This window comes from Tumebacillus lacus (assembly GCF_026410385.1).
Taxonomy (GTDB): domain Bacteria; phylum Bacillota; class Bacilli; order Tumebacillales; family Tumebacillaceae; genus Tumebacillus; species Tumebacillus lacus.
This window is the reverse complement of sequence record NZ_JAPMLT010000012.1, coordinates 1-113743: the sequence shown is the minus strand read 5'-3', so window position 1 is coordinate 113743 and position 113743 is coordinate 1. Positions and strand designations below refer to the sequence as shown.

The following is a 113743-nucleotide window of genomic DNA, read 5'->3' as shown; positions in this document are numbered from 1 at the left end:
GAAGGTGCACAAAGGTCAGAAATGGCTGAAGCGTGTCGTGGCGGAGATGGGTGGCAAAGACTCCATCGTCGTCGACAACGACGTCAACGTCAAAGAAGCGGCGGCGTACATCGTCCAGTCCGCCTTTGGCTACTCCGGTCAAAAATGCTCCGCTTGCTCCCGTGCGATCATCCATCAGGATGTGTATGACGCGGTGGTCGGCGAGATCGTTGAACTGACCAAAGCACTCAAAGTCGGCCCGGCGCACGAAGAAGGTCTCGGCCTCGGTCCGGTCGTCGATGAGTCGGCTTACAAAAACGTCCTGAACTACATCGAGATCGGCAAAGGCGAAGGCAAAGTCCTCGTCGGCGGCGGCAAAGCGGAAGGCAACGGCTTCTACATCCAGCCGACCGTCATCGCAGACGTTGACCGCAACGCCCGCATCTCGCAAGAAGAGATCTTCGGCCCGGTGCTGGCCGTCATCAAAGCGAAAGACTTTGACGACGCGCTGGACATCGCCAACGACACCGAGTTCGGTCTGACCGGCGGCGTGATCTCCAACAACCGTTTCCACCTGGAGCGCGCACGTCGCGAGTTCCACGTCGGCAACCTGTACTTCAACCGCAAGATCACCGGCGCGCTCGTCGGCGTCCAACCGTTCGGCGGCTTCAACATGTCCGGCACCGACTCCAAAGCGGGCGGCTACGACTACCTGCTCCAATTCACCCAAGCAAAAACCGTCGTCGAACGCTTCTAATTCGCGACACGAAAAACCACCCGTCTTTGGCGGGTGGTTTTTATCACATCTGGGAGCGGAATTGATCTTCGACCATCATTCTCAAGGGGTGATCTTTATGCTTCGTCTGTCTGTCATCGGTCTCGTCACGGGTGTGTTGCTCGGTCTGCTCCTGGTCCTCCTCGCAACAGCTACAGGCGACCCGCTCGACGTCGTGTTGCTCGACCTGTCCTATATCCCGGTCTTGAGCACCTTCAATACCCCGATCATCCAATGGCTCCTGCATTTCCTCGTCGCCATCATCGCTGCGATGGCGTATCGCTACATCTATTTGCGCGTCCTTCCGGCCAACTTCATCACCGGCGCTCTCTACGGTCTGCTCACGTCCCTGATCTATTTTGTCCTCCAACCGCTGGCCGCTCCCGAGCTCTCCGGGCAACTCCGACCGCTCGTGTGGTGGTTCGCCGCGCACGCCCTGTACGGCGTCGCCCTCCACGCGCTCACAAAGTTTTCCTTTTCGAGACACAATTCATTCATTTGATCTTGCCCACTCCTTGCGGTATGATGACTTTGACAAAAAATACATAGTAGAAAATGGTGACTCCACATGACCTTTAACGACACTTTCTTGCGATCGATTCGCAAAGAATCGGTCGACCATATCCCAGTCTGGTACATGCGCCAAGCCGGCCGTTACCAACCGAGCTACCGTAAAATCAAAGAAAAATTCTCGCTCGAACAGATCACCGAGCAACCGGAACTCTGCGCCGAAGTAACCATCGCGCCGATTGAGCAACTCGGCGTCGACGCTGCGATCCTCTACTCCGACATCATGACCCCGATCAAACCGATGGGTATCGATGTCGAGATCAAAGCGGGCATCGGCCCGGTCATCTCCAACCCGGTCCGCACTCTGGCTGACGTTAACGCCATGCGCGTCCCGAACGCCAAAGAAGACCTGCCGTTCGTCATCGAGACCATCGAGATCCTCGTCCGCGAACTGAAAGTCCCGCTGATCACCTTCGCAGGCGCGCCGTTCACCCTCGCTTCCTATATCATTGAGGGCGGCCCGTCCCGCAATTATTACAAGACCAAGCAGATGATGTACAGCGCCCCGGACGTCTGGAACGCGCTGATGGACAAACTGTCCGACATGATCCTCTCCTATATGAAGGCACACATCGAAGCGGGTGCCCAAGCGATCCAGATCTTCGACTCCTGGGTCGGTTCGCTCTCCCAAAGCGACTACCGCACCTACGTGTTGCCGACCATGAAAAAGATCTTCACCGGCCTGCAAGAACTCAACGTGCCGAAGATCTACTTTGGCGTCGGCACCGGCGAACTGATGCGCATCTGGAGCGAACTCCCGGTCGACGTGATCGGCGTCGACTGGCGCGTCCCGCTCGACCAAGCACGCGAGCGCGTGGGGAGCAAATTCTCTCTGCAAGGCAACCTCGACCCGGCTTATCTGCTGGCACCGGAAGACGTGCGCTTTGCCGAAGCAGCCCGCATCCTCGACATGGGCATGGCTCAGCCGGGCTTTGTCTTCAACCTCGGACACGGCATCTTCCCGGAGGCGGACGTCGACGTGCTCAAACGCCTGACCGACTTTGTTCATGAATACTCCGCCCGGAGGTTGAGCCGCTAATGTCGAAACGACCGGTCGGCATCCTCGTCATGGCGTACGGCACCCCGCGCAGCATCGACGAGGTCTTGCCTTACTACACGCACATCAGACGCGGTCGCGCTCCGGAGCCGCAGCAGTTGCAGGACCTGATCGACCGCTACGAGGCGATCGGCGGCCTCTCGCCGCTGAACAAGATCACCGCCGACCAAGTCGACGGCCTGCACCGCGCTCTCACCGAGCTCGACCCGGACACCGAATACAAGATGTACACCGGCATGAAACACTGGCACCCGTTCATCGAAGAGACGGTCGAGAAAATGGTCGCCGACGGCATCGAGACGGCCATCGGCGTCGTCCTCGCGCCGCACTACTCGACGATGAGCATCGGCACCTACATCAAATACGCGCAGGAGTCCATCGAAAAACACGGCGGCCCGCAGATGACGTTCGTTGAGAGCTGGCATCTGCAACCGCTTTTCATCGACTCCACCGCCAAACGCGTGCAGGCTGCGCTGGAGCAGTTTGCCCCCGAAGAGCGTGACGCGGTAAAGATCTTCTACACCGCGCACTCCCTCCCGGAGCGCATCCTCCAAGTCGGCGACCCGTACCCGAAACAGATCGAAGAGACCGGTGCTGCCGTCTCCGAGCAGATCGGCCACCGCAACTGGTCGACCGCCTGGCAATCGGCAGGGCGCACCCCGGAGCCGTGGCTCGGCCCTGACATCCTCGACGTGATCCGCTTCCAAGCGAACGCGGGCATCAAAGGCCTGATCATCGCGCCGATCGGCTTTGTCTCCGATCATCTGGAAGTCCTCTACGACATCGACATCGAAGCGCAAAAACTGGCGGAGGAACTCGGCGTCAAACTGGTTCGCCCCGCCTCGCCGAACGACGAATCGCAATTTTTGCAAGGAGTCGCCACGGCCGTTTTGCAACAAGCGAAAAAGGGATGAGAACGCATGGCAGACAAAGCGAACGGCAAACAGGTCGTCATCATCGGCGGGGGCATCACCGGCCTTAGCACCGCCTACTATCTGGAGCAGGCGGCCCGCGCACAAGGCCACAGCCTCACGATCACTCTGCTGGAGGCGGACAACCGCCTCGGGGGCAAGATCAAGACCGATGAGATCGACGACTTTGTCATCGAGGCGGGACCGGACTCCTTCCTCGTGCGCAAACCGCAGGCGGTCGAGCTCTGTCGGGAGCTCGGCATCGACGGCGAACTGGTCGGCACCAACCCGCACAACAAAAAGACCTACATCCTCCACGAAGGCAAGCTCCACCGCATCCCGCAAGGCTTGAACATCGGCATCCCGACCCAGTTCATGCCGTTTGCCACCACCGGCCTCCTGTCGATGGGCGGCAAACTGCGGGCGGGGCTGGACCTCGTCCTGCCGAAACACCAGCAAAAAGGCGATCAGTCGCTGGGTGCCTTCCTGGAGCGCCGCCTCGGCAAAGAAGTCGTCGACCACATGGCCGAACCGCTGCTGGCCGGCATCTACGCCGGGGACCTGCGCAAACTGAGTCTGCGCGCCACCTTCCCGCAGTTTGAGCAACTGGAGCAAAACTACGGCTCCCTCGTGCGCGGCATGCTGGCCCAAGCCCGCGAAGCCAAAGCGAAAGCGGCCGTGCCGCAACAGCCGGAGCTCGGGCAGAAGCCGTTGCCCAACTCCGTCTTTGTCACCTTCCCGAACGGCCTCGAACGCCTGATTCGCGGCATCGCGGACGCATTGACCCAGACCGACGTGCGCCTCTCCACCGCCGTCGAGGAGATCACCCCGCGTGAGGAGGGCGGTTACACCGTGCGGCTGGCAGCAGGGGAGACCCTCACCGCAGACGCCGTCGTGCTGACCGCGCCGACCTTCGAATCGGCCAAGCTCCTGCCGCAGGAGCTCGTCTCCGGCTCGCACCTGACCCAAGTCCCGTACGCTTCGGTCGCCACCTGCGTTCTCGCCTTTGACAAAGGCGTCATCGACTACCCGCTGGACGGCACCGGATTTGTCATCCCGCACAAAGAAGGCACCACGATCACCGCGTGCACCTGGACGTCGAGCAAATGGTCGCACACGGCGAAAAACGGCAAAGTCCTGATGCGCTTCTACGTCGGCCGCGCCGGGGAAGAGGCGATCGTCGACGAGTCGGACGAAACGATCGTCGCCCGCGTCCGCGCCGATGTGAAAAAGATCATGGGCATCACCGCCGAGCCGATGTTCACCCGCGTCGCCCGTTGGCGTCGTTCGATGCCGCAGTACACCGTCGGCCACCTCGACCGCGTGAAAACGTTCGTCGACCAGGCGGCCCGCGACCTGCCGGGCGTGTTCTTCGCCGGAGCGGGATTTACCGGCCTTGGCATCCCTGACACCATCGGGCAGGGCAAACAGACGGCCGGGCAGATCGTGTCCTTTTTGACGAAATAACGAACACCGAGAGAGCCGTTCTTTGCGAACGGCTCTCTTTTTTGCATACCGGACCGCGTCTCGACGTACTCTAAACCTGTTGAAAAAATCCGTTTCCGCCATCGGGTGCCTGTGGGGGACGAAGTGTGTCGCCTCCTCACAAAATATTCACAAAATTTTTCGATAATTCACTTGAATTCCCGTCTCCCTTTGGTATAATTCTAAATAACAGATCGCGACTAGGAAGGAATGAAATGAAATGAGTAAAAAGAATGATTGCTGCTGCCTGTGCCAAGCTGAGACGGAGTTTGAGGCTGACACTCCGTCCTACGAGCGCTCCCATTACATCGACACGGCAGGCCAACTCTGCCCGGAGTGCTACTCGGTCATCGCCGTCAACAAAGAGTGGCACAACCTGCTGTAGCAAACGAACACAGAGAAAACCTCCCGCCGGCGGACGGGAGGTTTTTCTTATTTTCTTACTTATACAGCTCCGGACGGCGATCCTCGAAGATCGGGATGCGGCTGCGGATCTCCGGCACTACGCTGAGGTCGATGGTGACATGGTGGATGCCTTCTGTCTCGTCCGCTTCGAGCAGGATCTCGCCCCACGGGTCGATCACCATCGAGTGGCCGAAGAACTCCGTCTCGCCGCCAAAGCCGACGCGGTTGCAGGAGATGACGAACGTCTGGTTTTCAATCGCGCGGGCGATCTGCAGGTGCCGCCAGTGGTTCAGGCGCGGATGCGGCCACTCGGCCGGGACAAACAGCGCCTGCGCGCCGTTGAGCACCATCGTGCGGGAGAGCTCCGGGAAGCGCAGATCGTAGCAGATCATCGACCCGATCTGCACGCCGTCGACCGTAAACTCGCCGAGTCGGTCGCCGCCTTGGAGGTATTTTTCCTCGTCCATCAGGCGGAACAGATGCACTTTGGAGTACGTGCCCGTCACTTGGCCTTTCCGGTCGAAGAGATAGGTGGTGTTGTAGACTTGACCGTCGCGCAGATCGGAGACCGACCCGGCGTGGATGTTGACGTTGTAAGTCCGAGCGAGCTCGCTCATCATCGCCCGGGTCTGCTCGCCGTTGCGGTCGGCGACCTCTTTGATGTTTTGCAGCGAGTAGCCGGTGTTCCACATCTCCGGCAGCACGATCAGATCGGTGCCGGCAGCTGCGGCTTTCTCCACCCATTCGCGAGCCTTGGCTTGGTTGACCTCCGGCTGCCCGAGGGCGATGTCCATTTGGAGCAGGGCAATGCGCAGTTGCGTCATCTGGGATTCCTCCGTTCGATCCGTTGAGATTCTGTCTTTAGATTACCATGATATGCAAGGAAAGAGAAGAAGCCGAGCGGGCAAGTGCGCCGCTCGGCTGCTCATGAAAAGAGGGGAAACTCACAAGATATGTAGGGGAGTGGAAGGATAAGGAAGATTCGATTAAGATGTGTGTATGACGTTACTTCAGCATGACCTCCACAACCTGAGAAACAAATACGAGATCCCGCAAATTCGCTTTGGCTATGAACCTGCAACTGATGTGGATACTTGTTTGTTTTCAAATAGATGTGATGAACGCCGGACTATAATTGAGTCGGCATAGCCGAAAAAGAAGCATTGCCTGAGGGGTTACGAAGATAGAGGAGGATACAATTTCCAGTATGTAGGGGACCATCGAGACGTTGTGATTCAAGAAAACCGTTTAAAGTACATGGGTTCGTCTGAATATCGATAATTTGCGAGATGAACCTTTCTGTCGTTTCTAGATAATTCAATAAGCCACATAAGCTTCCTGTTCAAAACTTTGTGCCATACTACCTATATCTCTTTCAAAAGGAGCCCCCACCCCCCATGAAAAAAATCGACGTCGTCGGCGCCGTCCTTCGCAATGAAAAAAACGAAGTGCTCTGCGCACTTCGCTCACAAACCATGTCCATGCCCGGCCTCTGGGAGTTCCCCGGCGGCAAGATCGAGCCCGGCGAGACGCCGCAACAGAGTCTGTGCCGGGAGATCCGCGAAGAGCTCGGCTGCGACATCGAGGTCGGGGAGCTGGTCGCCGACGCTACCCACGAATACCCCGCCATCACCGTCCGCCTCATCACCTACCACGCCACAGTGGTAAACGGAACACCGCAAGCCACCGAGCATGAAAAACTCACATGGCTGCCCATCCAAGACCTGCCCACCCTCGACTGGGCACCGGCCGACCTGCCGACGATCGAAGTGTTGCTTGCGTCCGTGTGATCGCGCTCTACAACACAATCCCACGCTCCGCCAATACCTGCCCCGTATACCGCGTCACCTCGCGCAACACCTGCACCGCCCGCGTCATGTCACCCTCCGCCTCATAGAGCCCCGCCATCGCCTGCATCGTCTCTACCCACTCCTTCACAGCCTCCCGCTGCCGGAACCCGTCTGCGGCCAACGCAAACCGCCGCAACGCTTCCGGCCGGTCTCCGGCCGCCAGCGCGATCCGCCCCCGCACCTCTTGCACCCACGCCTGATACACATGCAACTCCGGCAACAACGCCCGTGCCCGTCGACAAGCCTCCTCCGCCGCACCCGCATCTCCCGCGACGACCTGCAACCTCGCCAACTCCACCCACGCCACGCCTTCCTCCACACCGTCTCCCAACCGGCGAAACTCCTCCACACACGCCACGAGATCCGCCATCGCCTCATCCACCAGCCCGGCCTGACCCCGCGCCACCGCATGCATCCGCCGCAACGTCGCCGTCATCCGCAGATTCTCCAACGCCGCATACCCGCCGATGGCGAGCTCCGCATAGGAGGAACTCTTCTCAAAATCGTCCACCTTCCGATACCCGTCTGCCAACGCCAGATACGCCCCGGAGATCTCCTGCACACTCTCCGTCCCTTGGAGGCGTTCGACAGCTTGCAAATAAGCCCCGAGCGCTTCCTCCACGCGCCCGAGCTGCGTATACGCCGACCCGATCTGCACATACAACTGCCCGGTGAGCAACGGATCTTCCCGCTCCAGTGCCGCCGACTCCTCCAACGCACCCTGCCACTGATACAACGCCAGCGTGTAGTTCTTCCGCTGAAACTCAATCTCCCCGAGCGACCGCAACACCTGCACATTTACCAGCGCGTCATTGCGCATGATGGCGAGTTCCCGGACATGTTTTAGCATCTGCTCCGCCTCGGTCAACTGCCCCGTGTGGAGATAGCACTGCCCGAGATCCAGATACAGATCCACACTCGACACCGCAGCACGAGGTGTCTGGATCAAGTCTTCGAGGAGCGGGATCGCCGCTCTGTATTCCTTTGCCAAGACCATCGCCCGCGCCATCTTGTAAGCGCTGACGACCTCCAGATTGAGTTCGACATCGACGAGCAGCCGCTCCAACGGTACGTCGAGCCGCTCGGAGATCGAGTAAAGCATTTTGTACGAGGGACGCGCCCGGTCCGACTCGACCTGCGAGATCATCGACGGAGTGCAAAGCCCTGCGGCGAGATCGATTTGGGTGAGCCCCTTACGCAGACGCAGTTCGCGAATGCGGCGGCCGAGGGAGAAGGGCTGTGTGCTGGAATCATGGATCTTCACTATAAAACCTCCTTGACTTTATCATGTTTGTAATCATAGTAACTGTTCTAAAGGAAGGGATATACGATTTACAAGTCATGCATCAGAAGGTAATTTTTCTTTCGAATAAAATAAAAAAGCCTCCCGTCAAAAACGGAAGGCAGTACCAAAATTCAATTCTTATCATTCAGCACAATCGAGGGATCGGGCGGAATGAAACTTGCTTCTGTGGTGGAAATCGGACCAAACACGCCAACAAGAAAAGCAAAGGCGACCAAAAAGCAGAACATTCTCTTCTTCATTAAATACCCTCCCAAACGGACAACGGTGATTTATCGTATCTCTTCATGATTTTATAATATCTCAAAAGCCCTTCTGCGTCATTCGCCGTTCTGCAAAAGTCCAGTAAGAAATGACAAGCAAGGAGATAGAGCTTTTCATCTAGTCCGCCTATTGAAAAAATGGATTCCGCACTCGTTGCATCGTTGTGAGTCAAAGCTTTCAAGACCAGCAGTTTCGCCCGTGCTTCCGGTAGGTTGAATTGTTCCACCGATTCGAGCGAAGTTACGACTTTTTCCTTTGCAAGGTCGAATTGATCCAGATGCCACAGGATGCGGACAAAATCTTTAACCGATTCGAAATAAAGATCGGGAAAATCAATGAGCAGATCCATTGCTTTCTCAGAATGCGACCTTGCCACCTCATAGTTCCCAAGCAGGTACTCGATATAAGAAACGTTGTGATGGGCAATCCCCACCGCTCTCGTCACATTCATCATCTGATTGAATCGAAGTTGCTGGTACAGCTTGTCCCGGCACAGTTCCTTGTCGCCCAACTTTAAGGCTACCATCGCGTGTGAATAACTCAAAGCACCCGCATAGTCCGGATTTGAATTCTCGAAAGAAGGCTCCATTTCTGCCAGGATCTGAGTCAACTTGGCAAAATCGTTTCTTTGGGTATAGGAGATGATCAGGTTTTTTGTAATTCGAAAAAGACGTTCGTATTCTCCGTAGGCCGAATGAATCTTTTCCGCGTAGGGCAGAGCGGCCACCCAAGCGCGGTGTGCTTGCTCGTAGTCCTTCAGATGATGATAAGCTGTCCCGATATCGTTTAACAGATCGAACTTCTCAGTCCATCCAAGGGCACTCTGAAAGAGGTGTTGGGCTAATTCCAGCGCACGTTGAATGTTCACTTTTCGCTCCAGAAGCGAGCGTACTTCCAGAAATTCTTTTTCGTTGTCTCTCTGTAGAATTCGATCACTGGTAAGGTTCAATTTGGATGCCATAAGGGCGAGTTCGGAAGGTTTGATATAACGGTCGCCTTTGATGCAGCTGTAAAAAGTGTCTTTGCCCATTCCGATTCTCTGACTGAATGCATTGGGGGAGATTCCCTTTTCGTGCAGGATCTCTGAGATGCGTCTTCCAAGTGGAATTGAAATACCGGGAGTCAATATACTGTCCTCCTTATTATACGGGGAGCTATCACATTAACATTTACGTTAAAATATTTCGTGTAGTAATTATACATCAATATTTGCATTCGTCACCACTTGCACTTTCAAAGATTTCCACTGTCAGAGTCTTAAAAACACGAAAATAATGAGGGGCGTGCCGTTGCAACACGCCCCGCATGGACAAATTTGATTCAATTTAGAGCGAGCCTTTCTCTTTCTTAGCCAGATACACATGCTCGCCGATCATTTCAATAACCCTTTCAAAATCCTTCTTGATATCATGCTCCCAGTAACGAAGCACCGTCCACCCGGCGTCCTGATAGTATTGTGTGACATTCAGGTCTCTCTCTTTATTACGGGCTATTTTCTTAAGCCAAAACTCCTGATTTGCTGCGGGCACTTGCGCATGTAGTTCGCACCCATGCCAAAAGCAAGAGTCTATGAAAACAGCGATTTTCCACTTCTTCATGGACAGATCAGGTTTGCCAAACAGGTCACGTACGTTGTGCTGGAACCGATAACCTCGCTTCCATAGTTCCTTCGCTACGCGATTCTCCAACTTTGTGCGGGTTGAACGGATTGCGCTCATGTTGCGGCTGCGGGCTTCTTTCGTAAGTGTGTCGGCCATCTGACTTCCTCCTCCGGATGTTGCTTGCCGTGAGTTTCCCAGATTCCTCTTTTCCCTATACTCTTAGGTTCGAAAACCAAAGGTACACAAAGTGTGTAAGAAGGAACGGGAGATAGCTTGTCGAAATGCATTCGAGTGCTGTAGAAAAGAAAACGAAAAAATACTATTCTAGTAGAGTATGTCCTGATCATCTATCCAGCGTGCGAGCGACTGTATGGAGATGAATAGAGAGGTGTTTCGGCTGTGATTTTCAGAATGGGAGAGTTCTTCAACGGTCCCGGCGGTTTGGCCTATGGTGCAAAAATGGCTGCGATCACGGACCGTTCGGGAGAAGAATATAAAGTGGAACACGTTTGGGCGAACGACATCGACGAGAGCGCCTGCGCTACCTATAAACACAACATCTTGAAGAATCATCAGGAAGCGATCGTTTACAATCAGCCTGTTCAAGAACTAAATATTCATGAACTGGCCGATATTGATGCGTTTTCCTTTGGATTTCCTTGCAACGATTACAGCATCGTCGGTGAGCAGCGGGGCATGACCGGCGATTACGGTCCACTGTACACATACGGTGTAAAGGTCATCAACTATCACAACCCCAAGTTCTTCATCGCAGAAAATGTGGGTGGCCTGCAGAGCGCGAATGAAGGGAAGGCCTTCATCAACATCCTTCGCGATCTGGCATCTGCAGGGAGAGGCTACAACCTGACTCCTCATCTCTACAAATTTGAAGAATACGGCGTGCCGCAAGCACGTCATCGGATCATCATTGTGGGGATTCGAAAAGATCTGGGACTGGATTTTAAAATCCCGGTACCGACTCACAGCGGCAACTTTGTAACTGCGCGTGAGGCCATCGAGAACCCGCCCATCCCTGATGATGCGTTCAATCACGAGTTTACAAAGCATTCGGATAAAGTCATTCAGATGCTGAACCACATCCCGCCAGGTGAAAACGCATGGTATGAAGGCGTGCCGGAGCATCTTCGCCTGAAGGTCAAGGGTGCAAAATTGAGCCAGATCTACAAGCGTCTGCATCCCAATAAGCCTTCCTACACCGTGACAGGCAGTGGCGGCGGAGGCACGCATGTCTATCATTGGGCGGAACCGCGCGCCTTGACCAATCGTGAGCGTGCGAGACTTCAGACCTTCCCGGATACCTTTGAGTTTTTAGGCAAGAAGGAAAAGGTCCGTCAACAGATCGGAATGGCTGTGCCTCCGCAGGGCTCCAAAGTGATCTTCGAGGCGATCTTCAAGACTTTCGCCGGGATGGAGTATGACGCCTTGGAACAGTCCGACTGGTGGAAGGGACTCGGAATCGATTTCGAAACAGAGACTCAACTCAGTTTGAAAGTATAAAAAACAGGAGGGCAGATGCCCTCCTGTTTTTTTGCATAATGAGGACGATCACGGCGTGATCATGATTAATTGTTGACTGCTTTCAGCAGTTTACCGAAGTTGTCGTAACCGGTGTTGTTGAATGCCTTCAAGAACAATGCGACTCGTTCTTGTTTAGACAGATTTTCTTCCAGACAGTAATCGAGGAATGCCAGCAGAACCGGAGCACTTATGATCATGCCTTGGATCTCGCGGTCAGGAATTTTATCCTTGATCTTCTCTGTGATTTTCTTCAGGGTTTTTTCACCGCTGAAAGTGGTAGCGGAGACATATCCAAAGAATTGAACATCCCGGCCGTCAATTCCATCGTAGTGCGGCAGGTACTCGGTCACCATGTGTGAGGCGAGGCTTGCCGACAGGTTGAATTTCTTATGATTTTTTGCATCGATAATGCCGCATTCCTTGTCGCCATACTTCAAAAGAATCTCGATCTTCGTTGTGGTGGGGGTATGGGGCTTAGGCCTCATCATGACATCGAACCCTATCGCTTTGAAGATCTCGCCGGTCTTATCTTCAAACGCGAGAGGGTCCTTTTCGTTTAAATAAGCCTCCACGAAGTCGGTGTTCAAAGCACCATAGGACCGTTCCTTCAACTCAAACGCTTGTGCCTCAGCATCTCGTGGAGGCAATACTTTTTGCAGGATTTCCTTGATCTCATCCGTGCTGAGTGTATCGACTGCCGGATAGGATTCCAAGGTTTTTTTGATTTTGTTCTCTAACTTATTTTTACTGGTTGCCGGTTTTTCCGTTCCATAGCCGCTGGCTTTGAAACTGTCCACATCGAGGCCGTTGTTCTCAGCCATTCGCTGCGGAGAGATTTTGTACCGATTGTTGAACGGGTAGCGTTCATCGAAAAACGCCAGTTCCGCAGAGACTTTTTTGCTGTCCGCGGGGATGGCCCGAAGCGAATCGCCTCGGATATACTCGACCAAACCGGTATAATCGGAAATCAGCATAAAGGTGTGTGCCACATCGGAGTGTGCCATTTCAAAATCTCTCGCACCTTTGTCAGAACGCTCCCGGTGATCGTACACTTCTGCCGTGTGCTGACGAATCTCCTGTTTACCGATATCGGTGGCATGGCGAAACTCCAAAATCTTCTCTGTTATAAAGGTCAACTCGTTGTCCTTTTTCGCCGTAAGGACAAAATAAGTAATTTCTTCCTTGGTCACATAGTAGTTCAGATCCGGTTGATTGGTCAGTTTGATCAGAAATCTGGCGGGTCTGATGCTGAAGTCTTCTTCAAACTTCGGTCGAAACCCCGATTCAAGAAAATAGGCGTTCGGGATTTGCAAAGTGAGAATTTGTTTTTTGATGTTATCAAAAACTTTCTCACCCTCGATGAGTTTACGTCCTGCCTTTGTAGGCACGAGGTACCCATCCTCATTTGTGTAGCAATAAGCAAATGTCCTCAGCATGGCTGCCCAAGTGCGGCCGCCTGAACCGGAATCACTGATGTTATTGCGCTTCAGGCCGGACTGACTCAACACTGACTCAAACTGTTTGTGAGCTTCGCGGTTATTTGCCCATTTTACAGAAAAGTCGTCTGTTGCTTTCTGCAACGCGGCCATCGCTTCATCGTGAAACTTTGGATCGCGCTCCGGACGGGTAATGAACCAAACTTTTCGTTCTTTTGCCAAGTTAATCAATCCTCTCGCACAACTCTGCAATCAGCTCATACGTCTCGGACTCCTCCGGCCCAAGAGCATGTTTTTTCTTCAGGCCTTCCACATGTACCCGAAGACCGATGAAAAACTCCCTTTCGCTAATCAGAAGATGCGAAGGTTGGTCCTCGTAGGAAAGGTCTGAGAGAACAGCGATCATTCTTCGAATCTCTTCATCGATCAACTCCTCAAAAACGATTTTTTCATGGAGGTTGTCATCTGCCGTAAGCTCCGAAATCACGACCCAGTATCGAAGAAAAGATGACAGGCGCAGGTCCTCGACTTGGTTGATCGTTTTGTTAAAAGCACTGGCAACTCTTCCGGCGGCTTTGCTCAGTTCTGTGTGCGTAAGGTTGCGTTGCTTCAGAGCTCTGGTCATATTGCCCATGAACTTCCAAACAAGAATCTTTTGCAGGAGTTTTTGCACAGTTTCTTTCCGGGGGAGATGCTCCCTCATTTCACTCATACAGATCACCAAATTTTTTCATATTTATCCTGAACTCATCCATATTATATCCTGCTAACAGAAATAGGAAATGACCTTATGAGGTTATTTTAAGGATCATATTCGAAAAAAATTAGGATGCGCACAAGCACTCGGCGGCTCCAATTCCTCGTGCTAACAGTATTTCTTTCGTGCAGCGATTGACTTCCTCGATCATATCTGCAAGGCGCGGTATGGTTCACCGTCTTCTTCAACTGCTATCTCCAGTGAAATCTGTATGCAACCGTAGCAAATCGTTATAGAAAATTTGTGATTCAGTGAGAGTATAACTCTACTAAGTATAAATGGGAAACATTTTGATAAGCAGACAGGAGGGGGGGGAATTAAGGGATTTACAAAATATAGTAACTCTTGCCCCGTAAACCTATTCATCTTTGGTGAACCGACAGTAAAACATCTCGAATGTTTACTTCATTTGACAGGTATGGTGGTTATGTATCAATATATCAATAGTGCTAATTATATGCGAACTTTCTTCTAAGCAGAAGAAATAGACTTTTAGAAGTGTTTCGATATCTGAAAGGGGTTCAAAACAGATGGAACTTCAGTCCTTGTCGCCGAAATATTCCCTCTTATTTGCAAACTACGGCTCTCCATTCACTGATGAATACAGGGATCGAGTACTCCAGTTGTTAGAGAATGGGGTCAAAGTAATTCTCTTCCTGGATGGTTCTCCGACATTGGAAGGATTGGAGCGTTTTGAGCAGAGCAATTTGCTGTCCGTATTTATTTCCGCTGAACTCAACCACTCGACTGTGCCGACACCCTGTATAGTGGTAGATGGTCAGTTTGGTGATGTCGAATCGTGCCTTGACCAAATAGCAGAATTAAATCCGTCTTTTAACGTAGAGCAATATCGGATTGAACATGCTCCGCCTGAGCAACATCTGTCTGTAGAAGCAGGCGCGGGGACAGGGAAAACGACCGTTATGGTGCAACGAATTCTCTTTTTGCTGCACATGACTGACGTAACACTCAAGGACATCGTTATGATTACTTTTACCAGAGACGCGGCTAAGAACATGTTTCGCAAATTGCGAAAAGAGTTTCTCAGCCGTTTTCAATTGACAGGCAATCAACGATACATTCGACTCATTGAAGAGTTGAATACGATGCAAATCTCGACCATTCACTCTTTTGCCAAAAAACTTGTTCAGCAACTCGGTTCCGTTCATGGATTTGGTACCAAAGTTCAGATCCGCTCGTTCGGTTTGGAGAGAAAAAGATTGATTGAGGGGTTTTTGGATGAGTTTCTGGCAGAATGGATGGAAAAATATCCTGTGACGGAAAAACTTCAAGGCCTTCGATTATATGAACTCGTAAAAAAAGTCGTTGATTTCTGGGAGGAGATGGAGCGAAAAGGTTTTTCCCGCGAGGAAATCGGTCAATTACAATGGGGAACTGCTGCGGGGGAGAGTGCGGGTTTTCAAGAGATGTTTCAAACCTTGTTTGCTGAGTGCGAACGACGTTTTCAGAACCTGAAAGAAGAGGAAAACGCGATTTCTTTGAACGATTTGACCAGACAAATCGATATGATCGCTCGATCAACCATCGACTTCCGTAATGTCGCGCAACCGATTCAATATTTGTTTGTTGACGAGTTTCAAGACACCGATGACACACAAATCCGCCTGATCACTTCCCTGCAGAGGGCTTTTGACAGTTCGTTGTTTGTCGTCGGTGACATTAAGCAAAGCATCTATCGGTTTCGCGGGGCGAACTACACGGCTTTCACATGGCTGAAAGAAATGCTGGAGGAGCAGAACGGTCAAAAGATGACAGGCTATCCGCTGGTCAAAAACTATCGAACGGCAGGAGAGCTGCTCGGCAAGATCGACAAGATCTTTGCAGGATGGGGAGAAAAGGAGTATCTCGTATACGAGACTCCGTTAATTGGCATGAAACACGATGCTCATTCGCTGAACATCGAACGGGTGTCGTACGACAAAGATGATGCCAGACACCCCGTTCACACGATTCGATTGGTCCGCCAGGCCCTTGAAGATGTGCGCAAAGAAAAAGAGCGTCTCCAAGAAAGTGAGGAAACACCAAAGGTGGCGGTTCTTGTACGTACGAACCGAGAAGCGCAACGAGTGAAGGAGTGGTTCGAAGACGCTGGGATCTTCTTTGATTTGGAGATTGGGGGCACTTTCTTCACCAGCGATGCGGTGAATGATTTCGCGAGTTTGGTAGAAGCATTGCTTTACCCGACCAACCCGCAAAGTATGCTTAATCTGTACGCGACCTCCTATTCTCAGGTGCAGATTGATTGGATAGCGCTGGTTCCCTGCAATGGTGAACGTGAGCGTTTGCTGGAGATATTGCACCAACATCAACCGTTTCCGGAGTGGAAGGATTGTGTCAAAGAAAGGATTCGATTGGAACCGATTCTTTCTGTCCTCAGAGGCATCATTGAAAAAACTAACCCATACTCCCGATATCGGATGCGTCAGGAGCAGATCATTTCTACCGTGAATTCGAATGAAACTGAATACAAAGCTGAGGCACTGAAGCGGGCAAAGCAATATCGTCGCAACCTGAATCAGCTGTTTGAAATGATTCATGATGTCTTTAGCAATGACTTCCTCACGCTATACTCCCTCAACAAATGGCTGAAGTTGAACCAAGCGATCAACCGTGATGTGGATGAACCGAAACTCCCTGATGAAGAGAGAGACGGCCGTGTTCAGATTATGACGGTTCACCGGTCGAAAGGGTTGGAGTTTCACACGGTTATCGTTCCTTTCACGGAACGCAGTTTCCGGTGGGAGGAAAATGATAGTTTCAGTGAATTGCTATTCAAACGGGAAAGCGATGGGATCAATGCTGGTTGGTTGATCAGGCACGGTGAGGTAACATGGGAAAACTCGAAGTACTCAGAGCTGGCGGAGAATGAAAGAGAAGAGGTCATTCGAGAGGAAGCACGCCTGCTGTATGTAGCAATGACACGCTGCGAGAAGCAACTTTGGATGCTAAACAATCGTAAATATGCGTGGGGAGACAAAGTGAATAGCTGGTCTGCTCTCTTAGGAGAAGGAGTGTGAATTTGGTGACTGCAAGAATGATCGCCTACAGTGACCCCACAAAGATTAATGATCTCGCCGGATTTGCACCATATCTCGGAGATGTTCATATGTGTGCAACGGACAGCCTGCGTCACGGGGTTGAAACTTTTTATCAGAAGGAGAGATCTGTTCTTACTGGCCGCATTGTGGGTGCAGGTCTTGTCATGGAACGGTTGCTCGATGGTTGGGCGTCCCCCGACACCAAACTGCGACAGTACGCCCATTTATCCGAACTTATCGATCTTTTGCCTAAAGATGATCCGGTTCGGGGGAAGCGTCAGGTCGCGTTTCGCCGGAACCAGCAAGATGTGCTGAAAACGATGCGAACGTTGACCGAGATCGGGTTGACTCCTGATTCGGTCAAACCCCATGCGCAAACGGAAGAGGAGAAGATTTTTATACAGCTGTGGAAACAGATGGAAGAAAATAACCCGGACTTTCGATCAATTCGCAAACGGATGAATGTTGAATTAGAAAATCCGAAAAGTCTTCACGAGGTGTTACCGGACGCAATTCGAAGCATACCGTTTGGGGTGATCAACGACGACCGACCCGTTGTACCAGACCGTATTGAGCGGGTCGTCCTGCATGGTTTTTACTTCATCACCCCGTTACAGCACAAATTTTTCTCCTTACTCGAAAACGCAGGCATCGAACTGGTGTTTGTCAACCTGTATGATCCGCGCTATCAAGGCACTTTTGAATCAGTAAGAGCTTTTATCAAGGGATGGGTGCCAGATGATCAAAACTGGCATGTGCCGGAATCCTTCGGCCCTGAAAATACATTTGGCGACCTACTCGCCCGAATTTTTGAGGCACACCTTAGAGTGGACACTTCCGTGTCTCCTGATCAAAATACTTTGCAGGTGCTGGAGTACCAAGACTTTTATGCACTTCTTCGAGAGTACAGCGCTCATCCGAATTCCAAAGATGGGGAAGTCGAATACTTCTCTCCTGCCCATGAGCAAATCAATGAACGGTTGAAGGAGTATTTTCCGCAAAATTTCAAAGATCGTCATCTGCTCTCGTATCCGATCGGTCAGTTTCTGTTTCACTTGCATTGCATGTGGAAGGAAGCCAAAGGAAAACTGATTCTAGACGAGCGGAGCCTTTTTGAATGTTTTGCATCCGGCTGGCTAACAGTGGGGGATAAAAATGCGAGACAGTACACACTGGCACTTCGAGATTTGTTGCCGTATTTTGAAGGCTGCGGGTCTCTGAGTCAATGGAGAAACCGGATTGATCATCTAATGAAGGCCCGTCGGAACGTGGCCGGTGCATTCACTCGCGGGATCGATGCGCCGCCAGAGACGAAGCGCTTTCATGAAATGATGGAAAATCCATTGTTGCGCTTCTCGTTCTTTAAATTAGGGGAGGAGGACATGCTCGTCGTCTTTGAAATGATCGAGGAACTGTTGCGTATCGCTGAAGAGCTCTTTGGAGACGGAAAAGTGCGAGTCACGTTGGCTGACCATTTCGCGAAGATCGATGAGTTATTGCAAAAGAAGGTGCCAGAAAGTGAGCTTCTTCCATTGGAGCGCGATTTAATTCGCTTCTTAAAAGAACAGTTGATGACCGAGCGAAATGCTCAGGAACAATTCCGTCTGCAGGATCTCTCAGAAGCGCTGGCTCTGTACCTGGGCGGTGATTTTAACGATGACAAACAAGAGGAGCGGGATGACGATCCTGATAACCCGAACGGACGGAAGATCGGAAAGTTCGAAGAATTGGACGCGGCCGCGTTGTTGCAACAAAAGCGAATCCACGTTGTGGGACTCGATGAGGAGAGTCTGCCCTACCGTGCATCCAGTGTGCCGTGGCCGCTCAGCCGCGATTGTTTGGAAGCATTGGCAGAACAGAGGGAAGAGCTCAAAACGATCTTGCTGCGAGAACAGATGGCTCCCCAGATTACTCGGTACCTGTTCTATTCTTTGCTTGCTTTCCATCCGCAGGTTACGCTGTCGTGGATGCGTGAATGGCAAGGTAAAGAGCTTGAAGAGTCGATGTATCTCGCGTTGCTCGGTATCAAACCGAAATTGGTTGAGGATGTATTCGAAGAAATTCACTTAGACGAGCAGAAGCGCATTTCCGGAGATGTTGACGAAGCTGTGCAACTGATGTTTAAGTATCCGTCGGATGCACGACAGGAATATCAACTGTGCCCGCGCCGGTTCTACTACAGTTTCCTGACACAAGATTTTGCAACGTTCCGGGAGCCGTTCCATCATGAGTTTCTCTTCTCTAATCTCGTAACGGTGACTGCCGCGCTGACAGACCGTGAGGAAGAAGAGGCTTTCCAAGAGACATCGCAGTTGTTCCCGCACTGGTTAAATCTGAAGAAGCAAGAGTTGAGAGAACATGCGTTGATATATGTTCGTTCTGTTCGAATGCAGTTTGATCGGTATGACGGCTCCGAGTATCTCAGGGCTCGAGAACGATTCCAGTTTTTGAATACGAGTTACTTGCGAGGGAAGCCTCGTTTGACGACTGAGGCTTTCAATCAGGAAGTCCGACATGAAGATATGCAAATGGAATCTATCCCTGGCGAGTACTGCCGTTACTGCCCGCATCTGCCGCAATGCCCGGACGGGCATTACTCAGCGGATGATCGATGACGGGGGCACTAAGATGATATTTGACATTGGTTTTTGGAACCAGATCGCAGCGGCATGGACACAAGGGGACGATGAAGAACTCCAAGCGCACATCGAAGACACGGCCGAACAAGTTGTGCACTCTGTTCTGGCAGTTTTGAATGAACATGAGACGGTCCGCCGAATCCCGTCAGCGTTGGAAGCGATATTTGGTGAAAATGAAAATGATGATGACTTCTTTTAAGAGGGTGGAAAGATGAAACAGACAGCTGCTTTGGAACATGATCTCACACCGAAACAGCAGGAGGCAGTGGATTACAAAGGCGAGCACATGTTAATAAAGGGAATTGCAGGAAGCGGTAAGACAACGGTTCTGTTGCGTCGTGCCTTGAAAATTGTGACTGAGGAAAAAGGCACTACGGTCGCGTTGTTTACCTATAACGCTACGTTGGCGGCCTACGCAAAGTATCTGGCCGATCTGATCAATCCCAATCGTGTGAAAGTCTATACCTTCCATAGTTGGGCCGGACAAGTACTTCGCGCGTTAAACATAAGAACCAACACCGTATGGAACAGCATGCAAGATGAGTTATTCGAAAAGGCCCTTTCAAAGGCCGGTACCGGAAGTGAGCATCGCTTCTTCAAACAGGAACGCTTCAAGACGTTTCTAAAAGAAGAGATCAGTTGGATAAAGGGTAAGAATTTGCAACAGCGAGACGCTTATCTCAAAGTGGAGCGTATCGGACGCACTGGGAATGTGCGTGTGACGAAAGCCGATCGCGAAAAGATCTTTGATCTTTTGGAGACGTATCAAAAGTTTCTCAAACAAGAAAATAAACTTGACTACGACGATTACGCGCCGAGGATTTTGGACATACAGGCTGAACTCCCGGATTCAGTTAAGATCGACCACATCTTGGTGGATGAAGCGCAAGACTTGCAACAAGCGCAACTTCAAGTGTTGCGCATCGCAGCACGAAAGTCTATGATCGTGGCGGCCGACAAGGGTCAGAAAATCTACAATACTTCGTTCGCTTGGCGAGACATTGGCATTAACATCCAAGGCGGACGGACAAAAGTGTTACAAAATACTTTCCGCTCCACGCGGCAAATTATTGAACTTGCACACAGTCTGCAAAAGAATGACCCGATCGTGAAGGCAAAAGATGAAGACTATATCGAGCCGCTTTATCCCGATGTTCACGGTTCTAAACCTCAAGTGATAGATTGTGGCAAAGTTCAGGATGAGGAACGGATGTTGGTGCAAATGGTGAAGGCCCTGCGAGACCGTTCGCCTGATCGGACGATTGGCGTAGTCACCCGCTGGTGGAAACACGTCAAAAGAATGCAGAACTTGTTCGCCGACGCAGACATACTCTCCGAGATGATCCAGAAACAGGAGGGCAACGTTCATACACCTGGAGTGAAACTGACCACGTTGCACTCCGTAAAAGGCTTGGAATTTGACATCGTTCTCGTTGTAAAAGTAAGAGAAGGAAACATCCCTGCGGTGCGCGGCGATGAGGATGAAGACGATGAGTATATCGCAGTAGAACGTCGGTTGCTCTATGTAGCGATGACCAGAGCAAAGCACGAGTTGTACATGCTGTATTCCGGCGCTCCATCGCGTTTCATTGAGGAGATGGACGAAACCCTGTTCAGCAAAGTGAAACTCTAACGGAGGCGACGCAAGTTGGAAGAGCGGAGGATTGATCTTGAGTTCTGGAGCAAAATATCAGAATACTGGACAGATTCGAAATCGGCGAAAGCGCGACGAAAGAAGAGCACGTATGTTGTAACGGATGATCAAGTGCAGAGGTGGCTTGATAATATCACTTTAAGCCCTGATCAGTTGGCTGTCGTGCAACAGGATGAAGATACATTGCTAATAAACGGTTCGGCCGGAAGCGGGAAGAGTATCGCACTCGTATATCGTATGATGAAGGCGATGCATGAAGAAAAACTGGGGAGCCGCGTCTTGTACGTGTCATATAACGTGACGCTGATTCAAGATGCACAGAAACGGCTGAGTTCGTCACCGAAGTTTTGGGAGCTGAAGAATGCTGGTCATGACCCGCACATTCACACCTTCCATAATATGGCAAAGGAACTGTTATGGCAGATTGGTATAAAAGTGCCAAAGTTTCGTGCATCCACGAAGGACGTCCATCACAAAATGGAAGTAATGAGGACCCATACCGGCGTTTTTATCGACAATTTTATGGAGAGTGAAACACACAAGAGTCTGCCGAAAGAACAGCAGTTATATAAAACCCACAGGAAATCATTCTTCATGGATGAGATCCTGTGGATGAAAGCCAACGGATTTATCTATGAAGAAAAGTATCTGGAGGTAGAACGAACAGGGCGTGGTAATAACCCCCGTATTACTAAAGAACAGCGAAAAACGATCTTCCGACTGTATGAGGAGTACAACAGAGTTCGGGAGGAGAAATACCACGGAGAATTAGATGCTGAGGACTATGCGTTGTTGCTTCTCAGGTACTTCGACCGCATTCCAGAGTCACTGAAATACGATCACATTTTCATCGACGAAGTACAAGACTTGCAACCAATGCAGATCATGGTGCTCGCGAAACTGTGTAAAAAAACACTCACTTTGTCCGGGGACCCTAAACAACGGATTTACAAACGAAATCCATTGTCCTACAAGGAGTTGGGTGTGGAAGTCGAAGGTAAGAGGAACAGACGTTTGAAAATCAATTATCGATCAACCAAACAAATCATGGCACTTGCTGGTTCACTTCAGTTTTTGGATACGGAGAACGATCGTGAGTCGGAAAAGAACTTTGTCCGTGAAGGATTGAAACCGCAGATTCGATATTACTCAAATGTTCAGAAGTTGAACAAATGGCTGGTCAACGAAGTTCACAAGATCAGAGAGGCCGATCCCGGTAGTACTATTGCTGTGATTCACCGATATGATGATGATTATTTCAAGATAAAGAATTCTCCTATCAGAGCTGCATTGGCAAGGGAATTTGATCTCATAACCACGGATCAATATGGGCACCGTTTCAACTTGAACAGCCGGGAGAAGCCATTGTTCTTTACCGATGCATACAGTGTCAAAGGACTTGAGTTTGATTATGTTTTCATTCTTCATTTTGACAGGTTGCACTATCCGAGCCAACAGAGGATTGAGGCGCTTGATCAACTAAACAAAGATCGTATGTCCGAAACGTATCAGAAAGATGAAGATGAAATCATAAACGACGAGAAAAAGGTGCTTTACGTCGCGCTTACTAGGGCGAAAAAGCAAGTTTGGTTGCTGTATGCCGGACAAAGTGAGCTTAGTATTTCTCAGTTTGTTCGCGACTTTGATACGAGGGACTATGAGGCTTCGGGGTTTAAGAAGAGTATGTACGGGAAAAAGGCCGGGTCGAAATGACCCCGCCTTTTTTTATAATTAGGGTACATTATTCGCTCTGTTTGTTCAGTTATATATCTAGTATTCTTTATACAAACAATGATAAAATATATTTTATCCTCATTGTTTATAAGAAGGTGATCGATTGTATATTGGACAAATTTTTCGTTATTCACGCCCGTATTCCCCTGACCCTGAAATAAAGGATGGTCTTGTAAACTTCTTTCACGAAACTTATACGCCTAATTGCAAGTTACCATTGTTAGAGTCAGGTATTAATCCTATTGGAAGTATTCGAACCTCTGAAGGGGAACGGCGTGCGGCGATCCTAATCTCAAGCAGTCCTAACAAAATTGGAACTCATGAGACACCCTGGCAGGATTTTTTCGATGTTGATAATGGACATATCCGTTATTTTGGAGATAACAAACGACCAGAAGTAAGACCAGAAGAATCACAAGGTAATCGAATCCTTTTGGAACAATTTGAGATACATAATTCGCCAGACCCTAAAATTCGGAAGAATTCAGTGCCGATCCTTTTCTTTGAGCGGGTTAAAGTAGATGGTAGGGTAAAAGGGAACGTACAATTCAAAGGTTTTGGGGTCATGGAGCGTGCTGAGAAGGTCGTTCAATATGATTCACGGTTAGGTCGTACTTTTTCTAATTACGTATTTGATTTCACTGTGCTAAGTATTGTGGAAGAGAACGAAAAATTCAATTGGGATTGGATATCAAAGAGACGTGATTCATCACTTACATTGGAAGAGTCATTGGTATACGCACCAGAATCATGGAAGATATGGATCAGAAGTGGCTCCGGAGTCAGGGAACGCCTTAGAAGACGTGTTTCCAAATTAATGACTTTGAAACCAGATGAACAACGGCCACTGGTAGGGACTAGAGAAAGAATTGTATTGGATCAGATATACGCTTATTACCAGAAACGATCTCGTTTTGAAGCATTGGCAGCAAAAGTTGCAGGTGCCATATTAGGAAAGTCAACCGGACAATACGTAGAGGGTTGGGTTACTCCATCTTCTGGGGATGGAGGAGCGGATTTCGTTGGTCGGCTTGATGTTGGAAGTGACTTCAATCGTGTAAAATTAATTGTCCTCGGACAAGCAAAATGTGAAAAGTTCGATTCTCCGACGAATGGAAAAGATATTGCCAGAACTGTTGCACGCCTCAAAAGGGGCTGGATCGGTGTTTACGTAACGACTAGTTTTTTCTCCCAACCTGTGCAACGTGAAGTTATTGAAGATGGTTACCCACTCTTGCTTGTAAATGGTTTGCGGTTAGCACAAGAGGTTATGAAGATGGCCCATGAGCGAGGGTTTCTGGATATTAAGGAATTCTTGAAAAGCTTGGATTTTGAGTATGATTCTATGGTTCAAGCGCGTCGGCCTGAAGAAGTGTTATATTTATAACCTAATTTCGTCTTGTGGAGAGGAGTAAATACATGTCTTTTAGAGATATATTTAAGAGTGACTCAATTACTAAATATGTCGGTTTTTGTTTGATACTCATTGGGATGTGCCGAGCTTTTGGTGTTACTACACTTGATCCCGTATCACAGTTTGGTTTCTCGCTCTCTGCATGTTTCTTCACCTTAGCTGATTTTTGGTACTATAACTATGATAGGAGTCAAAAACTAAAGGTGAAGAAATTGACAAAGTTAGGTTTTGATTCAGGCAAACTATATTTTTGGGCGATGTCTACTTTTCAATTTTTCGCTGTTTGTTCAATAATAGTAATTCCGTATCTATACACAATTATAACGAATAAGAGTTTTCTATCGTTAGCAAATGATGTTACTTTGTTGTTGGGCTTAGGTATCGTCGTGTCATTAATTGGTATTCGAAGAGATCACGCGGTTGATGAAAAAATTAGAGAAGTTAGTAGTCTTATGGATCAAGGAAGTTCAGATCCGAATAAGGTATTTGGGCAAATTAAAGACATTCTAGACCCGGAGAAATTGGTCGAGGAAATGAAGAAAAAAAGGTTTAGTGGAGTTGATAATAATACTTTGTCAGAAATAATAAAGAATTTATCAGAAACTATTAACGAGGAAGTAAGTAACATTGAGAGAATCTCGAGGATACACCTGGAAGGAAAAGTAGAGCAATGTATTGGTCGTTTTATATGGCAATCGGAGATTGGGGTGCCAATTAGAGTTATAAATCTTCATAAACATGTTTTGAAAACACAGCGAGGCCTGACAATGAAGCAACTAATGAACGAGTTGAATAAGTTCGAATTTGCTAAGGTAATTGAGATAAAAAAGAAGCATGATGGGATATATTTTACGAAGATTGCCGAAATGAAGCCTTTATCGACTGTGATGTACAATTAGGAAAAAGGTGCTCTACCCATTGGGTAGAGCACCTTTTTCCATCTTTTTAAGCCTCTACTACCTTAACTTCCTTCATCTTGTCCCCTTGGCCGATCGAGTCGATGAACTCTTCGCCGGAGAGGATCTGACCGAAGACGGTGTGGTTGCCGTCGAGGTGAGCGGTGGTTTTGCGGTCGTGGACGATGAAGAACTGGGAACCGCCGGTGTTGCGGCCAGCGTGTGCCATCGAGAGGGCGCCGCGCTTGTGTTGGTTCGGGTTGTCTACGACTTCGCACTTGATGGTGTAGCCCGGGCCGCCGGTGCCGGTGCCGTGCGGGCAGCCGCCTTGAGCGACGAAGCCCGGGATGACGCGGTGGAAGGCCAGGCCGTTGTAGAAGCCGTCGTTTGCGAGCTTCTCGAAGTTCTCAACGGTGCCCGGTGCGTGGGTGTCGAACAGTTCGAATTCCATGGTGCCGCCTTTTTCGAGTTCAATGATTGCTTTTTTCATATGTAGTCATCACCTTTCTTAGGTACAAACTGGGACAAACTCTTCTCCATTATACACGAAAACTCCCTCCTCCCAAAATGCGGCAAGCCAATTTCAGCAGGGACTCCTCTCTGACAAGGCGAAATCCTTTACTCTCGACATCATCCGACAAAAAGGCACCATGATTTGTCACCGGAAAATTTTCTTCCCCAGACGACACAAAAGACTGGTAATCTACGAATTTTGTTGTGGCATGGGCAAGAGAATTTGAGAGTCACAAAGCAGGAGGAGAAGATGAAGAAGATGAATTTGAGTCTGCCTGCAGCGGTGATTGGGTTGCTGTTGGCGACGAACAATGCAGAGGCCGCTACGTTTACGGATATCGACAATACGTTTGCCAAGCAGGACATCCTGGCACTGGCGAACAAAGGGATCATTACAGGGTACGGGGACGGCACGTTTCGTCCGAACAAGCCGGTGACGCGCGCGGAGTATGCGAAGTTGCTGGTACAGGCGAAGGGCATCCCGTTGCCGGGTACGTTTGAAGGTGTATTTCGCGACACCCCGCGGGGAGAATGGTACACGCCTTATGTGGAACTATCCTATCGGCTGGGGGTCACGAGCGGAGTGAGCGCAGGCTCTTTTGCTCCACAAAAACAACTGACCCGTGAAGAGATGGTCAAGATGACGGTCAGTGCGCTCGGCCGCGAGTCGGAGACGGCACGGCGGATGAGCTACAGCGCGTACAGCACGGCGATCAAACCGTATGTGGACCGGGGGCAGATCTCGTCGTGGGCGGTGAAGTCGATGGCGTACGCGGCCCAGCAGGGCATCGTGCGCGGCACGACCGGGGGGGAGCTCAACCCGAAGGATACGGCGACCCGCGCGGACGTGGCCGCCCTGCTGAACCGCTCGGTGGTCAACCGACCGCAGGGCACGCAGCGCGTTGCGGTCAGCAGCCGCAGCGGCAGTACGCTGCCGTACATGAACCACAAGCCCGTCGAAGCCACCGCGTACACGCACAGCGGGGCGCTGACCTACATCGGGATGACGGTGCGCGAAGGCATGGTCGCCGTCGACCCGACGCAGATCTCGCTCGGGTCGCACCTCTACATCCCCGGCTACGGCTACGGCATCGCGGGCGACACGGGAGGGGCGATCAAGTCTGCAAGGGTGGATCTGTTTAAGAACAGCTACGATGCGGCGATCCAGTTTGGACGGAAGCAGATGAATGTGTATGTGATCGACTGATCGACCCATAGGAAAAGGACAAGGCACACCGTTACAACGACGGTGTGCCTTCTTCTTGCTGGCTTCCCAGATGCACCTTAAAGAACGAAACTACTTTCTCCACATACGCCACCGGTTCCAACTCATACGTCCCCACATGCCCGGCAGCAGGTACGCTCCAGATCTCTTCCTTCGACCTTGCCAGCGCTTCCACCACTTTGTCGCTGTGGTGCTTGGCAATCGCTTGGTCGTTGCCGCCGTGGATGAAGAGGATCGGGCGGTCTTTGAGGCGGTCGACGGCTTGGATGGGGGAGACTTCTCCGGTGTCGTGGCCGATCAGGAGCGGGATGGCGCGCAGGATGACCGGGGTGAATGGGAACTCGGGCAGGTGCGACCAGTGCGGGAGGTTTTCCTGCAGGTAGCTCTTGAGATCGGAGAACGGGCTGTCGACCGCCAGTGCCTTCACTTGCGGCGCGTCTGCGGCGGCCAGGAGCGACGTGGCGGCGCCCATCGAGAAGCCGAGGAGTCCGATGCCTTGTGAGCCGTAGCCTTGCCCTTCCGCATAGCGGACGGCGGCGAGGAGGTCGTCTTTTTCCAAGAGGCCTACGGTGGTCAGGGTGCCGTCGGAGAGGCCGGAGTTGCGGAAGTCGAACATCAGGACGGCGTATCCGTTCTCGACGAGCGCTTTGGCGGTCGGGAGCGACGGTTTGTCGGAGAGGCGGTTGCCCCGGTAGCCGTGGGCGAGCACGATCAGGCGGTCGTTGGTAGCCGCGCTGCCTGTGGCGGGGAGGAACCAGCCGCGCAGGAGGGTGCCGTCCGCCGATGCAAATTCGATGTCTTGATAGGTGAGGCCGACGCTGTCCGGTGTGGCGGCCAGCGGTTTTTTGTCCGGGTGGGTCAGGCTCCACGCGACGTAGCCGGAGACGGACGGGATGATGAGAGCGATGAGTGCGAGCAGGATCAGGGCGATCCGCAGGTACGGCCGGCGTTTGCGGCGGCGGAAGGAGAGCGGTTTGACGTGGAAGGACAGGTTGCTCATGTGGTTCATCCTTTTTGTCTGAATTTGACGTATATTGTATATGTATTTCGGTTTTTTTCAGGGGAAAACCTCTTTAGCAAAAAGAAAATGGCTTTTCTGTAAGCGGTGTTTCGTGTATTCTGTCGGGGATCGTGGTAAACTGTTCGTTGTGTACCATGATTTCTATTGCAAAGTGAGGTTTTTCCAATGGCTGATACGGTAAAAGTTACCATTCACTTAGAAGAGACAAACGAGACGGTCACCATCGAGGTCGCCAAAGGTGCCAACCTGCTCGAAGAATGCAAAAAGCGTCACATCGAGATGGAGTGGGGCTGTGCGAGCGCAGAGTGCGGCCAGTGCTCGGTCAAGGTCCTGCAGGGCGAGGAGTTCCTCAACGAGCCGTCTGAAGACGAGATCGACTATCTGCTGTTCCGCCTAGACGACGGTCATCGCCTCGGTTGCCAAGTCGAGTGCAACGGTGATCTGGAAGTGCAGCACCCGGCTCGCGACTAGTCACGGGATATGTACATAGCAGATGAAGGGATGCCGCTCTGGTAGGAGCGGTTTTTCTTCTATTTTTCAGGGAGGTATGGGAGATGAGATTTGAACGGTTGCCGTGGAAGGGCGCGATCTGGAGTTTGCTGCTCGTCGCGGCGTTGCTGGGGTATATCTTTACGATTGACAAGGAACAGTTTGCGATGCGGGATGTGCAGATCAAGATGGTGGTGGCGATCGTGTTTTATGTGATCGCGATGGTGCTGGTGTTCCGCAACTATCTGCTGATCCGCGGGATCGTGGTCGGGGACAAGGGGCTGACAGTGGAGCGGGTCTGGCTGGATGATGTGCAGATGCCGTACGCGGGTCTGTCGGTCTCGTACCGGGCGAAGGCGCGCGGCGGGGCGGAAGGGCTGATGATCGAGCGCAAAAATGTGGACGAGCCGTATTTTCTGTCGTTGCAGGGGTTCCCGGACCCGGATGTGCTGGTGGAGGCCTTGGAGAAAAAGGTGCCGGTGGATCGCGATGGCGCGGGTCGTCTGTGAGGTGGAGATCGACGCGCCGGTGGAGCGGGTCTGGGCGGTGATGCAGGACCCGACGCGACGCGGCGAGTGGGATTTTCGCGTGACGCGCGGTCGCTTCACAAAGGACGGCGTGCCGATGAAAGGGGCGACGTTTACGGTGGCGGGGAGGATGCTGCTGCCGTATCGCTTCGACATGGAGTATCTGACGGTCAACCCGTATCGGCAGACGGTGGTGCGGCTCGTGCAGGCGCACGGCGTGCCGGTGGCGTCGGGCAGCGGATCGTGGACGTACATCCGGGACGGGCAGGAGCGGACGGTGGTCCGGTCGGCGTTTCGGTTTGAGCTGAAGCGGCCGCTGCATGTGCTGTTCGACAGCTGGCTGATGACGCCGGTGATGTACGCGGTGACCCGCCGCTCGCTCGGAAAGCTGAAACGGCTCGTGGAGGCGGAAGTGAAGCGGCAAGCAGGGGTTGAGTGAAAACAAGCGCATGAAAAAGACCAGGCTGTGTGCGAGGGCCTGGTCTTCTTCTGTGTATTGGGGATGTTTCAATGGTGGTTTTGCATTTGCATGCGTACTTCGTTTAGTTCCCTTTGTTTCTCGCGATCTCTTCGGCCATTTCGTTGAGTTCGGCCCAGCGTTCGACGGCCGCTTCCAGTTCGGCTTGCAGACGTTGTTCTTCTGCGGTGAGCCCTTGGAGGTGGGTGTAGTCGGTGCCGCCTTTGGCGAGCTCCGTTTGGACGGCGGCGATCTGGTCTTCGAGGCCGGCGATGCGGGCATCGATGGTCTCATACTCTTTTTGTTCTTTGTAGGTAAATTTGAGCTTTTTCGCGGGGGCGTCGTCCGCCGGTTTGGGCTCGTCTTTTACCGGTTTGACCACTTTTTCCGGGACGTGCTCTTCCCGCTCCGCTTGATACTCGGAGTACATGCCGAGGTAGGGGCGGATGACAGCGTTGCCTTCGAAGCAAATCAGCCTGTCGACGACGCGGTCGAGGAAGTAGCGGTCATGGGAGATGGTGACGACGGTGCCGTCGAAGTGGTCGAGATAGTCTTCGAGGATTGTCAGCGTCTGGATGTCGAGGTCGTTGGTCGGCTCGTCGAGGAGCAGGACGTTCGGCTCGCTCATCAGGGTGCGCAGCAGATAGAGACGGCGCTTTTCACCGCCGGAGAGCTTGGAGATCGGCGTCCACTGCTGGTGCGGCGGAAAGAGGAATCGCTCCAGCATCTGACCGGCCGAGATCGTCTCGCCGTCGAGGGTCTTGATGTAGTGAGCGGCGTCGCGGATGTACTCGATGACGCGCTGCTCGTCGTTCATCTCGATGCTCTCCTGCGTGTAGTAGGCGACCTTGACGGTGGTGCCGGTGCCGACGGTGCCGCTGTCGGGCGTGATCTTGCCGGCGATGATGTCCATCAGGGTCGATTTGCCGGAGCCGTTTTTGCCGATGATGCCGATCCGGTCACGCGGGCCGATCAGGTAGGAGAAGTCGCGGATCAAGGTGCGGTCGCCGTACGATTTGGAGATGTGCTCCAGCTCAAACACTTTGTTGCCAAGGCGTTGGGAGCCGATGGCGATGTCCATTTTGGCGGCCGCTTTCTCCACTTTTTGATCGCGCAGGTTTTCGGCAAACTCGACGCGGGCTTTCTGCTTGGTCGTGCGGGCTTTGGCTCCGCGGTGGAGCCACGCCAACTCGCGGCGCAGCAGGTTTTGTCGCTTGTCTTCGCTGGCGAGGGCTTGCTCTTCACGGGCCGCTTTGTGTTCGAGGAACGTGGCGTAGTTGCCCGCGTAGTTGTAGAGCTTGCCTTTGTCGAGCTCGATGATCCGGTTGACGACGCGGTCGAGAAAATAGCGGTCGTGGGTGATCAGGAGCAACGCCGATTTGCTTTTCGCCAGATAGCTCTCCAGCCATTCGACCGTTTCGTTGTCGATGTGGTTGGTCGGCTCGTCGAGGATCAGCAGGTCGGACGGGCGGATCAGGGCGCGGGCCATCGCGACCCGTTTGCGCTGGCCGCCGGAGAGGTGGCCGACGATGGCGGAGTAGTCGGTGATGCCAAGGCGGTTGAGGATCATTTTTGCGTTGGCTTCCAGCTCCCAGGCGTTGCCTGCGTCCATCTCTTGGGAGAGTTTGACGAGGCGGGCTTGCAGGGCTTCGTCTGTCGGACGGGCTTCGAGGTCGCTCATCAGTTGCTCGTACTCGCCGAGGAGTCGCAGCAGCGGCGAGCCGCCTTGGAAGACCGACTGGAGGACGGTGAGCGAGTCGTCGAACACCGGGTTTTGCGGGAGGTACTCGATGGAGATGCCGTTTGCGGTGACGATCTGGCCGGAGTCGGCGTGGTCGACGCCGGCGATCGTTTTGAGCAGGGTTGATTTGCCGGTGCCGTTGACGCCGATCAGACCGATGCGGTCGCCTTGGTCGATGCCGAAGGTGAGGTCTTGGAAGAGGACTTTCTCCCCATACGTTTTGGTGAGGGAAATGACAGATACCAGATTCATGTATATCAACCTTTTCTATATCGCGTTTTCATACAGTGTAACATTAGAACGGGAGGAATTCACCCCGGCAAGCGCGAATCATGGTACATCTGTAAAGGAGTTGAGAAGCATGGAAGGGCGAGTCGACGGTCGGATGGCGCGGTCGCTCCCGTCGGGATCGGAGTGGCGGCAAGGGGTCTTGGATGCGGCGCCGATTGCGATGAGCGTTTTGTTGTTTGGCGCGATCTACGGGATGTTGTCGCTGCAGGCCGGTCTCACGGCGTGGGAGAGCCTCGCGATGTCGCTGATCGTCTATGCGGGAGCGGCCCAGTTTGCGGCGTTGTCGATGCTGTCGGGGGATGCGGGGTTTTGGGCGATCGTGTTGGCGACGTTTTTTATCAATTCACGGCACTTTTTGATCGGATTGTCGATGTCTCCCTATTACAAGTCTTTTTCCGGTCGCTTTACGAGCGGGATGGCGTTTTTCTTGATCGATGAGTCGTATGCGATCATGCTCAACCGGTTTCGGGAGCATGCACCAAATAAAGGGTATATCGCAGCCGTCGGGCTGATGCTGTACGGATGTTGGAATGTCGGGACGGTGCTCGGCACGGCGGCGGGCAAGTGGATTCCCGATCCGCAGGCGCTGGGGCTGGGCATGAGCTTTACCTTGATGTTCCTCGCGCTGGCGTACTACCAGCTCTATTCGTGGCTGCGCATCCTGACGTTTGTCGTCTGCGGGGCGTTGGCGGTGTGGCTGGCCGGGGTGTTGCCGAACGGGCTGCATCTGCTGGCAGCCGGGGTGGCGGCGTTTGCGGTCGGCTATCTGCTGCCGGAGCGGTCGAACGAGCAGTCGAAGGCGCAGGCGGGCGATGCGTCCGACCTGTCCGGAGAGAAGGAGGCGAGCGGGGATGAGCGTTGAGATCCTGTTGCTGTTTGCGGCGATGATGGCGGTGACGTATCTGACGCGTCGGGCACTGCTGCGGATGAAGGCGGATGCGCTGTCCCCGCGGGTGCGCAGCGGGTTGCAGTACATTCCGGTCGGCATCTTTGCGGCGCTGATCTTTACGTCGCTGTTTCAAAAGGACGGCGAGCTTGTGTTCGACTGGCTGGCACTGTCGGCCTGTGCGCTGTGCCTGCTTTTGATGCGGGTGACGAAAAATTTCTTCCTGAGTTTTGGCGTGAGTTTGGGACTGGTCGTTGTGATGCATGTGGTATAAATGTGACTGCCGGGTAAAAGCTCGGCAGTTTTTTACTTTCTATGATTCGTTAAGAAGTATTTTACTTTCCTTGCACTCTTCTAAACTGAGTCAAATATATTAAATTTATGATTGACATATTCATGGAAGCTTTGGTATTGTTTGTACAAGAAAAGCTTGGAAAAACTGCAATCGTCTTTGAGGAGGTTGTTCACAATGGCGAAAATTGAAGCGCATGGTTCTAGTGTTCAGAATATTGTGGAAGGTTGCGGTGTTTTCCAGAACCGGGTCAAAGCACTGCTCGCCGAGAAGGGGATTTCCGATATCGATCCGGGCAAATGGTACGATCTGGAGGTCGTCCTTGCGGTGACGGAGGAGTTGGCCAAGAGCGTTGGCCCGAACGTGCTCGTGGAGATCGGCAAGTATGCGCCGAAAAACGCGCAGTTCCCGCCGGAGATCAATTCGTTCGAAAAGGCGTTGCTGTCCTTGGACATCGCGTATAAAATGAACCATCGCAACGGCAACATCGGTGAATACAAGGTCCAGCAGGAAGACCTGAAAACGTTCAAAGTCATTTGTGACACTCCTTATCCGTCCAAATTTAACCTCGGGTTGCTGCGCGGCTTGGCACGCAAGTTCAACTCGTTGGTCCGCATCGAGGAAGAGGGTTCGGCTCGCGGCGGTGCGTTTACAGTACGTGTATAAACCTAATTAATAATTTAATCGAAAAAAGGCGTCTCCTGTTGAGGAGACGCCTTATTTGTATGGTACAATTCAATATAGAACATGAATACTCTTAAGAAAAAAGGGGATTGACGAGATGGAGCGAGAGTTTGACACACGAAGTATTCATTGGATGGAGCCGAAGCGAGAGGTGCACGGGTCGCTGACGCCGCCGTTGTATCTGTCGTCGACGTTTGTGTTTCCGACGGCGGAGGCGGGTGAGGCGAGGTTTGCGGGCCTTGAGGACGGGATGATCTACTCGCGGCTGGGCAATCCGACGGTGGCGGTGTTGGAGCAGGCGGTCGCCGATCTGGAGCAGGGCGAGGCAGGTCTGGCGTTTGGCTCGGGGATGGGCGCGATCTCGGCGGTGCTGATCGCGATGGTAGAGTCGGGCGACCATATTCTTTGCTCGGAGGGGCTGTACGGGTGTACGTACGGGCTGCTGGCGATGTTGAAGCAGAAATTTAAAGTCGATTTCTCGCTGATCGATATGTCCGACCCAGCGAAAGTGGCGGCCGCGATGCGTCCGGAGACAAAGGTGGTGTATGTGGAGACGCCGATCAATCCGACTTTGAAGTTGGTTGATTTGAAAGCGGTTTCAGAGATCGCGCACGCGCACGGGGCGCAACTGGTGGTCGACAATACGTTTCTTTCGCCGGCGTTGCAGCAGCCGCTATTGCTCGGTGCGGATGTGGTCGTGCACAGCGCCACGAAGTATCTCGGCGGACACGGCGATCTGATCGCCGGGGTCGCCGTGGGACGCAAGGCGTTCCTCGATGAGGTTCGGATGTCGACGCTGAAAGACATTGGCGCGGTGATGGCTCCGATGGAGGCATGGCTGATCCTGCGCGGGCTCAAGACTTTACCGGTGCGGATGGAGCGGCATTGTGCGAATGCGATGAAGGTGGCCGAGTATTTGGCGGGTCATGAAAAGGTGACTCGTGTGGATTATCCAGGGCTGGCTGATTTTCCGCAGAAGGAGTTGGCCGAGCGGCAGATGCGCGGGCCAGGTGGCGTGATCTCGTTTGAAGTGGCGACGCTGGAAGCGGGACGGAAGGTGCTGAACAGCGTGCGGCTCGCCCAGTTGGCGGTGTCGCTCGGAGAGGCGACGACGCTGATCCAGCACCCGGCCTCGATGACGCATTCGGTCGTGCCGCCGGAAGTTCGCCGCGAGGAGATGGGGATCTCCGATGGGCTGATCCGGATATCGGTGGGCCTCGAGGCTGCCCAGGATATCATCGCCGATCTGGAGCAGGCGTTGGCCGAGATATAAAGGAAGGGACACACCACTCCGTCGACGGGGTGGTGTTTTTGTTATAATGGAGGATACAGGAAGAGAGACGGGGTGGAGTGAGAGGAATGAGCGGGATGAGAATGCACACGACGTATGATTGGGGGCAGAACGGGAAGCCGAAGCCGGAGATGAAACGAGAGTCGCTGCTACGGATCTTGGGCTATTTTCGTCCTTATCTGAAATGGGCTGCGCTGGTCATCGTCTGTATCCTGACGGCAGCAGGGCTCGGGCTGCTCCAACCGCTGCTGATCAAGTGGGTGGTCGACACGGCGATCCCGGAAGGTCGCACGGGGCTGTTGAATTTGCTCGTGCTGGGCATGCTGGCGGCGGCGATCTTGCAAGGGCTGGTCGGGGTGGGGCAGACGTATCTGAATTCGCACATCGGGCAGAGCGTGATGTACGACATTCGCACGGAGCTGTACCGGCATCTGCACAGGATGTCGATCCGCTTTTTCACCTCGACGAAAACGGGCGATATCATGTCGCGGGTCAACAACGATGTGAACGGTCTGCAGTCGGTGGTGACCGATACGTTCGCGTCGTCGATCAACAATCTGTTGATCGCGTCGACGACGCTGGTGACGATGTTTGTGCTGGACTGGCGGCTGGCGTTGTTGTCGCTGGTGATGTTGCCGCTGTTTATCTTGCCTACGAGGCGGGTGGGCCGGCTGAACTATCAGGTGAAAAAGGAATCGCAGGCGAAAGTCGGCGAGCTGTCCTCGATGATGCAGGAGACGCTGTCCGTCTCCGGGGCGTTGCTGGTCAAGGCGTTTGTGCGTCAGGAGGAGGAGCAGGACAAATTTCAAAAGATGTCCCGCGAGTTGATGCGGCTGCAGATCCGGCAGAGCATGATCGGGCGGTGGTTCTTTATGTTTATCACGATCGTCTCGACGGCGGGACCGGCGATCCTCTACTGGTACGGCGGTCATCTGGTGATCGACGAAGGGGTCACGCTCGGGACGGTGATCGCGTTTACGGCGTTTCTCGGTCGCTTGTACGGGCCGGTGGCGTCGCTCGCCAATCTGCAGGTAAATCTTTACGGGTCGGTGGCGTTGTTTGAGCGGCTGTTTGAGTATCTGGACATGCCGGTGGAGATCGAGGAACGGCCGGATGCGAAGGCACTCGGCGAGGTGAAGGGGCGGATCGAGTTTGAGGGGGTGTCGTTCCGCTACGGGGAGGATCGGGCGGTGCTGCGCGATCTGAACTTTGTGATCCAGCCCGGACAGCTCGTCGCGCTGGTCGGACCGAGCGGGGCGGGCAAGACGACGATCTCCAACCTGATCCCCCGCCTGTACGATCCCACGGAGGGGCGCGTGCTGCTCGACGGACATGACCTGCGCGATCTTCGGCTCCGGTCACTCGGGGAGCAGGTCGGCATGGTGACGCAGGAGACGTTCCTGTTTCACGCGTCGATCCGCGACAACCTGCGCTACGGCAAACCGGACGCGACCGACGAGGAGATCGTGGCGGCGGCAAAGGCGGCATATCTTCACGATTTCATCTCGTCGCTGCCCGAGGGCTATGACACGGTGGTCGGTGAACGGGGGCACAAACTGTCGGGCGGGGAGAAGCAGAGGTTAGCTATTGCCCGGGTAATAGTTAAGTCACCAAAAATACTGATCCTCGATGAGGCGACGTCCGCTCTTGACTCACACTCGGAGGCGTATATTCAAAAGGCGCTGGAGGAATTGATGAAATCGCGCACGTCGCTGGTGATCGCGCATCGGCTGTCGACCATTTTGGCGGCCGATCAGATCCTCGTCATCGAAGACGGTCGCCTCGTGGAAAGCGGCAAACATGCGGAGTTGCTGGAGCAAGGCGGGGTGTATGCCGGGTTGTACCGGCAGCAGTTTGCGGGAGAAGCAAGAGAATAAAGGAAAAAGGTGTACCGTCCAGGGGGGAGGGTACACCTTTTTATTTTGGCAATTCAAATCGCGCCGTCGCCATTTGATCGCCGTCCTCGGTGCGGAGCAGGAGGCGGTGGATGAGGCGGCGATGACCTCGTTCGAGGGTGATCCAGCCGAGGGTGTTGTCGCCGATGAGCGGTGAGGTGGTCGGGCCGTCGAGGGGGAGAAGGGTCTTGGTCTCCGTCCATCTGGTCGGCAAGGTCCATGCGGCGTCGGGGAGATCGGTCTGGAAGCGGATGCTCGACCGCTCGGTGCCGTCGTTGAACAGGGAGAAGGCGGTGCTGGTCCCGGCGAGGAAGCGGGGCTTGAAGCCGGTGTTTTTCAAGGCTCCCCCGGTCAGTTGGAGCAGGTGCAGCGGCGGCAGAGCGTCCGGGCCGTGAAACGTATAGTCGAGGTTGAACGCATAGTGCACGTCGCCCGACAAGACGGCCGTCCAGCGAGGGGCGAGCTGCCGGGAGAGGGCGAGCAGCAGGTCGAGGTAGCCGTTCAGGTTGGATCGCCACGCTTCGTCGTCGAGGCGGTGCGGGCCGATCAGCGGGGCGATCAGCGACTGGAGCCGCTCGACCGGCTCGTAGCCGCAGATCGGAGTCGGCGAGATCAGGAGCAGCGGATCGCCGCGTCGGTAACCGGCGCGTGCCGCCAGATCAGCGAGGTGCGCGTCCGGGTCGCCGAGCAGTCGGGACGGGCCTTCCGGGCTGTCGTACCGGCGCGTGCTGCGGGTGTCGAGCACGAAGGCGACAGGTCGGGTCGGAGCGTGATAGCTAAAGGAAGCGCGGCTCCAAAAAGTCTGTTCGAAGCGGGCTTGCAGGTCGTGGTCGGCGCTCCTTTTGGCGGTGAAATAGGTCGGGAGGAGGTCGGCGTACGGTGCCTGAAAGCGGTCGGGGTCGTTGCCGTAGCCTTGGAACGCCCAGTAGGCGGCGAGGGCGTTGGCGATCACCCGGCGGCCGAGCGGGGAGCGGGAGACGCGGTCGTGCCACAGGGCGGTGATGTTCCAGTCGTCGGTGATCTCGTGGTCGTCGAACGTCATGTAGGTCGGGATGTTGGCCAGTGCCCGCCGTATCGCGGGGAGAGCGGCGCGTGTGCGTTGGAGATGGGCGAGTTCTTTGTCGTATTTTTTCTGGAGGGCGATGCGGTGACCGCCGTCCGGAAGGAGCGGGATCACCTTTTCGCTGGCAGGCCATTCGTCCGGCCACAGCTCGCCGTTCCACGCGAGCAGGTAGAGGGCGGCGTATTCACCAAAGGTGAGCAGGTGATTGCTCGGGTGAGAGGAGGTAAATCCGGCGAGCCCCGTCGCCGCGTCCCGCCCGTAGATCGGCAGGAAGGACGGCGGGGTGTCGAGGCCGGGCAGCGGTTCGTGCCACCCGGTCAGTTGGCGGGCGAGGGCGGTCAGGCGCGGCATCAGCGGGCCTGCGACGTCGTCGGCGTAGATCTGGTCGCCGCTGAGAAACAGGACGCTCGGCCGCCGCTTGAGATCGCGCGGATGGCGGGCGATCAAGGTGTCGGCTGCGGCGAGGCAGTCTTCGCCTTCACCGTGCAGTTTGCGGCAGGAACCGTGCAGGATCTGGAGCGGCGGCCGGTCGCCGGGGAGGAAGAGGGAAGGCAGCGCGAGACCGTCGTAGGTGAGATCCGGATGATCGCGCACGATGCTTTTGCCGTTGTGGAGGACTTCGTAGGTAAGCAGAACATCGCGTGGAAAGGTGTCGCCGTCCTCCGGGGTGATCGGCACGAGGGCGATGTGCAGGCGGTCGCCGAGCGGGAGCGTGGCGGTGCGGCCGGAGCCGATTTTTTTACCGGTGTCGGCGTGAAACAGGTCGGCGCGGACGGTGCCTGCCTGGCGGACGGCCACCCAGATGCAGATGCGGCGGTAATCGGCGCGGCGAATGATCGGTCCCGCGAGCAACAGCGGCAGTTTCATGGGGGCGCCTCCTTTTGGATGGTTTGATTTTTTGATTCTTTTTGCCAAACAGTCGCTGTCAGATGCAGAATATCTTGATTTTCATAATATTGTCAACGCGTTCTGCAACGTGGCAGATGGGAGAGTCGGGAAGACTCTGAGCGAAAGTGGAAATGTTTGCATCATCGTGCTAGTCTAGAGGCATGATGAACCTACAACGACTGCTGCAAAGGGTGACTGGACAGATGAACGAAGAAGTGAAAGATCGCGTCCCGCCGGGGCAGTATCTGACGGAGAAATGGCCGGTGCTGCACGCCGGCACGGTGCCGCGCATCGACCTGAACACCTGGAATTTCCGCATTTTCGGTCTAGTCGACGAGGAGAAGGTGTTGAACTGGGACGAGTTTAACGCGCTCCCGGCGTACCGTTCGAAGTCGGATATTCACTGTGTCACGACGTGGTCGCGCCTCGACAACACGTGGGACGGCGTGTCGTTCCGCGACGTGATGGCGCTGGTCAACGTGTCGCCGGAAGCCAAATTTGTCGTGATCCATGCGGAGGAAGGCTGGACGACCAATCTGCCTCTGACCGACCTCCTGATGGACGACGTGCTGTTTGCCCACACGCACGACGGCGAACCGCTGACTCCAAACCACGGCTGGCCGCTGCGCCTCGTCGTGCCGCAACTCTATTTCTGGAAGAGCGCGAAATGGGTGCGCGGCATCGAGTTCGTGGCGGAGGACAAGCCCGGATTTTGGGAAGAGCGCGGCTATCATCTCTACGCCGACCCGTGGCTGGAGCAACGATACCGCGACGACCCGGAATGGCACTCCGGCGAGAAAAACACGGACGAGTACTACGAACGCGTGGCCAAACGCATCCGCCTGCATGAGAAGAAAAAGCAGGAAGAGCAAGGGAAGTAATTTGAATCGTAAAAAAAGAACCCCGTCGCTTCGGCGACGGGGTTCTTGCCTTCTATTTTAAAAAATCGAAAACGCCAGCGGGAGCAAGGTCACAATCATGGCCAGCGAGAGGATGATGGAGATGACTTTGATGGTGGTCGGTTTCATTGGTACTGTCCAACTCCTTTATGCAGAATCGATCTCTAGTATATCACGAATTCCAAGAATGTGAGGGTTGTTCTCTGTCGAATAATATGATAGATTTAGGGCGTTATCTTACACAACTGAACAGCTCGTATAATTCGTGGGGATATGGCCCACAAGTCTCTACCAGACGACCGTAAATTGTCTGACTACGAGTGGAAGCGCGTCTAGGGTTCCGTCTCTTTTGCCATTGTCAAAAAGAGAGCTGGTCCGAGCGGCGCGAGCGCATGGCGTTGTGCTGTGCGTGACACCAGAGGGAGAAAAGCCCAGATGGACAGGTTTCACTTTGTTGCGAGTTTTCGCTGCGAGGATAAATCTGTCGATCTGGGCTTTTTTTGTTTTACCCCGGTCGAATCAGACAAAGGAGATGAGCGAGATGAAACTGTTGCAAGACCGCATTCGCCAAGACGGTCAGGTGTTGACCGAGACGGTGTTGAAAGTCGATACGTTTTTGAATCATCAGGTCGATCCGATGTTGACGATGGAGATCGGCAAAGCGTTTGCTCAAAAAGCGGAGTCGGCCGGCGTGACGAAGGTGCTGACGATTGAGGCGAGCGGGATTCATTTTGCGATGGCGACCGCCTTCACGCTCGGAGTGCCGTTTCTTTACGCGAAAAAGAAAAAAGCGGTGACGCTCACCGAGGACCTCTACACGACGGAGGTGTTCTCCTTCACGCGGCAGGAGTCGTTCCAAGTGAGTGTGTCCAAACGCTACCTGAACGCGGAGGACCGCGTGCTGATCGTCGACGATTTCCTCGCCACGGGCGACGCGCTGCTCGGGCTGGTTGAGATCGTGCGTCAGGCAGGCGCGACGCTGGTCGGCGTCGGGGCTGTCGTCGAGAAGAGCTTCCAAGACGGACGCGCCAAGTTGGAAGCGGCCGGTGTCGAGATTCATTCGCTGGCTCGCATCCGGTCGATGTCTCCGGAGACGGGCGTGACATTTATTGAAGAGACTCTCACGGAAAATGAGGAGGCGTTGGTGTAATGACCCCGCAAAAGACGTTTGCTCTCGGTTTGCAACATGTGCTGGCGATGTACGCGGGCGCGGTCGTCGTGCCGCTGATCATCGGGGCGGCCCTGCATCTGACCCCGGCTCAGATGGCTTACCTGATCGCCGCCGATCTGTTCTTCTGCGGCATCGCGACGCTGCTGCAGGTGCTCGGCACCCGCTATGTCGGCATCAAGATGCCGGTCGTGCTCGGCTGCACGTTCACGGCGGTCGGCCCGATCATCGCCATCGCCTCGTCGACCAATCTGGCGACCGTCTACGGCTCGATCATCGTCGCCGGTCTGTTCGTCCTGCTGGCCGCCCCCCTGTTTGGCAAGCTGCTGCGCTTCTTCCCGACGGTGGTCACCGGCTCGGTCGTGACGATCATCGGCCTGTCCTTGATCCCGGTCGCGATGAACAACGCGGCAGGCGGTCAAGGCTCTCCCGACTTCGGTCAGCCGCGCAATCTGCTGCTCGCGCTGGGCACGCTGCTGTTGATCCTGCTCATCAACCGTTTCTTCACCGGATTTATCCGCTCCGTCTCCGTCTTGCTCGGTCTGGTCGCCGGCACGGTCGCCGCTTACTTCATGGGCATGGTCAATTTTGCCGCTGTCCATGACGCGTCCTGGGTCAGCATCGCGCAGCCGTTCTACTTTGGCACTCCGCAGTTTTCCCTCACGGCGATCCTGACGATGATCATCGTCTGCGTGATCTCGATGGTCGAGTCGACCGGCGTCTATTTTGCCCTCGGCAAAGTGGTCGGTCAGGACGTGCAGGAGGAGGACATCGTCAAAGGTCTGCGCGCGGAAGGGATCGCGACGATGCTCGGCGGGGTGTTCAACGCCTTCCCGTACACCGCCTATTCGCAAAATGTCGGTCTCGTCTCGATGACCCGCGTGAAAACGCGCAACGTGGTCGTCGTCGGCGGTGTGATCCTCGTCGTGCTGGGACTTTTGCCTAAGCTCGCGGCGGTGACCACCGTGATTCCCAATCCGGTGCTAGGCGGCGCGATGGTCGCGATGTTCGGCATGGTCGTCGCGTACGGCATCCACATCCTCTCCGAAGCGGACTTCAAGAAAAATGAAAATCTGCTCGTCGCCGCCTGCTCCATCGCGGTCGGCCTCGGCTCGGCGGTCGTGCCGCAGATGTTCGACCAACTGCCGACGGTGGCGAAGATGTTCCTGCAAAGCGGCATCGTCACCGGCACTGTCACCGCCGTCACGCTCAACCTGTTTCTCAACCACCGCCCGGCTGCGAAAGCGGAGCGGTCGGCGGCGACGTCTGCCAAGACGGCAACGGTCAAATAAAAAAAAGTGGTACGCCCTCGCCGGCGTGCCACTTCTTCGTTTGTTCTCTCTGTTTTTTGTTCTCTGTTCCGCTTACAGGACGCGCAAGATGCTTTGGATCGGGATCAGGAAACGTCCCCATACGTTCGTGATCTGCACACTGTCTGAGTCCGGCCGATAGCCGACGACGCGGCCTTCGACTTGATGCTCACCGTCTGTCTCTTCCACGACAATCGTCAAGGATTGGCGTTGCAGCATCGCCTCATGCACCCGGTGTTGAATGTGCTCCTGTACTTGCGGTTTCAACATCATCCGTTATATCGCTCCCCCTGCATCTGATTCGTCAACGAAAACAGTATATTGTCGAAATCGCCGCTTCATGCAATGATATGAGTATGAGTAAAGTACTGGTATTTGGGGAGCGGGGATGAGACATCATGTTCTTGACTGATATCTTCTATGAGAAAAAAGTCCGGTGTCCAATGTGTGAAACAGACTATAAAACGAAAAAAGTCCTGTCGAAAGCGATCAAGATCTCGACGGTCGACAGCGATTTCTATACGACATATGAGGGTCCGAATCCCAATCACTACCTGATCAACGTCTGTCCGGGATGCGGGTACTCCTTCCTCGACAAGACGGAGCCCAAGCTCACCAAACGCCGCAAACACCTCTATCAGGAGGAGGTGGCGTCCCGCTGGGGAGGGCACGACCTGACCGGCGGCCGTTCGGTGCAAGAGGCTTTGGTCGCAGCCAAACTGGCGATCTTTTGCGCACAATATGTCGAGGAGCCGTCGCGCACAGTCGGGGGACTGTGCCTGCAGGCGGCATGGCTGTACCGGGAGACAGGTCACCGAGCGGAGGAAGAGCGCTTTTTGCGCGAGGCCATCGAGTTTTATGTCCACGCGTATGAGACGGACAGCTCGATTGAAGACAGCGGCCGTCTGCCGTTCCTGATCGGCGAGATGTACCGTCGGCTCGGAGAGCGCAATGAGGCGGTGCGCTACTACAACCGCGTGGTCGCCGACAAAAACGCCTCACCCAAATTTGTCCGCAAAGCCCGCGAGCAGTGGGCGTTGTCAGCAGAGGAGCATCGCCGTTCGGGTTGAGCGGCGTGCTTTCTTTTTGTATGATGATCGTATACATAGGAGGTGCTGGATATCGTGCAACAGGCAGCAGCGGCAGAAGTTCTGTGCGGTACGTGCGCTTGGGGCGACCATGAGGATTTTTATCCGAAAAAGGTCAAGCCAAGCGAGCGGCTGATGTATTACGCCAACTATTTTCCGCTCGTCGAGGTGGATTCCAGCTTTTACGCGATCCCCAATCCGCAGTACGTGGAGCGGTGGGCTGCAGAGACGCCCAAAGACTTTTCCTTCAATATGAAAGTGTTCAAGGGCATGACCGGACATGAGCGCAGTCTGTCGCCCGAAGAGCGAATGGAGTTCTTTCCCGCGTTTCGCCAGGCCATCCGGCCGATGGTCGAGAGCGGCAAACTGTCGGCGTTGCTGTTTCAGATGCCGCCGTGGTTCACGCTGACGTGGGACAATGTGCAGTATCTGCGCCGCGCCCGCGAGTTTTTCTCCGATCTGACGGTGGCGGTGGAGTTTCGCCATCGCTCGTGGTTTGAGGATGACAACGTGATCGAGCGCACCGTTGCTCTGTTGCAGCGGGAAGAGATCGTCAACGTGATCGTCGACGAGCCGCAGCTCGGCGAGGCCAGCATCCCGCGCATCGTGGAAGTGACCGACCCGCGACTTGCGATCCTGCGCCTGCACGGGCGCAATGAAGACACGTGGTACATCAAGGACGCGAAGCACGCCGGCGAGCGGTTTCGCTACAAATACAGCCGCGAGGAACTGGCCGCTCTGCTGCCGGAGATTCAGGAGGTCCGGCAGAAGGCGGCCCGCGTGCAAGTGTTGATGAACAACAACTTTTCCAACTATGCGATACAAAACGCCTTTGACATGATGGAACTGCTCGGTCAGCCGGTCGTGCGTGCGCCGCTGCCGACCGATCAGATGGAGCTTTTCTAACGAGAAAGGGAGATGCAGAGATGAGACCGATGAGCGTGCAGGTGCGCGGGCTGTTTACCCGCGAGGAGATGGAGCGCTACAACGACCTGTGGGAGGTCGGCAGGTATCTCGAAAGTCAGGGCCGCTTTGACCTGGCCCAGAAGATCCAAAAGGAGATCGAGATCGTCGCAGCACCGGCGGTGGAAAAACTGATGAAGTACGAAAACCGCCCCAATCAATCGGCGGTGGCCGCGCCGGTGATCATCGACAACCGTCCGAAAAAGGACTGAACTCCCGTCTTGAGAAAAGATTGAGAAAGTTTCTCAACGACTCTTGACAAATGGAAAAAATGGTTTGGCTAAGGTTGACAGACGGGAATCGTCATGACTATAATAAAGTTGACCTAAGAGATCAGGATTAGAAAAAACGATCCTGATCCTTTTTCGGCACATAATCCTGACTCACACAGTCAAGATTAGAAATGCCAATTTCAATCGGAGATCTGTCCCGGAAGGAGGTGCGTACACATGAAACTGTCTTCACGCGGTCATTACGGGTTGATGGCGATCACCTATCTCGCTCAAAAGGCGTCCGATGGGCCGATCCCGATCAAGGTAATCGCAGCGGCTGAAGAGATCCCGGAACAATATTTGGAGCAGATCATCGTCGACTTGCGCAGGGCCGGACTGGTGACCAGTGTACGCGGCGCCCGCGGAGGCTATAAGCTCGGACATCCGCCCGAACAGATCAACGTCGGCCAGGTGGTCAAAGCCTTGGAAGGCGAGATCGCTCCGGTCGAATGCCTGCATTCGCAGGAGGATACCCCGGAGGCTTGCTGTTCAAAGACAGACAACTGCAAGACGAAAGTTGTCTGGGAGAAACTACGAGATACGATGGTTGCCGTGCTCGACGACATCACGTTGCACGATATTATCACGGGCAGCAGCAAATTAACCTTACATGCAGAAAGTTGAACTGTTGAAGGAGATGACCCCCTACATGCGTAGAGTATACCTCGATCACGGCGCGACCACGCCGGTTCGTAAAGAAGTTATTGAAGCGATGATGCAAGTCCATTCCGAAGTGTTTGGCAACCCGTCCTCGATCCACTCGTTCGGCCGCCCGGCTCGCAAGTTGATCGAAGAAGCTCGCGAAAAGGTCGCTCAAGCGATCGGCGCTGATCCCAAAGAGATCATCTTCACCGGCTCCGGCACCGAAGCGGACAACATCGCGATCATCGGCGGCGCACGCGCCAACCAGAAAAAAGGTAAGCACCTGATCACCACCGTGGTCGAGCATCACGCGGTGCTGGACGCCTTCAAGTCGCTGGAGAAAGAGGGCTTTGAAGTCACCTATCTGTCGGTTGACGGCGAAGGCGCGGTCTCGGTCGAAGAGTTCCAAAACGCCCTGCGCGACGACACGATCCTCGTCTCGGTCATGCACGCAAACAACGAAGTCGGCACGATCCAACCGGTCGAAGAGATCGGCAAGATCTGCCGCGAGCGCAAGATCCTGTTCCATACCGACGCGGTGCAAACGGTCGGTAAAGTGCCGGTCAACGTCAAGGAGATCAACTGCGACTTCCTCGCGCTGTCCGGTCACAAGATCTACGGTCCGAAGGGCATCGGCGCGCTGTACATGCGTCGCGGCGTCCGCGTCCAGCCGCTGTATCACGGCGGCGGCCAAGAGCGCAAACTGCGCCCGGGCACCGAAAACGTGGCAAACATCGTCGGCCTTGGCGTGGCGATCGAGCACGCAGTGGCTGAGATGCCGGCTGAGTCGGCTCGCCTCGAAAAGCTTCGCGACCGCCTGATCGAAGGCGTGCTCGGCTCCATCGAAGAGACCCGTCTGAACGGCCCGCGCACCAAGCGTCTGCCGCACAACGCGAACATCTCCATCGAGTACATCGAAGGCGAAGCGCTGATCCTGTCGATGGACATGAAGGGCATGGCGGTCTCTTCCGGCTCCGCGTGCACCTCGGGCTCGCTCGATCCGTCTCACGTGCTGATGGCGATGGGCCTGACCCACACCACCGCACACGGCTCCCTGCGCATGACGCTGGGCCACTCCACCACCGACGAAGACGTCGACTATGTCATCACCGAGCTGAAGCCGATCGTTGACAAACTGCGCGCGATGTCGCCGGTGTGGGAACGTTTCCAAAAAGGTCTGCCGATCCACTAAGACCGTCCGTTTCACAGTTTCATATCCTATTTTTACAAACAACAAGGGGGATACCTTCCATGTATACTGATAAAGTTCTCGACCACTTCACCAACCCGCGCAACGTAGGCGAAATCGAAGACGCTTCCGGCGTCGGCGAAGTCGGCAACATGAAATGCGGCGACATCATGAAGATGTACCTGAAGATCAACGATGAAACCAACGTGATCGAAGACGTCACCTTCAAGACCTTCGGCTGCGGCGCTGCGATCGCGACCTCCTCGATGTCCACCGAGATGATCAAGGGCAAGTCGATCGACGAAGCGCTCAACCTGACCAACCGTGCTATCGCAGACGCGCTGGACGGCCTGCCGCCGGTGAAGATGCACTGCTCCGTTCTGGCAGAGGAAGCTCTCAAAGCGGCTCTGCTCGACTACCAAAAGAAATCCGGCAAAAACCTCGGCCTGAACGAAGATGACTTCGAGGACTGGGACGAAGAGTAAGATGTCGGACGATCAAAACAAGAAGGATGAGGCGTGGGTCAACCCGCTGATTCCCGACGGTAAAAAACCGTACGTCGTCGACCTGCAACTGACGAAGCAGGAGCATTTGACCGACAACGACTGGTACACGGTGAAGCTGACGGTCGACCAGATCCAGCAGATCCATACCGCTTTGCAGCATTCGGTGATCGAAAACCAACGCGAGATGTCGAAGCTCAAGCGACAGGCGCAGCGTTGGGCGGAAGAAGGCACCGAACTGGAAAAGCTCGGCGTCGGCAAAAACAAGCATCTCTACAAAGGGCTGAAAAAGGAAAACGAGAAGCTGGAGCAGCTGAAAAACGCGCTGACCGACTTCCTGTTTACCCAAAAGCGCCTGATGTAGTTCACGTCATACGCATAGCAAAAGATCCCCTCGCGAACGCTAGTGTCCAAAGACACCGACGGACGGAGGGGATTTTTTTGCGTGGGAACGAGCAGCAGGGAGAACGATTGTGGGTCTGGTCGGATCAGAAAGATCACCAGGCCTCGAGGGAGCAGGCGGTGAGACGCCCGCAGGACGGCGAGATGGTGTGGGTGCATCTGATGGCTCCGTCCAAATCGGAGATTCAGCAGGTGTTGGGAGATGTGTACGGAGCCCATGATCTGGCCGTCAAGATAGCCGGAGACGGCGGCGGGGACCGGCCAAGGTATATGAGATTTCGCGATCATGTGTATCTGACCTTTTTTGTGCTCGACGAATCGCACCACCCGGAGGAGCGGGAGGTCGGGGTGCTGATCGGCGAGGGCTATCTGGTCACGCTGACCGAGCAGACGGATGAGCCGGTGTTTGCCGCGTTTCGTCAGCGGTTGCAGGATGCGTCGCCTCGCTTGCTAGGGTCGGGTCATCTGCTCTATCTTTTGCTCGACACGTTGGTCGAGTCCTATCTGTCGCTGGTCGACCGGGTCGTGCTGGAAGTGCAAGACCTGGAGCAGCGCGTCTTTTTGCACCCGTTTGAAAATGAGATCTCCAAAGACCTGTTTCGCTGGAAACGGCACCTGCACCGCTGGCGGCGGGTGGCCGAAGAGGAGCAAAACATCGTGCAACTGCTCGCCGCTCCCGATCTGCACTGGATCGCCGATGAAGAGACGTCTTTTTATCTGAAAGATCTCGATCAGTCTTTCGGCCGTGCGGTCGGCGGATATGACTCGTTGCGGGAGGGGATGGCGGCGATTTTCGACCTGCAGATGTCGCTCAAGTCGGATCACATGAACAAGATCATGAAGACGCTGACTTTGTTTTCCGCCCTCTTCCTGCCGTTGACATTCCTCTCCGGCGTCTACGGGACCAACTTTGAGTATGTGCCGGAACTCAAATGGAAGTACAGTTATTTTGTGATGTGGGGCGTGATGGTGACCGTCGCTCTGTCCTTGTTTACCTATTTCAAAAAGAAAAGATGGTTTTGACGCCCGCTCATTTGCGGGGTTCGTCAAACCATCCTTTGCGGCGAAACCACAGGTACATCAGGCTCCCGGCTGTCAGCATCACGCCGAGCACGACGTAGTAGCCGTAGCGCGTCGTCAGCTCGGGCATATTCTCAAAGTTCATGCCGTAGATCCCGGCGATCAACGTCAGCGGCATGAAGATCGTCGTGATCATCGTCAATGTCATCATCACCTGATTCATCCGGTTCGAGTTGATCGACAGGTAGGAGTCCCGCAGGTCGGCTGTCATCTCGCGGTTGGACTCGATCATCTCGGTCAGCTTGAGCAGATGGTCGTGGATGTCGGTGAAATAGGCGTGGTGCAGCTTGTGATCTTGGATATGCGACGAATTTAAGATCCGGTAGAGCAGGTCGCGCATCGGCACGACGGTGCGGCGGATCTTCAGCAGGTCGGAGCGGATGTCAAACACCTGATCCATCAGCGCCGACACCGACTGGCGATTGGTGTTGTCCTCGATGGCGTCGAGATGGTCTTCGATCTGGTAGATCATCGGGAAATAGTTGTCGACCAGCTTGTCCATGATCTGGTAGACGACAAACAGCGGGCCGCGCTCTTTGGCCTTTTTGTCCTGCATGATCCGGCTCCAGACTTCCTCGACTTCGCGCAATGGCATCAGATGGAAGGAGACGACATAGTTCGGGCCGAGAAACAGATCGATCTCTTCGGCGTGCAAGGTCAGCGGATTGAGCGCGTGCAGCACAAAGAACTGGTAGCCGTCGTAGTAGTCCATCTTCGGTCGCTGCAGAAAATGATAGCAGTCCTCGATGGCCAGCGGATGGAAATGAAAAGGGTCGGCGAGCAGACGCGCCTCGTTTTCGTCCGGTTGGTTGAAATCGACCCAGTACCAGAGCACGTCCGGGCCGGAGAGGCTCGAGAGCGGCAGGTCTTTGACAAAGCCTTTCGCTTTGATCAAGGCGAGTGTTCGGATCATCGTCGATCACCTCCAGCTTTTATTGTAACAAAAAGACGGTGTCTTGGAAAAAGACACCGTCTCGTTGCTGCCTGCCATGCGTTAGATCGTGAGGGCGGCCACTTGCGCTTTGATCTCGTCGTCTGAGACGCGAGCGGCGAAGGAGCGGAACGATTCGCCTTCCGTGCGGTGGGCGAGGTAGTGGCGTACGATGGCTTCAATCGCGTACTTGACTTTGTCGCCTGCCACTTTCAGGACCACTTTGCGGTTGAACTGGGCGTGTTCACCGAGCCCGCCGCCGATGGAGATGTCGAACGCATCCTGCATTTTGCCTTCGATGCGGACCAGCGCGCCTGCGAGGCCGATGTCGGCGATCGCCTGTTGGCCGCACTGGTTGGGGCAGCCGTTGACGTGCAGGCGGACCGGGTTGTCAAAGCCGGGGAACGTCTCGTCGAGGTGGTACGCGATCTCTTTCATGCGTTCCTTGGTCTCGACCAGCGCCAGGTTGCAGAACTCGTTGCCCGTGCAGGAGACGGCGTGGCCGACAAAGGCGGTCGGCTGCGGCGGGAACTGCAGGAGCAGAGGCTCGGCCAGCAGCGCGTCGACGTTTGTGTCCGGCACGTTCGGGATGATGATGTTTTGGGTGTTGGTGGTGCGCAGGTCGCCGTTGCCGTATTTTTTGGCGATGCGGGCGAACTCCAGCAGGATGTCGCCGGAGATGCGGCCGACCGGCAACGAGAGGCCGACGAAGTTCAGGCCCGCTTGCTTTTGCTTGTGCACGCCGTAGAGGTAGGCGCCGTTCCACGGTTCAAACTGGCGTTCGCCGCCACGGGTGTAGGTGCGGCCGATGTGCGCTTCCAGCACGTCGAGGAATTTCTCAGCGCCCCAGTCGGCGACGAGGAACTTGACGCGGGCATGGTTGCGCTTTTCCCGGTAGCCGTGGTCGCGGTAGACGGCGACGACGCCTTCGATCACTTCCAGCGCTTCTTCTTGGCGGACGAAGATGCCGAGGTTTTGCGCGAGGTGCGGCTTGGCGGAGAGACCGCCGCCGACGAGGATGTGATAGCCGACTTCCTCGCCGAGTTTGGCCGGGACGAGCGCGAGGTCGTTGATCTCCGGGTGACCGAGGTCGCGGGGGTCGGCTGCGATGGAGATCTTGAATTTGCGCGGCAGGTTGGAGTAGGTTTTGTTCGACAGGAACTTTTTCTCCACTTCCCACACGAGATCGCGCACGTCAAACAGCTCTTTCGCGTCGAGACCGGCGACCGGCGACGAGATCACGTTGCGCACGACGTCGCCGCACGCTTGGATCGGCGACATGCCGACCGCTGCGAGGCGGTCGAAGATCTCCGGCATGTCTTCGATCTTGAGCCAGTGATACTGGATCGCCTGACGGGTGGTGACGTCCGCGAGGCCGCGGCCAAATCGGTTTGCCAGTTCGGCGACGACGACCGCTTGCTCATAGGTGAGCATGCCGCCCGGAATCTTCACGCGCATCATGAAATACGGGTCGGTCTTCGGCTTTTGCTGGTAGATGCCGTACCATTTAAAACGTACAAAGTCACCGGGATCGATCGCGTCGAATCCTTCTTTTGCATAGCGGTGAATATCTGCGAGGACGTCCAGTCCGTCTTTTTCGATTTTCAGCAGTTCTTCTTTGCTCAACGTAGCCAAATGGGCTCAGCTCCCCTCAATTCCAAGTAACCATATATGGATTATAAGGGTAATCGGAGTATTGTGCAAATGGAAATCAATCTTCTAAAGACAGCATGACAAGTCTTGTGTTCTTGGTCGATTTGCCGGAAAATAAAGAGTAGATCTATAATTATGCGGTTGCAGAAAGGGCAGGGGCAGGAAGCCGTATGTGGAATGAGAAAAATTTCCCGAATTGGTTGATGGTCGCGATCTTAGTCGGTCTAGGAGAACTTTCTTATTGGTTGAACACGCGGTTTGGTTTTGGGGTGGCGACCAAGGTGGCGCTCGGGGTGACAGCGCTCGCCGGGATCTGGTTTTTGATTTTGTTTATTGGTCGTTGGAGACGAAATTTTCGATAATTTGACCAGTCAGTGCAAGAACAGGCAGGAACTCCTGTCTACATGTAGAAGAAATAGATTGACCGTATGTGACGGTATCAGGAGGCGTATGCGATGAGCGCTCGCAAATATGTGAACTGGACAAAAGAAAACGGCATTGCCGTGGTGACGATCGACAATCCGCCGGTCAACGTGCTGAGCGAAGCAGTGGGCTTGGAGATCCGTGAATGCGTGCATGAGATCGAGTATGACGAAGAAGTGGTCGTGCTGATCCTCACCGGCGCAGGACGCGCGTTTATGGCGGGCGCGGACATCAAGGAGTTCCCGTCGAAGATGGCACCCGGCGAAGCGAAAAAGATGGCGCTGGAGCATTTCCACACCTACAACAAACTCGACTATCTGCCGAAGCCGACGATTGCCGCATTGAACGGCATCACGCTCGGTGGAGGACTTGAGCTGGCGATGACCTGTGACATCCGCATCGCCGGGGAGAGCGTCAAACTGGGCCTGCCGGAAATCAAGCTCGGACTGTTCCCGGGTGCGGGCGGCACGCAGCGTCTGCCCCGTCTGATCGGCGAAGGACGCGCCAAAGAGCTGATGTTCATGGGCGATCCGATCGACGCGCAGGAAGCGCACCGCATCGGGCTGGTCAACAAGGTCGTCCCGGACGATCAGGTGATGAACGCGGCGATGGAGATGGCCAACGTGTTGCGCACGCGCACGCTGACAGCGCTTTCTCGGATCAAGAAGGCGGTCGACAAAGGTTTGGAGATGGATCTGGTCAACGGCGTTCTCTACGAGGCGGAGTTGATCGACGAAGTGTTCCAGACCGAAGACATCGTGGAAGGCTGCAACGCCTTTTTCGAAAAGCGCGAGGCGAAGTTTAAGCATCGTTAAGAAAAGAGAGGCACCGCCTCTTTTTTTACCAAGTTTCGACCAACCGTTTGGTTGTGTGCTTTGCGTTCCTACCCTACTCTCGAGGTGATCCCTGTGAATTTGAGTGAAAATTTGCGCCGCGCGGCTGCCAACCATCCGGATGTGGCGGCGATTCTGTTCCTCGACAAGACGATCCAATACCGTGATCTCGACGCGCAAGTCGACCGCTTTGCGGCCGGCCTGGCTCAGCTCGGTTTGAAAAAAGGCTCCCGCGTGGCGATGCTGCTCGGCAACTCCCCGGAATTTATCATCGCCTACTACGCGATTGCGCGCCTCGGTGCGGTGTCTGTGCCGATCAACCCGCTGTACACGCCGGGTGAGATCCAGTACATCCTCGCCGATGCGGGTGTGGAAGCGGTCGTCTCCGTCGCGCCGCTGGCTCCGGCGTATCAGATGATGAAACCGACGCTGCCCGCTCTGCAACATGTCATTCTCGTCGGCGGCGAGGCACCGGGCTTCCTGAGCTTTGGCGAAGTGTTTGCCGACAGCACCGGCCTGATCGAGCCGGGGATCGCAGACGACGATGTCGCGGTGATCCTCTACACGTCCGGCACGACCGGCAAGCCGAAGGGCGCGATGCTTTCCCACCGCAACGTCTGCTCCAACGCGCAGTATACGGGCGACTTCCTGCAATTCCTGCAGACCGACACGGTGGTCGCGGTGCTGCCGATGTTCCACGTGTTCTGCATGACCGTCTGCCTGAACGCGCCGATCTATCGCGGTGCGACCCTGCTCGTGCTGCCGCGCTTCTCGCCGACCGAGACGTCGAAGGCGATCCTGACGGCGAAAGCGACCGTGTTTGCAGGCGTGCCGACGATGTACAACTACCTGCTCCAGCATCCCGAGTGCGAGCCGTCCGACCTGCAATCGCTGCGTCTGGCGATCTCCGGCGGCGCGGCGATGCCGGTCGCGGTGCTGAAGGCGTTTGAGCAAAAGTTTAACGTGATGGTCTCCGAAGGCTACGGTCTGTCGGAAGCGTCTCCGGTCGTCACCTTCAACCCGCTCGACCGCGAGCGCAAACCGGGCACGATCGGCGTCTCGATCCCGAGCGTCGAAGTGCGCGTCGTCGGCGAAGACGGCCGCGAGTGCGGACCGGGTGAAGTCGGGGAGCTGATCTGCCGCGGCCCGAACGTGATGCTCGGCTATCTGAACAAACCGGAAGAGACCGCTCTCGCCCTGCGCGACGGCTGGCTGTACACCGGGGATCTCGTGACCATCGACGAAGAGGGCTATGTCACCGTCGTCGACCGCAAAAAGGACATGATCATCGTCGGCGGCTTCAACGTCTACCCGCGCGAAGTCGAAGAGGTGCTGTTCAAGCACCCGGCTGTGGCGGAAGCGGCTGTCGTCGGCATCCCGGACATGAACCGCGGAGAAGCGGTGAAGGCGTTTGTCGCGCTGAAGCAAGAGAACGGCGTGTCGGCGGAAGATCTGATCGCATTTTGCAAAGAAAATCTCGCGCCGTACAAAGTGCCGGCGGAGATCGATGTGCTGGCGGAACTGCCGAAAAATTCGACCGGCAAGATCCTGCGCCGCGAGCTGAAAAAAGGCAACGAGCCGAAGATCTCGCAATAATTTACACGTATCGGAAAAAGACCCCGGAAGCGACGCCGGGGTCTTTTTCATGCAAAAAACCCCCTTCCTGTGTGCCGGAGAGGGGGTTTGGCGTGTGTCACATGAACATCTTGTACACCGAGTACCCGTAGTCGCGAGTATGCTCGATGGGGTGTTCTTGCAGGCCGTCCTTGGCCTGCACCTCGCGGACGATCTTGGCGAGGAATTCGGTGGTGTCGGGGTGTTCGGCGATCTCGTCCGGTGTCAGCCAGTCGATGGTGTCGATCTCGCGCTCGCAGCGCGTCTCTGTGCCGCCCGCATAGCGCAGCCGGAACACGAGCAGGGTGTCGTGCTTGCCTTTGCGCAGGACGCCGCTGCGCACGGCGAGGATCGCCTCTGCGGTGGCCTCGATCCCGGTCTCTTCCCGCACTTCGCGGGAGGCGGCCATGTCGAGCGTCTCGTCCGCGTTGACGAAGCCGCCCGGCAGCGTCCACAGCCCTTTGGTGGCTCCGTATGATTTTTTGACGACCAGGACTTTGCCGTCCCGGACGACCATGCCCGCGACGGCGAGCCAGATGTCTCCGCGTTCTGCCATTGTTTCTACCTCGCTTCCAAGATATCAGCCAGCTCTTCCAAGCCTTGGAACAGCCGTTGGGACGGTCGGCAATAGAGCCCTTCCTCCAGCACGAGCACCCGGCCGTTTTGCACGGCGGGCACCGTCTGCCAGCCTTCGCGCTCGGTGATCATCGACGGTTTGACCTTGTCGGCATGCACGCCGCACCAGACGGCAAACACGTAGTCAGGCGCCCGCTCGATCACTTCGCTGTGCTCGGCGGTGTAACTGTCGCCCGGCTTGTCGGCAAACAGGTTGTGGGCGCCGACGAGGTCACTGATCATCGTCAGCCAGTTGAGCTGTCCGGGGGAGATCAGCGGACGCGGCCACCATTCCCAGTACAATTTCGGCCGCTCGGTGCGGCCGGCGACCCGCTCTTGCACGCGGCGGACCTTGCCTTGAAGCTCCAGGATCAGCGCTTCGGCCCGCTCCTCGACGGCGCAGGCGCGGCCGAGGATGCGGATGTCCTCGTAGATGTCGTCGATCGACTTCGGGTTGAGCACGAGATGCGGGATGCCGCGCTCGGCCAGCCGGTCGACGTTTTTCTCCATGCCGGGCACGGAGAGCGACGCGATCACAAGGTCCGGCCGGAGCGCGATCAGTTTGTCCATGTCGATGTTGAGGTCAGGTCCGAGCTTGGGCAGAGCGGCCGTCTCTTCCGGCGGCCAATCTGAATAATCGTCGATCCCGACCACCCGGTCCATCAGCCCGAGCGCATGAAGCAACTCGGTGTTGCTCGGGCAGATTGAAATGATGCGCTGCGTTGACACTGTGGTTGCCCCTCCCAACTCTTTGGTGGTACAATACACGGGTATGATTGAAAAATGAGGTGACGCTATGAGCGCAGCACTGTACATCTTTGTGTTTCTTCTGTTCCTGATCGCTTCCTTCGGCGTAGGTTTTATCATCAACATGCTGATCAAAGGCAAACCGTGGTCGTCCACTGTGATCGCCGTCGGCCTGTCGATCTATTTCCTTATCTCGATGGAAGTACTGGTCTTTAAACTCCTGCTCGTGACTCCGATCATCATCGGCGGCGTGGTCGCCACCTATACGATTCGCACGCTGCAAGCGCGCGGCTTCAAGATGTTCGGCTAAGAGCCCGGCGCAATGAAAGAAACCTGTAAAAAATCCTGAGTTGAGTCAACTCAGGATTTTTCGTCATTACTTGGTGTTGTTGTGGCGCTCGATCGCTTCTTTTACGAGGCGAGCAGCGGTTTCCACGCCTTCCCAGCCGTCGATGGAGACCTTTTTGTTTTCGAGGTCTTTGTAGACTTGGAAGAAGTGGGAGATCTCTTTGAGCAGATGCGGTGCGACGTCTTCCAGCGTATGTACGTCGTTGAAACGCGGGTCGGAAGTCGGAACAGCCAGCAGCTTTTCGTCTTTGCCTTTGTCGTCGGACATCATCAGGACGCCGATGACGCGGGACTCGATCACAACGCCCGGGAAGGTCGGGAACGAGGTGAGGACAAGCACGTCGACCGGGTCGCCGTCTTCCGCGAGGGTGTCTTCGATGTATGCATATTCGGTCGGGTAGTGCATCGGGGAGAAGAGAACGCGGTCGAGGACGAAGCGGTTCAGCTTCTTGTCAAATTCGTACTTGTTCTGCGAGCCGGCCGGGATCTCGACCAGTGCGTTTACGATCAATTCATTTGCCATGATGGTAACCTCCTGCTACTTCGATCTGAAATCATACCAATTATAGCAAGTGAGGCAGAACATGACAACGTGGCGTGAAACTCATCGTCGAAAACGCTCTTTTTCGGTCATTTTCGGGAGGAGAACGCGCATAAGCATTTCTTATGGCAGGTGGAAGAAACCAACAACCTGTGTTATACTCATCTACAACTATATTATTTCTGGGAGGTGGATTCCTGACGTACGAGAGTTTGTATTGTCAGGAGCCGAAACTTGGAAGACCCTTTTGGTAGTTCCGCGGTATCTGTGTTTGACCTGGTGGTGATTTTGCTTCTCGTCTTGTTGAACGGCTTTTTCGTTGCGGCTGAGTTCGCGATGGTCAAGGTGCGTTCGACGCGCATCGAGCAGCTGGTCATGGAAGGAAACAAACGGGCAAAGTTTGCTCAAGATGTGACCGATAAGCTCGATGCCTATCTGTCGGCCACTCAGCTCGGCATCACCTTGTCCTCGCTTGGACTCGGTTGGGTGGGGGAAGGCACGCTCGCGAAAATCTTTGAGCCTTTGTTTGCCGAATTCGGGCTCTCCTCGGCTGTCGTACACACTGTCGCGGCTGTGGTCAGCTTCTCGATCATCACATTCCTGCATATCGTCTTAGGCGAACTCGCGCCCAAGTCGCTGGCGATCCAGCGCTCCGAAGGCACGGTGCTGTGGACGGCAGGTCCGCTCATGTTCTTCTACAAACTCGCCTTTCCGGCGATCTGGCTGCTCAACGGCACGGCCAACCAGTTCCTGCGCTTGATCGGGATCCGGCCGGCGTCCGAGGCGGAATTGGCCCATAACGAGGAAGAGCTGCGCATGCTCGTGACGCAAAGTCACGAGAGCGGTGTGATCGACGAGGCGGAACGTGATCTGTTTGACAACATCTTTGACTTTACCAACCGCGTGGCCCGTGAGATCATGGTGCCGCGCACCGATATGAGCTGTCTCTATCTCGACCGCTCTTTTGATGACAACTTCCGCAAGGCGGACGCGGAAAAGCACACCCGTTTCCCGCTTTGCAAAGAGGATAAAGACAACATCGTCGGCATCGTCCACATCAAGGACCTCTATGGTCTCGCCTTGAGCGACCATGAAGGGATCTCGCTGGAGACGATCGCCCGCAAGCCGGTCACCGTACCGGAGTCGATGCCGATCAAGGACGTGCTGAAGATCCTTCAGAAAAACCGCTCCGAGCTGGCCATCGTCATCGATGAGTTTGGCGGCACGGCCGGGATCGTCACCACCGAGGACATTCTCGAAGAGCTGGTCGGCGAGATCCAGGACGAATTTGACGAGGAGCGTCCGTTCATCGAGGTGGACGGCGAGTTGATCTCGCTCGATGCGCGCATGTTGATCGACGAGGTCAACGAGCATTTTCATCTCAAGATCGAGTCGGACGAAGTCGACACCATCGGCGGCTGGATCTACGCCCAAGTCCCGACACCGCACGTCGGTGCCCGGGTGACGGTCGACAACTACCAAGTCACCATCGCCGAGATGGACTCTTTGCGCGTCACGCGACTGATGCTCAAGCGGCTCAAATCGGTCGACGAAGACGAGGAAGAAGTGTCTCAACTCGCCTGATCCGGCAACTCCATAGCAAGGATACCCAAAGCCTGAGCGCTGTACGCGCTCAGGCTTTTTTTCTCTACATAAACAACATCTGCCAGCGAAAGACTAAGGAAACAGAACCACGTGAAAGGACGGGACGGGAGGGTGAAGATACTCAAGGAGTTGCTGCTCAGCAAACTGATCGAGAAGTTGAGCACCGGTCAGGGTCAGAACGACGAGCGTCCAGACCACGACGTGGCGAACGAGAGGATCGGCACCGAAGACGGCGAGGAGAAAGTACGCCGCGTGTTGGCAGCGGTCTCCCATGCGCAGGACGTGGAGACGCACCGGATCGGCAGAGGGCGCTCCACGATTCACCTCATCTTTCTCAAATCGCTGGTCGACCTCAACGTGCAACAGCGCGATGTGATCAAGCCGATGCATCTGGTTGTCTCCAAGGGCGGCTCCACCGAACAACTGCGCGACACGATCTCGATCAATGAGCGCGACAAGGTGGTCCGCCTGGATGAAGCGGTGGCCTATCTGCTCTCCGGGTGGACGCTGGTGGCGATGCCGGGCGAGGAAGGCTTGTACGGGTTTAAAACGTCGCAGGTGCCGGGGCGCGGCGTGAGCAAGGCGGAAAATCAATCGATTGTCATCGGGCCACAGGACGGATTTACCGAGTCGATCGACACCAATCTCTCGCTGATCCGAAAAAGGCTGCGCACGCCGAATCTTCGTGTCGAGGGGATGAAGGTCGGCGAACTGACGCAGACGAGCGTGATCGTGTTGTCGATCAAGGGCGTGGCCAACGAGGAGTACGTCGAAGAAATGAAAGAGCGGATCGGCAAGATCGACGTCGATGCGCTGATCGACTCGGGCACGTTGGCTCAGTGGATCGACGACCAGCCGTTGTCGCCGTTTCCGCAGTTCAATCTGGTCGAGCGACCGGACAGCGCCTGCTCGGGACTGATCGACGGCAAGGTCGTGGTGCTCATCGACGGCACGCCGTATGTCTGCATGGGTCCGAGCAGTTTTATCGAGTTTTTCCATTCGCCGGAAGACTATTTCAATCGCTGGATGTCCTCGTCGCTGGTGCGGCTGTTGCGCCTGTTCGGAGTGGTGGTGTCGATCACGTTTTCGGCGATCTACGTGGCGGTGCTCACCTATCACTACGAGATCATCCCGGCGAACATGTTGAAGACGATCGCCCAATCGCGGGCGCGCGTGCCGTTTCCGCCTTTATATGAAGCGGTCTTTCTTGAACTGACGCTGGAGGTCCTGCGCGAGGCCGGGGTCAGGCTGCCGACCAAGGTCGGTCAGACGATGGGCATCGTCGGCGGTATCGTCATCGGACAAGCGGCCGTGTCGGCCGGATTGACGTCAAATGTGATGATCATCGTCGTGTCCTTGTCCGCCCTCGCTTCCTTTGTGACACCCAGCTATGTGATGGGCAACGCGGTGCGGGTCATCCGCTTTCCGATCATCTTGATCGCCGGGCTGTGGGGGTTTATCGGCCTCTCCGTCGGGCTCGTCACGATCTTGATCCATCTCTTGAATCTCTCCTCCATCGGGGCACCGTACATGTCGCCCTATGCCTCGCTGCGACTTGCCGACCTCAAAGACACGATGATCCGCGTGCCGACGCAACTGTTGACGACTCGACCGGCGATGACTCGTGCGCAAAAGAACAAAAAGGCGGGCAATACATCTCTCAAGCGGAAATGAGGAACTGGATGTGGAACGACAGGGACCGTCGAACACGCTGAATTCGATACAGTTGATGTTCTTGATCCATACCGTCCCGATCGGCGTCGGCATTCTCGGTCTGGTGCGGTTTGTGGCAGACAAGGCGGGACATGACGCACCGCTGGCGATCTTGCTGTCCGGGGTGTACACGCAGGCCGCTGTGCTTTTTTCCTGGTTGTTGCTTCGCCGTTTTCAGACGCTCGGCATCTATGACATTCATCGACGCTTGTTCGGCAAATGGATGGGCAGCGTGTTTTCGTTGCTGTTTGCCGTCTACTGTCTGTTTGCGTATTTCATGACGATCCGCACGTTCGTGGAATTGGTAAACACCTGGATGTTTCCGCTGACTCCGGTGTGGCTGTTGACGTTGTTGTTCATGATCCCCATCGTCTACAGCGCTTTTTGCGGCATCCGACTGCTCGGGCGCTACGCCATCTCCGCGTTTTTCTTGACCGCTTGGATCATTTTGCTCGCTTATTTTCCACTCTCCACCGGTACGTTGTCGCATCTGTTTCCCATCGGGTCTGTCGGGCTCAACGATCTGTTTCAAGGCAGTTTGCTCTCGGCGTTGTCGTTGCTCGGCGTCGAGTTGTTGCTGGTTTATTACCCGTATGTGGCGTATAAAAAAGACGTACTCCCCGCTGCGTCGATCGCCTCTTGGTCGACGATTCTGGTCTACACGGTCATCGCGGTCGTGACGATCATCTTTTTTAGCATTGGACAGTTGGGGAAAACGATCTGGCCGATGCTGACGATGTTCAAACATGTGCAGGTGCCGTTTATCGAGCGGTTTGAGACGATCATCATCGCGGTGTGGCTGGTGCAGGTGGTCAACACATCGGGCACCTACCTGTGGGCGGGGATCGAAGGGGTTCGCAAAGCGATCCCGTTGAAAAAAGGCATCGTTTACAGCTTGATCGCGGCGGCGACGCTGCCGCTCTCGCAGATGATCAACGGACGGGCGGAGATGAACCTGCTGCTCAATCTCCTGTCCAAGTCCGGCTTTTATCTGATGATCGGCTATCCGTTGCTTTTGTGGTTGATCTCACTCATCCTGCGGCGAAAGGGGGATGCATCATGAAGCGTAGCGTTGCGGTCTGTTTGACGCTCGCGCTGCTGTCGGCTGTGGTGTTGCCCGGCTGCACGATCACCCGCAGCAAAGTGTTGGAAGAACTCGGGGTCGTCTCAGCGGTCGGCTATGATCTGGCGGAGGACGGCGGGGATCTGCTGGGCACCACGGTGTTGCCGAACTTTACCGATACCGGACAGGAGAAAGTCGACGTGCTCTCCGTCACCGGGCATACGAGCAAGGAACTGCGGTTCAACATGTCGCGGATGAGCGAACGAAAGCTGGTGTCCGGTCAGATTCGCGTGGTTTTATATGGGGAGGAACTGTCGAGAACAGGCATTTTGCCGCTCAGCGACACGCTGTTTCGCGACTCGGAGATCGGGTCGCAGATCGTGCTCGCGGTGGTGGAAGGACGGGCGATCAACTTTTTCACCAAACGCTACCCGGACAAGCCTTCAATCGATATCTACCTCTACCGCATGTTGCGCAAGGAGATGTCGGAACGCTCGATGCCAAAGACCAATCTGCACACGTTTATCCGCGATGTGTACGACGAGGGCAAAGACCCGGTGTTGCCCTATTTGCGGCTGGGCAAAGAGGACATCCTCGTCGACGGGCTGGCCGTGTTTCATGACGATAAGTTTATCGGACTGCTCAACGCCAAGGAGGCGCGAAATCTCGCCTATATCAGCAGCAAGGGAACGTCCACCGGGGAGCTGGAAGCGACGCTGAAAGAGACGATCCGGCAAGGGGTACATGCACATGCGGTTCTGATGTATATCAAAACAAGCACAAAGTGGGACGTCAGCCATTCGGGGGGACGTCCCGTGTTTCAGGCGAACGTTCTCATTCAAGGAGCGGTGAGCGAGTACACGGGCGGACACAACTTGGAGGAGAAGCAGGAGATTCAAAAGCTGGAGCAGGAGTTTGCCGAGGAATATCAGCAGGAGTTATCCGCTTTGATCAAAAAATTGCAAAAAGACTTTGAAACCGATCAACTGGGATTGGGTGAAATGTACCGTGCCAAAGGGTTCATCAAAGAACTGGAAAAAGAAAAGTGGCGGGAGTTGTACAAACAAGCAAAGATCGATGTGAAAGTCAACGTCCGCATCTTGCAGACGGGGATGATTCATTAGGTACATCTGCCCAGCCGCACGCATATGGTGTAGTGCATTGACGGTGAGGGATCAGAAGCCTATAATCGTATCAGAATCGACGATTCAGTGAGAGGGAACGACATTGTGAGGGCTGCGCTATGATCAAGACGTATTTTTATAACCACCTCGAAAACAAGATGTATCATGACGTCGATTTGACGCGACGAGCCGACCTGTTGCAGGATTCGGACAATCTGCTGTGGATCGACCTGTACAACTGCACAGCGGAAGAGTTGAAGTATATCGGCAACATCTTTGATTTCCACCCGTTGGCGATTGAAGACTGTTTGCATGACAGCCCCCGGTCGAAGGTGGACAATTACGAAGACTATTACTTTTTCGTCTTTCACGCCTTGCGCTATGACGAGGAAAAAGAGATCGAGATCACGACCGAGGAGCTGAACATCTTCCTTGGCAAAAACTATTTGGTCACGATCCATAAAAAGCCGTTGCAGTCGATTGGGCGGATTGCTTCCTCTTCGCTCCGCAGCTCGCAGTATATGCGACGCGGACCGGAATTTTTGCTGTATTCGATGGTCGACGGCATCACCGACGAGTACTTCCCGATCTTGGAGCGTCTGGCCGCGCGGATCGACGAGTTGGAAGACGAGATCTACGTCGAGCCGGCGCATGAGATCACGGAGGAGTTCCTCGCGCTCAAACGGAACATCGTTTTGATCCGTCGCGTGATCCAGCCGCAAAAGCGCATCTTCGCCAATGTGAACGGGCGCTATTCGTTCGAGATCCGGGAAGACAACATTCCGTATTACATCGACTTGGTCGACCATTTGGAGCGGATCGCCGACGCGGTCGAGTCCAACCGCGATTTGATCAGCGGTGCGATGGAGACGTATTATTCGCTGGTGCAGGCGCGCACGAATGACACGATCCGGGTGCTCACCGTCATCTCGACGGTCATGCTGCCGCTGACGTTTATCACCGGGTTTTTCGGGATGAACGTACCGTTGCCGTTTTCGGAAAATCCGATCTCCACGGTGTTGATCTTTGCCGGGTTGATGGGGATCTCGTATTGGATGCTCAAGGTGTTTCGCACGAAAAAATGGATCTGAAAAAAAGCCCCAGCGGAACGATGTCCGGGGGCTTTTTTTGTTTGGCGGTTGCGGTTCTTACTTTTGCTGGCGGTCGAGGGTCAGTTCGCCGCCAAAGCCGTAGTCTTCTCTTTTCATGTCGGTGAAGAAGACGTGGACGTTTTGTTGCGGCGAGCCTGCGACTTCGGAAACGGCGTCGGTGATGCGTTTGGCCAGTTCGCGCTTTTGTTCGAGGGTGCGGCCTTCCAGCCATTCGATGTGGACAAAGGGCATGAGTGATACCTCCTGTGGTCAGAGTGTATTTTGCTCTATTATACCTGTCCGGCGTGGGCGCGTACACATTTTTTCCAAGGGAGGGACAGGTGTCCAGTCAACCGTGGGGGATGCTGTATAGAATATGGCATGACAACACAAAGGAGGAATTCAGTATGGCAGGTAACGTTGCAGGTGCTGGGTACGGGTACGGTGTGTTTGGCGGGTATACGCGTTGGGCTGTTGTGTTCCTGATCATCTTCGTTCTGTTCTTCCTGTTGGTTCCGTACGGCGTCGCTTACTAATCCATGATGGACGGTGCGAAAACCGAGAGGGCTGCCTCTCGGTTTTCGTTTACGATCAGGAGAGGAGGAGGAGCGATGCAAAAGCGAACCGTGCGACGGAGAACGGCGAAAAAGGCGGTGCCGCGCGCGCGAAAACGTGCTTTTGTGATGGACGAGAACCTGCACCGGTTGATCCGTCGCGAGGCGATGAAGGCCAAGCTGTCGGAAGAGGAATATCTGCGGCTGGCTGTGAACGTGTCGGAGATGATGCGGACGTCGTCGGTGGTGCCGGCGGGGTTTTTCGACAGCGGGCTGTTGAAGATGATCTTGGCCAATCCGGCGATGTTGAACATGCTCAAGGGCGTGATCGGCAACGTGTGGTCGAAGGTCGGCAGCGGGAAAGAGAGCGGCACATCGGCCGCTGCGACCGGTGCGCCGCGGATGCCCGGCATGCCGGGGATGATGCCGATGCGCCAGCCGTGGGGCGGGCCGATGGGGCCGCGTCCGTATCCGGGGGCGGGGATGATGCCGGGGATGCCCGGCATGATGCCTGGCATGGGCCCGCAGTCGACGCCGCCCGCAGCTGACGGGAGTGCGTCGTCAGAAGGCGGCGGCATGGATCTGGACGGTCTGATGAAGATGGCGATGCAGTTTTTTGGCAACTCAAACAACAACTGACGAGCAAACCAAGCGACCCTCTCCGCAACGGAGAGGGTCGCTTGGCGTGGGGAGGGGGGAAGACGGAGAGGGTTTGGTTGGGTGAGTGGTGGGTAGAGAGGGTGTGGTTGGATGGGAGTGGGGTTAGTGGCGTGGGCGGTAGGGGTTTTGATTTTTGGGTTTGGTAGGGGATTTTGGTTTTGATTTTGACTTTTGTTTGGGTTTTTGTTTGGGTTTGGGTGGTTCGGTGGATCGGATGATGGAGTGGAAGGCGCGGGCGATCAGTTGGTGACCGGTGTCGTTGGGGTGGATCGGGCGTCGCCACCAGCGCTTGAGGTCGCGCAGGGTGCCGCTTTTGTAGTATTGGATCACTGTTGACTCCTGACCTCGCAGCACGTCGTTCAAGTGCACGATGTGCACGCCGCTGTACCGATCCGCCAACGGGTGCAGATAGATCCGATTGACCATGCCGATCAATCGCGCCGCATACTCCGACTGCGGAAACGGGTTGTACAGGTCGCCCAGATAGATCGGCGCCCGCGTCAACGACCGAATCGTCAACATCAGTTCGTCCAAGTCGCGGGCAAACTGCCGATTGGGCCGCTCCGCCAGCATTTCCAGATCGGCAGGCATCTTTTTGGGCAACGTGCCGAGCAGGTCGTTGCCCCCGATGGTCATCACGATCATCGACGCCCCTTGGATCGTGTCATGCAGATGCTCTCCCTTCGCAATCGCTTTGCGAAGGCGCGGGATGGTCAGTCCCGGTATCCCCCAATTGACCAATTTCAACTCCCCGTGCTTCCGTTGCAGCAACTCATGGAGATGCTCGGCATACCCTTTGTTCCACTTGCCGCCCACCCCGGCGGTGATCGAATCGCCGAGGGCGACGAGCAGCCGCTGTCCGGCGGTGTCCGCCACGTCTTGTCACCTCGCTTCTCTTCAGGATCAGAGCCGGAGCCTCGGTCCGCAGTCTTTGAGCGAAGGCAGGTGGATGCTGTTGTCGTTGATCTGCTCCACCTGATGCGTCAGCCCGATCTGCAAGGCTCCGCTCAGATTGTCGATCTTGATCTTGTCGAGCCGGATCTCGATGTTCTCCACGATCAGCGTCTTGGCCGCCAGCATCAGCCGGATGTGCTGGATCTCGCGCTCCAGTTCGAAGACGCGCTGGCGAAGGTAATAGTTTTCCTGTTGGAGCGGGTGCATGCATCGTCCTCCCAACCTGCGAGATTTCTTCCCCTCATCGTATGTAGGCGGCCAAAAATTGGTGACGAAAATAGTATGTCATATATCGACGATTCCGCATAGAATGTGATATACTCAAACCACAGATTGAACACAACGGAGAGGGGAATGTCACCAATGCAACAATACATGGAACAAAAGACGGCGGAAATGAAAGCGTATGTCATGGAGTGCGAACAGCGCTTTGGCATGACGAGCGAGGAGTTTCTCGCGTACTACCGCGAACTGGAGTCCCATGGTCTGGAAGAGGAGTACGACTGGTACATCTACCTGAGCTACCTGGGCAAAAGATAACCGCTTTGAAAGCGATTGCATCGATATCTGAATAAAAATAACAGCCCTCCACCAGCGTGGAGGGCTTTTTGTCACGTTTGTCAGGCGCTGATCTTACTGAGGTCGTCGATGACTTCGGTCACGAACAGCGTCGGATGATCGAGCAAAGACAAGATCTCGCCGTCTGCCAACAGCTTGACCACCGGGCGCAACGGCAGGCCGCGCGGAACGGCGATCACTTTGCCGGTGCGACCGTCATTGAGCTTGACGGTGGTGCCGACCGGGTACGGGGCGATGTTGCGGATAAATCCGGTGATCACCTTTTCATGGTACGCGCCCATCTCGGACATGATCTTTTCCAGCGCGTAGTGCGGCAAGGTGCGGGTGCCGTCTTCGCCGTTGGTCAGGTGGTCGTACATGTCGGCGAGGGCGCAGATCTGCGCGTACTCGTGGACTTGTTCGCCGCTGAGGGCGCGCGGGTAACCGGTACCGTCGATGCGCTCGTGATGCTGCACGGCAATCGTCGCGCCGAGCACGCCGATCATCGGGTATTTGCGCAACAAGCTGAATCCTTCCATCGGGTGGTCGCTCTCCTCTTTGGCGGTCGCGTAGCCGATGTCATGCAACAAGGAGCCGATGGCCACCTGTTTGACTTTCAGCATGTCGTAGCCAAGACCGATCGCCGTCAACGTCGAGAGCAGGCAGACGTTGACCGAATGAGCGTAGCGGTAGATCTCTTTCGCACGCACGTCGAGAAACTGGACGAGGCAGCCGCGGTTGGCGAGCAGATCGTCGGTGATCCCGTTGGCCACTTTGAGCAGGTCGTCGATGTTCAGCGGTTTCTTCGCAGCAGCACGGGTAAACGCTTCACGCACGGTGGAGATCGCTTGCAGACGGACGACGTCGCTGATCGGGTCGATGTCTTCAATCGTGCCTAAAAATTCGTCCTCCACGTAAGCGCTGAGCACGCCGATCTCTTCCAAGCGTTTTTTATAGGCGGCCTTGATGCGCGCACCCCGATTCAACAGAATCTGCTGATCCGGGCTGTAGATCGGGCGAGCCAAGGTATGAGCTTCCGAAATCTCGGTGAGGGGGAGCATTTTCAATAGGGGTCACCTGCCAAATAGAAATGGATATGAGTGTAAGCGGGTTATAAGTCGGGTATAAAAATGGAAAAGAATAGTAATCGACGGTGTTCGACATAAGCTTCTCTTTATCTTACACCTAAACTAAGCATTTTTGAAGACATTTTCTGCTCTTTATTAATTTTTCCGCAGAATGTAAAGGAAAATGTAGGAGGCACCAATCCGGCTGTTCGTCCATAGTGTGTAGACGAGAAGGGGGTGCGTATATGCGGGGCCTGCACTTTCGTGAAGCGACCCTGCGCGATGTGCCGGCGATGGCGCCGCTGTTCACGAAGCGTCCGCAAAAGGAGCGAGAGAAGCGAATGCGGGAGCGCTACCATGCCGACCCGGATGGCTGGTATGTGGCGTTGAGCGGCGGCGAAGTGGTCGGCTGTTGCCAAGCGGTGTTTCCGCGCAAAGGCGAGGCGTGGCTGCAATGGATGCGGATCGCGCCGAGGCGGCAGGGGGCGGGCATTGGCACCCGTTTCACCGCGTATGTCGAGGAGCAGGCGATGAGCAGGGGAGCGGAGGTGATCCGCCTGAACACGAGGCTTGGCAACGAGCGGGTGCGCAAGATGATGCAAAGTCTCGGCTTTACGGCGCGGGTGCGGTGGACACGGTGGAGCGGCCTGCGCCGCGACGGGGCGAGCCGGTTGGTGAGGCTGGTCGACGATGTGTATCTGACCGACGACGCAGAGACGGTGCAACGCTGGTTGCGCCCTCAGGACGGCCACCTGGCGTCGCACGGGACGGTGACCTGTCCGGATGATTTTCGCAAGACGGTGTCGCTCGATCTGCCGTTGCTTGAGGAGCTGGCGGAGCACGAGGGACGGAGCAAAGGCGTGGTCGTCGCCGAGCAGGACGAGGAGGTCGCCGGGATCGCGCTCTATGCGGTGCATCAGGGCGAGCTGCGCGTGCTGCAACTGGTCGCGGCGACGACAGACGCCGGAGTGGCGGCAGCGGCCGGCGCGGTGCGGATGGCACGTCCGGGCGAGCGGGTCACGATCCAACTCGCAGGGGCGGACCGCGAGCTGACAGACGCGCTGCGGGCGAATTTTCGCACCGGCCATTCGAGAGAGCATTCGTTTTATGTGTTTGGCAAAGAGGTGTGAGGAGACAGGGGTGCCCGCCTGCGCGCAGGGGCATCCCTGTTCCTGTTCTTTCCTGTTATAATGGAAAGGGAAAGTCTGAAGGACAGGGAGTTCGACAGCGATGAGGGAACAACACCCGGAGGAAATGCTCCATTTTATCCGATATGTGAACGAAGAAGAATATTATGAAGCCCACGATGTGCTGGAGAGTTACTGGCACAGCGAGCGCATCAACTTTTACAAAGGGCTGATCCAGGTCGCGGTCGGGTCGTACCATCTGCGCGTCGGCAACATCGCCGGAGCAAGGGCGTTGTTTGCCCGAGCAATGGAACTGCTGCAACCGTATGCGCCGGAGTTTCGCGCGCTGGATGTGCAGCATGTGCTGGCCTGGCTGGAGAGCAGTCTCGCGCGCATCCCGGTCTGTGTCGAGATGGAGCGCGAGGAGGTGGCGCGGCTCGGGATCGAGCCGATCCGTCTTTGGCTGCTCGACGGCACGCCGCTGCCGACCGAGCCGTGGGCAGGAGAGGAAGAGGACACAGATGAGTAATTCGTTTAAAAGCACGCTGCATTTTCAACCGCATGACAAAACGATCGTCGCCCGCAACGGCACGACGATCCTCGCGGCGGCGAGGCATGCCAAAGTGATGCTGCAAAGCAAATGCGGCGGTCGCGGCGCATGCACCGCTTGCAAAGTGCAGATCCGCACCGAGGCACAGCCCGCTCCGCTGAGCCGCATGGAAAAGCACATGCTCAGCGAGCAGATGCTCAAGGACGGCTATCGGCTCGGGTGCCAGTGTGTCGTAAACGGCGACGCGGAAGTGATCGTCCCGGAAGATCCGCTTCGCCGCACGATCCGTTTGCAGTTGGAAGCGGCTCGCCGGGAAGCGGAAGAGAAAAAAGAAAAGTGAAACGAGTCATATTTTCAAAACCCGCTCTCATTCACGGCGGGTTTTTTGCGTTATATATTACAAATTTCTGAATATTTATTGTTGCGAAGGGGAGTTGTCTGGTATACTAAACTGGACAGTAAACCTGCAAGTTATCGTTTTCATGTAAAAGGGGGAATCCTTGTGGCCGGTCAACAGTCGTCCGCAGCCAAGCGTCAAGAGGCGGCAGAGCCAAATTGGAGTGCAATCGCCCATTCCAATGAGTTCAAATCGCTGCTTAGCGCGAAGAAAAAGTTTATCGTTCCGAACGTTATTTTCTTTATGATCTTCTACCTGACGTTGCCTGTGTCGACCGCCTACTTCACGTTCTTGAACGAAAAGGCGATCGGCGCGCTGAACTGGGCGTATCTGTTCGCCTTTGCACAGTTTATCATGACGTGGGTGCTGTGCATGACCTACAGCAAAAAGGCGAACAAGTTTGACGAACAAGCAGAGCAGATCAAGCAACAGGCTCTGCGCGGCAAATAGGAGGGGTACCTGTGAACACTTCGGCCTTTATCTTTTTTTGTCTGATTATTGGCATTACTCTTTTGATCACGTGGTGGGCCGCACGCCGCAACCGTTCGGCGACCGACTTTTACGTCGCGGGCGGCGGCATCACCGGCTGGCAGAACGGGATGGCCATCGCGGGTGACTACATGTCGGCCGCTTCCTTCCTCGGCATCGCCGGTGCCATCGCGCTGAAAGGGTTCTCCGGATTTTTCTACTCCATCGGTTATCTGGTGGCGTATCTCGTCGTGCTGTACGTCGTGGCGGAACCGCTGCGAAATCTCGGCAAATACACGCTGGCTGACGCGCTGACCACGCGTTTCAACACGAAAACGATCCGCTCGGTGGCGGCGCTGAACACGATGGCGATCTCCACTTTCTACATGATCGCGCAGCTGGTCGGCGCAGGCGCGATCATCAAACTGTTGCTCGGCTGGGACTACCAGACGTCGATCATCGTCATCGGCATCCTGATGACCGTCTACGTCGTGTTTGGCGGCATGCTGGCGACGACGTGGGTCCAGATCGTCAAAGCGGTGCTGCTGATGGGGGGCACGATCGCGCTGTCGGTCATGGTGCTCTCTCACTTCTCGTACAACCCGATTGAGTTCTTCAACGCGGTCTCGGAAAAAGTCGGCCAAGCAGCGCTCACGCCGCCTGCCCCGACGACGTTTGCGGCCGGTCTCGACAGCATCTCGCTCAACATTGCGTTGGTGCTCGGCACCGCCGGTCTCCCGCACATCCTGATCCGCTTCTTCACCGTCCCGGACGCGGTGACCGCTCGCAAATCGGTCGTGTACGCGACCTGGATCATCGGCCTGTTCTACCTGATGACTCCGATCCTCGGCTACGGTGCTGCGTACTTCGTCGGCCAGGACGCGATCTCGAAAGCAAACGCGGCGGGCAATCTCGCAGCGCCGCTGCTCGCTCAACAACTGGGCGGCAACTTGTTCCTCGCCTTCATCTCGGCTGTCGCGTTCGCCACGATCCTCGCGGTCGTCGCGGGCCTCGTCATCTCGGCAGCCTCGGCGTTTGCGCATGACTTCTATTCGCACGTTCTGCGCGGCGGCAAGGCGACCGAGCAACAGCAGATCAAAGCGGCGCGCTGGGCATCGGTAGGCATGGCGGTCTTCTCGATCCTGCTCGCTCTCGGCGCGCAAAAGATGAACGTCTCCTACCTGGTCGCGCTGGCGTTCTGCGTAGCGGCGTCGGCAAACCTCCCGGTCATCATCCTGACGCTGTTCTGGAAGAAGTTCAACACCGGCGGCGCAGTCACCGGCATGCTGACCGGTCTGATCGGGTCGGTCGGCCTGATCCTGATCTCGCCGAACGTCATGGACAAAGCATCGGCGATCTTCCCGCTCGGTTCTCCGGCGATCGTCTCGGTGCCGCTCGGCTTCCTCGGCGCGTACCTCGGGGCGAAGATCTTCGCGAACAAGCAAGAGAAAGACAACTTTGACGAAATCGTCGTCCGTGCCAACACCGGGGTCGGTGTCAGCAGCGCGGTCGATCACTAAGAGAAAAAATCCTCCAGTATATGCTGGAGGATTTTTTTCATGTAAGATAGAGACAACATAGAGCCAGAGGAGGCGTGAGTGATGCAGCAATATCTCGACCTTTGTGCGCACATTCTGGAAAACGGAACAAAGAAAGAAGATCGCACCGGGACGGGCACCTACAGCGTGTTCGGCTATCAAATGCGCTTTGATCTGGGACAAGGGTTCCCTTTGGTCACGACGAAAAAGGTGCATCTGAAGTCGATCATCCATGAATTGCTGTGGTTCTTGAAAGGTGAGACGAACATCCGGTATCTCAAAGAAAACGGCGTCCGCATTTGGGATGAATGGGCGGACGAAAACGGGGACCTCGGCCCGGTCTATGGCAAGCAGTGGGTGAGATGGGAGAGCCCGGACGGCCGGGTGATCAATCAGGTGCAAAACGTGATCGACGAGATCAAGCGCAACCCGGACTCGCGGCGGCTGGTCGTCAGCGCATGGAACGCCGGTGAGCTGAGCGACATGGCGTTGCAACCTTGCCACACGCTGTTCCAGTTTTACGTGATCGAGGGGAAACTGTCCTGCCAGCTCTATCAGCGGTCGGGCGATGTGTTCCTTGGCGTGCCGTTCAACATCGCGTCTTACGCGCTGCTGACCCTGATGGTCGCGCAGGTGTGCGGCCTGCAGCCGGGGGAGTTTGTGCATACGCTCGGCGATGCGCATATCTATTCCAATCACGTCGAGCAGATCCGCCTGCAACTGAGCCGCGAGCCGCGCCCGTTGCCGACGATGCAGATCAATCCGGCTGTACAAGATATTTTTGACTTCAAATATGAGGACTTCACGCTGGTCGGCTATGATCCGCACCCGGCGATCAAAGGGACGGTGGCCGTATGATCTCTTTGATCGTGGCGATGGATGAAGCGGGCGTGATCGGCAAAGACAACAAGATGCCGTGGCATCTGCCTGCCGACCTGAAGTATTTCAAGCGGACGACGCTCGGCCATCCGGTGCTGATGGGACGAAAGACGTATGAGTCGATCGGACGCCCGTTGCCGGAGCGAAAAAACATCGTGCTCACCCGTCAGGAAGAGTACGCGGCGCCCGGTTGCGACGTGATTCATTCGGTGGAGGAGATCGCGTTGCACGAGGGGGAGGACCTGTTTGTGATCGGCGGAGCAGAGATTTTTCAGATGCTGCTGCCGAAGACAGACCGACTGTATCTGACCCGCATTCACGAACGGTTTGCAGGCGATACGTATTTTCCGTCGCTCGATCTGTCGGAATGGACGCTGCTCTCGGAGACAAAAGGCACAGTCGATGAGAAAAATCCGCATCCGCACACGTTTCTCGTGTATGAAAAAAGAAGCTGATCTCGATCAGAGAGCAGCTTCTTTTTGTTGTTGTTGGAGTTTGCGGCGGGCCGGTCGTCCCAAGAGGTGCATGATCCCGTCGGCCAGTTTGACCACGCCGTATGCAAAGAGCATGCCGGCCATCACGTCGATGACCCAGTGGATCTTCAGATACATCGTCGAGAAGATGATCAGCGAGCAGTAGGTGCCCATCAACCTACGGAAATAGCGGGAGTTCTCGCGACGCGCCATCAACAGCATCGCAAACGCCATCGACGTATGCATGCTCGGGAAGCAGTTCAAGACCCACGACGGGGCGTCTGCACCCAAGGTGCGATACCACGGCGAGAGCATGTCGGGCTGACCGTAGACGTACCAGACTTCTTCGAGCAAGATCGTGTTGTAAAACGGCAGGATCAACGGCGTCTGCAGGACAAATCCGGCGAGCGCGTAGTGGAGCATCTTTTTCGCGTCCTTGGTGAAGAACGCGCGGATCATGCAGGCCCAGAACGACAGTGTGAAGCCGTACCAGTAGATCCAGCCGATGCCGCGCACCAGCCACTCCGGGGTGTAAAAACGCAGCCATTCCGCATCGTTGTACGGGATCGAGGCAAACCATTCGTTCCATTTAAAATAATGCTGCAGGCTCTCCGTCTGCCAAGCGGTCACCATGCTCCAGAACGGGCCGGCCCAGTTGTACATCGCAAACGGAAAGAACAGCGCGAGAAAGCCGATGGGCAAAAACTTTTTCCACGGGATGTCGGTCTGGTCATGCTTCACGCCGATCAGGGTGAGCAGGATCAACACGACGCAGCCGACGCCCCAGTTTTGCACCTGCACGATGCCGTACAGCACCAGTGCGGTGGCGAGGATCAACAGCGGCCACAGCCATTTTTTCATCGTCATGGTGTGCCTCCTCTCTTTAGCGAACTTTATTATATCACGCCGCTTCGGAGTGAGGGCACAAAAAAACCTGCCAACGGGGGCAGGTTTTTGACAATCTTTACCGGTTTCACGCCGGTTGGAACGCCTCTTTGTATTGCAGTTGGTAGAGGTTGTAGTACATGCCGCCTTGGGCGAGCAGTTCTTGGTGATTGCCGGTCTCGCGGACGCGGCCTTTGTGCAGGACGATGATCTTGTCGGCGTGCTGGATCGTCGACAGGCGATGGGCGACGACGATGGTCGTGCGGCCGTGCGTCAGTTTGACCAGCGCGTCTTGGATCAGGCTCTCCGTCTCCGTGTCGATGTTTGACGTCGCTTCGTCGAGGACGAGGATCGCCGGATCGAACGCCAAGGCGCGGGCGAATGCCAGCAGTTGCCGTTCTCCGGCGGAAAATCCGGCTCCACGCTCCAGTACCTGCTCGTTTAATTTCCCGGGCAACTTTTCGATGAACGAGTCGGCATTGACGTAGCGGATCGAGCGGTCGATCGTCTCGTCGGTGATCGCCGAGTTGGCCAGTCGAATGTTGTCGCGGACGGTGCCGGTGAAGAGAAACACGTCTTGGAGCACGACGCCGATGAAGCGGCGCAGATCTTCTTGGCGAACGTCTTTGATGTTCACGCCGTCGATCAGGATCTCGCCCTTTTGGATGTCGTAGAAGCGGGAGATCAGCGAGAGGATCGAGCTCTTGCCCGCGCCTGTCGCACCGACGAACGCCACCGTCTCGCCCGACTCGATGGTGAAGGAGACGTCGCGCAGCACCCAGTTCTCCCCATCGTAGGCGAACCAGACGTTTTTGAATTCGACGCGGCCTTTGACCCCTGCGAGCCCCTTGGGCGCGGCCGGGTCGGGGATCGTGTCGTGCGTGTCGAGCAGTTGGAACAGACGCTCCGAGGAGGCCATCGCCGACTGCAGGATGTTGTATTTCTCCGACAGGTCGTTGATCGGCTGGAAGAACTGCTGGATGTAGGTGATGAACATATAGAGCACGCCGATCTGCAGCGTCGAGTCCAGCACTTTGCCGCCGCCGTACCAGATCAGGATGGCGAGGGCAAGGGCGGAGAAAAACTCCATCGACGGGCGGAAGACGGCGAACGTCATCAGTTCGCGCCAGGAAGCTCGGAAATACGCTTGGTTGATCTCGTCAAACTCGCCGTGCATTCGTTTTTCTTGACGGAAGATCTGGATGATCCGCATTCCGGCGATGTTTTCGGCGAGCGTCGCGTTGATCCGCGCCAGTTTGACCCGCGTGTCGCGAAAGGCGGAGCGGGCGTAGTAGCGGTAGATCTGCGAGGTGATCACGACCAGCGGGATGCAGACCAGCGAGATCAGAGCGAGCTCGACGCTTTTGTTGAACATGATCACGACGATGCCGAGCAGGATGAACACGTCTTTGAACAGGGTGACCATCATGTTCGAGTACATCTCGTTGAGTGCCTCGGTGTCGTTCATCACGCGGGTGACGAGGCGGCCGACCGGGTTTTTGTCGAAGAAGGAGATCGACAGCCGCTGCAGGTGCGTGAACAGCTGTTGGCGGATGTTGTAGATGATCCGCTGGCCGGTGCGCTGCAGGATGATCGTCTGAATGTAGTTCAGGACGGCGGAGGAGACGATCAGAACGAGATAGATCAGACCGATCCGGGTGAGGGCGTTCACTTCTTTGTCTTTGAAGGCGTTGATCTCGTCTGTGCTCATCGGGATGGCGGTGCCCGTGCCGGAGTGGACCATCACGTACTGGCCGGAGGACGGCTCTTCGATGTGATAGCGGGGGCGGTCTCCCGCCTGCGCTCTCTGCTCGGCGGTGAGATCCGTTTCGCGCACGAGCAGCAGATCTCTGTATCGGTAGCTCTTTTCGAGGTTGATCTCTTCGCCGTTTTGCGACGGGACAAACTTTGCTCCGACGACGTTCATGTGATCGTCGATGGCGGTCTGGATCAGGAGCGGCCGCGCGAGGTCGGCGACGGTGATCACCAGCAGGAGGAGGATCGAGAGGAAGATCATGCCCTTGAACGGTTTGGCATAGCCGAGCAAGCGGCGCATCAGGCGGCCGTCGTAGCTTTTTTCCAGCTGTTCCTCTTCATGGATGTTTGCCACTCAGTCCACCTCCCGTGCGATGCGCTCTTCGAGCAGTTGTTTTTGGTAGATTTCATAATAGATGCCGTGCCGAGCGAGCAGGTCGTCGTGGCGGCCCCGTTCGACGATCTGTCCTTGGTCGAGGACGAGGATCTCATCCGCCTCCTGGATCGTCGAGATGCGGTGCGCGACGATCAGCGAGGTGCGGTTTTCCATCACCTGCTTCAGTCCGCGCAGGATCTCTTCCTCGGTGTGCGTGTCGACGGCGGAGAGTGAGTCGTCAAGGAGCAGAATCTTCGGATTTTTGATCACGGCGCGGGCCAGCGAGACGCGCTGCTTTTGCCCGCCGGACAGGGTGACGCCGCGTTCGCCGAGCATCGTGTCATAGCTGTGCGGGAAGTCTGTGATGTTGCCGTGCACCTGCGCGAGTGCGGCGGCCGCTTCGATCTGCTCTTGCGTGAACGGCTGGCCGCTCGGCTGCCCGGCAAAACCGATGTTGTCGCGGATCGTCTTGGAAAAGAGGAAATTCTCCTGCGGCACGTAGCCGATCTCGGTGCGCAAGGTGGCCAGCGGGATGGAGCGGATGTCGACACCGTCGAGCAGCAGTTGACCCGGCTCCGGGGAGTAGAGGCGCAGTAGCAGGTTCAGGATCGTCGATTTGCCGGAGCCGGTGCGGCCGATCAAAGCGACCGTCTGACCGGGCTCGATGCGGAATGTGATGTCTTTCAGCACCGGCGTAGCTGTGCCCGGGTAGGTGAAGGTGAGACGGTTGAATTCGATGCTGCCTTCCAGCGTCGCCTTTTCCAGCGTCGAAGGGGCGTCGGCGATGTCCGGCTCGGTGTGCAGGATCTCGTTGATCCGCTCCATCGAGGCCGCGCCGCGCTGGTAGAGGTTGATAACGAAGCCGATCGCCATCATCGGCCACGTCATCAAGGCGAGGTAGGTGTTAAACGCAACGAACTCGCCGAGCGTGATCTCGCCGCGCACGACGAGGATGCCGCCGTAGGACAGCGCGATCAGGAAAGAGAGGACGCCGACAAACTGCACGAGCGGGTTGTAGATGCCGTTGACCTGGATCAGACGCAGGTTGGCGTTGTAGTTGTTCGTATTTTCAGCGGTAAATTTGGCGATCTCCGCGTCTTCTTGTACGAAGGTTTTGACAACTCGGACGCCGGCGAAGTTTTCTTGGACGCGGTCGGTCAGCGACCCGAAGGCGGCTTGCACCTCGCCGAATCGTTTGTGGATCAGGCGGCCGAACAGCGTGACGGTGATCACCATCACCGGCATCGGCAGCAAGGCGAACAGGGTGAGCTTCCAGCCGACGGTATAGAGCATCATCAGGATCGTGAAGGTCAGGACAAACGTCGGGTCGACCGCCGAGAGCAGGCCCGGTCCCAGCGTCATGCGGATCGCGTTCAGGTCGTTGGTGGCGTTGGCCATCAGATCGCCTGTCTTGTGGTGATTGAAAAAGTTTGGCGACAGTTTTTGCAGGTGGGCGTAGAAACGGTCGCGCAGCCAGATCTCCGCTTTGCGGCCGGTGCCCATGATGTAGATCCGCCAGTAGTAGCGGGAGACGGCGACCAGCACGGCGATGCCGAGGATCAGTGCTACGTAGTACAGTACGCCCGCCTTGTCGAGCCCGCCTGCCTTCAGATCGTCGATCAGGTGACCGAGCAGGCGGGGCGTGACCAGTCCGAGCAGGTCGACAAAGAAGACCCAGAAGATCCCAAGCAGATATTCGCGGCGGTGGGCATAGATAAACTCGCGAAGAGTAAGAAATGGTTTCATGGTCCGCTCCTTTTGGCTATAATTCAGGTACTCCATCAATCCATCGAGGTCATATGTATGGTCACAGTCTACCTCTTAGAATGCGGCGACGGCACGCTGTACACGGGCATCGCGTCCGACCTGCGGCGCCGACTGCTCCAACACGCATCCGGCAAGGGTGCCAAATATACGCGCGGCCGGGGGCCTTTGCTCCTGCGCTATGCGGAGTTGCAACCGGACCGCTCCAGCGCCCTGCGCCGCGAGATCGAGATCAAGCGGCTGACGCGGGCGCAGAAGCTGGCGATGGCCGAGCGGGTCTGCCTGCTGCCGGGGGCGGGGCGTCTGGGTGAATGAGACCAGAACTGGAAGCTCATACTAACACAAAACGCGCCCTGTATAGAGCGCATTTTCCAAGGTGTTGCCCTGTGGTTATTCGGCAGCCTGTTCGAGTCGGCTGACTTTGAACACGCAGCTCTTGCCCCCTTCAGCCAGGCATTCGGAGCGTTTGACGTCCATGCCGAGCACGCGGCGAAACACGTTGGTCTCGCAGGAGCAGGTCTGCGGATAGTGCTTGGAGACCTGGGCGATCGGGCAGTTGTATTCGATGATCTCAAAGGACCCGTCGTCTTTTGCTTCATAGCGGGCCAGATAGCCTTTGCTGTTTTGCAGGTCGGCGATGGCTGCGACTTTCTCCTCCGGCGACTTGCCTGCCAGCAGTGCTTCGTATTGCTGCACGAGGCGTTCTTCCCGCTGGGCAAAGAGCTGGCCGATCTTGTCTTCGCCGTCGACGCGCACGAGGTCGTCGAGCAGGTCGAGCATCAGAGCGTGGTAGTTTTTCGGAAAGAGGTCGTCCGCTTCCTCGGTCAGTTGATAGACTTTTGCGGGACGCCCCATCGGTTGCCGAATCGTCGTCGGATAGATGAGATGATCGCGTTCGAGCGTTGCAATGTGACGGCGGATCGCCATCTCGGTGATGCCGATGCGCTCCGCCAGATCACCCGCGCTCAGCGGTCCTTCGGTGCGCAGCATGGTGATGATCGATCGGCGCGTGCTGGTCTCTTGGTTTGCCACAGGCGTCACCTCCTCTTGTTTCGATACTACCAGTATATACGCATTCGGCGTGCAAGTAAATTTTGAAACTAAAAAGCTTAGAAAATGGGTGGCTTGATTTTCCAATTACAGCGTGATACTGTCAAAATGAATGACTGGAAAGGAGAATCTTCCCTCTATGCAACGAATCTTACTTATTTTGTTGATCATCTTCCTGCCGCTCAGCGTGATCGGCGAGATGCTGCACTGGAGCGAGGTGGCTCTGTTTGCCATCGCCTGCGCCGCCATCATTCCGCTTGCCGGCGTGATGGGACGCGCGACGGAGAGCATCGCGATCCACAGCGGTCCGAAGATCGGCGGTCTGATGAACGCGACGTTCGGCAACGCGGTCGAGCTGATCATCGCCTTTTTCGCTTTGCAAAAAGGCTTGACCTCTGTCGTGCAGGCGTCGCTGACCGGTTCGGTCATCGGCAACCTGCTGCTGGTCGCCGGGCTGTCCTTCCTCGTCGGCGGCATCAAGTATCCGCAGCAAAAATTCAACCAGACCATCGCCGGCACCAACTCGGCGATGATGTTGCTCGGCGTGGTGGTGGCGCTGGTGATCCCGGCGATCTTCCATCTCTCCAACCCGAGCATCGACATGAGCCTGTCGATCGGCGTGTCGGTGGTCGTGCTGATCCTGTATCTCCTCGGACTTTTCTTCTCTTTGTACACGCACCGCAACCTGTTCAACTACACGGAGGACATGGAAGAAGAAGAGGCGGAGTGGAGCATGGGCAAGGCGATCACGATCCTCGCCGTCGCCACCGCTGCCGTCGCCTATGAGTCGGAGCTGCTGGTCCACACGATCACCGGCGTCTCCGAGACGCTTGGCTGGTCGGAAGTGTTTATCGGCGTGATCATCGTCGCCATTGTCGGCAACGCGGCGGAGCACTCCTCGGCGATCCTGATGGCGTGGAAAAACAAGATGGACGTGGCGCTGGAGATCGCCGTCGGCTCGTCCTTGCAGATCGCGATGTTCGTCACGCCGGTGCTGGTCTTTGCTTCCCTCGCGCTCGGCAACCCGATGTCTTTGGTCTTTTCGTGGCCGGAACTGGCGGCGATGGCGCTGTCGGTGCTGCTGATCAACTTCCTCGCGCAGGACGGCGAGTCAAACTGGCTGGAAGGCGCGATGGCGCTGGGTGCCTATGTGATCATCGGCCTTGGCTTCTACTATCTCTAGAGTGAGAGCAAGAACAAGAAAAAAGAGCCGGTCCCGGATGCGGGGCAGGCTCTTTTTGGTGTGGAGATCAGTTCAATCGGCTCATGATGTTCGAGACATAGCGGCGGGTCTCGCCAAAGGGCGGGATGCCGCCGTACTTGTCCACGTTGCCGGGGCCGGCGTTGTAGGCGGCCAAGGCCATCTGGACATCGCCGTCGTAGCGGTCGAGCATCTGCTTGAGATAGCGGGTGCCGCCGTCGATGTTCTGTGCGGCGTCATAGACGTTCTCGACGCCAAGGCCCCGTGCGGTGGCCGGCATCAGTTGCATCAGGCCGCCTGCGCCCGCCTTGGAGGTGGCGTAGGGGTTGAAGCCGGACTCTTGACGGACGACCGCCTTGATCAGGTTGGGATCGACACCGTGCTGCGCGGCGGCCGCCTCGATCATCGCGTCGTACTCGCTCGGTTGGGAGCGGCCCTGCGGCGAGAGGGCCCGCTGCAGCGACAGGGGGGCAGCGCCCGGCAGAACGGTCGAGAGAGCGGTCTGCGCCAGCTTGCCGCCGGTGGATGCGGTCGTGTCGGCGAGCAGGGTGGAGAACAGGGCGGCGAAATCGCTCCCGGAAGTTTTCGAATCGGAGAAGATCGAGCTCGACATCATTTGCGAGCGCATCAGGGCTGCGAGCAGCTTGACGTCCATATCACACCTCTTGCGTTTCAAAATGGTTGTCTCCAGTTTACTCGAAAAAGATCCGGCGGTAAACTGGAGAGAAGAGGAGGGGAACGTTCTTGTTCAAAAATCTAATCAAATTTTTCGTGAACGGCATTTTGACGCTGGCACCGATCGCGCTGGTGGTCTACGTCGTCGTGCAGATCTTCCAGTTTCTCGACAGCCTGCTGGGCAATCTGTTGCGCAAGGAGATCGGCGACGGGATGTACGTGCCGGGCCTCGGCCTGCTCTTGACCATCGTGCTGGTCACCGTTGTCGGCTGGCTGGCGACGCATTGGCTGAGCTCGTGGTTCTTCCGCTGGATCGAGCGGATCGTGTCGCGCATTCCGTTTGTGAAAACGCTCTATAAAGTGATCAAAGAGACGTTCGAGTCGTTTTTCGGCGAGAAAAAATCGTTCTCCAAAGTGGCGCTGATCACCGTGCCGAACAACCCGATGAAGATGGTCGGGTTTATTACGACAGAAGATGTGGCCGCCCTCAGCGATTCGCTGCAGGATCACGTCGCGATCTATGTGCCGCAGACGTTTCAGGTGGCCGGGATCACGTTCCTCGTGCCCAAAGAGCATGTGGAAGTGCTCGACGTGTCGCCGGAGGAAGCGATGCGCTTCATCCTGTCGGGGGGCATGTCGGGGAAATGATCGATCAAAAGCAAGTGCAAACGGCCGCTCCGATCCCGCTTTCTCTCTCGGTGTTGCCGTTTGCGGTGGTGGTCGCGGGTCTGCTCGCGGCCCATTTTTGGCTGGACGTGCCTTTGTATGTCGGACTCGTCGCCGGATGGGCGGTCGCCTGCGCGATCGCCCTTTGGTGCGGCCGTGGCGTATGGTCGACAGGGGTCGGCACGTATCGGGGGTTGAAAAGCACGTTTTTTGTGATCGGGATCCTGTTGATGATCGCCGCGCTGATCTCGTCGTGGATGTCGTCAGGCACGGTGCCGGGGATGATCTGGTACGGCATTCAGTTGGTGCGTCCGGAGTATCTGGTCGTCACCGTCTTTTTATTGACGGGGATCGGGTCGATGGCGCTCGGTTCGTCTGTCGGCACGCTCTCGACGATGGGGGCGGCGCTGGCCGGGATCGGCGCAGCGTTTGAGATCCCGGCCGGTCTCATCGGCGGCGCGCTGATCTGCGGCGCGATGATCGGCGACCGGGTGTCGCCCGTCTCCGGCACGTTTCACCTCGTGGCGGGCATGACCGGGACGAAAGCGGAGGACAATTACAGACCGATGTGGCAGACAGGGTTTCCGATGCTGATCGTGAGCGCGGGTTTGTTTGCGTGGCTCGGATACGGCAAAGCGACAGGCCCTGGCGGCGATCCGCTGTCCAACCCCTTGGTATTGGTGCTGCTCGATACGTTTGCCATGCCGTGGTATGTGCTCGTCCCGCCGGCGGTGGTGCTCGCGTTGGCGCTGTTTCGCGTGAAGATCCTGCGCTCGCTGTCGGTCGGCATCTTCGCCGGGGTGCTGCTGACGGTGACGGTACAGGACGCTTCGCTGCCCGACGCACTGCGCACGATCTGGCTCGGCTACGATCTGACGGCCGAGGGCCGGACGGTGCTGCACGGCGGCGGGGTCTGGCCGATGCTGAACATGGCGCTGTTGATCCTGTTCGCCGGTGCGATGAACGGCGTGATGGAGCTTAGCGGCATGCTGGAGACGATCATCGGTCGCCTGCTGGAGCGGATCAGACGCATCGGCTCACTGCTGCTCCTGACGATGGGGATGTCGGTCGCGATGGGCATGCTCGGCTGCAACCAGTCGATCTCCGTGATCGTGCCGGGGCGGGCTCTGCGCGGCACGTATGACCGGATGGGCGTGCCGCCGCGTTATCTGGTGCGAGCCATCGCCGATTCGGGCGTCGTGAGCTCGCCGTTGATCCCGTGGAATCTGCACGGCATCCTCTGTTCGACAGCAATCGGCATTGCGACCGCGACCTATCTTCCGTACGCTTTTTACCTCTGGGGTTTGATAACTGTAACGTTCCTATCATATTTAGTACTAAACTTCAGAAAAAATCAGATAAAACTCGACAAATGATTTCCAAACTGAATTGACATCCTTCCCAATAGTTAGTAAAATTTAAAGCAAATGGGTAGCCTTTTTTGTTAACGTTGCTTTAGAGACGGGGGGAAGGGTCATGCAAAAGAGAAATTATAGTCAATCGTTAGCTGATTTGAAAAGCAGGGGGATTCGCTTGACGCCGCAGCGTCAAGTGATCCTGCAGTATCTGAAAGAAACGGTTGAACATCCGACCGCTGAGCAGGTGTATCACAAAATCGGCGAGCAGTTTCCGGGGATCTCGCTGGCGACCGTCTACAACACGTTGAACATGCTGAAAGAACTGGGTGTGATTCGTGAATTGTCTTACGGGGACATGTCCAGCCGTTTTGACGGAAACGACGCGGAACACGCGCATTTGGTCTGTCAGACCTGCAACGGCCTGATCGACATCGAGTGCCCGCCGCAGTCGCAGTTGGAGACGCCGGAACTGGCAGCTAAAGGATTCACCGTCCGTTCGTATCGATTGGAATACTACGGACAGTGCGGCGACTGCCAAGAAGTGAGTTCGAACAAAATACATGCTTCCTGACCATTGGATGGACAAGCTTTGAAAAAAGACTCTCGCAGATTGGACGAGGGTCTTTTTTGTGACGGTTGACACGTGATAATAAGTCTCAGTACAATATTAGTATCAATATGTGAATCTGCGGCATCTACAGGATGCGAAGCGATACAGGGTGAGGTGCGTACACGATGCAAAGAAGCAGCTTTCCAGAGGCGCTGGCTGACTTGAAGGAGCGCGGTGTGCGCCTGACGCCGCAACGGCAGATGATCTTGCGCTATCTGAAGGAGACGCACGAGCATCCGACAGCTGATGAGGTGTACAACCGGGTCTGTGAGGAGTTTTCCGGCATCAGCATGGCGACCGTGTACAACACGCTGCATCGCCTGAAGGAACTCGGAGTCATCCACGAATTGAAATACGGCGACGGGTCGAGCCGCTACGACGGCAACGACACGGAGCACGCTCATCTGGTCTGCGAGTCCTGCGGCGAGGTCCGCGATGTGCCGAGTCCGGCGCAGGAACTGATCGTCTCTCCGGAGGTGCTGGCGACCGGCTACCGACTGGGCTCGTTTCGGCTGGAGTTTTACGGCGTCTGTCCGACATGCCAGACCAATTGAATGATACACAAAAAACGCTCGTCCTCTTTGGGGACGGGCGTTTTTTGTGCAGGTCAATTGGGAAAGGTATCAAAAAAAGGAGGCGTATGGCAACCATGAAAAAACCTGCGAGGAAAATGCGGGCGCGGGACAGATGGATCATCCTGTTCGTCGCGCTGATGGGACTGTCGATTGCCGGTGTGCAATTGTATTTCAACGCGATGGTGGAAAAGTGGGGCGTTGTGATCCCTTGAGCTAGACCCATTCCATCGTCACGACCGCGCCGTGATGAAGCGGCGTGGTAAAGGTGGCGGGAAGGGCGTTGAGAGACAGTTTCAGGTCGATCGCGTGCGCCGGACGTTCCTTTTCGATGGCGATGTAGCGGAACAGATCGCTGAGCACCGGCTGCCAGTCGTCGTGCGGCGAGAGGGCCTGTCCACTCTGGAAGACGAGGTTGTCGCCGTCCTCGACGAGATCGTCGAGCGCGGCTTTTTGTCCGTTGCGGTAGACGGGCGGCCGCGGGCCTTCGACGGTCACCGGGCGGTTGTTGACGATTACGCCGATGCTTTGCGCCGGATGCAGCGATTCGTCATAAAAGAATCGGATCGGGTAATGCTGCGGCGGCAGATCCTCGATGTCGAGGACGTCGCCTTCCCGGAGTGGAGCGGTCAGTGCGGCCGGTTCGCCGTTGACGGTGAGGCGCAGGCGTTCAGCGGGCAGCGAGACGGACTGGCCGTCGACGGTGACGCGCAGAACGGGAGGATCGAGCAGCATGTCGCGCTCCTCCTGCGGCAGGTCGAGCAAGAGCAGCGCATCTCGGACGGTCTGCGGCATGCGCGTTTCGATCTTGGCACGATCTGTCAGCGGCGTGTCGAGTTGAGCCGGGACGCCGTTCAACAGGATCACCGGCGGCAACAGCCGCTCGCGGCCCGCAAAGGTCAGGGCGAACGGCCGCACGCTGTCGTCGAGCACGTCGGCGACGGTACCGGACGCGTCGGTGCCGGACGTGCCGCCGATCACTTCGACTTCATCGCCGTGCTGGATGATGTCGTCCAGTTTGGCCGGTCGGCCGCCGACGAGCAACTGTGCCGGGGTACCGAGCGTGCCGCGCAACACTTTCAGGCGGCCGTTGACCTCGACGGTGAGCGCGAGTCCGGGGCGGCCGTGGAGCTTGCGGATGTCGACGTCGGCGGCGAGCAGACAGTCACCGGCGGTGATGCGGCGAAACTCGAACAGGCGGTGGGAGTGGCCGTTGACTTTGACGGCAACGGAGGAGACCGGGTGATGCAGGGCGGCCAAGGCGATGCCGATCGGCGTGACCGCCTGCGGGCCGGACAAGCCTTCGTGCTGGGCTGCCAGCTGTCCGATGGCGTCTGTGCCGCGGATGACGACCCGCTCTTTGGGCAGGCCGAGCTCGGCGGCGAGCAGGGGCGGGAGCATCGGCGTCTGCGAGCCGCCGCCGACCAGCATGACGGCCGCCGGACCTTTTTGGTTGAGCATCTTGACTTCGCGGGCGATCAGCGTGGCGAGCTTGCTCACCTCTTCGTGCAAGGACGCGATCACGTCGCGGGCGGGCGTTTCATAGGGGATGCCCAGCACGTCGGTAAAAGAGACGTGCTCTTCGGTCATCAGATCGCGCTTGACCCGCTCGGCGACCGGGAAGTCGAGGAGGTATTTTTGAGACAGCGCCTCGGTGATCTCGTCGCCTGCCACGGGAACCATCCCGTAGGCGACGACGGTGCCTTCCGCCGTCAGCGCGATGTCGGACGTGCCGGCGCCGATGTCGACGAGGCAGAGGTTCAATTTGCGCATCGTCGGCGGGATCAGCGCGTTGATCGCGGCGATCGGCTCCAGCGTCAGAGCGGCCATCGACAGCCCGGCCCGCTCCAAAGCCATCTGCAGCGAGTCGATGACGACGCGGGGCAGGAAGGTGGCGATGATCTCCACGCTCGCCTTCAGCCCCCACTGGTCGATCAGCGAACCGATTACGCTGTCGTCGAGCAGGTAGTGCAGCACCGTGTAGCCGACGCAGTGGTAGCGGGCGGCATCGGGCGTCAGTTCGACCAATTGGCGTTCCGCCTGCTGGACGGCGGTCAGTTCGAGGGCGAGCACGTCGTCTTCGGAAAAGCGGTCGTTCTCCAGATCGCGGTCAACCCGGGTGCGCACCGTCTTGAGGGCGCGGCCGGCCGCCGCGACGGCGACGTGGCGCAAAGACAGGCCTGTTTTTTCTTCCAGGCCTGTCTTGACCTTGCGGATGATCTCGGCGACCTCGACCACGTCATGGATCTGCCCGTCGAGCATCGAGCGGGTGGTGTGTTCCCGCACGTCGGTGGCGAGGATGCGCAGTTGACCGTCCGGCGTGTGCTCCGCCACCAGCCCGACGACGGAGCGGGTGCCGATGTCGAGCGCAAATATCGGTTCCATCAGCGTGTGGTCACCCCGTAGCCCATCTCCTGCAGGCGTTGCAGGATCAGCTCTTGATGGCGCAGGTCGCGCGTCTCGACGTCGATCTCGATCTCCGCTTCACCGAGCATAACGTGGTTGCCCATGCGGTGATGCTGGATGCCGATGATGTTCGCCCGCTCGTCGGCGAAGATCTTCAGCACGTCTTGGAGAACGCCCGGTTTGTCGGGCACTTTGGTCGCGATGCGCAGGTAGCGGCCCGCTTCGACCAGACCTCGTTCGATGATCCGGGAAAGGAAGTTGACGTCGACGTTGCCGCCGGAGATCAGGACGGCGACTTTTTTATTTTTAAAGGGGAGTTTGTCATAGATGACGGCGGCAAGGCCGGTCGCGCCCGCCCCTTCGACGACCATTTTGTTGCGCTCGATGCACAGAAGCATCGCTTTGGCGATCTCGTCTTCTTCGACGGTGAGCACGTGGTCGACGTGCGCGCGCGTCATTTCAAAGGTGATCGTGCCGGGGCGGCGCACGAGGATGCCGTCGGCGATCGTCGCGGCAGACTCCAGTGTTGTCAGGCAGCCTTGGTCGAGCGAATGGCGCATGCAGGCTGCACCTGCCGCTTCCACGCCGACGATCTGAATCTCCGGTTTCATCAGTTTGGCAGCCGCCGCCACGCCGGCGACGAGGCCGCCGCCGCCGATCGGCGTGACCAGCACGTCGACGTCCGGCAGTTGTTCGAGGATCTCCAAGGCGATGGTGCCTTGACCGACGATCACGTCGCGGTCGTCAAAGGCGTGGACGTAGGCCATGCCTTTTTCTTTTTGCAGTTCCAAAGCGCGCGCGTACGCTTCGTCATAGTTTTTGCCGCTCAGGATCACTTGTGCTCCGTAGGCGGACGTCGCTTCCACCTTGGCGAGGGGGGCAGACTCCGGCATCACGATGATGCAGGGGATGCCCGCGCTGGCTGCACCGAAGGCGACCCCTTGCGCGTGGTTGCCGGCCGATGCGGCGATCACGCCGTTTTTGCGCTCCTCTTCGCTCAGCGAGGCGATCTTGTGAAACGCGCCGCGAATCTTGAAGGAGCCGGTCTTTTGCAGGTTCTCCAATTTAAGGTAGATCTGGTTTTGCGACAAATCGCTGAACGTCTTCGAATAGTCCAGCGGTGTGCAGTGAATGACCCCCTTGAGGTTTTCCTGCGCTTTCAAAAAGTCTTGTTGTGTCAGCAAACCGATACACCCTTTCTGTAACAAAAACGATTGTAAATGATATGAAAACGACGGGAAATGCCTTTCCCCGCTTGCATCCTTTAGTTTAGTAAAGTAGGATAGAAAGTATAGCTACATTCTACCATGTTCTACATGCGTTCGGGAGGGCAACGGAACAATGTCAGAAGAAATTTTGCGCAATGTGCGCTCGAACTTGTTCAAGATCGAGCCCTATGTGCCGGGCAAGCCGATGAAGGAAGTCAAGCGCGAGTACGGTCTCGAGGAAGTGATCAAACTCGCGTCCAACGAAAACCCGCTCGGGCCGTCGAAAAAGGCGCAGGACGCCATCGTGGCGGCGATGGCCGACATCCATCGCTATCCGGACGGCGGTGCGCGGGATCTGAAGGTCGCGCTTTGCGAGCGGAACGGGGTGACGCCGTCGCAGATCCTCGTCGGGAACGGATCGGACGAGGTGATCAAGATGATCTCCGAGACGTTCCTGCATGCCGGCGATGAAGTGGTGATCCCGGCTCCGACATTTTCGCAATATTGGTTCGGCGCGCAGGTGATGGGCGGGACGACGGTCACCGTCGAGCTCGGGGCGGGATTTGAATTTGATCTCGACGCGGTGTTGGCGGCGGTGACGGAGCGCACCCGCCTGGTCTACCTCTGCACGCCGAACAACCCGACCGGCACCTACATCAAAAAGCAGGCGATGCAGTCATTTCTGGAGCGCGTGCCCAAACACGTTCTCGTCGTGCTCGACGAAGCGTATATCGAGTACGCGGAGGCAGAAGATGCCGCGAACGGAATCGAGTTCTTGCACGGCGGACATAATGTGATTGTCATGCGCACTTTCTCCAAACTGTATGCGCTGGCCGGGCTGCGCCTCGGGTATGCGATCGGCCCGTCCGCTGTGATCGGAGCGATCGAGCGCACCCGCGAGCCGTTTAACGCCAATCTGCTCGCCCAAGCGGCGGCGGTGGCGGCGCTCGCCGATGAGGAACATCGCGAGGCGAGCCGCCAAGTGAACCGCGACGGCATCGCGCAGTTGACGGCGGGCCTTGAGCTCTTGGGATACTCGGTGATTCCGACGCAGGCGAACTTCCTGATCTTCGACACGAAGACGGACGACAAAGAGATCTTCCAAGCGCTGTTGCACGAGGGTTTGATCGCCCGCAGCGGCACTGCGCTCGGCGTGCCGGGGTACCTGCGGATCTCGGTCGGCACGGCGGAGGAAAACAGCAAGTTTCTGGAAGCTCTGAAGCGAGTGGTTTTCAGGCTGAATCAAAAGGTGTAAGATCTAGAAACAAATCATCAATCTAAAGTACAGGTCTGTTTTGAGACGAGGAGAGGAGAGCTGAGGATGAGCAAAGCAAGATTTGAACAACTTCGCGAACAACTGGATCAGGTGAACTTGGAGATTTTGGAGGTCTTGAACCGCCGGGCCGAGCTGGTATCGGAGATCGGACTGCTCAAGAACGGCAAGACGACGGAGCGTTTCGACCCGATCCGCGAGAAGGAGATGCTCGACAAGGTAGTGGCTGCGAACGAAGGTCCGTTCCAAAATGACACGATCCGTCACCTGTTCAAACAGATCTTCCAAGCATCGCTCAACCTGCAAGAAGAAGAGAAGAAATCGCTGCTGGTCTCCCGCAAGACCAAAGCGGCCGACACGGTGATCACCGTCGGCCCGCTCACCATAGGCAACGGGTCGCCGGTGATCATCTCCGGTCCTTGCTCGGTCGAGACGCCGGAGCAGATGGAGGCGGTCGCCTCGCATCTGAAAAAAGAAGGCGTCGTGCTGCTGCGCGGCGGTGCCTACAAGCCGCGCACCTCGCCGTACGACTTCCAGGGCCTTGGCGTGGAAGGGCTGAAACTGCTCAGCGAAACAGCCAAGCGTCACGGCATGGTCTGCGTGTCGGAGATCGTCGCGCCGGAAGACGTCGAGATGGCGTGCGAGTACCTCGACATCATCCAGATCGGCGCACGCAACATGCAAAACTTTGAGCTGCTCAAGGCGGCGGGCAACGTCCGCAAGCCGATCCTGCTCAAGCGCGGTCTCTCGGCGACGATTGAGGAACTGGTCTATGCGGCGGAGTACATCGCATCCCGCGGCAACTCCCAGATCATCCTCTGCGAACGCGGCATCCGCACTTATGAAAAGGCGACCCGCAACACGCTGGACATCTCGGCGGTGCCGATCCTCAAGCAAGAGACGCATCTGCCGGTCATCGTCGACATCTCGCATTCCACCGGGCGCAAAGACATCATGTTCCCCATCGCCAAAGCGGCCATTGCCGTCGGCGCGGACGGCCTGATCGTCGAAGCGCACAACGAGCCGGCTGTCGCGTTGTCGGACGCGAAACAGCAGCTCGATCTGCCGCAACTGAGCAACCTGCTGCACGACCTGCGCACAAGCGGCTTCCTCAAAGACGCTGCGCCGGTCAAGTAAACACTCCCGAACGATATCCATACGCACAGCAAAGCCCCTCTGCCGAACGGCGGAGGGGCTTTTTGGGTCGGATGTGATTGTTTTACATCGGCATGTAGCTGAGGTCGAACACACGCTCCACCAGCCACAGAAGACCGAACAGACCGACGACGGAAGACATGCCGTAGACGAAGAGGCGGTTCCAGTCGAAGCGCTTTACATACAGGATGATCGGCAGCAGGACCGCGACGACCATGATGTGGCCGAGCTCGACGCCGATGTTGAAGGTGAGCAGCGAGGAGACAAAATGGTTTTTGGGAATCTGCGTCTCCGCCAACGCCCCGGCAAAGCCAAAGCCGTGCACGAGACCGAAGACGAAAGTGAGCACCCAGCGGTAGTTGGTGTTTTTTACGACGAAGTTCTCAATTGCGACGTAGAGGATCGAAGCGGCGACGACAATGTCGACGAGGCGGCCCGGCAGCACGATGATGTCCAGAGCGGCGAGGATCAGCGTGATCGAGTGCGCGACGGTGAACGAGGTGATGATCTTCAGCATGTTTTTAAAGGTGCCGCCCAGCAGAACGAGGGCAAAGAGGAACATCAGATGGTCATAGCCGGTCAGGATGTGCTCGACCCCGAGGATGATAAACTGTTTCACGGCGGTCAGGAACGGTACTTCCAGGCCCGCTTCCATGCCGAGGGTACGGGACTTTTCGGCGAAGATAAATTCACTGCTCGTCTCGCCCGATTCAATTGTTGCCACGTTTTTGTGGGTGTTGGAGTTTTCAAAAAACAGGTTGTACTCCAGGTCTACCTTGTCGATCAGTTGTTCGGACGAGTAGACGAGGTCGACTTGCAAGTTGTTGCCGGCGGCGAGGGACACATTTTCCATTTCCACCGCCATCGGTTCACCGTTGTTTTTGACGACAAATCCTTTTTGAATGTAGGCGAACAGTTTTTCTTTCATGACGTAGGTCAGTTCTTCTTCGGTGTAGGACGATTTAACTTTCAGATCGACCTTGTCCAATTCGAGCACAGACGGTTGGTCGACGAGCAAGCTGACCACCATGCGTTTGTTTTCGAATGTGATCTTGGAGGAAGCGAGCGAGTTGGGATGAGCCGATGCCGGGACGGCCGCAGCGAGCATCAAGGTGAGCAGCAGCAGAATCGAGAGGATTCTTTTCATGGGGGACATCCTTTCCGGGTTTATTAAACAGAAAATTCCTAACACTAAATCAGATAGAGGTATCGTATCACATTTCGAAGACATTGTGTAAATAAACAGTACATGATATAAGGGTTTTCTAATGAAAAAGGACATCGACTGGATAGCCGATGTCCTTTTTGATTGATGTGTTTGATTTAGGCGCGTTTGCGGAAGAGAGAGATGGCGGAGAGCAGCAGGGCAAGACCGGAGAGAATCAACGGCAGGGTGTTGCTCTCGGCGGTTGTGGTCTGAGCCGAGGTCGATTCTTTCGGCGCGGCTGCTCCGTGGCCGGTCGATGCGGTACCGCCGTGATGATCCGCGCCCGCTGTCGCTTGGGCGATGGCGGTGACGGAGGCAGGCGTTTTGGATTCCTTGTCGCCCGTCCACTCGACGACGGTGCCATCCGCGTAGGTCTGGTACGCTTTCCATGCCAGCGAGGTGGCGGCAGACGGGTTTTTGCCGACAAATGCGAACTCGGCAAACTCGTGCGGTTTGATGCCGTCGCCTTGCGCGGTCCAGGTGATGCCGGTGAAGCGGCCCTCGGAGTTTTTGGCAAATTCGTACGTCCAGCCCGGCTCCGGTTCGACGGTGGAAACTTTTACGCCTTCCGGAAATTCGAGGCGGACTTTGGTGGTCGCTTGGTCTTTTTCGACGGGGACGCGGACCGAATATTTTTCATAGGCGTCCGTTTTGGATTCTTTGGGGAAGACGGTAACATGCGCGCTGGCGATGCCTGCGGTGGAGAGCAGAACGGCCGATGCGAGAGCGGCAGACAGGACGAGTTTGTTGGTTTTCATGGTGGAGTTCCTCCTTCTAATGGGGCAGCGGATATTCGATTTGGCTGAGCCACACGGCCAGCAGGATCACGGCGGCAAAGACGAGCAATTCCCTGCGCAACAGGGTGCGCGACAGGGAAGAGGCGTTTGTCCGCCAGCGTTTGGTTTGGAAAAAGGCGATCAGGAACAGGGCAATCGTCAGCAACCCTTTGATCAGCAGGAGATCGCGCCAGAGCAGGGTGCTAGGCAACAGGGTCGCCCAATCGGTCTGGATGCCGACCATCAGCAAGCCGGTCAGCACGGTCAAAAGCGAGGCGCTGAGGACAACGCGCAAAAACAGCGAGCGAAACGCGCCTTGAGGGATGGCTGATGCGCCGTCGCGTTTGTTTTGGAAGGCGATGAGCAACAGGTAGAGCACGACGCCGATCCACAGGGCGGTCGCGAGCAGGTGCAACACGCGCAGAGTCAACGCCAGCCAGATGGGCTCGATGCCAAAGGCGTGGCCGCCGAACGCGAGGTTGCCGACCAGCAGCGTCCAGATCAGCGACTGCCAACCGGAGACCATGCCGGGAAGGGCGAGGAGCAGGAGCAAGAGCGTCTGCACCGACACCATCGTCGCAAACGAAGACTGGAACAGCGCATGCCAGTCGAGAGAGGTCGGCAGCCCGGCTGAGTAGACCAGCCATTCGGTCAGCGTGGCGGCGAGCAACAGGCCCCAGAGCACAGGCCGGGCCCGTCCGAGCAGGTCGCTCGTCGAGGGAAACTCGCAGCGGCGGGCGATGCGGCCGACCGCGTACAGGCCGCCGCCTGACAGCAGCATTCCTTCGGCGAGATAGCGGGCGACGAGCAGCAGGGTCTGCGAGAGCGACCTGTCTCGCGCGGTGTCGCCGGTATCGCCTGTGTAGAGCGCAAAGCCCGGCGTCGGCTGTCCGACCGAAAAGGCGTAGCGGTCGGTGATCGGGTGACCGTCTTCGGAGACGACCGTCCACACCACCGTGTAGCTCCCGGCGGCGAGGGGAAGCGGCTCGACAAACATCTGAGCGGCGTCGCCTTTTGTCAGTTGCGGCGGGTCCAACGGGATGTTCGTTCCGGCGGGATCATATAGGAGAAGGTCGATCAGGTCGGCTTCCAGCGGTTCGCTGAATGTCAGCGCAATGCGGGCCGGGCTGTCGGCCGTGACTTCGCCGTTGGCGGGCACGGCCGACAGCAGATTGGCATGGGCATCGGCGGTCGTGGCTGTCAGAAACAGCAGCAGCAACACGATGAGCAGCGGGCTGATCGATCTTTTCATCTGTCGAGTGCGGGTTATCGGGATCACCTCTTTTGTCTTTCCGTCTGACTTCGATTTGAATAGGACCCATTCAATCTACACCAATCGTTTGTCGTCCAATATGGCTAGATAGGGCTATCTTTTTGCGGTTGCGTGGCAAATCTGTGACACATGGATTGACGGGTAAGGGAAAGTGCCGGAAGATAAGAAGGCGAGAGGAGGAGTACGATGGAATGGGGGTTTATCTCAATCCTGCTGTTCGGTCTGTTGCTTGGTTTTAAACATGCGATCGAACCGGATCACGTGATCGCCGTCTCGACCATCGCCAGCCAGAGCCGCCGTTGGTGGCGGGCAGCGCTGGCTGGCGTGTACTGGGGCATCGGCCACACATTGACGTTGCTGTTGGTCGGCGTCACCCTGCTGTTGCTCAAGCAGGAGATCCCCGCAGGCTGGCAGATGTCGCTGGAGTTTGCGGTCGGCATCATGCTGGTGGCACTCGGGGCAAACAGCCTCTACGCGTATCGTCGCGGCGGGGTGCACGTCCATGAGCATCAGCATGACGGCACGGTGCATCGACATTTTCATTCGCACCGCGAAGGGGAACTCCACGAACATCGGCATGCGCGGCGCTTTTTCTATATCAAGTCGATGTTGATCGGCTTTGTACACGGGCTGGCCGGCAGCGGCGCGATGCTGCTGTTGACAATGGAGACGGTCGAAAGCGCAGGTCAGGCGGCCGCTTACATATCGGTGTTTGGTGTCGGGACGGTCTTCGGCATGCTGCTGTGCTCGACGGCGATCGGCTTGCCGTTTCTGCTCAGCAGCGCAAAGCCCGCCGCACAGCGCAGGTTGACGTCGGTGACCGGCGCGGTGAGCACGCTGTTCGGTGTGTACTACATGTATGACCTTGGCGTGACGCAAGGGCTGTTCCGGCTTTGGCTGTCGTAAAGGGAATGGAAGACGAAAAAAAGCACCTCTTTCGCGAGAAAGGGGTGCTTTTTGTCTGTCAATCGCGCAACAGACCGTGGCGGACGGCGTAAGAAGCCAGTTGGACACGGTTGTCGAGGGTGAGTTTGTCGAGGATGTTTTTGATGTGATTTTTGACGGTGTTTTCCGCGATGACCAGATGTTCGGCGATCTGGCGGTTGGTGTGGCCGGACGCGACATGCAGCAGGATCTCCCGCTCGCGGGGGGTGAGCACGTCCGGGTTTGGCTCTTCCGGGTGGGTGTCGCTCTCGCTGCGGAAGCGGTGAAACATCCGGCCGGCGATCTCGCGGGAGACGGTGGCCTCTTCGTCGAGCAAGGCATGCAGGTAGTTGAGCCAGTCGTCCGGTTCGAGGTTTTTCATCAGATAGCCTTGCGCGCCGAACTGCACCGCATGGAACAGATCGGCGACATCGTCCGAGACGCTGAGGATCACCACTTTGATGTCGGGATACATCTTTTTGATCTGCTTGGTGGCGTCGAGACCGCTCTGCCCCGGCATGTTGATGTCCATCAGCACGAGATCGGGGTGGAGTTCCTGGCAGAGCCGGACGGCATCGAGGCCGTCAACCGCTTCGCCGATCACGCGAAAGGCGGAGTCGTCGGCCAGCAGGGAGCGGATCGCGTCACGGGCAAGCGGGTGGTCGTCGGCGATCAGGACGTTGTAGCGGGTGATCATCGGGTGATGCCTCCTTTTTTATGCAGGCGCAGGATCGTGCCGCCGTCCGGGCCACTCTGAATCTCCCATTCGGCTCCTAGGGCGGCTGCCCGTTCGGCGAGCATCTTCAGGCCGTATTTGGCCTGCGTGTCCGGCTGTGCTGTGCCTGTGATGCCCTTGCCGTCATCGGCGATCAACAGCTCAAATCCTTTCCAGTCGCTCGGCACAAAGCGCACGTTGGCGTGGCGGGCGACGGCGTGTTTGCGGATGTTGTTGCAGGCTTCTTGCACGATGCCAAACAGATGAACTTCTTCGGCGGCGGTGAACTGCCCGTTCGGGATGTCGAGCGACGTCTCGATCTCGATGCCGGTCAGCCCGCTCCATTCCTGCAGCCACGTCTCCAAGCGCTGTTGGAACGTGCCGCTTTCCTCGGGGATCTGGCGCAGGTTGAAGATCGCCTGCCGGACCTGATTGTCGATGGCGGAGACGGCGGTGCGGGCGTCCTCGACTTTGCCTTGCTTCAGTTTGACGTTTAAATAGAACAGGCTCTGCGCGATGCCGTCGTGCAGAGCGCGGGCCAGCCGTTCCCGCTCTTCGTAGACGGCACGCTTGGCCTGCTCCTCCGCGAGTCGGTCGTGGATGCGCGAGATCGTGCGGAACATCCACGTGGCAAACAGGAAGGAGATCGTGAGCGTCAACATCGTGATCAAAAAGTTGCCCATCTCCATCGAGAGGTAGGACAGCAAATATTCATGGCGCATGTATTCAAAGCCGCCGATCAAAAAGGTCGGCAGCAGCACGGTCAACATCTTCAGCGTACGGTAGGTCATGTGGGGGCTCCTTTTGCTCAGTCTCGCTCCTTGCTCTCTGTAGTATACAGAAAAACACCTCATCAGCCTATCATCCGGCTGATGAGGTGTTTATCATTCGTTCCCCCTCTTCCTTTTCAAAGACGGCGAGGATCTGCGGGTAGACCATGCAGAAGATCTTGACGATCTCGGCGTCGTAAAAGCGGCCGGACAGCGAGACGATCTCGTCGTACGCTTTTTGCGGCGGGAAGGCCACGCGGTAGGAGCGGGTGGTCGTCATCGCGTCGAACGTGTCGGCGACGGCGAGGATGCGGGCGAACAGCGGGATCTGGTCGCCGACCAACCGCTCGGGGTAACCGCTGCCGTCCATGCGCTCGTGATGGTAGAGCACGCCGTCGAGGATCGGACCGCCGATGCCGAACTGACGCAGCAAGTTGGCCCCGTCGACCGAGTGGCGCTTGATGATCTCGTATTCCTCCGGGGTCAGGCGACCCGGTTTGAGCAGGACACTGTCCGGCGTGGCGATCTTGCCGATGTCGTGCAGGTCGCCGGAAACGCGCAGTTCCTCGATGTCGACGCCCGGCACGTGACGGCCGATCTCCACGGCGTACAGCGCTACGCGGCGGGAGTGACCCTGCGTGTAAGAGTCTCGTGCTTCGATCGCTTTGGATAAGACGTCGACTCGCTCTTTCCATTTGGCTGCTTCCGAGGCGGAGCGTGAGACGTTTTGCATCACGAAGAAGAGCAACAGGGAGTAGACGAGAAAGATCAGCGCAAAATCAGCGTGCGACTGGATGTCCAACTCACCGCGATGCGTAAAGGTATGCCAAAAGACCGTCAAGAGAACGCTCCAGATAAAATAGCGCCGGTTTTGAAACAGCAAGGTGAACAGCGGCGGGAAGTACAGCAGAGTCGTCAACCGCGGATCATAATGGAACAGCCAGTACATCCCAAACGAGATCATCAGCGTGTTTAAAAACAGTGCGAGGGCTCCCCATGAAGGTTTGCGGCGGTCAATCCACAACGAAAGCAACAACGAGATCGACAGGCTGGGGAAGACGATCCAAAAGTAGGGATATTCATGGAAAACCAATTGAAAGAGGCCGATCAAACTCGTGGAGATGAGCAGCGTGATGGACCACAACTTATAAACGTGTTTTGTCATTGTGCGGCCTTCTCCTCTGAAAAATCAATGTAATAATACTGAATATTCTTATTCGGTGTATTTTGTCAAAAACCTCCTCAGGGACCTGATCTTGTAGCAATTCAAAAGAATGAACACTGTACTGTTTTTTAGTTAAACTAAACTAATCGCAGAAACTATAATTTATTTCGCTAAATAAGCTTTAGTTATTTGTGGACACGAAACAATGACCTATGATACAGTATAAACGAGCAGTAAATGATGGATCTTTTACATTAGAACTCTTATTGTAAGGATTCAAAACAAACAATGGTTATTGGAGGTAAGGGCAATGACGTTTGAGAAAGCAAGCATCTCGGCTGATACCGCGAAAAAGATCATCGAAGCAGCAGAAGCAAAAGCGAAAGAAATGGGCGTTCCGTCCTCGATCGCAATCGTCGACGAGAGCGGCGTCTTGAAGGCGTTCAGCCGCATGGACGGCGCAGCGCTGCTGAGCATCGAGATCGCAAAAGAAAAGGCGTACACCGGCGCGGGCTTCGGCATGCCGACCCACGAAGTGTTCAACTTCATCTCCACCGATCAACAACTGCTGACCGGTCTTCCGTTGGTCAACAAACTGTCTGTCGTCGGCGGCGGTTTCCCGATCATGATCGACGGCAAACTGGTAGGCGGCATCGGCATCTCCGGCGGTCACTATACGCAAGATATGGCGATCGCAGAAGCAGCGCTGTCCGCAGCGGTTGCTGTGTAAGGGCGGTCTCTTATGTTGAGGGAGAACGTCAAACCGGTAAGTGAGGAAGTGATCCGCGAGGCGGCCGCGATCTTGCGAAACGGCGGGCTCGTTATCACGCCGACCCGGACCAATTACAACCTCATCTGCGATCCGACGAATGCGGACGCGATTGCAAAGGTGTTTGATGTGAAGAAGCGGACCAAATTTGGTCCGCTCACCCTCGCCATCTCGCATGCGGAGCAAGCGGATCGTTATGTGAAATATCCAGAGTATTTCGACCGCTCTGTGCTGCAAGAGTTGTGGCCGGGGGAGTTGACGGTGATCTTTGAAAAGGAATATGAATTCCCGCCGCAATTGACCATGGGCGCACACACGCTCGCAGTGGCTTGCCAAGGCGAGTCGGTGCTGCACTCCATCGTGGAAGCGTTCGGTGCGCCGGTGGCCTGCACGTCGGCCAACCTGTCCGGGCAAGGCGATATCTTTGTCGATCTGGACAAGGCGGTGCTCGACATCGGTGAGCAGGTCGACCTCGTGATCGACGCCGGTTCTGAGTCGGCGGCGGCGGAGCTCGATGTGGCGAACAAAAGCAACTCGATCATCGACTTGACGTTTGAACAGCCCTTCGTGGTGCGCGTCGGGGTGATCCCGGTCGAGCGACTGTCTGCGCTGATCCCTCAGCTGAACGAGGACACGGAGGCGTACAAACAGCGTCTGGCTGCCCGCGTCGAAGCGATGAGGTCGTAGAAGGGGAGAAAAGGATGCAACGGGATCTTGGCTTTTTCTATCTGTATCGCATCACTTCGCGCCTTTACTTCCATCTGCCGGTGCTGTTCGTCTATTTCTTCATGGTGGGCATCCCGGTCTGGCAGATCGAGATCCTGCTCGCCGTCTACGGCGTGATGATCTCGCTGACTTCGCAGGTGAGCGTCACCCTGATGCGGTTTATGAAGCAAAAGCAGGTGATCGCGTTCGGCGAACTGCTCAAAGGCCTCGGCCTCTTGATCATCATCTGGGACACGAACTTTTGGTTCGGTCTCGCCGGGCAGATCGTCACCGGCGTCGGCTACTCGCTGGCAGCCGGCACCGACTCGGCTCTGCTGCGCCAGGTTTGCTCAAAGATGGAGCAAGGGATCTACCAAAAGGTGGAGTCCGGATCGGCGAGCTATATGTTTCTCGCTGCGCTGGGAGCCGGGATCGTCGGTTCGGTGCTGTTCGGCTATGAACAACACTGGGCGTTTTACGCCGGCATGGCGGCCAACGTCGTTGCGATCGGTATGATCCTCGCCATCCGCGAAGAAGCGGCTGTGCAACCGGCGGCTGCGTCGACCGGCGCGTCCGCTCTGCCGAAGCAATCGTTTACGTCGACGCAGAAGTTCTGGATGAGTTATTACTCGCTCTCCCGGGCGTTCGCGCTGGCACCGTTTGTCGGGTTTCTGCCGTTCTTCTTCTTTACGACGTTGCAGGTCAGCCTGTACTGGTTCGGCGTGGTGCTCAGTCTGTTCTCGGTGGCCGCGTTTATCTCGGCGCGCTATATGGTGCGTTGGAGTGAGCGGTACGGCTCCCGGACGATGACGATGACGGCGATGGGGCTGTTGTTTGTTTCGATGCTCTTGTTTGGATTCTTTGACCAACTGTGGGCCGGGTTGATCGCGATCACGCTGATGGGGCTCTCCTCCGGCGGGGTCAGACCGCTGACGATCTCCAACCTGAACCGGACGGAGATGACACCGTCACAACGGACGGCGCTGCTCTCTTCGATGGAGCGTCAGTACGGGGTCTGGAACGCATCGCTGCTGCTGGCCGGCGGCTATGTGATCTATCAGTTTGGCTTCCAGCCGTTGACGTTGGCGATGGCCGGACTGTATGTGATGTTGCTGTTGATCCTGTTCCTGACGTTTGGAAAGTCGACCGGCAACACGCTGGAAGGGAATCGCGAGGCGTCGATGTAGGGAAAAGGGGGATGGATGTGACGGTACGAGAGAGAGGCGCATCACAACCTGACGTACGTGCGGAGCAGCGGGGCCAAGCCCTCGCTCCGTACATTGAAATCCGCGATGTAAGCAAGCAGTTTGTCAACAAAAAAGGCACCGTGTTCACCGGCGTGACCGAGATCGAGCTGACGATTGAAAAAGGGTCGTTCGTCTCCATCGTCGGACCGTCCGGGTGCGGCAAATCGACTTTGTTGACGATGATCTCCGGGCTGTCGGGACCGACGACCGGCGATGTGTTGATCGAAGGGAAATCGATTCGCGACGTGCAAAACAACATGGGGTTTTTGTTCCAAAAAGATGTGCTGTTTCCGTGGAAGACGGTGCTCGGGAATGTGGAGTCGCCGCTGCTGTTCCGCGGCGTGGACAAATCGGAGGCGAACAGAAGGGCGTTGGAGTGGATTGCGAAGGTCGGCCTGAAAGGGTTTGAACATCACTATCCGCATCAGCTCTCCGGCGGGATGCGCAAGCGTGTCTCGATGGCGCAGACGTTTGTCTACGATCCGGAGGTCATTTTGATGGACGAGCCGTTCTCTGCGCTCGATGTGCATACGCGCAATCGGATGGAGAACGAACTGATGGAGATCTGGGGCGGCTCCGGCCGCACGGTGGTGTTTGTCACGCATGACCTCGAAGAGGCGATCGCCTTGTCGACGCACGTCGTGGTCTTTACCAAAAGCCCAGGTCGCATCAAAGCGGTCTATGAGGTCGACTTGCCTTATCCGCGCAACGTGGCGGAGATCAAGTTTGAGCCGAAGTTTCCGGAGATCTACCAGATGATCTGGAGCGATCTGCGGGAGGAGGTGGCCGGTCATGGGCACGAGTGAACGGCTGAACATGCCGTTGGTTTGGGGACTGCGCATCCTCTGCTCCGTTCTGTTTTTCGGAGCGTGGGAGTACGCGGTAAGACTCGGCTGGCTGGACCCGTTTTTCTTCTCTTCGCCAGTTGAGATCTACACGCAGATCATAGCTTGGCTGTCCGGCCAAGAGATCTACTACGACATTTACATCACCATCGGCGAGACGCTGCTCGGCTTTGCCATCGGCGTGCTGATCGGGATGGTGACGGGGTTTGTCTTTGCCCGCACGCCGATGCTGGCGGCGGTGTTCGATCCGCTGTTTGTGGTGTTGAACGCCATGCCGAAACTCGCACTCGGTCCGCTGTTCATCATCTGGTTCGGGATCGGCATCTCGTCAAAAGTGGCGATGGCGGTGGTGATCGTGCTGTTCCTCGTCTTTTTCAACACCTATCAAGGGGTGAGAGAGGTCAGCCAGGATCTGATCAACAACGCCCGCATCCTCGGTGCATCGCGGTGGAGCGTGCTGCGGCACGTCCTGTTCCCGAGTGCCCTCGGATGGATCTTCTCCTCGCTGCGCACGTCCATCGGCTATGCGCTGATCGGCGCGGTCGTCGGCGAGTACATGGTCGCCCAGCACGGCGTCGGTCATCTGATCGCCAGTGCACAGGCCAATTTTGACACGACCGGGGTGTTCTCCGGGCTGATCATTTTGATGTTGCTGGTCTGGGTGATCGACGTGGTGATCCAGCGGGTGGAGGAAAAGCTGACCGCTTGGCGGGGACAAGCCTAGAAGTGAAAAGGGGGAAACGCTCGATGAAAGCTCACACGATGAAAAAGTCGCTCGGCCTGCTGACCGCTGTTACGCTCAGCTTTGCATTGGTCGCATGCGGCGGCGGTACGAATACCAAAGAAACGACCGCGGGCGGCACTGCTGCTGCTGAAAAGACGGTCAAAGTTAACGTCGGCTCCAGTTCGAAAGGCGCGGTGACCGCGATCCAGATCGAAGTCGCCCAGGCGCTCGGCTTCTTTAAAGAAGAAGGCCTCGACGCCAACGTGATCTATTTTAAAAGCGGTACCGAATCGGCAGGCGCGCTGGTCAGCGGTCAGATCGACTTTTCGGTCAACGCGGTCGATCATGCGATCAAGGCTCGTGAGCAAAACAAGACCTTGAAGATGATCGCGTCGTTTACCGACAAACCGTCGAACACGCTGTTGGTCAGCTCCTCGCTGAAAGACTCGGTCAAATCGGTGAAGGATCTCAAAGGCAAAAAAATCGGTGTTACCGGTGTCGGTTCTGGCACGCACATCCTGACGACCTACGTGCTCCAGAAAAACGGCATGACGGCCGAAGACGTGCAGATCGTGCCGATCGGCTCGGCGAGCAACTTTATCGCCGCGTTTAAAAACAACGCGATCGACGCGGGCATGGTGTTTGACCCGACCTCGACGCAGTTGACCGACATGAGCTACACCTTCCCGCTGATCGACATGAGCGATGACGCGGGCACGAAACAGGTCTTCACCGAAGGCGGCTATCAGTTCACCGGCCTGCTGACGACCGAAGATGTGATCAACAACAAAAAGGATGTCGCGCAACGCATGGTCAACGCGATGATCAAGAGCAACAAATACATCGCGTCGCACAAAGCGGAAGAGATCGTGGCCAAACTGCCGGCCGATGTGGTCGGCAAAGACAAGGATCTGTACCTCAAATCCTTTGCCCATACGCAACCGGCGATCTCCAAAGACGGCGTCGTCTCCAAAAAAGCGGTCGAGAACAACCTCGAAGCTTTGAAAGCGTACGACCCGAAAAACGAAGCGGTCAAGACGCTGGATGCAGCCAGCCTCTATGACATGCAGTTTGTCGAAAACTCCAAGAAATAGAAAGTGAAGATGTGAGACGGGCTTTTCTTTCAGAATGATTATAACATGATTTGTTTCAAACATGAAGAGTTTTTCTTATAAAAAGTTTCCGTATGTGATGTCAAAACGGAGGTGGCTACATGGAAAACGCACGCCATTTGAGCATTTTTGACACGACGTTGCGCGACGGGGAACAAGCGCCCGGCAATTCAATGACGTTCGAGCAGAAGATGGAGATGTTTACTGTGCTCGACAACCTTGGATTTGACCTGATCGAGAGCGGATTTCCGTCTGCGACCGAGTACGATTTTCAAGTGACGCGCGAGCTGTCGAAAATGGCGCGCCACTCCAAGATCTGTGCGTTCGTCCGCGCCAATCGCGCCGATATCGACACGTCGCTTCGTGCGCTGCAGGACTCTCACTCCTTCCAGATCCAGACGCTGGCTGTCGGCTCCCACATCCATCTGGAGCACAAGCGCAAGATGACGGCGGAAGCGGCGATCCTCGAAGCGACCGACGCGGTGCGCTACCTGCGCGCCCAAGGCGTCACCGATATCTCGCTGGGCGTGGAGGACGCGTCGCGCGGCGACTATGACTATCTGCAACGCCTGATCACGTCTGGCGTGGAAGCAGGGGCGACCACCGTCGTCATCGCCGACACGGTCGGCTGCGCGTTGCCGCATCAGTTTGCCCGGCTCGTGCAGGCGGCGAAAGGGTGGGTCGGCGACAGTGTCAAGCTGTCGATCCACTGCCATGACGATCTCGGCCTCGCCTTGGCCAACGCACTGGCCGGAGTCCATGCGGGGGCTGACGAAGTGCAGACCACGCTGTGCGGCATCGGCGAGCGTGCCGGCAACACCGCGTTTGAAGAGCTGGCAGCCGTGCTGTCGTACAAGCGCGACTACTACGGCGCCGACACGCCGATTGACCGCAGCCGCGTCTATGCCGCCTGCCAGCGGTTGATCGACCTGCTCGATCTGCCGGTGGCACGTCACAAATCGGTAATCGGCAAATATGTGTTTGCCACCGAGGCGGGCATCCACCAGCACGGCATGATGAACAACCCGATCACCTACGAGTACGTCGAGCCGCATCTGTTCGGTCGCGAACGGCAGATCCTGATCGGCCGCCACTCCGGCCGCAACGTGTTGCGCGGCCGTTTGCAAGGCCGCGGGATCGAGGTGGACAACCGCCTGCTGGAGGCGCTGTACGACCACATCATGCAAGCGGAAGATCTGGAGCGCTACAACGACACCGATGTGCTCGTCGAGCACTATCTGGGGTTGGAGCAACAGACGATGCAGGCGTGAGTGCCGGTATTGCCAGGCAAGTCTAATTAGGAGGTGCTTACTTATCATGACAGTCGGTTTTACCGTGGATATGAAAGAAGTGGAAAAAGCGTACAACGTGATCAAAGACGGCGGTCTCGCCCTGATCAAAGGCGACATCGGGTATGGTCTGATCGGCCACTCCGAAGAGTCGATCCGCAAAATGTACGAGATCAAAGGCCGTCCGGCTTCCAACCCGTGCATCACCGTCGGCTCCCCGGAAGTGATCGCAGACGTGGCGAAGCTCAAAGACCCGCGTCTGATGGACTGGATGATGGACATCTCGCAGCATACGACCCTTGCGGTCGTCAACGAGATCAACCCGAACTCCAAACTCCTTGCGGGCCTGTCCGAGTACGTCCTCTCGCAATGCACCAAGGACGGCACGATCGCCTCCTTCCTGCACACCGGCGAGTTTATTGAAGAGATGGTCAAACTGGGGCTGAAAGAAGACTTCCTGCTCGTCGCATCGTCGGGCAACGTCTCCGCTCACGGCAACAACTATCGCTTTGAAGACGTGCAGCCGGAGATCGTCAACGGCGTCGACTATTACCTCGACATGGGGGTAGCCAAATACGCCAACGAAGCGAAACTGGCGACGACCATCGTCAACCTGACCAACTTTACCTACAAACGCCAAGGGGTCAATCACGACATGATCCACGCGTCCCTGACCAAATTCAAGGAGGAAGTGCTGCATGTCTAATCTGGCGGATTTCGAAAAATTTGACGCGATCATCCAAGCGAACAAATACAGCAAGGGCTCGTTCGTCACCGAAGTCGTCAGCGGCAACGTCACCCGTGAAGGTCTGAAGCGTTGGGCGATTCAGAAATATTTCCAAACCTACGACCAAAACCGAGCGTTCTCCGCGATCCATGCCAACGCGCCGTATGAAGACGTGCGCCAATACGAGATGGATCAACTGATCGCCGAAGAGACGGGGATCAAAGACGGCTCCGACACGCACTACAATTTGATGAAGCGCTTTGCGTTTGCGATGGGCGCGACCGAGGAAGAGATCGCGGCGACGCCGGTCGGCGGCCCGGTGCAGGAGTTCCTCGACTACCTGCTCGGCGTCTGCAAAAACGAGCATTTCCTCTACGGCATCCTCGCGATCTACGTCAACGAGAGCCAGACGTCGGAGAGCGCGATCAAACTGCACACGGCGATTGCCGAGCGGTTTGGCGTCAGCGACCACGACTTGGAATGGTTCCTCGTCCACTCGGAAGCGGACGTCGAGCACAGCAACGTCGCTCGCGAACTGATCAAAAAATACGCGGCGGAAGCGCCGGGCTTTGCCGAACGCTCGCTGGAATTCGTGGCGAACGGCTCGAAGATGTGGACCCAGTTGCAAAATTATTACCATTCCGTGCTGGTCGACGAGTCGGCTGTGAAAGCGTAGGTGACTTTTGATGGGGCAAACAATCGCGGAAAAGATCCTTGCGGCGCACGCGGGTAAAACGGGCGTCGTGCCGGGTGAGATGGTCGATGTCGAGCTGGATCTGATCGTCGGCAACGACGCATCGACGCCGATTGCCGTCAAGCAGATCGAAACGTACGGCCTGCTGGACAAAGTCGCGCACCCGAGCAAAATTTACCTCGCTCTCTCGCACTACTCGCCGGCCAAAGACATCAACACGGCCAGCCACATCCAGTTGACCAAACGCTTTGCCGACCGCTACCCGGAAGTGACCGTGTTCCCGGAAGGCTACGGGATCGAGCACGTGATCATCCCGGAGGAAGGGCTGGTCGGCGCGGGCGATCTCGTGATCGGGGCTGACTCGCACACCTGCACCTACGGTGCGGTCGGGGCGTTTGCCACCGGCGTCGGCTCGACCGACATGGCGGCGGCGATGGTCACCGGCAAGACGTGGATGAAAGTGCCGGAGACGCAAAAGTTTGTCTACACCGGCAAAAAGCGTCCGTTCTTTACCGGCAAAGACCTCGTGCTCTACTTGATCCGCCAGCTCGGCGTGGACGGCGTCACCTATCAGGTGATGGAGCATGCCGGGGAAGCGCTGCTCGATTTCACGATGGAGGAGCGGCTGACCATCGCCAACATGGCGATCGAGGCAGGCGGCAAGACGGGCATCGTCTCCTATGACGAAGTGACCGAGCGCTACCTCGCAGGACGTGCCAAGCGGGCGTACCGCCCGACGTTTGCCGACGCGGACGCGATGTACGCGGCGGTCTACGAGTGGGACATCTCCGACCTGGAGCCGCAGGTGGCCAAGCCCAACCTGCCGTCGAACACGGTCGATGTGTCCTCCGTCGAAGGGCTGTCGATGGACCAAGTCTACATCGGCTCCTGCACCAACGGCCGCATCTCCGACCTGCGAGCAGCCGCTGCGATCATGAAAGGTCGCAAGGTCAATTCGAACCTGCGCACCATCGTCGTGCCAGGCTCGAAAGCGGTCTATCAACAAGCGTTGCGCGAGGGGCTGATCGACATCTTCCTCGAAGCGGGCGCGCTGGTCGGCCCGCCGTCCTGCGGCGCGTGCTTCGGCGGCTCGATGGGCATCCTCGCTCCGGGCGACCGCTGCCTGTCGACGACCAACCGCAACTTTACCGGCCGCATGGGCGCGGCGACCGCCGAAGTCTACCTCTCCAACCCGAGCGTGGCAGCGGCGACGGCTGTGACCGGCAAGATCACCCACCCGGCCGAAGTCGCACACGAGCCGGTGCTGTAAGAGGAGGACAAGCTCATGAACCTGAAAGGCAACGCGCACACCTTTGAGCGCGATATGAACACCGACGTGATCATCGCCGGACGCTACGTGGCGTCGACCGATCCGAAAGTGCTGGCATCCCGCATCTTCGAGGATCTCGACCCGACGCTGTCGACGCGGATCCAGCCGGGCGACATCTTTGTCGCCGATGCAAACTTCGGCTGCGGCTCGTCCCGCGAGCATGCCCCGCTGGCGATCAAAGGGGCAGAGGTGTCTTGTGTCATCGCGCCGAGCTTCGCGCGCATCTTCTACCGCAATGCGATCAACATCGGCCTGCCGATCCTCGAATGCAAAGGGATCTACGAGGTGACCGAGCCGGGCGACGAGATCGAAGTCGATCTCAAGTCTGGCGTTGTCAAAAACGTCACCAAAGGGCTGGAGTTCCAAGCGAGCCCCTTCCCGGAGTTTATCCTCTCCCTGATCGAGCAGGGCGGCCTGATGGAAAAAGTGGTCGCCGATCTCAACCGTTAATCCGTTTTTCACCCAACATTCCTATATAAAGCGAGGTATTTTATCATGACTATCGAAACCAAAACCTTCATCATCGACGCAGACTCCCACATCGAAGATCATCCGGCTATTTGGGACTACCTGGAGCCGGAATACGCGCACCGCAAACCGCTGGCTGTCAACGTCGGCGAACTGATCACCCACAACACCTCCCGCAACTACGTCTGGATGATCGACGGGGAGATGTTCCCGAAACTGATGGGCTACGGCGCGTCCTGCCACGGTTCGCCGCCGGTCACCGACTTTGCAAAAGCGAAGCCGATCAACGTCGAATCGCAAGCGATCACCGATGTAAACGAGCGCCTGAAGTCGATGGACGCAGTCAAGCTGGACGTGTCGGTCATCTACTCGACCCTGTTCCTGCAACCGCTGACCAACGATCTGATGTACGAAGCAGCTCTCATGCGCGCGTTCAACTCCTTCATGGCTGACGCTTGTGCCAAAGCGCCGGAACGCCTGAAGTGGGTTGCTCCGGTCCCGATGCGTCACCCGGAAGAAGCGATCAAAGAAATGCGTCGCGTCAAAGAACTGGGTGCTGTCGGCGTGATGATCCTCGGCACCGCGGGCGACGTGCTGCTGCACGACCGCCGCTTCGACCCGTTCTATGCAGAAGCTGAAAAGCTCGGCATGCCGGTCACCGTACACGTCGGCTGGGCACACACCGGCCTGCACAAATCCTGCGAATCGGCTGGCACCGCGATGATCCTCGCGTTTGAGCTGTCGATGGTCATGGGCTTCTACTCCTTCGTCGGCGGCGGCATCCTCGACCGCTTCCCGGATCTGAAAGTCGGGTTCATCGAAGGCGGCGCAGACTGGTTCCCGTCCCTGCTCAACCGCATGGAACACTGGTACGACACCCCGACCGCACAACCGTGGCAAGCGAAGAAACGCCCGCTGGAGTACATCCGCGATCATCAGCTGTACTTCACCTGCGAAGGCGACGAGAAAGACCTGCCGCGCTTCCTGGAAATCGTCGGTGCAGACCGCGTCCTCGGCTCGGCCGACTTCCCGCACGTTCACTTTGAAGGCGGCAAACTGGGCGAGACGTTCGACGAGATCCGCGAGCGCGACGACATCACCCAAGAGGCGAAAGACCTGATGTACGGCCCGAACGCGATCAAGTTCTACGGACTCGAGATCTAAAACCACAGAGAGAAAGGCAGGAGACCCTTATGAAATCCATCGCACTGTTGCCGGGTGACGGCATCGGACCGGAAGTGATCGCCGAGGCGAAAAAAGTGTTGGCGGCGGTAGGAGCGGCTTATGGACGGGAGATGACGTTCGAGAGCTATCCCTTTGGAGGTGCGGGCATCGACGAGTGCGGAGACCCGTATCCGGAGGTGACCGCAGCCGGCATCCGCCGTTCGTCCGCCATCCTGCTCGGTGCGGTGGGCGGTCCCCGCTGGGACGCTCTGCCCTTGGAGCAACGACCGGAACGCGGCATCTTGCGGCTGCGTGCAGATCTGGACGTCTACGCCAACCTGCGCCCCGTCCGCGTCCACGACGTCCTGCTGTCCTACTGCCCGCTGCGCCCGGAGCTCGCAAAAGGCACCGACCTCGTCATCGTCCGCGAACTGACCGCGGGCATCTACTATGGCGAGCGCGGCCGTAGCCGAGCAAACGGCGAGTGGCAGGCGTACGACACCTGCACCTACACCGCCAGCCAGATCGAGCGCGTCGTCCGCGCCGGATTTGAAACGGCGCAGAAACGCCGCAAGATCCTGCACTCCGTCGACAAAGCAAACGTGATGACCACGTCCGGCCTCTGGCGGGAGATCGTGGGTGATCTCGCTCCGGAGTACCCGGATGTCAAAGTCCACCACTTGCTGATCGACAACGCCGCCATGCAGATGATGCGCAGCCCGAGCCAGTTTGACGTGCTCGTCACGGAGAATCTGTTCGGCGACATTCTCTCCGACGAAGCGTCGATGCTGGCCGGCTCCATCGGCATGATCCCGTCTGCATCGCTCGGCCCGGACGTGTCCCTGTATGAGCCGATCCACGGCTCCGCACCGGATATCGCGGGACTTGGGCTCTCGAACCCGATTGGGACGATCCTCTCGGCCGCGATGATGCTGCGCCACTCCTTCGGGTGGGAAGCAGAAGCAGACGCGGTGGAAGCGGCTGTGTTCCGCGTGCTGGAGGAAGGCTACCGCACTCGCGACATGACGAAAGTGGGGACGGAAGCAGTGACCACCTCGGAGATGGGGAGTTTGGTGGCGGAGGAAGTGTTGAAGATGTCGGCGAAGGTTGCTGGGTAAAAAGTAGAGTAAGAGGAAAGAGCCTTTCTACATCGAGTAGAAGGGCTCTTTTTCATGTGGTGAACGAATCTGCATGAGGTCCATCAAAAACGATCATTGCGTTTATCGTGCAGGGTTCATACAGGGGTATCGGTGGGCCCCATTGATTAAAAGTTAGCGTAGGCGGGTTTGCTTTTATCTAGCATGCGACAATCTATCATAAATTTCTCCGCCATTGAAAATGAGATAGTCGCTCTGTTTTCCCGACAGGGATATTGAGCGGCTATACTTTCATGCGGAGGTTAGTTCATTCTCGATATGAGTAGTTAGTGATATAGTTTGGAAGCTGTTATAAATATAGGTTCGAATTTATTAGGAAAAAACAGAAGGATACTGATGTCTTACTAAGTATTTATATATTTATAAACGGAGGGGTTCTATGGGAAAGTCAATGAGTATTTTGTCATGTAATGGCCTCTGATGTATTTTTGGGGAGGAATTTGCATGAAAAAGGGTTTTGAAATTTACTTGCAAAGGTATCGCTGGTTTTTTTTGTTGGGTATTGTTCTGTTGTCCATTGGTCTCTTTTTCGGGCTTCAAACTTTCCAAACGACTGCACCTGTCCATTACAGCGGGTGGCTGACCGGGATCATGCCTGTGTCAAAGGAAAACCCGAACGACAGTGTGCTTGTGGCTTACGATCCTGTTCACAATGTGACGGAGGATATTTTGAAGCTCGAAAATTATACGGCTAATAATTACGGCGCGGTCAGCCCAAATGGTCGGTATGCCGCCTATACGCAGTGGAAGACGGATCGGAATCGCTATTTGGTGGTTCGGTCGTTGAAAGAGGAGACGACTCGGGAGTATTTTCGGGATGTCTAAGATCCGTTTGATGTGCTGTATGTCTCTTGGTTGTCTGACGGTCGGAGTCTGTTATTTGTGACGAACGATTTGAAAAATAGTTATGGGTATCAGAAGATCAGGATGTTGGATGCGGAAACTGGGGAGATCAGGGATCTGGTGCAGGGCGGGCATTGGTACGTGCCAGCAAATATGGCTTCAACGGATGAATGGCGGACTGGCAAGAGCCTACAAAGTCAGCTGGAATTGGATGAGTTGATCAAACGACACGGCGGGTCATCGGTGCCGCTCAAAAGGGTGGGGGCTAGGCTGTATGTGAAGATCTCCGCGCCGATGGTCTCACCCGATGGAAAGCGGATCGTGTATAGTATGACACTCTGCCGGGACAGTGCATTTGAAGGGGAGAAATTGTTTCTTGGGTCAGGAATTTGGGTGCTCGATTTGGAGAAAGGTGCGTCACAAAGAATCTATACAATGGATGGTAAGGATGGTGCCATCGGGCGAGTGACGTGGGTGCCAGGCTCGGAGAAAGTGGCATTTTTGAGGTATCGTGATTTTAATGGAACCGATGGGCAGATCGACACGATGGACCTGGACTCTCGGCAGGTCAGGACTCTGTTGCCAACGACAGCGGAACATTTTACGAATCTAGAATTGATCGGGCTGCCCGGTCAGCAGGTGTCGTTCATCTCGATTGCGAAAGGGGAACCGGATACAGCGAAACGGTACCTTGTGGATACTAGGACTGGTGAGATGAAACGTCAGCAGGTCGACATTCACGGGTGGGATACGTTTTGGAGGTTTTCGTTGTTGTATTGACTGGTGAAAAAGGCGCCTCTTGACCGGATATCGCGGGCCTCGGGCTCTCGAACCCGATTGGGACGATCCTCTCGACCGCGATGATGTTGCGCCACTCCTTCGGGTGGGAAGCAGACGCGGTGGAAGCGGCTGTGTTCCGCGTGCTGGAGGAAGGCTACCGCACCCGCGACATGACGAAGGTGGGCACCGAAGCGGTGACCACCTCGGAGATGGGGAGTCTGGTGGCAGAAGAAGTGCTGAAACTGGCGGCGAGGGTTGCTGGGTAAGAAGTAAGAGAAAAAGCCTTTCTACATCCAAGTAGAAGGGCTTTTTTCCTGTGTACTGCATCCTTAGAGTACCTCGACTAGTAAGAAAATAGGTGAAAGGCCATTCTGCATATGAGCAGAGAGGTCTATTTGTTTCGATTTCTTGACATTATGTCTTTATCATTATTATTTTATATAAAACATCATTGGCTATTATTTATATAAAAAGTATTATTACAAACAGAAATAATCATAGAGGAGTTGATGTGTTTTGTTTACGAAAAAGCTCGCGATTTCCTTACTGGCAACAGCAAGTCTCGTGGTCGGAACGACCGCCGCTCAAGCGGCCACCCCGCCTGCGGTCGAGTGGAGCGCCTCGTATGATGCAGGCGGCTATGAGCATTTCCATTCCGTGGTGCAAACGGTGGATGGCGGCTATGCAGGTGTCGGGGGCAACTACTTGATGCAGACGGACGCCGTTGGCAATCTGGTCTGGGCGGTCCAGAACGCGGCTGAATTGATGTGCATCAAAAAAGTGAGCGGCGGCGGTTTTATCGTCTCCGGATACTTGGGCAACAACGCGTATCTTGCTAAATACGACGATGCAGGCACGCTCCTGTGGGAGCAGCAATTTGCCCAAGCTCGTCGTGCTTCCACCGTCCAACCGACGAAAGACGGCGGCTACATCGTCTCCGGTTACGTGAACAACGGCTCTGCGACCGGGGAAGATATGTGGTTGCTGAAAGTGGACGCAACCGGCAACTTCCAATGGGAAAAAACGTTCGGCGGGGCCAAAGCCGACATTCCGGGCGAGTTTGACAACGCCCTGCAACAAACCAGCGACGGCGGCTACATCTTGGCAGGCACCTCGTGGTCGTATGCCACTCAGCCGTACACCAGCGACGTGTACGTGGTCAAAACGGACGCATACGGCAACCTGAAATGGCAGAAAACATACGGCGGCACGCAGACCGACATGGGCAACGCGGTCCAGCAAACGACCGACGGCGGCTACATCATCGCCGGCCGCTATCAAACGAGCACGTCCAACGACGCGTACCTGATCAAGACCGACACGTTCGGCAATTCGCAATGGCAGAAGATCTATGGCGGCTCGTCCTACACTGACGCGGCGCACACCGTCTTCCAAACCAGCGACGGCGGCTACCTGCTCGGCGGGTACTACTCGTTCGACTACACCGACTTCGATATGTATCTGGTGAAGACCACCTCGACCGGTGCCATCTCGTGGCAAAACGCATACGGCGGGAATCTGGGCGAATTCCTCTACACTTTGAACCAGACCGCAGACGGCGGCTACGTACTCGGCGGATACACCGAAACGTTCGCCACCACCAACCGCGACTATTTCTTGGTGAAACTCGGCACGGCAGGTGCGCTTGCACAATCGACGACTGGGGATAAAGCGGCACCGCAGATCATGGTCAGATCGATTCAGTAGGAAAAATAAGAGCCTTTCCACTCGATGGAGTGAGAAGGCTCTTTTCATCAGTGGCCACCCAAGACACTTCACATGACCTCACAAAGACTGACTGCAAGATTTTAAGAAACAGTACGTAGAAGCGGGTGACTCGCAGAAGGTGTTACAGTACACTGTTAAGTGTCGATGATATTTTAGATGAGGAGGAATTATAGGTGAAAAAGTATCTAGTGATCTGCGCCGTAGTATTTGGGATGGGGTTGGCTGCCTTAAACGTTGCTTCAAATAATGCCCAGTACGTTCCACCGAACCCATTTTCAAGTAGCGATTATGAAATTGCAGAGTACGTTCCCCCGAATCTAGTGATGGCAGGTTAGGGAAGCGTCATAGCAACTGAATCCCCTGACTATTCGGCAAGGGGATTTTTTGCGTTATCGTCAGCAAACTGTAAGAAAATGAGGAAGAGCCTTTCTGCATCGAGTAGATAGGCTCTTTTATATGCATGTGAAACCGTTGGTGTTGAAAAGACGTATAATAATGGAAAAACACTCGAAGAGGAGTGCGTATGCGCGAAAAGATTGAACGGTTGTCCGTCTTGTACTTGGAACTAACAGATATTCTTCAGCAGGAAGGTTCAGATCAGGCAAAATATCTACTGCGAAACGTTCATCATTCTCTTGCATTGATAGAAGAGCGTAACCTTCCGGACGATCTTCTCTTTCAAGAGCTATTTTCTACTTATCGCGGATTGACTGTTCCACATGCAGGTCTGTCAGATTTCTATCTATGGGACGAAGACTTTGATACCCGGATCGAAGCCAACAAGGCAGTGGATCAGATTAAATCAGAGTTGCATCAGATATTTTGGAGTTGAGTGCTCGTGACCAAACACCTCGATAAAATCTGGTACACAAAAAGACCGATGTAGGGCTTTTCACTTTCTGAGGACGAGCAGGTGGAGGTGCTGAAATGAGTGGAATTTCAGAGAAAACGATACGTGTACTTTCTGATTCGGGGTGGTCATCAAATCATAGTCGTGACATTTCCGATTTCGTAGAATTCCTCGAAGGGAGGGGGTTCCCGGTTTTTCCTGCTGCGAAGAGAGTTCTGGAGATGTTTGCGGGTATAGAATTTTCATATCCTCTCAATGATTTTGTTGAGAGTTTTCATTTCAATCCTCATCGAGCATTGGGAGATGCGTATGAGTACGAGGATTTTGAAGAGTTTGAGGACAGAATCGGTGAATCACTGGTCGTGATAGGTGAAGCTTGCCGGGGTAATATGATCATGTTTATTTCTGAAAGCGGAAAACTTTTCGGAATGACAGGCTATCATATTTCCAAATTTGGAGATGACATATACGAATCGCTGGAGACGCTGTGCTTGCCGCGACCATGTGTAGAAATAAAATAACGGATACATGATGGAGTAGCCTACAAAAGAAATTCTCTGCCAGAGGCGATAATCCGAATACATGTACAGTAAAATAAATATGCATTATAATTACTAACGTGTTATATAGAGGTCGCCTTTCTAATGCGGGAGGTTCATAATGAGAGTGAGTGAAGACTCTTTAGATATTCCTTTGGGAAGAAGAATTGCAGAAATTATGAAAGAGAAGGGGAGCGCCTACTCTCATCAAGCGATGGGAAAACGCATAGGAGTATCTCGTGAAACGTTACGATTGATGTTGCATGGCGGCCGAGAGATCTATGATTTTGAAGTAAAGAAGATTTGTGTTGATCTGAAACTGTCCGTCGAACGTATCAAACAACAAGATACCTGGTTGATGCTCTCCGAACTTCAACAATTGCTAAAGCATGAAGGGAGAGATCCCAAGCGAGCGTTGGAGATAGCAAATCACTTACAATCAGTCGCCATCGGCATGACTGAAAGGTGCAAAACTCTTTTTTACTTGGGTCAGGCACATAAGAATTTGCACCAGTACGAACCGGCTCATCAGGCGTGGTTAGAGGCGTACGATCTCGCAAAGGCGATTTATGATAAGTACGGTGAAACGGATCTTCTATACTCCATCATCAGCAACCTTGTCACCACCTACACCATTCGCAAGGACTTTACAAGGGCCGCAGAACTGCTGGCAATGGTTGAAGATTATTTTCTTACAACCCCAATCAAATCCGCGTCCCTCACCTATTCAAGATCAAAGCTTTTAGAGTCGTTAGGCGAGGTCCAGACAGCAAGAGAAGTGTCCTATGACTCATTGAAGTACGCACGTTCGTCAAATAATTCAAACGTCATCGGCAGAGCCCTCATCAACGCGGCTCACTTCGAATTCAAGCTAAGGGAGTATAAAGAGGCTAGGCACTTGCTAGTGTTAGCTCTCGAAGAACTACAGCAAGATCCAATCTCTTCTTTCATAGCAAAAAAAGAACTGGCAAAATGCCTGATCAAACTGGGTGAGAAAGCGGAGGCAGAAGATATCATTTTGTCAGCACTATCCGATCTTGAAGGCTACGAATTACCAAAGCTGAAGGCAAAAAACATGTTGCTTCTTTCCATTCTGCGTAATTCTCCAGAGAATGCACGGGCAGTTGCAGATGATAATAAGTGTGAAAAAGATATACGTTATCTGTCTTACAAATTTTTGATAGGTTATTACAAGTCGTCTGGTGATTCCGAACTATTCATGGAGTATCTGTTATTACCGCCCTATATTGTCCGAAAACTGACTGCGTCTAATGTCCAAAGGTTGACGGATAATATGGCCGAGCGTTCATAGCGAATTCAGAAAAGGAAAAACGGGAGAATCAAGTCAACTCTCC

General features: G+C 55.9%; 119 protein-coding genes and 1 riboswitch (1 of these 120 cut by a window edge). Of the genes, 85 read left to right on the top strand and 34 right to left on the bottom strand.

Going from position 1 to position 113743, the window contains the following annotated elements:
• The 6 genes from pruA to OS242_RS17510 form a co-directional block, all read left to right on the top strand.
• Positions 1–736, top strand: the end of a protein-coding gene (pruA, locus tag OS242_RS17535) for an L-glutamate gamma-semialdehyde dehydrogenase (RefSeq protein WP_267152996.1). 815 nt of this gene lie to the left of the window's left edge; 736 of the gene's 1551 nt are visible here — the last part of the coding sequence; the start codon falls outside the window, past its left edge; its stop codon occupies positions 734–736.
• Positions 737–833: 97 nt separating this feature from the next.
• A complete protein-coding gene (locus OS242_RS17530; protein ID WP_267152995.1) occupies positions 834–1256 on the top strand; it encodes a hypothetical protein in 423 nt (140 codons plus the stop codon).
• A 66-nt stretch (positions 1257–1322) separates the two neighbouring features.
• On the top strand, positions 1323–2363 hold the full coding sequence (hemE, locus tag OS242_RS17525) for a uroporphyrinogen decarboxylase (RefSeq protein ID WP_267152994.1): 1041 nt from the start codon (positions 1323–1325) through the stop codon (positions 2361–2363).
• On the top strand, positions 2363–3295 hold the full coding sequence (gene hemH / locus OS242_RS17520) for a ferrochelatase (protein WP_267152993.1): 933 nt from the start codon (positions 2363–2365) through the stop codon (positions 3293–3295). The genes hemE and hemH overlap by 1 nt, the downstream gene beginning before the upstream one ends.
• 6 nt (positions 3296–3301) lie before the next feature.
• Entirely contained in the window at positions 3302–4759 is a 1458-nt protein-coding gene (gene hemG, locus OS242_RS17515) for a protoporphyrinogen oxidase (RefSeq protein ID WP_267152992.1), read from the top strand.
• A gap of 238 nt (positions 4760–4997) precedes the next feature.
• Positions 4998–5162 carry a hypothetical protein gene (locus OS242_RS17510; RefSeq protein WP_267152991.1) on the top strand — a complete coding sequence of 55 codons (165 nt, stop codon included), beginning with the start codon at positions 4998–5000 and terminating at the stop codon, positions 5160–5162.
• A gap of 55 nt (positions 5163–5217) precedes the next feature.
• Here the strand turns inward: OS242_RS17510 and OS242_RS17505 are convergent, their stop codons facing one another.
• A complete protein-coding gene (locus OS242_RS17505) occupies positions 5218–6006 on the bottom strand; it encodes a carbon-nitrogen family hydrolase (protein WP_267152990.1) in 789 nt (262 codons plus the stop codon).
• A gap of 573 nt (positions 6007–6579) precedes the next feature.
• On the opposite strand from OS242_RS17505, the gene mutT reads away from it, so the two are divergent.
• A complete protein-coding gene (mutT, locus tag OS242_RS17500) occupies positions 6580–6972 on the top strand; it encodes an 8-oxo-dGTP diphosphatase MutT (RefSeq protein WP_267152989.1) in 393 nt (130 codons plus the stop codon).
• A 7-nt stretch (positions 6973–6979) separates the two neighbouring features.
• Here mutT and OS242_RS17495 read toward each other — a convergent pair whose 3' ends face one another.
• The 4 genes from OS242_RS17495 to OS242_RS17480 all read right to left on the bottom strand — a co-directional run bounded on the left by OS242_RS17495 (position 6980) and on the right by OS242_RS17480 (position 10356).
• Complete coding sequence (locus tag OS242_RS17495; protein WP_267152988.1) at positions 6980–8296, bottom strand: helix-turn-helix domain-containing protein; 1317 nt, start codon at positions 8294–8296, stop codon at positions 6980–6982.
• Positions 8297–8448: 152 nt separating this feature from the next.
• A complete protein-coding gene (locus OS242_RS17490) occupies positions 8449–8577 on the bottom strand; it encodes a hypothetical protein (protein ID WP_267152987.1) in 129 nt (42 codons plus the stop codon).
• Positions 8577–9725, bottom strand: a complete 1149-nt coding sequence (locus OS242_RS17485) for a helix-turn-helix domain-containing protein (RefSeq protein WP_267152986.1) — start codon at positions 9723–9725, stop codon at positions 8577–8579. The genes OS242_RS17490 and OS242_RS17485 overlap by 1 nt, the downstream gene beginning before the upstream one ends.
• Positions 9726–9924: 199 nt before the next feature.
• Complete coding sequence (locus OS242_RS17480) at positions 9925–10356, bottom strand: very short patch repair endonuclease (RefSeq protein WP_267152985.1); 432 nt, start codon at positions 10354–10356, stop codon at positions 9925–9927.
• A gap of 243 nt (positions 10357–10599) precedes the next feature.
• Here OS242_RS17480 and OS242_RS17475 point away from each other — a divergent pair, with 243 nt between their 5' ends.
• A complete protein-coding gene (locus tag OS242_RS17475; protein ID WP_267152984.1) occupies positions 10600–11718 on the top strand; it encodes a DNA cytosine methyltransferase in 1119 nt (372 codons plus the stop codon).
• Positions 11719–11783: 65 nt separating this feature from the next.
• Here the strand turns inward: OS242_RS17475 and OS242_RS17470 are convergent, their stop codons facing one another.
• Entirely contained in the window at positions 11784–13397 is a 1614-nt protein-coding gene (locus OS242_RS17470; protein WP_323372974.1) for an AlwI family type II restriction endonuclease, read from the bottom strand.
• Between the two features lies 1 nt (position 13398).
• On the bottom strand, positions 13399–13887 hold the full coding sequence (locus OS242_RS17465; RefSeq protein WP_267152983.1) for a hypothetical protein: 489 nt from the start codon (positions 13885–13887) through the stop codon (positions 13399–13401).
• A gap of 575 nt (positions 13888–14462) precedes the next feature.
• Here OS242_RS17465 and OS242_RS17460 point away from each other — a divergent pair.
• From OS242_RS17460 to OS242_RS17430, 7 genes are all read left to right on the top strand, one after another.
• A complete protein-coding gene (locus OS242_RS17460) occupies positions 14463–16970 on the top strand; it encodes a UvrD-helicase domain-containing protein (RefSeq protein WP_267152982.1) in 2508 nt (835 codons plus the stop codon).
• Positions 16971–16975: 5 nt separating this feature from the next.
• Positions 16976–19606: a hypothetical protein gene (locus tag OS242_RS17455; RefSeq protein WP_267152981.1), complete on the top strand. Its 2631-nt coding sequence runs from the start codon at positions 16976–16978 to the stop codon at positions 19604–19606.
• A gap of 13 nt (positions 19607–19619) precedes the next feature.
• Positions 19620–19829: a hypothetical protein gene (locus OS242_RS17450; RefSeq protein WP_267152980.1), complete on the top strand. Its 210-nt coding sequence runs from the start codon at positions 19620–19622 to the stop codon at positions 19827–19829.
• Between the two features lie 12 nt (positions 19830–19841).
• A complete protein-coding gene (locus tag OS242_RS17445) occupies positions 19842–21263 on the top strand; it encodes a 3'-5' exonuclease (protein ID WP_267152979.1) in 1422 nt (473 codons plus the stop codon).
• A 15-nt stretch (positions 21264–21278) separates the two neighbouring features.
• Positions 21279–22997, top strand: a complete 1719-nt coding sequence (locus OS242_RS17440; protein ID WP_267152978.1) for a UvrD-helicase domain-containing protein — start codon at positions 21279–21281, stop codon at positions 22995–22997.
• Positions 22998–23121: 124 nt separating this feature from the next.
• On the top strand, positions 23122–24405 hold the full coding sequence (locus tag OS242_RS17435; RefSeq protein WP_267152977.1) for a restriction endonuclease: 1284 nt from the start codon (positions 23122–23124) through the stop codon (positions 24403–24405).
• 32 nt (positions 24406–24437) lie between these two features.
• Complete coding sequence (locus OS242_RS17430) at positions 24438–25331, top strand: hypothetical protein (protein WP_267152976.1); 894 nt, start codon at positions 24438–24440, stop codon at positions 25329–25331.
• Positions 25332–25377: 46 nt separating this feature from the next.
• Here OS242_RS17430 and OS242_RS17425 read toward each other — a convergent pair whose 3' ends face one another.
• Complete coding sequence (locus tag OS242_RS17425) at positions 25378–25818, bottom strand: peptidylprolyl isomerase (RefSeq protein WP_267152975.1); 441 nt, start codon at positions 25816–25818, stop codon at positions 25378–25380.
• 273 nt (positions 25819–26091) lie between these two features.
• Between OS242_RS17425 and OS242_RS17420 the strand changes: the two genes are divergently transcribed.
• Positions 26092–27048 (top strand): S-layer homology domain-containing protein, encoded by a 957-nt coding sequence (locus OS242_RS17420; RefSeq protein WP_267152974.1) that lies wholly within the window; start codon positions 26092–26094, stop codon positions 27046–27048.
• A gap of 31 nt (positions 27049–27079) precedes the next feature.
• Here the strand turns inward: OS242_RS17420 and OS242_RS17415 are convergent, their stop codons facing one another.
• Positions 27080–28066 (bottom strand): alpha/beta hydrolase, encoded by a 987-nt coding sequence (locus OS242_RS17415; RefSeq protein WP_267152973.1) that lies wholly within the window; start codon positions 28064–28066, stop codon positions 27080–27082.
• 186 nt (positions 28067–28252) lie between these two features.
• On the opposite strand from OS242_RS17415, the gene OS242_RS17410 reads away from it, so the two are divergent.
• The 3 genes from OS242_RS17410 to OS242_RS17400 all read left to right on the top strand — a co-directional run bounded on the left by OS242_RS17410 (position 28253) and on the right by OS242_RS17400 (position 29542).
• Positions 28253–28558 carry a 2Fe-2S iron-sulfur cluster-binding protein gene (locus tag OS242_RS17410; RefSeq protein ID WP_267152972.1) on the top strand — a complete coding sequence of 102 codons (306 nt, stop codon included), beginning with the start codon at positions 28253–28255 and terminating at the stop codon, positions 28556–28558.
• Positions 28559–28641: 83 nt separating this feature from the next.
• Positions 28642–29085 (top strand): hypothetical protein, encoded by a 444-nt coding sequence (locus tag OS242_RS17405; RefSeq protein WP_267152971.1) that lies wholly within the window; start codon positions 28642–28644, stop codon positions 29083–29085.
• Positions 29066–29542, top strand: coding sequence for an SRPBCC family protein (locus OS242_RS17400; RefSeq protein ID WP_267152970.1), 477 nt, complete (start codon positions 29066–29068; stop codon positions 29540–29542). The genes OS242_RS17405 and OS242_RS17400 overlap by 20 nt, the downstream gene beginning before the upstream one ends.
• Before the next feature lie 103 nt (positions 29543–29645).
• Here OS242_RS17400 and OS242_RS17395 read toward each other — a convergent pair whose 3' ends face one another.
• A complete protein-coding gene (locus tag OS242_RS17395; RefSeq protein WP_267152969.1) occupies positions 29646–31553 on the bottom strand; it encodes an ABC-F family ATP-binding cassette domain-containing protein in 1908 nt (635 codons plus the stop codon).
• 109 nt (positions 31554–31662) lie between these two features.
• Here OS242_RS17395 and OS242_RS17390 point away from each other — a divergent pair, with 109 nt between their 5' ends.
• The 5 genes from OS242_RS17390 to OS242_RS17370 all read left to right on the top strand — a co-directional run bounded on the left by OS242_RS17390 (position 31663) and on the right by OS242_RS17370 (position 36622).
• On the top strand, positions 31663–32454 hold the full coding sequence (locus tag OS242_RS17390; protein WP_267152968.1) for an AzlC family ABC transporter permease: 792 nt from the start codon (positions 31663–31665) through the stop codon (positions 32452–32454).
• Positions 32444–32752 (top strand): AzlD domain-containing protein, encoded by a 309-nt coding sequence (locus OS242_RS17385; protein WP_267152967.1) that lies wholly within the window; start codon positions 32444–32446, stop codon positions 32750–32752. The genes OS242_RS17390 and OS242_RS17385 overlap by 11 nt, the downstream gene beginning before the upstream one ends.
• A gap of 195 nt (positions 32753–32947) precedes the next feature.
• A complete protein-coding gene (locus OS242_RS17380; RefSeq protein WP_267152966.1) occupies positions 32948–33436 on the top strand; it encodes a hypothetical protein in 489 nt (162 codons plus the stop codon).
• Between the two features lie 115 nt (positions 33437–33551).
• A complete protein-coding gene (gene megL, locus OS242_RS17375) occupies positions 33552–34727 on the top strand; it encodes a methionine gamma-lyase (protein ID WP_267152965.1) in 1176 nt (391 codons plus the stop codon).
• Between the two features lie 86 nt (positions 34728–34813).
• The gene (locus tag OS242_RS17370) at positions 34814–36622 is read left to right on the top strand and encodes an ABC transporter ATP-binding protein (RefSeq protein WP_267152964.1); all 1809 of its coding nucleotides are present in this window, start codon (positions 34814–34816) and stop codon (positions 36620–36622) included.
• A 40-nt stretch (positions 36623–36662) separates the two neighbouring features.
• Here the strand turns inward: OS242_RS17370 and OS242_RS17365 are convergent, their stop codons facing one another.
• Positions 36663–38570 (bottom strand): metallophosphoesterase family protein, encoded by a 1908-nt coding sequence (locus tag OS242_RS17365; RefSeq protein WP_267152963.1) that lies wholly within the window; start codon positions 38568–38570, stop codon positions 36663–36665.
• 224 nt (positions 38571–38794) lie between these two features.
• Here OS242_RS17365 and OS242_RS17360 point away from each other — a divergent pair, with 224 nt between their 5' ends.
• The 3 genes from OS242_RS17360 to OS242_RS17350 all read left to right on the top strand — a co-directional run bounded on the left by OS242_RS17360 (position 38795) and on the right by OS242_RS17350 (position 41950).
• Positions 38795–39472, top strand: a complete 678-nt coding sequence (locus tag OS242_RS17360) for a sulfite oxidase-like oxidoreductase (RefSeq protein WP_267152962.1) — start codon at positions 38795–38797, stop codon at positions 39470–39472.
• A gap of 252 nt (positions 39473–39724) precedes the next feature.
• Positions 39725–39827, top strand: a riboswitch (purine riboswitch).
• A 204-nt stretch (positions 39828–40031) separates the two neighbouring features.
• Positions 40032–40640 carry a xanthine phosphoribosyltransferase gene (locus OS242_RS17355; RefSeq protein ID WP_267152961.1) on the top strand — a complete coding sequence of 203 codons (609 nt, stop codon included), beginning with the start codon at positions 40032–40034 and terminating at the stop codon, positions 40638–40640.
• Positions 40640–41950: a nucleobase:cation symporter-2 family protein gene (locus tag OS242_RS17350; RefSeq protein ID WP_267152960.1), complete on the top strand. Its 1311-nt coding sequence runs from the start codon at positions 40640–40642 to the stop codon at positions 41948–41950. Before OS242_RS17355 ends, OS242_RS17350 begins: the two co-directional genes overlap by 1 nt.
• A 72-nt stretch (positions 41951–42022) precedes the next feature.
• Here OS242_RS17350 and OS242_RS17345 read toward each other — a convergent pair whose 3' ends face one another.
• Positions 42023–42241, bottom strand: a complete 219-nt coding sequence (locus tag OS242_RS17345; protein ID WP_267152959.1) for a hypothetical protein — start codon at positions 42239–42241, stop codon at positions 42023–42025.
• Positions 42242–42366: 125 nt separating this feature from the next.
• Between OS242_RS17345 and OS242_RS17340 the strand changes: the two genes are divergently transcribed.
• The 8 genes from OS242_RS17340 (at position 42367) to OS242_RS17305 (ending at position 48050) form a co-directional block, all read left to right on the top strand.
• Complete coding sequence (locus OS242_RS17340) at positions 42367–43038, top strand: DUF2225 domain-containing protein (protein WP_267152958.1); 672 nt, start codon at positions 42367–42369, stop codon at positions 43036–43038.
• Between the two features lie 54 nt (positions 43039–43092).
• Positions 43093–43962 carry a DUF72 domain-containing protein gene (locus tag OS242_RS17335; protein WP_267152957.1) on the top strand — a complete coding sequence of 290 codons (870 nt, stop codon included), beginning with the start codon at positions 43093–43095 and terminating at the stop codon, positions 43960–43962.
• A gap of 20 nt (positions 43963–43982) precedes the next feature.
• Entirely contained in the window at positions 43983–44231 is a 249-nt protein-coding gene (locus OS242_RS17330; protein WP_267152956.1) for a hypothetical protein, read from the top strand.
• A gap of 237 nt (positions 44232–44468) precedes the next feature.
• A complete protein-coding gene (locus tag OS242_RS17325; RefSeq protein WP_267152955.1) occupies positions 44469–44915 on the top strand; it encodes an RrF2 family transcriptional regulator in 447 nt (148 codons plus the stop codon).
• Between the two features lie 25 nt (positions 44916–44940).
• Positions 44941–46125, top strand: coding sequence for a cysteine desulfurase NifS (nifS, locus tag OS242_RS17320; RefSeq protein ID WP_267152954.1), 1185 nt, complete (start codon positions 44941–44943; stop codon positions 46123–46125).
• 59 nt (positions 46126–46184) lie between these two features.
• A complete protein-coding gene (gene nifU, locus OS242_RS17315) occupies positions 46185–46607 on the top strand; it encodes a Fe-S cluster assembly scaffold protein NifU (protein ID WP_267152953.1) in 423 nt (140 codons plus the stop codon).
• Position 46608: 1 nt separating this feature from the next.
• Positions 46609–46989 (top strand): hypothetical protein, encoded by a 381-nt coding sequence (locus OS242_RS17310; protein WP_267152952.1) that lies wholly within the window; start codon positions 46609–46611, stop codon positions 46987–46989.
• 77 nt (positions 46990–47066) lie between these two features.
• Positions 47067–48050 (top strand): magnesium transporter CorA family protein, encoded by a 984-nt coding sequence (locus tag OS242_RS17305; RefSeq protein ID WP_267152951.1) that lies wholly within the window; start codon positions 47067–47069, stop codon positions 48048–48050.
• A gap of 7 nt (positions 48051–48057) precedes the next feature.
• Here OS242_RS17305 and corA (OS242_RS17300) read toward each other — a convergent pair whose 3' ends face one another.
• Together corA (OS242_RS17300) and OS242_RS17295 are read right to left on the bottom strand one after the other, a co-directional pair.
• Positions 48058–49020 carry a magnesium/cobalt transporter CorA gene (corA, locus tag OS242_RS17300; RefSeq protein WP_267152950.1) on the bottom strand — a complete coding sequence of 321 codons (963 nt, stop codon included), beginning with the start codon at positions 49018–49020 and terminating at the stop codon, positions 48058–48060.
• A gap of 81 nt (positions 49021–49101) precedes the next feature.
• Entirely contained in the window at positions 49102–50673 is a 1572-nt protein-coding gene (locus OS242_RS17295; RefSeq protein ID WP_267152949.1) for a nitrite/sulfite reductase, read from the bottom strand.
• A 188-nt stretch (positions 50674–50861) separates the two neighbouring features.
• Between OS242_RS17295 and OS242_RS17290 the strand changes: the two genes are divergently transcribed.
• The 3 genes from OS242_RS17290 (at position 50862) to OS242_RS17280 (ending at position 53543) form a co-directional block, all read left to right on the top strand.
• Positions 50862–51053, top strand: coding sequence for a hypothetical protein (locus OS242_RS17290; RefSeq protein WP_267152948.1), 192 nt, complete (start codon positions 50862–50864; stop codon positions 51051–51053).
• A gap of 93 nt (positions 51054–51146) precedes the next feature.
• A complete protein-coding gene (locus OS242_RS17285) occupies positions 51147–51929 on the top strand; it encodes an enoyl-CoA hydratase/isomerase family protein (protein WP_267152947.1) in 783 nt (260 codons plus the stop codon).
• A gap of 93 nt (positions 51930–52022) precedes the next feature.
• Complete coding sequence (locus OS242_RS17280) at positions 52023–53543, top strand: long-chain-fatty-acid--CoA ligase (protein WP_267152946.1); 1521 nt, start codon at positions 52023–52025, stop codon at positions 53541–53543.
• Between the two features lie 97 nt (positions 53544–53640).
• Here OS242_RS17280 and OS242_RS17275 read toward each other — a convergent pair whose 3' ends face one another.
• Together OS242_RS17275 and OS242_RS17270 are read right to left on the bottom strand one after the other, a co-directional pair.
• Positions 53641–54117 carry an NUDIX hydrolase gene (locus OS242_RS17275; RefSeq protein ID WP_267152945.1) on the bottom strand — a complete coding sequence of 159 codons (477 nt, stop codon included), beginning with the start codon at positions 54115–54117 and terminating at the stop codon, positions 53641–53643.
• 5 nt (positions 54118–54122) lie between these two features.
• On the bottom strand, positions 54123–54905 hold the full coding sequence (locus tag OS242_RS17270) for an ABC transporter substrate-binding protein (protein WP_267152944.1): 783 nt from the start codon (positions 54903–54905) through the stop codon (positions 54123–54125).
• A 67-nt stretch (positions 54906–54972) separates the two neighbouring features.
• On the opposite strand from OS242_RS17270, the gene OS242_RS17265 reads away from it, so the two are divergent.
• A complete protein-coding gene (locus OS242_RS17265; protein WP_267152943.1) occupies positions 54973–55233 on the top strand; it encodes a hypothetical protein in 261 nt (86 codons plus the stop codon).
• Positions 55234–55299: 66 nt separating this feature from the next.
• Here OS242_RS17265 and OS242_RS17260 read toward each other — a convergent pair whose 3' ends face one another.
• Positions 55300–55794, bottom strand: coding sequence for an inorganic diphosphatase (locus OS242_RS17260; protein WP_267152942.1), 495 nt, complete (start codon positions 55792–55794; stop codon positions 55300–55302).
• A gap of 294 nt (positions 55795–56088) precedes the next feature.
• Here OS242_RS17260 and OS242_RS17255 point away from each other — a divergent pair, with 294 nt between their 5' ends.
• The 5 genes from OS242_RS17255 (at position 56089) to corA (OS242_RS17235) (ending at position 62408) form a co-directional block, all read left to right on the top strand.
• Positions 56089–57396, top strand: coding sequence for a hemolysin family protein (locus OS242_RS17255; RefSeq protein WP_267153022.1), 1308 nt, complete (start codon positions 56089–56091; stop codon positions 57394–57396).
• A gap of 132 nt (positions 57397–57528) precedes the next feature.
• Positions 57529–59091 carry a spore germination protein gene (locus OS242_RS17250; RefSeq protein ID WP_267152941.1) on the top strand — a complete coding sequence of 521 codons (1563 nt, stop codon included), beginning with the start codon at positions 57529–57531 and terminating at the stop codon, positions 59089–59091.
• A gap of 10 nt (positions 59092–59101) precedes the next feature.
• Positions 59102–60193 (top strand): GerAB/ArcD/ProY family transporter, encoded by a 1092-nt coding sequence (locus OS242_RS17245; RefSeq protein ID WP_267152940.1) that lies wholly within the window; start codon positions 59102–59104, stop codon positions 60191–60193.
• On the top strand, positions 60190–61317 hold the full coding sequence (locus tag OS242_RS17240) for a Ger(x)C family spore germination protein (protein WP_267152939.1): 1128 nt from the start codon (positions 60190–60192) through the stop codon (positions 61315–61317). The genes OS242_RS17245 and OS242_RS17240 overlap by 4 nt, the downstream gene beginning before the upstream one ends.
• 119 nt (positions 61318–61436) lie before the next feature.
• Positions 61437–62408, top strand: coding sequence for a magnesium/cobalt transporter CorA (gene corA / locus OS242_RS17235; RefSeq protein WP_267152938.1), 972 nt, complete (start codon positions 61437–61439; stop codon positions 62406–62408).
• A gap of 57 nt (positions 62409–62465) precedes the next feature.
• Here the strand turns inward: corA (OS242_RS17235) and OS242_RS17230 are convergent, their stop codons facing one another.
• A complete protein-coding gene (locus OS242_RS17230; protein ID WP_267152937.1) occupies positions 62466–62660 on the bottom strand; it encodes a 2-hydroxymuconate tautomerase in 195 nt (64 codons plus the stop codon).
• 155 nt (positions 62661–62815) lie between these two features.
• On the opposite strand from OS242_RS17230, the gene OS242_RS17225 reads away from it, so the two are divergent.
• On the top strand, positions 62816–62944 hold the full coding sequence (locus OS242_RS17225; protein WP_267152936.1) for a hypothetical protein: 129 nt from the start codon (positions 62816–62818) through the stop codon (positions 62942–62944).
• A 75-nt stretch (positions 62945–63019) separates the two neighbouring features.
• Entirely contained in the window at positions 63020–63601 is a 582-nt protein-coding gene (locus OS242_RS17220; RefSeq protein ID WP_267152935.1) for a hypothetical protein, read from the top strand.
• Between the two features lie 123 nt (positions 63602–63724).
• Here the strand turns inward: OS242_RS17220 and OS242_RS17215 are convergent, their stop codons facing one another.
• Positions 63725–64498 carry a GDSL-type esterase/lipase family protein gene (locus OS242_RS17215; RefSeq protein WP_267152934.1) on the bottom strand — a complete coding sequence of 258 codons (774 nt, stop codon included), beginning with the start codon at positions 64496–64498 and terminating at the stop codon, positions 63725–63727.
• Positions 64499–64525: 27 nt separating this feature from the next.
• Positions 64526–64783 (bottom strand): spore germination protein GerPC, encoded by a 258-nt coding sequence (gene gerPC, locus OS242_RS17210; RefSeq protein WP_267152933.1) that lies wholly within the window; start codon positions 64781–64783, stop codon positions 64526–64528.
• A gap of 156 nt (positions 64784–64939) precedes the next feature.
• Between gerPC and OS242_RS17205 the strand changes: the two genes are divergently transcribed.
• Positions 64940–65116 carry a hypothetical protein gene (locus OS242_RS17205; RefSeq protein ID WP_267152932.1) on the top strand — a complete coding sequence of 59 codons (177 nt, stop codon included), beginning with the start codon at positions 64940–64942 and terminating at the stop codon, positions 65114–65116.
• A gap of 80 nt (positions 65117–65196) precedes the next feature.
• On the opposite strand, the gene OS242_RS17200 is transcribed toward OS242_RS17205, so the two are convergent.
• Positions 65197–66159 (bottom strand): HD-GYP domain-containing protein, encoded by a 963-nt coding sequence (locus OS242_RS17200; RefSeq protein ID WP_267152931.1) that lies wholly within the window; start codon positions 66157–66159, stop codon positions 65197–65199.
• Positions 66160–66446: 287 nt separating this feature from the next.
• On the opposite strand from OS242_RS17200, the gene OS242_RS17195 reads away from it, so the two are divergent.
• The 7 genes from OS242_RS17195 (at position 66447) to OS242_RS17165 (ending at position 71615) form a co-directional block, all read left to right on the top strand.
• Positions 66447–67331, top strand: a complete 885-nt coding sequence (locus OS242_RS17195; RefSeq protein ID WP_267152930.1) for a GNAT family N-acetyltransferase — start codon at positions 66447–66449, stop codon at positions 67329–67331.
• Positions 67332–67431: 100 nt separating this feature from the next.
• A complete protein-coding gene (locus tag OS242_RS17190) occupies positions 67432–67857 on the top strand; it encodes a DUF309 domain-containing protein (protein WP_267152929.1) in 426 nt (141 codons plus the stop codon).
• On the top strand, positions 67850–68218 hold the full coding sequence (locus OS242_RS17185) for a 2Fe-2S iron-sulfur cluster-binding protein (protein ID WP_267152928.1): 369 nt from the start codon (positions 67850–67852) through the stop codon (positions 68216–68218). The genes OS242_RS17190 and OS242_RS17185 overlap by 8 nt, the downstream gene beginning before the upstream one ends.
• Positions 68219–68380: 162 nt before the next feature.
• The gene (locus OS242_RS17180) at positions 68381–68725 is read left to right on the top strand and encodes a DUF485 domain-containing protein (protein ID WP_267152927.1); all 345 of its coding nucleotides are present in this window, start codon (positions 68381–68383) and stop codon (positions 68723–68725) included.
• 11 nt (positions 68726–68736) lie between these two features.
• Positions 68737–70263: a solute symporter family protein gene (locus OS242_RS17175; RefSeq protein ID WP_267152926.1), complete on the top strand. Its 1527-nt coding sequence runs from the start codon at positions 68737–68739 to the stop codon at positions 70261–70263.
• An 81-nt stretch (positions 70264–70344) separates the two neighbouring features.
• On the top strand, positions 70345–71139 hold the full coding sequence (locus OS242_RS17170) for a thymidylate synthase (RefSeq protein ID WP_267152925.1): 795 nt from the start codon (positions 70345–70347) through the stop codon (positions 71137–71139).
• On the top strand, positions 71136–71615 hold the full coding sequence (locus OS242_RS17165) for a dihydrofolate reductase (protein ID WP_267152924.1): 480 nt from the start codon (positions 71136–71138) through the stop codon (positions 71613–71615). Before OS242_RS17170 ends, OS242_RS17165 begins: the two co-directional genes overlap by 4 nt.
• A gap of 6 nt (positions 71616–71621) precedes the next feature.
• Here OS242_RS17165 and OS242_RS17160 read toward each other — a convergent pair whose 3' ends face one another.
• The 3 genes from OS242_RS17160 to OS242_RS17150 form a co-directional block, all read right to left on the bottom strand.
• Positions 71622–72500, bottom strand: coding sequence for a phosphatase PAP2 family protein (locus OS242_RS17160; RefSeq protein ID WP_267152923.1), 879 nt, complete (start codon positions 72498–72500; stop codon positions 71622–71624).
• Between the two features lie 106 nt (positions 72501–72606).
• Complete coding sequence (locus OS242_RS17155) at positions 72607–74628, bottom strand: ABC transporter ATP-binding protein (protein WP_267152922.1); 2022 nt, start codon at positions 74626–74628, stop codon at positions 72607–72609.
• Positions 74629–76395: an ABC transporter ATP-binding protein gene (locus OS242_RS17150; protein WP_267152921.1), complete on the bottom strand. Its 1767-nt coding sequence runs from the start codon at positions 76393–76395 to the stop codon at positions 74629–74631.
• A 57-nt stretch (positions 76396–76452) separates the two neighbouring features.
• On the opposite strand from OS242_RS17150, the gene OS242_RS17145 reads away from it, so the two are divergent.
• Positions 76453–76728, top strand: a complete 276-nt coding sequence (locus OS242_RS17145) for a GIY-YIG nuclease family protein (protein WP_267152920.1) — start codon at positions 76453–76455, stop codon at positions 76726–76728.
• Between the two features lie 75 nt (positions 76729–76803).
• Here OS242_RS17145 and OS242_RS17140 read toward each other — a convergent pair whose 3' ends face one another.
• Positions 76804–77445 (bottom strand): helix-turn-helix transcriptional regulator, encoded by a 642-nt coding sequence (locus tag OS242_RS17140; protein ID WP_267152919.1) that lies wholly within the window; start codon positions 77443–77445, stop codon positions 76804–76806.
• 157 nt (positions 77446–77602) lie between these two features.
• Between OS242_RS17140 and cax the strand changes: the two genes are divergently transcribed.
• Positions 77603–78646: a calcium/proton exchanger gene (cax, locus tag OS242_RS17135; protein WP_267152918.1), complete on the top strand. Its 1044-nt coding sequence runs from the start codon at positions 77603–77605 to the stop codon at positions 78644–78646.
• Between the two features lie 67 nt (positions 78647–78713).
• On the opposite strand, the gene OS242_RS17130 is transcribed toward cax, so the two are convergent.
• A complete protein-coding gene (locus OS242_RS17130; RefSeq protein ID WP_267152917.1) occupies positions 78714–79319 on the bottom strand; it encodes a lytic transglycosylase domain-containing protein in 606 nt (201 codons plus the stop codon).
• A gap of 89 nt (positions 79320–79408) precedes the next feature.
• Between OS242_RS17130 and OS242_RS17125 the strand changes: the two genes are divergently transcribed.
• The 5 genes from OS242_RS17125 (at position 79409) to OS242_RS17105 (ending at position 82760) form a co-directional block, all read left to right on the top strand.
• On the top strand, positions 79409–79987 hold the full coding sequence (locus OS242_RS17125) for a DUF502 domain-containing protein (RefSeq protein ID WP_267152916.1): 579 nt from the start codon (positions 79409–79411) through the stop codon (positions 79985–79987).
• Positions 79984–81381, top strand: a complete 1398-nt coding sequence (locus OS242_RS17120) for a Na+/H+ antiporter NhaC family protein (RefSeq protein WP_267152915.1) — start codon at positions 79984–79986, stop codon at positions 81379–81381. Before OS242_RS17125 ends, OS242_RS17120 begins: the two co-directional genes overlap by 4 nt.
• 157 nt (positions 81382–81538) lie before the next feature.
• A complete protein-coding gene (locus OS242_RS17115) occupies positions 81539–81934 on the top strand; it encodes a Fur family transcriptional regulator (protein ID WP_267152914.1) in 396 nt (131 codons plus the stop codon).
• A 164-nt stretch (positions 81935–82098) separates the two neighbouring features.
• The gene (locus OS242_RS17110) at positions 82099–82527 is read left to right on the top strand and encodes a Fur family transcriptional regulator (RefSeq protein ID WP_267152913.1); all 429 of its coding nucleotides are present in this window, start codon (positions 82099–82101) and stop codon (positions 82525–82527) included.
• 95 nt (positions 82528–82622) lie between these two features.
• The gene (locus OS242_RS17105; protein WP_267152912.1) at positions 82623–82760 is read left to right on the top strand and encodes a hypothetical protein; all 138 of its coding nucleotides are present in this window, start codon (positions 82623–82625) and stop codon (positions 82758–82760) included.
• Between the two features lies 1 nt (position 82761).
• On the opposite strand, the gene OS242_RS17100 is transcribed toward OS242_RS17105, so the two are convergent.
• A complete protein-coding gene (locus tag OS242_RS17100; protein ID WP_267152911.1) occupies positions 82762–84930 on the bottom strand; it encodes a cell division protein FtsA in 2169 nt (722 codons plus the stop codon).
• A complete protein-coding gene (gene ilvA / locus OS242_RS17095; protein ID WP_267152910.1) occupies positions 84930–86135 on the bottom strand; it encodes a threonine ammonia-lyase in 1206 nt (401 codons plus the stop codon). Before ilvA ends, OS242_RS17100 begins: the two co-directional genes overlap by 1 nt.
• 157 nt (positions 86136–86292) lie before the next feature.
• On the opposite strand from ilvA, the gene hisC reads away from it, so the two are divergent.
• On the top strand, positions 86293–87414 hold the full coding sequence (gene hisC / locus OS242_RS17090; protein WP_267152909.1) for a histidinol-phosphate transaminase: 1122 nt from the start codon (positions 86293–86295) through the stop codon (positions 87412–87414).
• A gap of 66 nt (positions 87415–87480) precedes the next feature.
• Positions 87481–88569: a bifunctional 3-deoxy-7-phosphoheptulonate synthase/chorismate mutase gene (locus OS242_RS17085; protein ID WP_267152908.1), complete on the top strand. Its 1089-nt coding sequence runs from the start codon at positions 87481–87483 to the stop codon at positions 88567–88569.
• An 82-nt stretch (positions 88570–88651) separates the two neighbouring features.
• Here the strand turns inward: OS242_RS17085 and OS242_RS17080 are convergent, their stop codons facing one another.
• The 3 genes from OS242_RS17080 to OS242_RS17070 form a co-directional block, all read right to left on the bottom strand.
• Entirely contained in the window at positions 88652–89734 is a 1083-nt protein-coding gene (locus tag OS242_RS17080) for a HupE/UreJ family protein (RefSeq protein WP_267152907.1), read from the bottom strand.
• 176 nt (positions 89735–89910) lie between these two features.
• On the bottom strand, positions 89911–90552 hold the full coding sequence (locus OS242_RS17075) for a YcnI family copper-binding membrane protein (protein ID WP_267152906.1): 642 nt from the start codon (positions 90550–90552) through the stop codon (positions 89911–89913).
• A 16-nt stretch (positions 90553–90568) separates the two neighbouring features.
• Positions 90569–91849: a copper resistance CopC/CopD family protein gene (locus OS242_RS17070; RefSeq protein WP_267152905.1), complete on the bottom strand. Its 1281-nt coding sequence runs from the start codon at positions 91847–91849 to the stop codon at positions 90569–90571.
• A gap of 180 nt (positions 91850–92029) precedes the next feature.
• Here OS242_RS17070 and OS242_RS17065 point away from each other — a divergent pair, with 180 nt between their 5' ends.
• The gene (locus OS242_RS17065) at positions 92030–92749 is read left to right on the top strand and encodes a HoxN/HupN/NixA family nickel/cobalt transporter (protein ID WP_267152904.1); all 720 of its coding nucleotides are present in this window, start codon (positions 92030–92032) and stop codon (positions 92747–92749) included.
• Between the two features lie 58 nt (positions 92750–92807).
• Here OS242_RS17065 and OS242_RS17060 read toward each other — a convergent pair whose 3' ends face one another.
• The 3 genes from OS242_RS17060 to OS242_RS17050 form a co-directional block, all read right to left on the bottom strand.
• Entirely contained in the window at positions 92808–93464 is a 657-nt protein-coding gene (locus tag OS242_RS17060; RefSeq protein WP_407702125.1) for a response regulator, read from the bottom strand.
• The gene (locus OS242_RS17055) at positions 93461–94273 is read right to left on the bottom strand and encodes a sensor histidine kinase (RefSeq protein ID WP_267152903.1); all 813 of its coding nucleotides are present in this window, start codon (positions 94271–94273) and stop codon (positions 93461–93463) included. Before OS242_RS17055 ends, OS242_RS17060 begins: the two co-directional genes overlap by 4 nt.
• Positions 94274–94343: 70 nt before the next feature.
• Positions 94344–95417 carry an HD-GYP domain-containing protein gene (locus tag OS242_RS17050; RefSeq protein ID WP_267152902.1) on the bottom strand — a complete coding sequence of 358 codons (1074 nt, stop codon included), beginning with the start codon at positions 95415–95417 and terminating at the stop codon, positions 94344–94346.
• A gap of 310 nt (positions 95418–95727) precedes the next feature.
• On the opposite strand from OS242_RS17050, the gene OS242_RS17045 reads away from it, so the two are divergent.
• From OS242_RS17045 to OS242_RS16945, 21 genes are all read left to right on the top strand, one after another.
• Positions 95728–96147 (top strand): GlcG/HbpS family heme-binding protein, encoded by a 420-nt coding sequence (locus OS242_RS17045; protein ID WP_267152901.1) that lies wholly within the window; start codon positions 95728–95730, stop codon positions 96145–96147.
• Positions 96148–96159: 12 nt separating this feature from the next.
• A complete protein-coding gene (locus OS242_RS17040; RefSeq protein ID WP_267152900.1) occupies positions 96160–96873 on the top strand; it encodes an L-threonylcarbamoyladenylate synthase in 714 nt (237 codons plus the stop codon).
• A 14-nt stretch (positions 96874–96887) separates the two neighbouring features.
• The gene (locus OS242_RS17035; RefSeq protein WP_267152899.1) at positions 96888–98078 is read left to right on the top strand and encodes an MFS transporter; all 1191 of its coding nucleotides are present in this window, start codon (positions 96888–96890) and stop codon (positions 98076–98078) included.
• Positions 98079–98095: 17 nt separating this feature from the next.
• Complete coding sequence (locus OS242_RS17030) at positions 98096–98944, top strand: ABC transporter ATP-binding protein (protein ID WP_267152898.1); 849 nt, start codon at positions 98096–98098, stop codon at positions 98942–98944.
• Positions 98931–99707 (top strand): ABC transporter permease, encoded by a 777-nt coding sequence (locus OS242_RS17025; RefSeq protein WP_267152897.1) that lies wholly within the window; start codon positions 98931–98933, stop codon positions 99705–99707. Before OS242_RS17030 ends, OS242_RS17025 begins: the two co-directional genes overlap by 14 nt.
• A gap of 23 nt (positions 99708–99730) precedes the next feature.
• The gene (locus OS242_RS17020; RefSeq protein WP_267152896.1) at positions 99731–100801 is read left to right on the top strand and encodes an ABC transporter substrate-binding protein; all 1071 of its coding nucleotides are present in this window, start codon (positions 99731–99733) and stop codon (positions 100799–100801) included.
• Between the two features lie 119 nt (positions 100802–100920).
• Positions 100921–102090: a LeuA family protein gene (locus OS242_RS17015; RefSeq protein WP_267152895.1), complete on the top strand. Its 1170-nt coding sequence runs from the start codon at positions 100921–100923 to the stop codon at positions 102088–102090.
• A 46-nt stretch (positions 102091–102136) separates the two neighbouring features.
• Entirely contained in the window at positions 102137–102814 is a 678-nt protein-coding gene (locus tag OS242_RS17010; protein WP_267152894.1) for a Sua5/YciO/YrdC/YwlC family protein, read from the top strand.
• Positions 102807–103511, top strand: coding sequence for a TenA family transcriptional regulator (locus tag OS242_RS17005; RefSeq protein WP_267152893.1), 705 nt, complete (start codon positions 102807–102809; stop codon positions 103509–103511). Before OS242_RS17010 ends, OS242_RS17005 begins: the two co-directional genes overlap by 8 nt.
• Before the next feature lie 10 nt (positions 103512–103521).
• On the top strand, positions 103522–104799 hold the full coding sequence (locus tag OS242_RS17000; RefSeq protein WP_267152892.1) for a 3-isopropylmalate dehydratase large subunit: 1278 nt from the start codon (positions 103522–103524) through the stop codon (positions 104797–104799).
• 15 nt (positions 104800–104814) lie between these two features.
• A complete protein-coding gene (locus tag OS242_RS16995) occupies positions 104815–105309 on the top strand; it encodes a 3-isopropylmalate dehydratase small subunit (RefSeq protein ID WP_267152891.1) in 495 nt (164 codons plus the stop codon).
• Positions 105310–105354: 45 nt separating this feature from the next.
• Positions 105355–106491, top strand: a complete 1137-nt coding sequence (locus OS242_RS16990) for an amidohydrolase family protein (protein ID WP_267152890.1) — start codon at positions 105355–105357, stop codon at positions 106489–106491.
• A 29-nt stretch (positions 106492–106520) separates the two neighbouring features.
• Positions 106521–107609, top strand: coding sequence for a 3-isopropylmalate dehydrogenase (leuB, locus tag OS242_RS16985; protein ID WP_267152889.1), 1089 nt, complete (start codon positions 106521–106523; stop codon positions 107607–107609).
• A 483-nt stretch (positions 107610–108092) separates the two neighbouring features.
• Entirely contained in the window at positions 108093–108473 is a 381-nt protein-coding gene (locus OS242_RS16980; RefSeq protein WP_267152888.1) for a hypothetical protein, read from the top strand.
• 57 nt (positions 108474–108530) lie between these two features.
• On the top strand, positions 108531–109271 hold the full coding sequence (locus OS242_RS16975) for a TolB family protein (protein WP_267152887.1): 741 nt from the start codon (positions 108531–108533) through the stop codon (positions 109269–109271).
• A gap of 29 nt (positions 109272–109300) precedes the next feature.
• Positions 109301–109537, top strand: coding sequence for an isocitrate/isopropylmalate family dehydrogenase (locus OS242_RS16970; protein ID WP_267153020.1), 237 nt, complete (start codon positions 109301–109303; stop codon positions 109535–109537).
• A gap of 250 nt (positions 109538–109787) precedes the next feature.
• On the top strand, positions 109788–110978 hold the full coding sequence (locus OS242_RS16965; protein ID WP_267152886.1) for a hypothetical protein: 1191 nt from the start codon (positions 109788–109790) through the stop codon (positions 110976–110978).
• Positions 110979–111172: 194 nt separating this feature from the next.
• A complete protein-coding gene (locus OS242_RS16960) occupies positions 111173–111334 on the top strand; it encodes a hypothetical protein (RefSeq protein WP_267152885.1) in 162 nt (53 codons plus the stop codon).
• Between the two features lie 188 nt (positions 111335–111522).
• Complete coding sequence (locus tag OS242_RS16955; RefSeq protein ID WP_267152884.1) at positions 111523–111831, top strand: hypothetical protein; 309 nt, start codon at positions 111523–111525, stop codon at positions 111829–111831.
• A 95-nt stretch (positions 111832–111926) separates the two neighbouring features.
• Positions 111927–112370, top strand: a complete 444-nt coding sequence (locus OS242_RS16950) for an SUKH-3 domain-containing protein (RefSeq protein ID WP_267152883.1) — start codon at positions 111927–111929, stop codon at positions 112368–112370.
• A 145-nt stretch (positions 112371–112515) separates the two neighbouring features.
• Entirely contained in the window at positions 112516–113700 is a 1185-nt protein-coding gene (locus OS242_RS16945; protein WP_267152882.1) for a hypothetical protein, read from the top strand.
• Positions 113701–113743: the final 43 nt, after the last annotated feature.

What these genes read in the sequence shown, in the direction of transcription:
- OS242_RS17360 (WP_267152962.1), top strand. Translation starts at nt 38,795, where the DNA reads ATGAACGAAGAAGTGAAAGATCGCGTCCCGCCGGGGCAGTATCTGACG.
- mutT (WP_267152989.1), top strand. Translation starts at nt 6,580, where the DNA reads ATGAAAAAAATCGACGTCGTCGGCGCCGTCCTTCGCAATGAAAAAAAC.
- OS242_RS17405 (WP_267152971.1), top strand. Translation starts at nt 28,642, where the DNA reads ATGAGATTTGAACGGTTGCCGTGGAAGGGCGCGATCTGGAGTTTGCTG.
- OS242_RS17150 (WP_267152921.1), bottom strand. Translation starts at nt 76,395, where the DNA reads ATGAAACCATTTCTTACTCTTCGCGAGTTTATCTATGCCCACCGCCGC.
- OS242_RS17015 (WP_267152895.1), top strand. Translation starts at nt 100,921, where the DNA reads ATGGAAAACGCACGCCATTTGAGCATTTTTGACACGACGTTGCGCGAC.
- OS242_RS17410 (WP_267152972.1), top strand. Translation starts at nt 28,253, where the DNA reads ATGGCTGATACGGTAAAAGTTACCATTCACTTAGAAGAGACAAACGAG.
- OS242_RS17100 (WP_267152911.1), bottom strand. Translation starts at nt 84,930, where the DNA reads ATGGAACCGATATTTGCGCTCGACATCGGCACCCGCTCCGTCGTCGGG.
- OS242_RS17225 (WP_267152936.1), top strand. Translation starts at nt 62,816, where the DNA reads ATGGCAGGTAACGTTGCAGGTGCTGGGTACGGGTACGGTGTGTTTGGC.
- OS242_RS17340 (WP_267152958.1), top strand. Translation starts at nt 42,367, where the DNA reads ATGTTCTTGACTGATATCTTCTATGAGAAAAAAGTCCGGTGTCCAATG.
- OS242_RS17240 (WP_267152939.1), top strand. Translation starts at nt 60,190, where the DNA reads ATGAAGCGTAGCGTTGCGGTCTGTTTGACGCTCGCGCTGCTGTCGGCT.
- OS242_RS16980 (WP_267152888.1), top strand. Translation starts at nt 108,093, where the DNA reads ATGAAAAAGGGTTTTGAAATTTACTTGCAAAGGTATCGCTGGTTTTTT.
- OS242_RS17350 (WP_267152960.1), top strand. Translation starts at nt 40,640, where the DNA reads ATGACCCCGCAAAAGACGTTTGCTCTCGGTTTGCAACATGTGCTGGCG.
- OS242_RS17380 (WP_267152966.1), top strand. Translation starts at nt 32,948, where the DNA reads ATGGCGAAAATTGAAGCGCATGGTTCTAGTGTTCAGAATATTGTGGAA.
- OS242_RS17285 (WP_267152947.1), top strand. Translation starts at nt 51,147, where the DNA reads ATGAGCGCTCGCAAATATGTGAACTGGACAAAAGAAAACGGCATTGCC.
- OS242_RS17425 (WP_267152975.1), bottom strand. Translation starts at nt 25,818, where the DNA reads ATGAAAAAAGCAATCATTGAACTCGAAAAAGGCGGCACCATGGAATTC.
- OS242_RS17120 (WP_267152915.1), top strand. Translation starts at nt 79,984, where the DNA reads ATGATCGATCAAAAGCAAGTGCAAACGGCCGCTCCGATCCCGCTTTCT.
- OS242_RS17170 (WP_267152925.1), top strand. Translation starts at nt 70,345, where the DNA reads ATGCAGCAATATCTCGACCTTTGTGCGCACATTCTGGAAAACGGAACA.
- OS242_RS17035 (WP_267152899.1), top strand. Translation starts at nt 96,888, where the DNA reads ATGCAACGGGATCTTGGCTTTTTCTATCTGTATCGCATCACTTCGCGC.
- OS242_RS17080 (WP_267152907.1), bottom strand. Translation starts at nt 89,734, where the DNA reads ATGAAAAGAATCCTCTCGATTCTGCTGCTGCTCACCTTGATGCTCGCT.
- OS242_RS17310 (WP_267152952.1), top strand. Translation starts at nt 46,609, where the DNA reads ATGTCGGACGATCAAAACAAGAAGGATGAGGCGTGGGTCAACCCGCTG.
- OS242_RS17055 (WP_267152903.1), bottom strand. Translation starts at nt 94,273, where the DNA reads ATGACCTACCGTACGCTGAAGATGTTGACCGTGCTGCTGCCGACCTTT.
- OS242_RS17110 (WP_267152913.1), top strand. Translation starts at nt 82,099, where the DNA reads ATGCAAAGAAGCAGCTTTCCAGAGGCGCTGGCTGACTTGAAGGAGCGC.
- OS242_RS17005 (WP_267152893.1), top strand. Translation starts at nt 102,807, where the DNA reads ATGTCTAATCTGGCGGATTTCGAAAAATTTGACGCGATCATCCAAGCG.
- OS242_RS17220 (WP_267152935.1), top strand. Translation starts at nt 63,020, where the DNA reads ATGCAAAAGCGAACCGTGCGACGGAGAACGGCGAAAAAGGCGGTGCCG.
- OS242_RS17465 (WP_267152983.1), bottom strand. Translation starts at nt 13,887, where the DNA reads ATGAGTGAAATGAGGGAGCATCTCCCCCGGAAAGAAACTGTGCAAAAA.
- OS242_RS17260 (WP_267152942.1), bottom strand. Translation starts at nt 55,794, where the DNA reads ATGGCAAATGAATTGATCGTAAACGCACTGGTCGAGATCCCGGCCGGC.
- megL (WP_267152965.1), top strand. Translation starts at nt 33,552, where the DNA reads ATGGAGCGAGAGTTTGACACACGAAGTATTCATTGGATGGAGCCGAAG.
- OS242_RS17275 (WP_267152945.1), bottom strand. Translation starts at nt 54,117, where the DNA reads ATGGCAGAACGCGGAGACATCTGGCTCGCCGTCGCGGGCATGGTCGTC.
- OS242_RS17445 (WP_267152979.1), top strand. Translation starts at nt 19,842, where the DNA reads ATGAAACAGACAGCTGCTTTGGAACATGATCTCACACCGAAACAGCAG.
- OS242_RS17050 (WP_267152902.1), bottom strand. Translation starts at nt 95,417, where the DNA reads ATGACAAAACACGTTTATAAGTTGTGGTCCATCACGCTGCTCATCTCC.
- OS242_RS17480 (WP_267152985.1), bottom strand. Translation starts at nt 10,356, where the DNA reads ATGGCCGACACACTTACGAAAGAAGCCCGCAGCCGCAACATGAGCGCA.
- OS242_RS17385 (WP_267152967.1), top strand. Translation starts at nt 32,444, where the DNA reads ATGAGCGTTGAGATCCTGTTGCTGTTTGCGGCGATGATGGCGGTGACG.
- OS242_RS17130 (WP_267152917.1), bottom strand. Translation starts at nt 79,319, where the DNA reads ATGGACGTCAAGCTGCTCGCAGCCCTGATGCGCTCGCAAATGATGTCG.
- OS242_RS17105 (WP_267152912.1), top strand. Translation starts at nt 82,623, where the DNA reads ATGAAAAAACCTGCGAGGAAAATGCGGGCGCGGGACAGATGGATCATC.
- OS242_RS17065 (WP_267152904.1), top strand. Translation starts at nt 92,030, where the DNA reads ATGGAATGGGGGTTTATCTCAATCCTGCTGTTCGGTCTGTTGCTTGGT.
- OS242_RS17505 (WP_267152990.1), bottom strand. Translation starts at nt 6,006, where the DNA reads ATGACGCAACTGCGCATTGCCCTGCTCCAAATGGACATCGCCCTCGGG.
- OS242_RS16950 (WP_267152883.1), top strand. Translation starts at nt 111,927, where the DNA reads ATGAGTGGAATTTCAGAGAAAACGATACGTGTACTTTCTGATTCGGGG.
- OS242_RS17195 (WP_267152930.1), top strand. Translation starts at nt 66,447, where the DNA reads ATGCGGGGCCTGCACTTTCGTGAAGCGACCCTGCGCGATGTGCCGGCG.
- OS242_RS17415 (WP_267152973.1), bottom strand. Translation starts at nt 28,066, where the DNA reads ATGAGCAACCTGTCCTTCCACGTCAAACCGCTCTCCTTCCGCCGCCGC.
- corA (WP_267152950.1), bottom strand. Translation starts at nt 49,020, where the DNA reads ATGATCCGAACACTCGCCTTGATCAAAGCGAAAGGCTTTGTCAAAGAC.
- OS242_RS17395 (WP_267152969.1), bottom strand. Translation starts at nt 31,553, where the DNA reads ATGAATCTGGTATCTGTCATTTCCCTCACCAAAACGTATGGGGAGAAA.
- OS242_RS17045 (WP_267152901.1), top strand. Translation starts at nt 95,728, where the DNA reads ATGACGTTTGAGAAAGCAAGCATCTCGGCTGATACCGCGAAAAAGATC.
- OS242_RS17330 (WP_267152956.1), top strand. Translation starts at nt 43,983, where the DNA reads ATGAGACCGATGAGCGTGCAGGTGCGCGGGCTGTTTACCCGCGAGGAG.
- corA (WP_267152938.1), top strand. Translation starts at nt 61,437, where the DNA reads ATGATCAAGACGTATTTTTATAACCACCTCGAAAACAAGATGTATCAT.
- gerPC (WP_267152933.1), bottom strand. Translation starts at nt 64,783, where the DNA reads ATGCACCCGCTCCAACAGGAAAACTATTACCTTCGCCAGCGCGTCTTC.
- OS242_RS17020 (WP_267152896.1), top strand. Translation starts at nt 99,731, where the DNA reads ATGAAAGCTCACACGATGAAAAAGTCGCTCGGCCTGCTGACCGCTGTT.
- cax (WP_267152918.1), top strand. Translation starts at nt 77,603, where the DNA reads ATGCAACGAATCTTACTTATTTTGTTGATCATCTTCCTGCCGCTCAGC.
- OS242_RS17345 (WP_267152959.1), bottom strand. Translation starts at nt 42,241, where the DNA reads ATGATGTTGAAACCGCAAGTACAGGAGCACATTCAACACCGGGTGCAT.
- OS242_RS17420 (WP_267152974.1), top strand. Translation starts at nt 26,092, where the DNA reads ATGAAGAAGATGAATTTGAGTCTGCCTGCAGCGGTGATTGGGTTGCTG.
- OS242_RS16955 (WP_267152884.1), top strand. Translation starts at nt 111,523, where the DNA reads ATGCGCGAAAAGATTGAACGGTTGTCCGTCTTGTACTTGGAACTAACA.
- OS242_RS16990 (WP_267152890.1), top strand. Translation starts at nt 105,355, where the DNA reads ATGACTATCGAAACCAAAACCTTCATCATCGACGCAGACTCCCACATC.
- OS242_RS17400 (WP_267152970.1), top strand. Translation starts at nt 29,066, where the DNA reads ATGGCGCGGGTCGTCTGTGAGGTGGAGATCGACGCGCCGGTGGAGCGG.
- OS242_RS17190 (WP_267152929.1), top strand. Translation starts at nt 67,432, where the DNA reads ATGAGGGAACAACACCCGGAGGAAATGCTCCATTTTATCCGATATGTG.
- OS242_RS17390 (WP_267152968.1), top strand. Translation starts at nt 31,663, where the DNA reads ATGGAAGGGCGAGTCGACGGTCGGATGGCGCGGTCGCTCCCGTCGGGA.
- OS242_RS17430 (WP_267152976.1), top strand. Translation starts at nt 24,438, where the DNA reads ATGTCTTTTAGAGATATATTTAAGAGTGACTCAATTACTAAATATGTC.
- OS242_RS17040 (WP_267152900.1), top strand. Translation starts at nt 96,160, where the DNA reads ATGTTGAGGGAGAACGTCAAACCGGTAAGTGAGGAAGTGATCCGCGAG.
- OS242_RS17510 (WP_267152991.1), top strand. Translation starts at nt 4,998, where the DNA reads ATGAGTAAAAAGAATGATTGCTGCTGCCTGTGCCAAGCTGAGACGGAG.
- hemH (WP_267152993.1), top strand. Translation starts at nt 2,363, where the DNA reads ATGTCGAAACGACCGGTCGGCATCCTCGTCATGGCGTACGGCACCCCG.
- OS242_RS17000 (WP_267152892.1), top strand. Translation starts at nt 103,522, where the DNA reads ATGGGGCAAACAATCGCGGAAAAGATCCTTGCGGCGCACGCGGGTAAA.
- OS242_RS17355 (WP_267152961.1), top strand. Translation starts at nt 40,032, where the DNA reads ATGAAACTGTTGCAAGACCGCATTCGCCAAGACGGTCAGGTGTTGACC.
- OS242_RS17370 (WP_267152964.1), top strand. Translation starts at nt 34,814, where the DNA reads ATGAGCGGGATGAGAATGCACACGACGTATGATTGGGGGCAGAACGGG.
- OS242_RS17010 (WP_267152894.1), top strand. Translation starts at nt 102,137, where the DNA reads ATGACAGTCGGTTTTACCGTGGATATGAAAGAAGTGGAAAAAGCGTAC.
- hisC (WP_267152909.1), top strand. Translation starts at nt 86,293, where the DNA reads ATGTCAGAAGAAATTTTGCGCAATGTGCGCTCGAACTTGTTCAAGATC.
- hemG (WP_267152992.1), top strand. Translation starts at nt 3,302, where the DNA reads ATGGCAGACAAAGCGAACGGCAAACAGGTCGTCATCATCGGCGGGGGC.
- OS242_RS17085 (WP_267152908.1), top strand. Translation starts at nt 87,481, where the DNA reads ATGAGCAAAGCAAGATTTGAACAACTTCGCGAACAACTGGATCAGGTG.
- nifS (WP_267152954.1), top strand. Translation starts at nt 44,941, where the DNA reads ATGCGTAGAGTATACCTCGATCACGGCGCGACCACGCCGGTTCGTAAA.
- OS242_RS17205 (WP_267152932.1), top strand. Translation starts at nt 64,940, where the DNA reads ATGCAACAATACATGGAACAAAAGACGGCGGAAATGAAAGCGTATGTC.
- OS242_RS17325 (WP_267152955.1), top strand. Translation starts at nt 44,469, where the DNA reads ATGAAACTGTCTTCACGCGGTCATTACGGGTTGATGGCGATCACCTAT.
- OS242_RS17165 (WP_267152924.1), top strand. Translation starts at nt 71,136, where the DNA reads ATGATCTCTTTGATCGTGGCGATGGATGAAGCGGGCGTGATCGGCAAA.
- OS242_RS17060 (WP_407702125.1), bottom strand. Translation starts at nt 93,464, where the DNA reads ATGATCACCCGCTACAACGTCCTGATCGCCGACGACCACCCGCTTGCC.
- OS242_RS17185 (WP_267152928.1), top strand. Translation starts at nt 67,850, where the DNA reads ATGAGTAATTCGTTTAAAAGCACGCTGCATTTTCAACCGCATGACAAA.
- OS242_RS17230 (WP_267152937.1), bottom strand. Translation starts at nt 62,660, where the DNA reads ATGCCCTTTGTCCACATCGAATGGCTGGAAGGCCGCACCCTCGAACAA.
- OS242_RS17265 (WP_267152943.1), top strand. Translation starts at nt 54,973, where the DNA reads ATGAGCGCAGCACTGTACATCTTTGTGTTTCTTCTGTTCCTGATCGCT.
- OS242_RS17290 (WP_267152948.1), top strand. Translation starts at nt 50,862, where the DNA reads ATGTGGAATGAGAAAAATTTCCCGAATTGGTTGATGGTCGCGATCTTA.
- OS242_RS17160 (WP_267152923.1), bottom strand. Translation starts at nt 72,500, where the DNA reads ATGACGATGAAAAAATGGCTGTGGCCGCTGTTGATCCTCGCCACCGCA.
- OS242_RS17365 (WP_267152963.1), bottom strand. Translation starts at nt 38,570, where the DNA reads ATGAAACTGCCGCTGTTGCTCGCGGGACCGATCATTCGCCGCGCCGAT.
- OS242_RS17450 (WP_267152980.1), top strand. Translation starts at nt 19,620, where the DNA reads ATGATATTTGACATTGGTTTTTGGAACCAGATCGCAGCGGCATGGACA.
- leuB (WP_267152889.1), top strand. Translation starts at nt 106,521, where the DNA reads ATGAAATCCATCGCACTGTTGCCGGGTGACGGCATCGGACCGGAAGTG.
- OS242_RS17075 (WP_267152906.1), bottom strand. Translation starts at nt 90,552, where the DNA reads ATGAAAACCAACAAACTCGTCCTGTCTGCCGCTCTCGCATCGGCCGTT.
- hemE (WP_267152994.1), top strand. Translation starts at nt 1,323, where the DNA reads ATGACCTTTAACGACACTTTCTTGCGATCGATTCGCAAAGAATCGGTC.
- OS242_RS17530 (WP_267152995.1), top strand. Translation starts at nt 834, where the DNA reads ATGCTTCGTCTGTCTGTCATCGGTCTCGTCACGGGTGTGTTGCTCGGT.
- nifU (WP_267152953.1), top strand. Translation starts at nt 46,185, where the DNA reads ATGTATACTGATAAAGTTCTCGACCACTTCACCAACCCGCGCAACGTA.
- OS242_RS17460 (WP_267152982.1), top strand. Translation starts at nt 14,463, where the DNA reads ATGGAACTTCAGTCCTTGTCGCCGAAATATTCCCTCTTATTTGCAAAC.
- OS242_RS17025 (WP_267152897.1), top strand. Translation starts at nt 98,931, where the DNA reads ATGGGCACGAGTGAACGGCTGAACATGCCGTTGGTTTGGGGACTGCGC.
- OS242_RS16995 (WP_267152891.1), top strand. Translation starts at nt 104,815, where the DNA reads ATGAACCTGAAAGGCAACGCGCACACCTTTGAGCGCGATATGAACACC.
- OS242_RS17145 (WP_267152920.1), top strand. Translation starts at nt 76,453, where the DNA reads ATGGTCACAGTCTACCTCTTAGAATGCGGCGACGGCACGCTGTACACG.
- OS242_RS17490 (WP_267152987.1), bottom strand. Translation starts at nt 8,577, where the DNA reads ATGAAGAAGAGAATGTTCTGCTTTTTGGTCGCCTTTGCTTTTCTTGTT.